Source organism: Micromonospora sp. NPDC000121, assembly GCF_042899165.1.
Taxonomy (GTDB): Bacteria; Actinomycetota; Actinomycetes; order Mycobacteriales; family Micromonosporaceae; genus Micromonospora.
This window is the reverse complement of sequence record NZ_JBIAZP010000008.1, coordinates 111,628-226,970: the sequence shown is the minus strand read 5'-3', so window position 1 is coordinate 226,970 and position 115,343 is coordinate 111,628. Positions and strand designations below refer to the sequence as shown.

Here is a 115,343-nt window from a genome sequence, read left to right as displayed (position 1 = left end):
TCCGCGTTGGTCACCGTGAACACCTGTGGCGCGACCACCGTCCAGTGGCCGGGGGCAGCGCGCCGGCACCACCGGTCGAGCCGGTCCAGAAGGTCCAGGAGGGGCGCGAACCGCGGTTCCCGCAGCGCGCGGGCCAGCCGGTCGGCGTCGGCCGCTCCGCAGAGGTGCCGGGTCACCGTCAGCGACCGCCCGCCCGGGGACGGTACGGCCAGCGGCGGGAACAGCGCGCCCCCGGTGCCCGCCCGCACCGCCTGCACGACCTTTCGCCCGACGGGCGGCAGTGCGGTGCGCACCGGTGTGGAGGGGCCGCGCGTGGTCGACGGCAGCTCCCACAGGACGCTGGTCACGGGTACGTCCCTTCGTCGATTGCCTGACGGTCGGTGCGGCACGGTCCGGGACGCCGGACCCGGGGCCGCGACCGGCCGTGACCGCGCTGCCGTGCGGGCCCGGCGACGGGTCCGACGACGGCGGCACGATCACGGCCGGGCTTTCAGCGGTCGATCCACCAGCCCCGGTCCGGTGCCTCCGTTCAGGAACGGCGCCCGGACCGGCGGGCCGCGCCTAGGCGCAGTACATGGCGCCTGGCGCGCACGACGTCGGGTCCGCCTTCGTCCGCGCGGCGACCGTCTTCTCCAGCTCGCTGACGATGGCGCCGACCCGGACCGAGCTGGCCGGGGCCGCCTTGGTGGTGGCCTTCCGGACCGCACTGCTCATATCTGCCTCCTCGGATCGAGGGCCTGACCGCGGGTGGGCGAGGCCCGGTGACTGGGTAGAGCCTGGCCCCGGCCGCTGTCATCGCGCTGTCATCCCGCTTCCGTCCCTGTCGGGCCGTCCAGCGGACCGGCCCATCCCGCGGATCCGGGCGACCATGCTGGCGGGAGGACCGGCCGCCACCGCCCGGGCACCCGTTCCAGGGCACGACGCGACACCGGCCGCGCGGCTCGTGGGTGCGAGCTGCGCGGCCGGTGTCGGTCGGGGCGCGGGGGACGCGCCGTGCGGGACCGGCCCCGGTCGTCCGCGTCGGATGACCGGGCCGGTCCGTCGCCGGTCAGGTCAGCGGAACGTGGCGGGCCAGCGCGGCGCCGCCGGCCTCGAACGCGGCCAGCAGGCCGTCGGCCGTGCCGCCGGTGGCGGGGACCAGCACCGTCGCCGGGTGGTCGGGGCGCAGCTGCACGGACCGCTCACCGAGCGAACGGTCGCCGTCCCAGGCGTGCAGGTACGCGGTGCCCGCGCGGTCGGCGCGCAGCGTCACCTGGATCCCGCCGGCCACCTGCCGCTGGCCGGTCAGCCGCAGCGCCCGCTCGGGGAGCCGGGCCACGGCGGCTGGCGCGACGCCGTCGTCCGCGGACTGCGCGATGGTCTGCGGGCTGTGCACGCTGCGGGCGGCGGTGTCCGGGAAGACCGGGGCGCTGGGCTGCCGCTGGGCCGGGGTGTACCCGGGCAGGGTCACCAGGCCGTACCGGTACGGGTCGGCGCGGACGCCGGTGAAGGTGGACCAGCCCAGCCGGGACTGGGAGGTCAGGTCCTGGGTGTCCGAGTCGTAGACCAGCACGTTGAAGCCCATCCGGGCCGGGTCGACGGCGTCGGGCAGCACCGCGAACGGGATGCTCGCCTCGATGGTGTAGCCGGCGTACGGCGCGGTGACCTTGCTGACCACCGTCATCCCCGGCGCGGTCGTGGCGCCCGGCCCCTGCCGGTTGTCGGCGTCGCGCTGCCAGCACGGCGGGTCGCCGCCCGCGGGGTCGTCGGTGACCGGGAAGATGCCGGCCTTGAACACGGTCGAGGTGTCCGTCGAGTTCCCCTTCGGGTCGACGATGATCTCGACGCTGTCGGTACGCCGCTGCCGCTTGCAGTCCTGCGGCACCACCTTCTTGCCGAGCACGTCGTCGGTGACCCGGACGAACACCTTCAGCGCGTCCTCCGTCCAGGCGACGCGGCCGGTGGCCGAGGCGTCCTGCGGCGTGGTGGCCTGCCCCTCCCAGATCCGGGACAGGTCCAGCTCCGCGCCGGGGTACTCGCCGGGGGAGTCCACCCCGTCGACGGCGTGGTCGTGCCCGGCGTGCGGCACCTCGCTGGTGGGCACGATCTCCAGGGCGCCGGTCTCGACGGTGCTGCCGGCGGCGCTGGTGGTGGTGATGGTGATGCCGTAGTCGCCGCCGTCGCCGCCCTCGTTGGCGGTCGGCAGGGTGGCGTCGCTGTTGGTGACGGTGAAGGTGACCGCCCCGGTCGCGCCCGGCGCCAGGTCGGCGTAGCTCTTGGTGGCCGCGTCGGCGGTGAAGCCGGCCGGCAGGCCGAGGGTGACGGTGCCGCTCTGCGGGGCCTCGCCGTGGTTGCGCAGGTCGACCCGGACGGTCCGGCTCTTGCCGGAGCCGACGGTGAGGACCGGCTTGATCAGGGTGTCGAGCTGCGGATACCCGCTGTCGCCGGCCCAGGTGCGGAACAGCCCGACCTCGGGCAGCGGCTCCAGGGTGCCGCGTACGTCGGCGACGACCCGGACCGCGCGGTCGGTGCGGCCGGCGCCCTGGCCGGTGGCCAGGTTCGCGCCGACGAGGTGCTGCTCGTTGGTGTCGGCGCCGGCGGGCACGGTCACGGTGAAGGTGGCGGTCCGCTGCGTGCCGGCGGGGACGGCGTCGCGCAGCGCGCCGGAGCCGGTGGCGGTCCAGCCCTGCGGCAGCCGCAGGGAGACCCGCGGCGCGGTGAGCGCCCGGTCGTGCGGGGCCTGGACGTGCGCGGTGACCTCGACGGTCTCGCCGGGGGCGAGATCGAACCGGTCGGCGGTCAGGTAGAACTCGGTGCCCTGGGGAAGCCCGCCGGCCGTCGCCGGCAGCACCGAGCCGCGCAGGATGGCCTCCGGGGAGGTGTCCGCCGGGTCGTACGGGACGCGGCTGTCGACCAGGGTGTAGAAGTCGCAGCGGATCTTCGCGGGGTCGGTGGGGGCGGCGGCGGTGCCGGCCCAGCCCTGGGTGACGTAGTCCCGGCGGGCGTCGACCTCGATCTCGGCCCAGGTCCTGCCGCCGGCGCCCGGGGTGCCCTCCCAGACGCCGAACACCTGGTCGGTCGGGACGGTCGGCACGAAGCTGGACGCGCACTGCGCCCCGGTCGCCGAGCTGCCGGTCCCGCCGGTACGCAGGAACTTCGCCGCCCGGAACGGCTTGAGGCCCTCCTCGGTGAGCTGCTGCGGGAAGGCGGTCGGGTCGGCGGCGGCGTGGAACGCCTCGGCGGCGAACCGGGCGGCCTGCTGGTGGTTGCCGTGGTTGCCGGGCGTCGGCGAGGGGTTCATCGTCATGACGATCTCGGGCCGGGTCTGCCGGATCACCCGGACGATCTGGGCCAGGGTGTCGTCGTGCCCCCAGATCTGTTCGGACAGCGGCGCGGAGGCGGTGTACCAGAAGTCGACGCGGTCGAGGTTGTACAGGTTCTCCACGCCGGCCCGGCCGATCGCGGTGCGCTCCTCGCGCTCGCGGATGATGCCCAGCGGCGGGCCCTCCTCGAGACCGACGGCGTTGCCGCCGCCCTCGCCCCGGGTGATGGTCACGACGCCGGCCTTGGCGCCGTGCTTCTCCTTCCACTGGCCGAGGGTGGCGAGGCTGCCGGCCTCGTCGTCGGGGTGGGCGCTGACGAAGAGGACGTCCAGGTCGACGGTGTCGGTCGGCCGGGCGTCGGTGGGGGCGGCGAGGGCGACGGCCGGCGCCCCGGACAGGGCCAGGGCGAGGGCCGTGGGTAGCAGGAACGACTTGAGTCGCATGCAGGTCCTTTCGCGACACACGAGGTCCGCGCAGCGGCCACCGACGTCGGGCGCGCGGTGGCGCGGACGCGGGGTCGTGGCCGGACGGGGGAGACGGCGGTGGGGGGCGCGGGGCGCGGAGGGGCGCCACGGCACCGGGGTACGCAGCGGCACGGAGATCCGTACACACTGGAAGGCCTTCGCCCGGTGACGCTAGGGACCGGCGCGGCGGCCCGTCAATGCCTTGCAAGGTCTTTCTTAATTTGCGAAAGAAACAAACGAGGGTCATCCGGCCTGCGGTGCCCCGACCGGTGGTGCGCGTGCCCGGCCTCGACGGACTCCGCGAAGGGCGTTTCTGCTGCTGATGAAGGTGGCCGCAAGGTAACGAGACGGTTTCGTTACTTGACTCAATAGTTCGTTCGCCGTAGGAAGGAAGTGTGACTGACGTGGTGACGCCACCGACGAGCCCGGTGAGCCGGGAGCGGTCGAAGGAGATCAAGCGGCTCTCCGTGATCTCCACCGCCCGCCAGGTGCGGGTGCTCTCCCGCGCCGAGCTGACCGAGCTCACCGGCCTGAGCCCCGCCACGCTCACCCCGCTCGTCCGCGAGCTGATCGCCGAGGGCTACCTGATCGAGCGGGGTCCCGGCGCCTCGCGCGCCGGCCGGCCCCGGGCGATGCTGGAGTTCAACCCCCGTGCCGAGCTGGTCGCCGCGGTCTCGCTGGAACCGTCCCGGATCAGCTGCGAGATCGCCGACAGCGACGGCACCGTGATCGCCCACCGCGCGGTACGCCTCGCCGGCGACATCGTCGACACCATCTGCCGCTCGGTGCCCGAGCTGGTCGGCGACGGCCTGCCGGCGCTGCGCGGGGTGGCCGTCGCCGCGCCCGGCATCTCCACCGGCGGCGCCGTCCGCCTGGCCCCCTCGGTCGGCCTCGTGGAGGCGCGGCCGGTGGGGGAGTCGGTGCAGCGCCGGCTCGGGGTGCCGGTGCTGGTGGACAACGACGTGAACCTCATGGCCGCCGGCGAGCACGCGGTCGGCGCCGGCAGCGACGTCGCCGACCTGCTGCTGCTGCACGTCGCCGACGGCATCGGCGCCGGCCTCGTGCTCGACGGGCAGGTCCGCCGGGGCGCCGGCGGGGCCGCCGGCGAGGTCGGCTTCCTGCCGCTGGACCCGGCCGACCGGGGCCACGACGGGATCGGCCCGTTCGAGGCCCGCTGGTCGGAGAACGCCATCGCCGAGCGGGTGGTGGCGCTGGCCCCCGGGCGGCGCCCGGACTCGCCCGTGGCCGCCCTGGTGGAGCTGGCCGCCACCGACGAGCGGGCCGCCGCGTACCTCGACGAGCTGCTCGCGGCCTGGTCCCGGCTGATCGTCTCCTGCGTCTGCGTCGTCGATCCCGGGCGGGTGCTGCTCAGCGGCGCCGCCGCCCAGCTCGACGACGCCGCCGTCGACCGGCTACAGGCGCTCGTCCACGCCGCCGCGCCGAGCGCCACCGACGTCCGTCGGGCGGTGCTCGGCGACCGGGCGGTGCTGCACGGCGCGGTCAGCTACGCCCTCTCCGCTGCCGCCGCGGGCCTGCCCAACCTGTTGCCGGCCCCCTGACCTCACACCACGAACAACGCAGTTCCCCTCACCCCTCGGAGGTACCCCATGAGACGTCGCCTTCTCCTCGCCGGTGCGCTCGCCACCGTCCTCGCCGCCGGCACCGCCTGCGGCGCTGGCGGCGACGAGGCGGCCAGCGGCGGCAGCGCCGAGAAGCTGACCATCTACACCGCGCGCGACAAGAAGGTCTCCGACTACGTCGTGGACCAGTTCACCGCCAAGTACCCCGAGTACAAGGGCAAGGTCGAGATCCTCAACCTCGGTGCCCAGGAGATCCTGGAGCGGGTGCGGGCCGAGAAGGCCAACCCGCAGGCCGACGTCTGGTGGGGCGGCACCCAGCAGGGTCTCGCCGCCGGCGCGTCCGAGGACCTGCTGACCTCCTGGCAGCCGGCCTTCGCCAGCAAGATGGACGCCAAGTACAAGGACGCCGAGGGCCGCTGGTTCGGGGAGATCCTGCTGCCCGAGGTCATCATGTACAACAACAAGGCCCTCACCCCGGAGCAGGCCCCGAAGGACTGGGACGACCTGCTCAAGCCGGAGTGGAAGGACAAGATCATCATCCGGGACGTGGCCGCGTCCGGCACCATGCGGTCGATCTACGCCGCGATGATCGTGCGGCAGTCCCCGGACGGCAGCAACCCGCAGCCCGGCTACGACTGGCTCAAGAAGCTCGACGCCAACACCGGCGCGTACGCGGCCAACCCGACCGACCTCTACCTGAAGCTGTCCCGCCAGCAGGGCACGCTCAGCGCCTGGAACCTGCAGGACATCCTGCTGCAGGCCCACCAGTCGAACATGCCGTTCGGCTACGTCATGCCGGCCTCCGGCGCCCCGGTGCTGGTCGACGGCCTGGCCGCGGTCAAGGGCGGCAACAGCGAGGGCGCGCAGAAGTTCATCGAGTTCCTCTTCGACGACAAGCTCCGCGCCGACCTGGCCAAGGACTACTACCAGATCCCGGCCGTGGACATCGCCGAGAAGCCGGAGTGGCTGGCCCAGCTCCAGCTCAAGCCGCTGGACGTCGACTGGAACGTGATCGGCAAGAACGAGACCGAGTGGATTAACCACTGGAACAGCCAGATCAAGAACAAGGGCTGACCGCCCGGGCGCCGGGGGCGGGCCCGTCCCGCCCCCGGGTCACCGGCGCCCGCCCCCGGGGCGCCGGTCCGGTGTGAGAGGCGAGCCCCTCTCACACCGGAGGCGTCGGGAAGCCGCCCTTCCTGCCGTCTCCCGCCCCCATCCCACGACCGACCAGGTCCGGTACCGCACGAAGGAGAGGACCTCATGATCGATGTCACGCTGGAGTCGGTGAGCAAGCGCTTCGCGCGCGGCGGCGACACCGCGGCCGTGGACGACGTCGACATCACCATCGCCGCCGGGGAGTTCTTCACGCTGCTCGGCCCGAGCGGCTGCGGCAAGACCACCACCCTGCGCATGGTGGCCGGGTTCTACTTCCCCACCTCCGGGCGGATCCGGTTCGGCGCCGAGGACGTGACCCGCCGGCCGCCGAACAAGCGCGACACCGGCATGGTGTTCCAGAACTACGCGCTCTTCCCGCACATGAGCGTCGCGCAGAACGTCGCGTACGGGCTGAAGATCCGCAAGGTCGGCCGGGCCGAGTCGCGGCGCCGGGTCGAGGAGGCCCTCGGGCAGGTGCACCTCGCCGGCTACGGCGACCGCCGCATCGACGAGCTCTCCGGCGGCCAGCAGCAGCGGGTGGCCCTGGCCCGGGCCCTGGTGATCCGGCCGCGTACCCTGCTGCTCGACGAGCCGCTGTCCAACCTCGACGCCAAGCTGCGCGAGGAGACCCGGGTGGAGATCCGTCGCATCCAGCGCGAGGCCGGCACCACCTCCATCTACGTCACCCACGACCAGGCCGAGGCGATGGCCATGTCGGACCGGATCGCGGTCATGCAGTCCGGCCGGGTGCAGCAGATCGGCGCCCCGCAGGAGATCTACCACCGCCCGGCGACGAGCTTCGTGGCCCGCTTCATCGGCCGCAGCAACGTGCTCTCCCTGCCGGTGGTCGGCGCCGCCGAGCAGTCCGTCACGGTGAAGCTGCCGGGCGGCGGCGAGATCGCCGCGCCCGCCCCGACCGGGCACGGCCTGCGCGAGGGCGACACCGCGCTGGTGTCGGTGCGCCCCGAGCACATCGGCATCACGTCGGCCACCGACGCGGACGCGCTGCCCGGCCGGGTCACCGAGGTGGAGTTCACCGGCATGGCCACCAACCTCGTGGTCGACGTGGCCGGCGAGCCGGTGCAGGTCGCCGCGATCGACGTGCCGGCCGGGCTCGCCGCCGGCGATCAGGTCGGGCTGCGGCTCAACCGCGAGCGGATGTGGGTGGTGCGGCCGTGAGCACCATCCCCGCCACCCCCAGCCCGGCCACCGTCGCCCCGGTCACCGGCGAGCCGACGCCCCCGCGCGCGCCGCGCCGCCGCCTCGCCGACCGGTTCGCCGGCGGCACCGGCTCCCGCTGGTTCCCGTACGTCCTGGTCTTCCCGCTCGCGCTGATCCTCTTCGGGTACGTGGTGCAGCCGATGTTCGCCACCTTCGCCGAGAGCGTCGGCGTCGACGGGGTGGAGAACTACGGCGCCTTCCTCAGCGGCGACGGCGTGGCCCGCTCGTCGCTGGTCACCTCGCTGGTCATCTCCGCGGCCAGCGTCCTGCTCTGCGGCATCGTCGGCGTGGCGATGGCCTTCCTGCTCAAGCGGTTCTCGTTCCCCGGCCGCCGGCTGATCGAGGCGATCATCCTGGTGCCGGCGGCCCTGCCGCCGCTGATCGGGGCCATCTCGTTCCAGTTGCTCTACAGCGAGACCGGCATCCTCCCGCGCGGGCTCCAGCAGCTCTTCGGCACCGAGAACCCGGTGCTGCCGTTCAGCGGCATCGCCGGGGTGCTGGTGGTGCACACCTTCACCATGTACCCGTACTTCTACCTGTCCGCCTCCGCCGCGCTCGGCGGGATGGACCCCTCGGTGGAGGAGGCCGCGTACAACCTGGGGGCCGGCCGCGTGCGGGTGTGGCGCACGGTGCTGCTGCCGATGCTCACCCCGGCGCTGGTCTCCGCCTCGCTGCTGGTCTTCATGACCTCGCTGGCCTCGTACACCGCCCCGCTGCTGTTCGGGGTGGACCAGACGATGACCATGCAGATCTACATCAACCGCACCAACGGCGACCTGCCGATGGCCTCCACGTACGCCTCGGTGCTCGGTGTGGTCTCGGTGCTGTTCCTGCTCGGCATGCGCTGGTACGAGGGGCGGCGCAGCTACCGCTCCCAGTCCAAGGGCGTCGCCGCGCACCGGCGGGAGATCACCAACCCATTCGGCAAGTGGCTCGCGCTGGTGGCGTCGATCCTGGCCACCGCCGTGCTGCTCGCCCCCGTGGCGACCATCGCCCTGGTGGCGTTCTCCGCCGACGGCTCCTGGACCACCGAGGTCATCCCGGCGGCGTACACCACGCAGAACTTCGTCACCATCTTCTCCGACCCCGAGGCGTTCCAGCCGATCCTCAACTCGCTGCAGATGAGCCTCATCGCGACCGTCGGCTGCGTCGTGGTCGGCGTGCTCATCGCGTACGCGGTGCGGCGGCTGGACTTCCGCGGCCGGGGACTGCTGGACGTGGCGGTCATGCTGGCCTGGGCGCTGCCCGGCACGGTGGTGGCGATCAACCTGATCTCGGCGTTCAGCACCGGCAACGCGTTCAGTTTCGGGCAGGTGCTGATCGGCACCTTCTGGATCATGCCGCTGGCCTACTTCGTGCGGTTCCTGCCGCTGGTGTTCCGGTCCAGCTCGGCCACCCTGGCGCAGATCGACCCGTCGCTGGAGGAGGCCGCACGCAACCTGGGCGCGTCCTGGTGGCGGGCGTTCGGCACGGTCACCCTGCGGCTGATGCTGCCCGGCGTGGTGGCCGGCGCGCTGCTCGCCTTCGTGCACGGCGTCGGCGAGTTCGTCGCCTCGGTGCTCATCTACACCTCCGAGACCGCGCCGATCTCCGTCGAGATCAACAACCGGATGTACTCGTTCGAGGTCGGCACCGCCGCCGCGTACGGCATGCTCCAGGTGGTCCTGATCTTCGTGGTGATGGTGGTCTCCGGCCGGCTGGAGGGCGGCCGGCGCTCCAGCCGGGAGGCGGCGCGGTGGACGGCGTGAGCGCGGCCTGGCCGGCGGGCGGCGGGCTGGTCCCCGCCGCCCGGATCCCCGGCGGGGACCTGGCGGCGGTGGCCGAGGCGGCGGACTTCGCGGTCCTGCCGGTCGGCGCGGTCGAGTGGCACGGCCCGCACCTGCCGCTCGGCACCGACCTGATCCTCGCCCAGGGCTTCGCCGCCGAGAGCGCGGTGCCGTCCGGCGGCGCGACCCCGCCCGGCGGACCCGGGACGGCGGCGGGTCCGCGCGGGGTGCTGTTCCCCGCCGTGCCGTACGCCGCCTGCCCCGGCCAGACCCGGCCGTGGCCCGGCACCGTGGCGATCCGTCCGGAGATCGCGGTCGGCTACCTGGCCGACGTGATCGAGGGCATCGTGGCGGCCGGCTTCCCCCGGTTGCTGATCGTCAACGGGCACGACGCCAACATGTCCACCGTCCGGGCCGCCATGGAGTGGGTCTCCGGGCGGCGCACCGCCAGCCTGCTGCTGGTCAACTGGTTCCAGCTGGTCACCCCGGCCGAGACCGCCGAGCTGTACGGGCCGCTGCCGGCCCGCGGCCACGGCGGGGCGTACGAGACCGACGGGGTGCTCGGCTTCGACCCCGGCGCGGTGCGCCTCGACGCGGTGGCCGACCTGCCGCCGAGGCCGAAGCTGCCGGTGACCCACCCGTACGTGCTGGTGGAGTCCCGGCCCGACCCGTGGCAGGGCTGGTCCGGGCACGTCTCGCTGGCCGGCGAGGAGACCGGCCGGCGGGTCCGGGAACTGGCCGCGACCCGGCTGCGCGAGGTCGTCGCCGCCTGGGTGGCCGCCCCGCTACCCGCCCCGCCCACCGACGCCCCGCTGCCGGCCGACGCCCCGTCTGGCGCAACCCCGCCGCCCACGGACGTGCCGCCCACGGACGTCCCGCCCGCCGGCACCCCGCCGGTCGGCGGGCCCGAGCCCGAGGAGGCACCGTGACCGTCGACCGCGGACTCGACGTCGTCGACTTCCACCTGCACTTCCGCATCGGCGCCGACGAGACGATCCGGGCGTGCGAGCACGCCGCCGGCATGCACCCCGGCGGCGAGCACGAGCGCGCCGTCCGGGCCGCCGGCTCCGCCCCGTACGCGGCGCAGTGGCGGCAGGCGTGGGGTTTCCCCGACCCCGAGCCCCCCGCGTCGCGGTGGCAGGACGAGGCGGACCGGTGGGCGCAGGAGCTGCGCGCCGTCAACATCCGTCGGGCCGTGTTCGTCACCGGCGGCGGCAACGACACCGTTGCCGACGTGGTGGACCGCCACCCCGACCTGCTGCTGGGCTTCGCCCACCACGACCCGTACGGCCCGGACGCCTCCGCCGAGCTGGAACGCGCGGTGGTCGAACGCGGCCTGCGCGGGCTGAAGCTCTTCGCCCCGCTGCTGCGCGGCCCGCTCGACGACGAGGCCCTCGACCCGCTCTGGGGCACCGCCCAGCGCCTCGGCGTGCCGGTGCTGATCCACATCGGCCACTACGGCAGCGCCGGCGGCCTGTCCCACGGCCGGTACGGCGGCCCCGACGAGCTGGCCCGGATGGCCCGCCGCTTCCCCGAGCTGGCCGTGGTGGTGCCGCACTTCGGCGTCCAGCACGTGCAGGACCTGCTCTTCGCCGCCTGGGGCTGCCCGAACATCCACGTCGACACCTCCGGGTCGAACCAGTGGGTGCGCTGGATGCCGTACAAGCTGACGCTGGACGAGCTGTTCCGGCGCTGCTACGAGACCATCGGCCCGCACCGGATCGTGTTCGGCAGCGACTCGTCGTGGTTCCCGCGCGGCTACGTCACCCGCTACCTCGACGACCAGCTGCGGATCTGCCGCGAGCTGGGCCTGCCCGACGACCACCTGCGCGCGATCTTCGCCGGGAACGCCGAGCGCCTGCTCGGCCTCGACCACTGACCGGCTGACGACCGGGCGCGGCGGGTGACCGGCGCGCCCGGCACGGAAGGAAGTAGAGAACCGTCATGAGCACACCCGCGCTGACCACCTACCAGCGGCACCACCTCCGGCCGACCTACGACCACCACGTCGGGAACCTGTTCCCGGCGATGGTGCGGGCCAGCCAGGCGCACGTGGTGATGCTGACCGAGCAGGGACTCATCCCCGCCGACCGTGGCGCCCGGCTGCTGCGCGGGCTGGCCGAACTGCGCGCCGACACCGCCCCGGCGCCGGAGTTCGACGGCACGTTCGAGGACACCTACTACCTGATGGAGAAGCGGCTGGCGCAGGCGTGCGGCATCCCCACGTCCGAGCTGGACGTGCAGATGGCCCGCAGCCGCAACGACCTCGACGCCGGGGTGTTCCGGATGCTGCTGCGCGACCAGCTCCTCGGGGTCCTCGACCGGGTCCTCGCCGCCGGCGCGACCGCCCTGGACTCCGCGCACCGGTACGCCGACGTGGTGATCACCGGCTACACCCACCGCCGGCCGGCCCAGCCCACCACCATCGGGCACGCGCTCGCCGGCTACGCCGAGGCCCTCGCGGGGGAGGCCGTCGCGTACGCCGACCTGATCGACCAGCTCAACACCTCGCCGCTGGGCTCCTGCGCCTTCGCCGGCACCGACCTGGACATCGCCCCCGCCCGCGTGGCCGAGCTGCTCGGCTTCGGCGGCCTGGTCACCAACTCCTACGAGGCGGTGGCCGGCGCCGACCACCTCGTCCGGGTCGGCACGCTCAACGCCCAGGCCCTCGCGACCGGCGCCCGGCTCGCCCGCACCCTGATGGACTGGCTGAGCTGGCGGTGGGTGACCACCCCCGGCGACTTCACCCAGGGCAGCAGCATCATGCCGCAGAAGCGCAACCCGGTGGTGCTGGAGCACCTCGTCTCGATGGCCGGCGCCACCGCCGCCGACGCCGCCTCGGTGCTCAACAACGTCGGCGCGGCCTGGTGGGAGGACTCCAACAACGCCACGACCGACGTGCAGGTCCGGCTCTGGGAGAGCAACGACCGCACCGACCGGTTCTTCGCCCTGCTCGGCGGCTTCCTCGCCGAGATCGAGCCGCTCGCGCCGCCGTCGGCCGAGGAGATCGTCGCCTCCGGCGCCACCACCACCGCCGCCGCGGACGCGCTGACCCGGCACGGGGTGCCGTTCCGGGCCGCCCACTCGGTGGTCGGCCGGCTGGTGCGCGGCGGCGCCCCGGACACCTGGACCGCGCAGACCGTCCGCGCGGCGGCCGAGGGGATCGCCGACGGGCTCGACGACGCCGCCGTCGCCGACCTGATCGCCGCCGCCGTACGCCCCGAGCTGGTGCTCGACCGCGCCCAGGTCGACGGCCCCGGCGCGGACGCCGTCCGGGCCCAGGTGGCGGTGCTGCGCGGCACCTTCGACACCGTCGCCGGCCGGCTAGCCGCCGTTCGGGACCGCCTGGCCGCCGCCGACAAGGCGCTGGACGCGGTCGCCGCCGAGCGGGCGGGCCGATGAGCGCCGGCGCGGGGGTCGTGCCCACGGGGACGGGACGGTGAGCGTGCGGCTGGCCGGTCGGGCGGCCGAGGCAGCCGCGGTGGCCGGCGACGCGGGCGTGCTGCTCGGCATCGACTTCGGCGGCACCAAGATGGCCGTCGGGGTGGCCGACGGGCAGGGGCGGCTGCTGGCCCGGGAGCGGGTCCCGACGTACGCCGAGCGGGGTGCCCCGCAGGCCCTGGACCGGGCCCTGGAGCTGGCCGCGAGGCTGGTGGGGGAGGTCGGCTCGCCGGTCGTCGCGGCCGGCATCGCCTCCCCCGGCGTGGTCCGGCCCGACGGGATCGACCTGGCCCCGAACGTGCCCGGCTGGGACCGGCTGCGGCTCGCCGACGCGGTCCGGGACCGGTTGGCGGTGCCGGCGGTGGCGGTCGACAACGACCTGAACGCCGCCGCCCTGGCCGAGCTGCGGATCGGCGCGCTGCGCGACGCCGACCCCGGCCTGGTGGTGGGCCTCGGCACCGGCGTCGCGGCGGCGGTCACGGTCCGCGGGGCGGTACTGGCCGGTCACCACGGGGCGGCAGGCGAGATCGGCTACGCCGTGGCCGGCGGCCCGTGGCCGGGCACCATGCTGGAGCTGGACTTCTCCGGCCGGGCGCTGGACGGCCTCGCCGACTCGCTCGGGCTGCCGGGCGGCGCGTCCGCGCTGGCCGCCGCCGCCGAGCGCCCGGGCCCGGCCCGGGACGCGCTGACCGCCCGGGTGGACGAGCTGGCCCGGCACCTCGTCACCTCCTGCCTGCTGCTCGACCCGCAGCGGGTGGTGCTGGTCGGCGGGGTGGCCGGCAACGGGCTGATCCGCGGCCTGCTGGGGGAGCGGCTCGCGGCGGTCCTGCCGTACCCGCCGGAGGTGGTCCTGTCCCGGTTCGCCGACGATGCCGCGCTGCTCGGCGCGGTCATCCTCGCCCGCGAGGCGGTCCCGACCCCCCGGTGACCGGTCCCGGCCCGTGCCTGCCGGTACGGGCCGGACCGGCCGGTGACACCTGGCGCCGACAGACGGCGGCCGGCTCCCGCACCGGGGGCCGGCCGCCCCGTCGTTGTCGGTGCCCGTCGGTAGGGTGCCGCTCGTGACGCACACCGACTGGTCAGACGTACGCGCGCGGCTCGCCCGGCTGGCCGCCCACCCCGACGGTGACAAGGTCTTCGGCGCCCACGCGCACCGGTGGACGCTGGAGCCGCCGCTGCGCGCCGAGGAGTTGGCCGAGCTGGAGGGGCAACTGCGGGTCGAGTTGCCCGAGGAGTACCGCTCGTTCCTGCTCACCGCCGGCCGGGGCGGCGCCGGGCCGACCTACGGGCTGTTCCCGCTGCGCAGGGTGGACGGTCGCTGGGCGTGGGAGGGCGACGGCGCCGACCTCACCGATCGGGACACGCTGCACCAGCCGTTCCCGCACACCGAGGCGTTCAACCCGGCCGACGGGCTGCCCGAGCCGCCCGACGAGGAGGATTACGACACCGTCGAGGCCTTCAACGAGGCGGAGGACGCCTACTGGGAACGGCACGACAGCGTGGTCTGCGTCCCCGACCACTCGATCGGGCTGCTCTACCTGTGCCACCTCGGCTGCGCGATGCGCGAGGCGCTGGTGGTCAGCGGCCCGGCACGCGGGCAGATGTGGGCCGACGACACCGTCGACAGCGCCGGCTTCCGGCCGCTGCTCGACTCCGACGGCACGCCGTTGGGTTTCGCCCGCTGGTACCGGCGCTGGCTGGACGAGGCCGACGCCGCCCTGGCCTGAGCTGGCCGCCCGGATCGCCGGGCCGGCCTGAGCTACGGCAGCACGCCGGTCACGACGACCGCCGCACCCGGCAGGCGGGTGCGGCGGCGATGTTCGGCACCGAACGGGCGCGTACGTCCGGCTCGGCCCGAGGCGCGGCGCGCTACGCCGCCGACGCGGCCGGCCGGGGGCGTCGCGCCGGCCCGGCCGCGGCCGGCCAGTCGGTACGGTCCGCCTGCCTCGGGACGCTGGGCGACGACGGCTGCCCGGCGGAGTCGGCCCGGGCCACGCGCAGCGCGTGCTGGGCGTTGTTCCACGCCGGGCAGGGCCAGGCCTGGCCTGCGCAGAGCAGGTTGCGGCACCCGCCCTCCCCGTCCGGCTCGTGGGCGTCGGCCACGTCCAGGGCGAGCTTCCACAGCAGTGGGTCGGTCACCTCGTCGGGACGGTCGGCCTGGCGGTCGGACCGGTCGGTGCTGGTGTCGGACACGAGTGTTCCCCCCTCGGGCGCAGGTGCGACTTCCACCTTCTCCATTTTCCGTGCCGGTGAAACCTTCCACCCCGGCACAGCGTCGCAGGTGCCGGGCGTGCGTCCGGGGAGGCTCGCGCGGTCAGGTCAGGTCGAGCTGCACGGTGGCGCTCTCCCCGGCGCGCGTCGACCGCCGGACCATGCCGTCACCGTCGGTGGTCAGCGGGTCACCGGATGGCCGAGGAGGTCCGCGCGCCCCGCTCCCCGGACGCCACGGGTGCTGATGACCGCGGTCGTGGCGGTCGGTGTCTGCGCGACCACCCGCACCTCGGTGCGGCCGTCGCGGCCCCGGACGCTGGTCAAACACTACACCGTGCCCGACCACGGTCAGCCCCGTGGCCGGGGCCGGGCAGGACGGCGGTCGGCTCGGCGGCGCCGGCGGAGGCCAGGTCGGCGCCGGGGGATCCCGCCGTGCGGGCTGTTGATGACGAGCGGCACGCATTCCGGCGACAGGAAGTGGTGGCCATCGAAGTGCTCCACGTGGGCGTGACCGCCGTCGTCCATGTCGGCCATGTCGCGCAGGTGGTCGGCGAGGAGCGCCGACCGGTCGCGCCTGGGCCGAGGGCTGCCGAGGGTTTAACGCCGCGGGGGACGCTGCGCGGCGCTCAGGTAGGCGACCAGGAGATCGACGATCTCGGTGGTCAGGGTGTCGATGTCGTCTGGCTGCTGGCTGACCCAGCGGTGGACCAGGGACTCGATGACCGCCACCACGACGCGGGCGTTGCGTGCGGGTTCGGCGAGGTCGAGGGCAGGGTCCTGGCGCAGGAGCTGCTCGACGGCGTCGGCGGCGTCGCGTTCGGCCTGGCGGAATCGGGCCAGCAGCTCGGGCGGGCGTGGGGACTCCTCGAACAGCACCCTGTGCAGGCGCGGGTCGCGGGTGTGCAGGTCGGCGTACGCGGCGACCGTCGCGGGCAGCCACTGCGTCAGCGTCGCAGGGGTGGGGATGTCGGCGAGGGCCGCTCGCACGGCTGCGGCGCTCTCGTCGATGTGCGCGAGCGCGAGGGTGAGCAGGATCGAGTCCTTGTTCGGGAAGTACTGGTACACCGAGCCGACGGAGAGCCTCGCGGCCTCGGCGATGCGGTCGGTGGTGCCCGCGGCATGCCCGTAGTCGGCGAAAACGCGAGCCGCGGCGTCGAGGATGCGCTGACGGGTCTGCCAGGAGCGTTGCTGCTGGGGCGTCTTCCTGGGCTGATGCGGTGACGACCGAGGAGGCAATCGAACTCCCGAATGCGAGTACCAGAAAGCGAGGGATTCCTCATACCATAGCCGAGAGCTGCGGAAACTTGCCTACCCGCGATGCGGTGAGCAGGGCGCGGCTGGAATGAAGAACTCCCGGGGAGGGTCCGATGGCGGTCGCGCCGTACACCTACGACGACGTCACGCACTGGCACGCCTATCAGCGGTTCTATCCCGCACAGTTGCGCGTTACCGCGGTCAACGCCCCGGCGGAAGAGTGGTGGCGGTGGCGCGGCAGGGCCGTACACCTGGACCGGCTGGCGGCGCCCGACGCGCCGGCCAAGCTCGTCCTGCTGCACGGTGCGGGCGGATACGGACGCATGCTCGCGCCCTACGCGCGCCTGCTGACCCGCACCACACCGCTGGAGGTGGTGGCGCCGGACCTGCTCGGCTACGGGCTGAGCAGGACCGACAAGCGACCGGTCAGCTACCAGGAGTGGATCGACTGCGTGGCCGATCTCGTCGTGGCCGAGAAGGCACGCGACGGCCGGCCGGTGTTCCTGCTGGGGGCGAGCATGGGTGGGATGCTGGCCTACTCGGTCGCCGCCCACGGGGATGTCGCCGGCCTGGTCGTGACCTGCCTGCTCGACCCGCGCGACGTCGCGGTCCGGATGCGGATGACCCGTCTGCCCATCATGGGAAGGACGGCGCCGCCGATGTTGCACCACCTGCGCTGGCTGGGCCGGGTCCACATCCCCATGCGCTGGGTGGCGAACATGGGCGCGATGAGCAACGACCCCTCCTTGACGGCGTTGGTCGCGTCAGATCCCTCCGGCGGCGGCAACCGCGTCTCGCTGACGTTCCTCCGCACCTTCCTCTCCTCGGCTCCACCGGTGGAACCGGAACAGTTCACCGCCTGCCCGGTGCTGATGACCCACCCGGCGGCCGACCGCTGGACCCCGCCGGAGCTGAGCATGCCTTTCTTCGGGCGCATCGCCGCACGCAGGCATCTGGTGCTGTTGGACGAAGCCGGGCACCTGCCGATCGAGGAACCGGGCCTCTCCCAGATGAGGCAGGCCATCGACGGCTTCGTCAGCCAGCTACTGCCGACATGACAGAGATCGAGGGTGTGCCGCCGCCGGCGGTGTCCTCGTCGGCGACGAGCGCGTGCGGGGAAGGGGGCGAGATCCGAGCGGCACAGCGGCTGCCAGAGCGATCGTCGGTCGGTACATAGGATGTGACCGATGGCAACTGACAACCTGTCACCGCAGCGCTGGTACAGCCTGGCCGGATGGGCAGACGTCGACCCGGCTCGGCACTCGTTCGACCCCGCGGGGGCGCCGGCCATCGTGCGATCCCTGGCGCCTCCCGTACCCGCCGTGCCACTTGCCGCGCAGGATGCAGCGTGGCCCGATGACCACGCCGCGCGCGAGGACGCGTTCCAGTGGAACATGGCGATGACTGATGCCCTTGTCGGCCACTACGGTGCCTGGGCTTACGGCTGGCACTGGTCCCTCGGGGTCGACGACTACGTCGGCGAGCTGGTCGGCAGGTGGGACTTCTGGGCGCCAATCTCCACCTCACCGGCGGAGACTCTGCTCCTGGTTGCCGACGCGCTGGTCGAGTGGCGGCGTTGGCTGGAGAACCTGGCCGAGCGGTTCGACCGGTTCCTGCCGCGTCTCCAAGGGGTGGCCGAGCAGGGCGAGATCGTCGCCGTCTGGGAAACGGCGATCGCTCATCTGATGACCACCACGGTGGCCCGCGTCGAGGACGAGGACGGGTGGCAGGCCTGGTGCGCGCGGGTCCTCACCTGGTTCCTCAACGCCGCGGGAGTGCCGGAGCAGCGGAGCGCGGCGCTGGTTAACAGGGCGCTGGGCGCACGGTTCGACGGCTGGGTGCGGCTGTCGGTCGCCGACGTCGCCGATGTCGCGGAGCGGCTCGCCAGGGAGGTCGCCGGCCTGGCGAGCGGCGGGATCCCGCGCGCGGGCCAGGGCGGAGACGACTGGCCCGACACGTGGCCGGACGGGTGGCCGTCGTGGCGTGCGACGAACCTCCCCCGTGTCCATAGCTAGTGCCTCGTCACCTGGACGCGCAGATGGAGGCCGTGTCGTCGCTCTCGGCGATCACCAGGCCGTTCCGGACGGCTCCCGGCATGCCGTCAACGCTGTGCCGTTGGGTCGGCTCCCCGTCAGCTGCGCGGCCCGGCACCCTTTGGTGGCACCGGAACTCGTCCGTCTGATCGATGCCTGAACGGGAAGACTTCACGTGATCTTCCTAATTTGCATACTTCTGTAGATCATCTTATCGGTCACCCCGATCCGTCTGACCAGTTTGGAGATCAACGATGCCGTACCGTTCTTCGACTCCGATCAGTACGTTGCCTTCACTTTTGTTGATCAGACAGGGAGGCAGCGGTGCACGCTGGTCCGGAGTCGTCCGTCGTCATTCGACGGATCGGCGATCTGGTGCGCGGGCGGTACGGCCAGGCGCTGATCGTGTTCCTCACGGTCGTGCTCGTGGCGACGCTGGCCGAGTGGGGGGCGCGGCGACCCGCGGTCGCGGCACCCCCGTCGGCCACGCAGGCCACCCCGACGGTGCTGGAGCGGCCGGACGAGACGGCGGCGTTGATCACCGCCCGGATGACCGGCAAGCGGGTGCTGATCACCGGTCTCACCTCGGAGACCTCCCAGTTCTGGGCGCTGCCGTCCGGCGCCGTGACCGCGGAGATCGCGGCCGGCCCGGTCCGGATGCGGAACGGGACCGGCGGCTGGACCGACGTGGACCTGACGCTGCACCGGCGTGGGGACGGATCGGTCGCACCGATTGCCCACCCGTACGGGTTGACGTTCTCGGGCGCCGCCGGAGCCGGTGAGCACGCCCTGGTCACGCTGGGCGCGACCGGGAACCGCGCCACGCTCGGCTGGACCGGCGCGCTGCCCGAGCCCGTGCTCGACGGCAACCGCGCCACCTACCCGGACGTCCGTCCCGGGGTGGACCTGGAGGTCACCGCCACCCGCACCGGCTACCAGCAGCTGCTCATCGTGAAGGACCGGGCGGCGGCGGCCCAGGTACGCCGGATCCGGCTGCCCTGGCGTACCGAGGGCGCGACGGCGCGGACCGACGGCGCCGGCGGGCTCGAGATCCGCAACCGCTCGGGCAAGCGGATCGGCAGCGTCGGCGCCCCGTTGATGTGGGACGCCGCGGTCGACCCCGCCTCCGGAGAGCACCGCCGGCGCGCGCCGGTCGGGCTCCGCCTCGACGGCCAGGGCGACCGGACCGGGCTGGTGTTGGAGCCGGACCAGGACTTCCTCGCCGACCCGGCCACCAGCTACCCGGTGACCATCGACCCATCTCAGAGCATCGGTGCCAACTTCGACGCGTTCGTGCAGTCCAGCTTCACCTCCGACCAGTCCGCGGCGACCGAACTGAAGCTCGGCACGTACGACGGCGGCACCACGAAGGCTCGATCCTTTCTCCGCTTCGACAGCGTCAACACCTGGCTCTGGGACAAGCAGGTGCAGTCGGCGACGCTGAGCCTGTGGGAGTTCCACTCGTACTCCTGCACCGCCAGGTCCTGGGAGGCGTGGCGGGTCGGCGCGGTAAGCACGGCGACCCGCTGGACCGCCCAACCGACGTGGGACGCCAAGGTCGGCACCTCCACCGAGACGAAGGGCTACAGCACCACCTGCGGCGACGGCTGGGTGAACGTGACGGTGGCCGACGCCTTCCAGCACGCCGCCGACGCCCACTCGACGTCGGTGAACATCGGCATCCGGGCGACCTCGGAGACGGACAACTACTCCTGGAAGCGGTTCAACTCCCGGGAGGCGGCGGCCAACCCGCCGAAGCTGAGCATCACCTACCAGTCGAAGCCGGTGGTCAGCGCGCTGGCGACGGTGCCGACGACGGTCTGCGCCACCGGCACCGGCCGGCCGTACGTCAACAGCCGGACGCCGCAGCTCCGCGCCAAGATCACCGACGGGGAGTCGTCGCCGGTCAGGGCCAGGTTCGAGTGGCAGACCAGCGCCGGCGCGCTGCTCGGCTCCAGCGTGGTCGGTCCCGGTGCCTCCGGCTCCTGGCTCGCGGCCACCGTGCCCTCCGGAGCCTTCGCCGAGGGCGGCACCTACAGGTGGCGGGCCCGGGGCAACGACGGTACCGTGGACGGCCCGTGGTCGGCCACCTGCGAGTTCACCGTGGACACCACCGCACCGTCGGCGGCGCCGACGGTCTCCTCGACGTCGTACCCGGCGGGTCAGTGGGGTGGCGCGGCGGGCACCGCCGGCACCTTCACCTTCGGCGCGTCGGGCGTCACCGACGTGGCGGCGTACGAGTACGGCCTCAACGTCAACCCGCCGAACCTGAGCGTCAACGCGCCCAGCCTCGGCGCGGGCGCCAGCGTCTCGATCACCCCGAGCGCGGACGGACCGCAGACCCTCTACGTGCGCAGCCGGGACCGGGCCGGCAACCAGTCGGCGATCCGCAGCTACTCGTTCTCGGTGGGGGCAGGTGCGGTCACCGGCCCGAAGACGGGCGACGTCACCGCCGCGAAGGTCGCGGTCACCGGTGTCGGCCGGTCGACGGCGACCGGCGTCACCTACCAGTGGCGGCGGGGCGACAGCGACCCGTGGGCGACCGTCCCGGCCGCCGACGTGACCGTGGCCGCCGGCGGCGGCGCCGTGGCCTGGCCGCTGCCGACCAGCGGCTCCGGCGCCTTCCCGAAGCTGAACTGGGATGTCGAGGCCACCCTGGCCGCGGTGGACGCCGAGTCGGTGCCCCGGGACGGGCCGGTGCAGGTGCGGGGCAGCTTCACCGGCGGCGCCGGCGGCTACTCCAGTAGTGTGAAGATCACCTTTGACCGGGCGCAGGCATCGGCGGAGTCCGAGCAGATCGGCCCCGGTTCGGTCAACCTGCTCACCGGCAACTACACCCTCGCCGACACCGACGTCTCGGTCGACGCGCCCGGGAGCGACCTGACCGTCACCCGCTCCTACAACACCCGTCGGGTGGCGCAGACCGACCCCGCAGAGATGTTCGGGCCCGGCTGGGTCTCCGGCGCGGTGGTCGACGAGGCCGACGCCGGCTACACCTCGCTCTCCGTCTACGGCTCCCTGGTCCAGGTCGGGCTGCCGGACGGTGACACCATCGGGTTCACCCGGCGCAGCACCACCGCCTTCGACCCGGAGATCGGGATGGAGGCGCTGACGCTGTCGCACGACGCCGTGGCCGACGCGTACACGCTGCGGGACCTCGACGGGCAGGTGGCGGTCTTCACCCGGGTCACCGGTACCACCGCCGGGAAGTACTTCCCGACCTCGGTCACGGTGCCCGGCGACAACCAGACGGTCAGCTACAGCTGGGAGCGGGTCACCGTCGCGGGCAAGGAGATCGTCCGGCCGACCCGGATGCTCGCCCCGGTCGCCGACGGCGTCGCCTGCACCACGCTGGCCCGCGGGTGTCGCGCCCTGACCTTCAGCTACGCGACGGCCACCACCGCCACCGGCACGGACGAGCCGGGCTGGGGCGACTACCTCGGCCGGGTCCGGGAGATCACGTTCACCGCCTGGGATCCGGACCTGGCCACGCCGGCGATGCGTACCGTGCCGATGGCGCGGTACGCCTACGACAACTCCGGCCGGCTGCGGGCCTCCTGGGACCCGCGGCTGGACTGGAACGACGCCGGCACCGTCCGGCACGTCGCGGACACCTACACCTACGGGGCCGACGGCGTCCTCTCCGCGACCACCCCGGCCGGTCAGGAGCCGTGGCAGTTCAGCTACACCACCGTCCCCGGCGACCCGGGCACCGGGCGGCTGCACCGGGTGACCCGGTCCGCGCTGGCCGCCGGCGCCGCCACCACCACCGTCGTCTACCAGGTGCCGACCAGCGGCACCGGCGCCCCGTACGACCTTTCCCCCAGCCAGACGGCGCGCTGGGGGCAGACCGAGGCGCCGACCGACGCCACCGCCGTCTTCCCGCCCGACCAGGTGCCCGGTGGCGACCCGGCCACGGGGACGCTGCCGGCGTCCTGGGAGCACGCCGAGGTGACCTACCTCGACGCCAACGCCCGTGCGGTCAACGAGGTCGACCCGGGCGGGCACACCACCGCCACCTGGTACGACCAGTGGGGGAACAGCGTGCGGTCGCTGACCGCCGCCAACCGGGCCCGGGCCCTGGACGCCTCCGCGTCGGACACCTCCCTCCAGGAGGCGACGTTGGCCGAGAAGCTCTCCTCGGTCAACAGCTACTCCGCCGACGGCCGGCTGCTGCTCGCCGAGACCGGACCGGAGCACGACGTGGTGATCGGCAGCGGTGCCACCGTTCGCGGCCGGTCGGTCATCCGGTACACCCACGACGAGGGGGCACCCACCACGGGCGCTCCGTACCACCTGGTCACCACACAGGACGAGCTGGTCCGGTACTGGGGTGCCGGGGGCGTGGTCACGGAGACCGACCTGCGCCGCACCACGAAGGCGTACAACTGGACGCTGCGGCAGCCGACCGTGCTGACCGTCGACCCCGGTGGCAAGGCCCTGACGACCCGGATCGGCTACGACGCGGAGACCGGGCTGCCGAACTCCACCACCCTGCCGGCCGGCGGCACCTCGACCACCACCCCGTACACCCGGCAGACGGTCGCCTACCGGGCGACGTCCGGCTCAGGCTACGCCGAGTGCGACCTGCGGCCGGAGTGGGCCGGCCTCACCTGCCGTACCCAGCCCGGCGGGCAGCCGGCGACCGGGCCGGAGGTGCCGTACTCCGTCACCACCTACGACCTCTACCACCAGCCGCGGACGATCACCGAGAAGACCGGAGCCGGTGTCCTGCGGACCACCACGACCACGTACGACGGCGCCGGCCGGGTCCGGGAGACGGCGGTGACCGCGGCGGCCGGGCTGGGCGCGGCGGTCCCCGTGCAGCGCAGCAACTACGATCCGGCCACCGGAACGCTGACCCGGGTCCAGTCGGTGACCGGCGGCACGGTCACCGCCGAGGTCGTGCGCGGCTACGACCGGCTCGGGCGGCAGGTCTCCTACACCGACGCCGACGGCAACACCTCGACCACCGGGTACGACCTGCTCGGGCGGGTGTCGACCAGTTCGGACGGAAAGGCTACCCGGACCTACCGCTACGACGGCGTGGATGGTCGCCGCGACCTGCTCACCGCGGTCGACGACGGGCAGGTCGGCACCTTCAGCGGCGGCTACGACGCCGACGGCAACCTGGTGTCGGAGACCTGGCCCAACGGCGTGGTGGTCAGCACCGAACATGACGAGACCGGCACCCCGGTGGGCCTCACCTACACCCGCCCGGGCTGTGGACAGGCCGACTGCACACTGTTCAGCGAGGCGGTCACCGAGTCGGGCCACGGCCAGTGGCGGCGGCACGTCTCGACCCTGTCGGACCAGGCCTACGGCTACGACGCCGTCGGCCGCCTGACCAGCGTCGAGGACACCGTCGGCGAGCAGTGCACCACCCGCACGTACGCGTTCAGCACGGCCAGCAACCGCGCCTCGACCACGACGTACGCCCCCGGGTCCGACGGTGCCTGCCAGAGCACCGCCGCGGCCGGCACGCGGAGCTGGAGCTACGACACGGCCGACCGGGTGACCAGCACCGGGTACGGGTACGACGCGCTCGGCCGGACAACCACCGTGCCGGCGGCCGACACCGCCGTGCCGGCGAGCGGGAACCTGACCGTGGCCTACCACGTCACCGACCTGGTGGACCGGATCACCCAGGGCGCGCGGACCACCGACTACACCCTCGACGTGACGGGCAACCGGATCCGGTCCTGGACGGACAACGCCTCCGGGGTGGCCGTGCAGGCGGTCCACCACTACGACGACGACAGCGACAACCCGGCCTGGACCCAGGAGTCGGCGGGCCACTGGACGCGGGCGGTGACCGGCCTGTCGGCGCTGGCCGCCATCTGGCACAGCGACAGTGGCCAGGCCGAGTGGCAGCTGCGCAACCTGCACGGCGATCTGGTGGCCAGCATCCGCCCCGGCGACCAGGGGCTCTCCGCCACGTCGGAGAGCACGGAGTACGGCGCACCGCGCAACCCGGACGACGCGGGGACGCAGCGCTACGGGTGGCTGGGCGCGAACCAGCGGGCAGCGGACACTCCGGCCGGCATCGTCCTGATGGGGGTACGGCTCTACAACCCGACCACGGGTCGGTTCCTCCAGACCGACCCGGTGTACGGCGGCAACGCCAACCCGTACGACTACTGCTCCGGCGACCCGGTCAACTGCTTCGACCTCGACGGACGGTTCGGCTGGGGCAAGTGGCTCGACCGCACCGGCGCGGTGCTCGGCTTCGCGGCGATGTTCGGCTGCGGCCCGTGCGCGGTGATCTCCGCCGGGATCTCGCTGGGCCGGGGCATCTACAAGATCCGCAAGGGCGACCGCAGCGGGTGGGTCGACCTCGTCGGAGTGGGCACCTTCGGCGCCGCCAAGGCGCTGCGCTACGGCGGCAAGTTCGTCAAGAACCGGCGGATCAAGAACGCGCCGAAGGGAGTCCCGGGTCGCAGCAAGTACTACAAGAAGAAGCGGAAGCAGGCTGCCGCCAAGAACCGCCGGTACCAACGGAAGGTGGTCCGCCGGGCAGACCGGATCGACACCGGCTGGGGTGTCTGGTCGTCCTACACGGCGGGCCGGGACGGATACCGTGACTACCGCAGCTGGCGCAAGAAGCGCAGGAGGTGACGGCGTGCCGGGTCCCGGGCGGCCACCGCTGCCGTACGCCATGACACTGGGACTGGCGGGCGGGTTGGATCGGCTGACCCGCCGCTGGTCCTGGGGTCTGGCGGCCGAGTACCGGCGCTGGCTGGCGGCGGTGCTCGGGCCCCGGCCGCCGCGGTTGGACGAGGAGAGCGCGCCGGTGCTGGCCGCCCGGCTCCTGCACGCGCTCTGGCTGGTGCTCGCGGTGCTGCTGGCGGTGGCCACGCTGCCGTTCCGGTCACCGTTGAGCAGCAGTGGCGTGCTGGCCGTCGGCGTGCTCACCCTCGGTGCCTGCGTCGGTGTCGTCAACGCCGCGCTGGGCTACCTGAGCGAGCGCGGAACCGCCCGGCTGGCCCGGCACCCGCTGTTCACCGCCGGTTGGCTGGTGGTGGTCGGTGTGCTGGACGCCGTCGTCCTGCTCACCGTCTTCTTCTGAGATTCCATGGCCTACCCCGGGCCGCCTCGAAGGATGAGGATCGGGTGGGTCCGGCTGTGCTCATGCTCGTGGCTTCAGCCCGCCTGGATCGACACCGTCAGGTCGGTGAAGGACGCCGGGCCGGCCCCGCCGGCGGTGTACGCCAGGAACGACGCGCCCTTGGTCAACCCGACCACGAAACGCGGGCCGGTCTCCGCGGTCGTGCCGGTCGTCGCGGTGGACTGTCCGGCGTCGGCGAGGTCGAGGGCGGCGTCGCGCAGCGCGTACGAGCCGAACACGTCGGTCGACGGCGGTGCCGCCGCGCGGTCGTGCGGGACGGCCGGCGTGCTCGTCGCGCCCTTCGTGACCTGCCACCGGCCGGGATCGTAGCTGTCGCCGTCGGTGAGGTAGCTCCACCGGACACCGCTGATCGACCAGTGCCCGCCGACCGTGCCGACCTGGGCCGAGCGCAGGTCGAGGATGGACACCCCGTTCGTGCCCACGACCCGCGCGGTCTCGCCCGCCGTGCCGGCTGCGGTGACCACCAGCGCGGTGTTCTCACCCACCCCGTACACCCGGTCGTGCCCGGTGTCGGCGGCGAGCCGGAGCGACCGCCCGTTGCGGCCGCGCGCGTCGAAGTGGGTGTCGACGAGGCCGGACGTGAAGAAGTTGAAGCCACCGGCGGGCCAGTAGCCGAGGACCTCGTCGGTGTCGTGGTAGCCGGCGCGGGCCCCGTCGCGGATCCCGTAGTAGCTCGACCCGCCGGTGATCATGTCGGGGCCGGCGAAGATCTGCATGCCGGCGCTGGTGCCCGCGACCGGCGCACCGGCCTGGAAGCGCTGCCGGATCGCGGCGAGGACCGCCCCGTCGGAGCCGTCGGCGTGGATCATCGACTGCACGTAGCGGAACTGGTCGCCACCGGCGAAGAAGAACCCGGTCATCGACGCGGCCAGCGCGGCGTTCGCCGCATCGTCGCCGCTGCCCTTCTTCTTCACGCTCACCGGGATCCAGGTGACCTCTGCCGCCCCGTACCGCTCGAGGACCTTGGCCACCTCGTTCGCGGCCCAGTGCGGCGACGCCGAGGACGCGCTCAGCACGCCGATACGCGCCCCGGAGCCACCGGCCTGCCGGACGAACTCCCCGTAGACGGCGCTGTTGTCGTCGGCGAGAGCGCCGCCGATCAGCATCACGGCCCCCGGTCCGCTCGCCGGTCCCGTGGGGTTGGCGGACGCGGCTGCGCCGGGCAGGGCCGCCGTGGCCACGGCGACGACCAGGGCGGTGAGCAGCGGCAGGAACGTGGGCCGGGTCATGGCATCCGACGCTAGACAGCCGCCTGACAGGCGTCAAGAGACGTCGATGCCTGTCAGGCGACGTCCACCTGCCCAGGAGGAGCTGTTGGGTGCCGTCAGGCTGAGCAGGCGGGCCGCCGACGTCGACGGCAGGCCGTGGCCGCGGGGTGGTGTCCTTCCGGCCGTGCTTGGGCCTACCGCACGACGGGGTTGACGAGCCGTCGCGGCCCGCCAACCCCGACACGTGCCAGCGGGTGTGGTTACTTGACGCCACCGGCCCGGAACGCCACCCAGGCGTCGCTCATCCGGTCCGCCTGTCCCGGGGTGAACATGTTCATGCAGGCGTCCTGCGTGTAGTCCATGAAGTTGTGGATCGGGTCCAGCCCGGGTGCCGTGCAGCTGTCCGCGCCCACCGGGCAGTTGAACTGCGGCGCCGCCTCCCGCGGAGTGTCCTCGACGTAGTCGCCGGCGGCGGAGCACCCGTGCGCGAAGGTGTGCTCCAGCATCAGCCAGTGCCCGACCTCGTGCGTCAGCGTGTCACCCAGGGCGTACTTGCCCGCCGTTCCGCCCGGCATCGACTCGTCGAGCATCACGACGCCGTCGATGTAGTCCCGGCCGTGGTTGTAACCCTTCGGGAAGTATGCCCAGCCGAGCAGCCCGCCGCCGATGTTCGCCGCGTACACGTTCAGGGTGCGGGAGTCGCCGGTGTACAACGCACGCTTCATGTCCCGCTCGTTCTTGCCCGGGACGACCGTGTACCAGTCGCTGTTCACCGTCCACGTCGTGTCGACGAGCGAGAACCGGAACGGCGTGTCGGAGGCGTCCGCCGCCGTGCGGCCCGCGAACGAGTCGTTGAGCACCTCCATCTGGTCCGCGATCATGGTGTTCCACCTGGCCGTCTCGGCCGCGCTGAGCGGATGGTCGGAGATCATGTGGAAGACCGTGGGCACGGTGACGCTGCCGTTGGGCAGGCGCGGCGAATCCTTGATCACGCCGTAGGCGTTCGCCTCGTTCTTGGCGTACAGCTCCGGCTCCTGCGCGGTGGCGCCCTCGCTCACCCGCGCCGCGCTGTGCCCCTCGGCCTCCGGCTCGCACTCCGCGACACCCGCGGAGGCGGTAGCGGGCCCTGCCGTGCCGACCGCCGCGGAGGCCCCACCGGCCGCCAGGAACGTCGCGGCGGTAGCGGTCAGGACCGCCAATTGGAACGTCAATCTCCTGTGCATCGTCGCACCTCTCAGGCGTGGGGGATGGGCTCGTGGAGCGGGACGGACGGGGGTCGCCCCGGCTCACACACATCGTCGTCTGGGTATGAGAACACGCCACCGGCGCCAGCAAAAGGCCCCGAGAGGGGGAGCCAACAGGCCCCGAGCGGGGGAGCACCGTCCAATCCCGACCTCGCCGGGAGCGCCTCCACCGCCACCGCACCCACGCGCCACTGCCCATCGAGGGACCTAGACATCGGACATCCGACGTCGTACGGTGGGCCCCCAGAACGTCGAGAGGAGGCCATGGAATGGTCGTTCGCGCATCACGTAGAGGCATGGTGTCCGGGGTAGTCGCCGCGACCGTCGCGGTATCGATGGCGGGGTTGCCGCCGGCGCCCGCCGCGGCCGACCCGGGATCGAGCTTCGGCGCCCCGCCGCCGCTCGGCGGCAAGCCGTTCTACGAGGAGCAGGATCTCGCCGTCAACGGCGTCGGCGGCTTTCCGAACTACCGCATCCCCGCCCTGACGGTGACCACCGACGGCGACCTGCTGGCGAGCTGGGACGGCCGCCCCACCGCGAAGGACGCCCCCGGCCCCAACTCGATCCTCCAGCGGCGCAGCGTCGACGGCGGAGCGACCTGGCAGCAACAGGAGGTCGTCCACGCGGGCCAGACGGAGAGCCCGATCAAGGGCTACAGCGACCCGAGCTACATCGTGGACCACACCACCGGTCACATCTTCAACTTCCACGTCTACTCCCAGCGGCAGGGCTTCACCGGATCGCAACCCGGCGTGGATCCCGCGGACCCGAACGTGCTGCACGCCGAGCTGAGCACCTCGACCGACGGCGGCCGTACGTGGACGCACCGCACCATCACCGCCGACATCACCCCGGACCTGTCCTGGCGCAGCCGCTTCGCGGCCTCCGGCCAGGGCATCCAGCTGCGGTACGGCCCGCACGCCGGCCGTCTCATCCAGCAGTTCACGATCATCAACGGCCAGGGCCACTTCCAGGCGGTGAGCGTCTACAGCGACGACCACGGCAGGACCTGGCGGGCCGGAAACCCGGTGGGGATCGGGATGGACGAGAACAAGACCGTCGAGTTGTCCGACGGCCGCGTGATGCTCAACTCCCGCGACTCCCACCGGGGCGGCTACCGCAAGGTCGCCATCTCCAGCGACGGCGGCCAGACCTACGGCGAGGTCCACGTCGACAGGCAGCTTCCCGACCCGACCAACAACGCCTCGATCATCCGCGCCTACCCCGAGGCCCGCCCGGGCTCCGACCAGGCGAAGGTGCTGCTGTTCTCCAACGCCGCCAGCACCACCGGCAGGCGTAACGGCACGATCCGCATGTCCTGCGACGACGGCAGGACGTGGCCCATCGCCAAGGTCTTCCGCCCCGGCTCCATGTCCTACTCCACCCTCGCCACCCTGCCGGACGGCAACATCGGGCTGCTGTACGAGCCGGGCACCGGGATCCGCTTCGCCACGTTCAACCTCGCCTGGCTCGGTGGTGTCTGCGCCCCGATGCACATCGCCGACGCCACCGTCGAGCGGGGCGAGAACCAGATCCAGGTCGTGATCGAGAACCAGACCGGCCGGGCGCTGCCCAAGTCCGAGCTGCGCTTCGAGCTGCCCGACGGCTGGACCGCGAGCCCGGTCGACGTTCCGGTGCTCCTCCCCGGGCGCACCCACACGGTGACCGCCCGAATCGCCGTGCCGCAGCAGGCCGAGCCCGGTCCGCGCACCCTGACCGCGGCACTGAGCACCCCGGAGGGTGCGGCCACCCGTCCGTTCACGGTGACCGTCGGTCAGTGAGACCCGTCCCGGCCCGAAGGGCCCAGGAGTAAACCGAAGGAAGGAGCATCGTGCGAAGACCACTCACCAGCACCGCGTTGGCTGCGCTGCTCACCCTGCCCCCAGCTGCGGCCATGGCCGCGTCGACCCCGGCGACGGACACCCCGGGCACCATCGAGCAGCAGGATCTGGAAACCAGGGGCGCGGACTACCCGGTCTACCGCATTCCCGCGTTGACGACCACCAACAACGGGACCCTGATCGCCGCCTACGACGGCCGTCCCACCGCGTCCGACGTGCCGTCGAACATCGCGCTCCTGGTCAGGCGCAGCACGGACGGCGGCGAGACGTGGCAGGGCAGACAGGTCGTACGCTACGAGCCCGGTCTGCCCGGCTTCGGCGACCCGAGCCTGCTGGTCGACCGCCAGACCGGCCGCATCTTCCTGTTCCACGCGGCCTCCATCAACGAGGGCTTCGCCGGGTCGGCCACGGGAAACGCGCACGACGACCCGGACATCCTGCAGACCGACTACAGCTACTCGGACGACGACGGGCTGACGTGGCGGCACCGTCGCATCACCGAGCAGATCAAGAATCCCGCGTGGGGTGGCATCTTCGCCGCCTCCGGCCAGGGCATCCAGATCAGGCGCGGCCCGTACGCCGGACGACTCGTCCAGCAGTACGTCGTCAGCCACCAGGGCCAGATCTACGCCGCCAGCGCCTACAGCGACGACCACGGCGACACCTGGCAGATGGGTGAGCTCGTCGGCCCCGGCATGAACGAGAACAAGACGGTGGAGCTGTCCGACGGTCGGCTGCTGTTGAACACCCGCGCCGGAGGGGGCTACCGCAAGGTCGCCTACTCCAGCGACGGCGGCCACAGCTACACCGAGCCGCAGGTGGAGACCCAACTGCCGGATCCGTCGAACAACGGGTCGATCATCCGCTACAACGCCGACGCGGCGCCGGGAAGTGCCCAGGCGGACTGGCTGTTGTTCAGCAACACCGCCCAGACGAGCGGCCGCGGCAACCTCACGGTCCGGATGTCCTGCGACAACGGCAGGACCTGGCCCATCAGCCGGACGGTCGTGCCGGGCACCGCCGACTACTCCACCCTGACCCGCCTGCCCGACGGTGACATCGGCATGCTGTACGAGCAGGGCGCCCGGGTCGAGCGCATCAGCTTCGCCAGGTTCGACCGGCACTGGCTCGGCGGCCAGTGCGCCCCGCTGGGTCTCGTCACCGCCTCCAGAGCGCAGCCCGGCGAGACCATCGAGGCGGCGGTCACGATCACCAACCAGGAGCGGCACGCGCTCGACGGCGACCTCGTCCTCGACCTGCCCCCGGGCTGGACCGCCGCCCCGAACCCCGCGCCCCTCAGGCTCGCCGCCGGCGAGACGGCCGAGGTCGACGTCCGGGTGGTGATTCCCGAGGACGCCCCGGTCGGCAGCCAAACGATCACCGCACGGTACCGGACCCCGCAGGGGTCGACGTCGGCTGTCGCGAACCTCGTCGTCGCCCGTCCGGTCGTCCACGCGGGCGACCTCGTCTGGCAGGACGAGAGGCGCCACCAACTCGACGGCCTGTCGACCGTGGACGTCTCCGACCAGTTGCCCGCAGTCCGTCCGCTGTCGGGCGGGGCGGTGGCGGTGCGCTTCAGCACCACCGCGCGCCCCGGCGTCGCCACCCTGCTCTCGGCCGCCGACCCGACCAGCAACGTGCGGAACCTGGTGGTGTCGCTGAACGGCGGCCGGCCGTACGTGGAGGTGCGCACGGCCTCCGGCACCTACCCGGTTCGCCTCCAGACCGCCGTCGACGCCGCCGACGGCCGGGAACACGAGCTGCGGGTCGTCATCGCCCACGGGTTGACCAGCGTGCTGCTGGACGGCGAGGTCATCGGCCAGGCACAGCAACAGGGCTTCTTCGCCGACGTCCCAGGTCTCGGCAACCTGACGATCGGGGCCAACGTGGCCCTCACCGGGCCCCGGTGGCGGTTCGCGGGCACCATCTCACGCGTCGCCGTGTACGACGACCAGCCAGGATCGTAGGCCGGGCGGGCGCCGCCGTCCTCGGACGCGGCCTGGCGGTCTCCCTGTCCGCAGGGAGACCGCCAGGTGACCCGACAATCCGCTCTCTGTGTCGGCCTCGGCAGCAGCCATCGGAGGCTGCTGCCGAGGCCGGCGGTCCTATACCCCGGGCAGCGGGGCGGACGAGGCAGAGACGGCGGTGGCGAACCAGGACGTGATCGTGGTGGGGTGGGTGATCGCGGTGCCGACCACGACCGCCCACGCGCCCGCCCCCATCGCCTGCCCGGCCTGTGCGGGCGTATGCACCCGGCCCTCCGCGATGACGGGAAGGTCGAGTTCGGCGGTCAGGGCGGCCAGCAGCTCCAGGTCCGGCCCGTCGGTGCGGGCCCGATCGGAGGTGTAGCCGGCGAGGGTGGTGGCCACCGCGTCGGCCCCGGCCGCAGCCGCGGCACGGGCGTCCTCGATCGAGCCGCAGTCGGCCAGCACCGCCCGGCCGGTGCGCTCGTGCACCGCGGCGACGACCTGGGCGAGGCTGCGCCCGTCCGGGCGCGGCCTGCGCGTACCGTCGACGGCCACGATGTCGGCCCCCGCCTCGGCGACGGCGACCGCGTGCGCCAGGGTCGGCGTGATGAACACCGGGGCGTCACCGTCCTTCCACAAGCCGATGAGCGGCAGCTCGACGTGCTCGCGGATCGCCCGTAGGTCGGCCAGGCCCTGCGCCCGGATGCCGACCGCACCGCCCACCGCGGCCGCCTGCGCCATCCGGCGCATGCTGTCCGGGTTGCGCAGGTGCTCGCCGGGATATGCCTGGCAGGAGACCACGAGGCCGCCGCGGATCCGCGCCAGCGCGTCGTTCATCGTGTGGTCTTCCCCTCGTACGCCAGCATGGCCGCCCGGGCCGCGCCGATGACCGCCGCCGTCGCGCCCAGGCCGGCCGGCAGCACCGGCAGCCCGACGAGCGGTGGCATCAGTTCCGCCCGTACCGCCCCGACCAGGCCGTCCCACCACCGCTGGCCGGCGCCGGCCAGACCGCCACCGACGATGACGACGTCGGGGTCGTACAGGTTCGCCACCCCACCGAGGGCCCGGCCCAGGGCCGAGGCCGCCACGTCGACGGCCGCCGCGGCGACGGCGTCGGTGCCCGCGGCAGCCCTGGCGCACACCTGCCGGGCGTCGCCGACCGCCGGGTCACCGCCCCGCCGCCGGTAGAGGGCGTGCAGCCCCGGGCCGGAGGCGACCGTCTCCAGATGCCCGCTGCCACCGCACGGACAGGGCAACCCGTCCGCCTCGGCGGCGGGCACGTGGCCGACGCTGCCGGCGACGTGTCGAGCACCGCGGTACGGCTCACCGTCGAGCACCAGGCAGCCACCGACACCCGTGCCGGCGGCGGCGACGAGCACCCGGGACAGGCCGGCGCCCGCTCCCCGCCACGCCTCACCCATCGCGTGGGCGTAGACGTCGTTGTCGACGGCCACCGGGACTCCGAGACGCTCGGTGAGCAGCATGCGAAGCGGCGTGCCCGCCCAGCCGGGGAGGGCGTCGGTGGCGGACAGGACGGTCCCCGAAACCGGATCGACGACGCCGGCCGCACCGACACCGACGCCTGTGACGGCCTCCTCGGAGGCGGCCATCGCCTCGCGGACCAGCCGTACCACCGTGTCGACCACGGCGGTCGGACCGTGCGCCGCCGGCGTGGGCCGGGTGAACGACCGGAGCAGCGTGCCCGCGCTCGTGACCAGCCCCGCCGTGGTCTTCGTGCCGCCGAGGTCCGCGCCTACGAAGAGCACGAGTCGAGCAGTCCCGCCCGGTCGAGGATCGCCCGTACGGCCGCGGTCTCCGCCTCGCCCAGCGCCCGCATCGGCGCCGCCATCGCGTTGTGCGCGATGATCCCCCGCAGGACCAGGGCGGTCTTGAACGCGCCCAGGCCGGCCGCGCTGGGGCTGAACCGGCCGGCGGCCGCGGCGTCGACGATGCGGAACAGGTCGCTGAGCCGCTCCTGCTCCGCGCGGGCCGCCTGCCAGTCGCCGGCCGCCGCCGCACGGGCCAACCGCACGTACCCGTGCGGGTCGACGTTGCCGAGCCCCGGCACCACACCGTGGGCGCCCATCAACAGGCACGCGTCGACGACCACCTCGTGGCCGGTGAACACGGCGAATCCCGGCACGTCCCGGGCGCCGAGGACCAGCCGGCGGAACGCGACGTCGTCACCGCTGGAGTCCTTGACCCCGGCGATCACGCCGTCGGCGGCCAACTGGAGCAGGTCGTCGGTGGCCAGTTTGCGTTGCACCGCGACCGGAACGTCGTACGCCAGCACCGGAATGTCCACCGCGGCCGCGACGGCCCGGAAGTGCCGGTCGGTCTCGCCGGCGTCGGTCCGTACGTAGAACGGTGCGGTCACGACGACCGCGTCGGCACCGTGCCCGCGGGCGGTGAGCGCGGCGGCGATCACCCGGTTGGTCGTCATGTCGATGGCGCCGGCCAGCACCGGCACCGCGCCGGCCGCGGTGCTGCTGACCACCTTGAGCGCGAGCGCCCGTTGCTCGTCGGTGAGGTACGCGACCTCGCCCGAAGAACCGAGCACGAACAGGCCGTCCACGCCGGCGTCGAGCTGGAACGCGACCAACCGCTCGAGCGAGGCGACATCCACCTCACCGTCCGCCGTCAGCGGGGTGACCAGGGGCGGAATAACTCCGTGGAAGCGGGCAGGGGAGGAGGTCACAGGGTCTCCTGATCAGTGGTCGTCGTCGGACGGTCGGGGTCGAGGGGATGGATGCAGTGCCACCGGTGTCCGCCGTCGGCGGTGGCGGCCGGGAACCGGGTGGCGCACGCCTCGGTCGCCCGCCAGCAGCGGGTGCGGAACGGGCAGCCGGAGGGCGGGTGGCTCGCGGACGGGACGGGACCGGACAGCACCACGCGGTCGGTCCGTTCCAGCAGCCTGGGCGCGGCCGAGAACAGCGCCTTCGTGTACGGGTGTCGCGGTCGACCGGCCACCAGTTCGGCCGGCCCCTCCTCGACGATCCGGCCGAGGTACATGACGGCGATGCGGTCGGCCACGTACCGGACGGTCTGGATGTCGTGGGAGATGAAGACCAGCCCCAGCCCGAGCCTGGCCTTCAGGTCGATGAGCAGGTTGAGCACCTGGGCGCGGACGGAGACGTCGAGGGCCGAGGTCGGCTCGTCGGCGACGACGACGTCCGGGTCGAGGGCCAGCGCGCGGGCGATCGCGACGCGTTGCCGCTGCCCGCCGGAGAGTTGCGAGGGCAGGACGTCGACGGCGGACGGCGGCAGCCCGACCAGGTCGAGCAGTTCGCGGACCCGGGCCTGGCGGGTGCCGGCCACGCCGATGCCGTGCACATCCAACGCGTCGCGCAGGATCTCCTCCACCCGCATCCGGGGGTTCAGCGCGGTGGCCGGGTCCTGGAAGATCACCGAGACCGCCCGGCCGAACTCACGGCGGGCCCGGGCGCCGGTTCCGAGCGGCGCGCCGCGGAACCGTACGGTGCCGTTGGTCGGCGCCTGCAAGCCGACCAGCACCTTGGCCAGCGTGGACTTGCCGCAGCCCGACTCGCCGACGATGCCGACGGTTTCGCCCCTGCGCACCGTGAAGTTCGCGGCAGTCAGCGCGTAGACCCTGTCCGGGCGGAACAGGCCGCCGCTGCGGGCGGTGTGGACCACGTCCACCCCGGCCAGCTCGATGGCCGGGGCGTCGGCGTCGGCCTTCCGGCCGGCCGCGGCCGCGGCGTCGACAGTCATCGGACGGCACCTCCCACCGTGGTCAGGTCGGCCGAGCCAGCCGGGTGGTGGCAGGCGGCCTCGTGGTGTCCGACCACGCCGGCGAGGCCGGGACGGACCTGCTGGCAGAGTTCGGTCGCGGCGGCGCATCGACCGGCGAACCGGCAACCGGCGCCGAAGTCGCCCGGCGAGGGCACCGTTCCGGCGATCTGGTGCAGCCGGCCGCCGCCCTCGATGGACAGCACCGATCCGAGCAGACCTCTGGTGTAGTGGTGCCGTGGGCCGGTGAGCAGCTCGGAGATGGCGCCGGTCTCGGCGATCTGGCCGGCGTACATCACGGCGGCCCGGTGCACCAGCTCGGCCACCAGCGCCAGGTCGTGCGACACCAGCACCATGGCGAAGCCCAACTCGTCGCGCAGCTCGCCGAGCAGCTCGACGATCTGCGCCTGCACGGTGACGTCGAGCGCGGTGGTCGGCTCGTCGGCGACGATGAGCCGGGGGCTGCGGGACAGCGCCATCGCGATGAGCACGCGCTGGCGCTGGCCCCCGGACAGCTCGTGGGGATAACTGCGCAGGGTGCGGCTCGGGGTCAGGTGAACCAGTTCGAGCAGCTCGGCGGGCGTCCGCGTGCCGCCGCGCCGGGTCAGCTGCTTGAGCTGCGCCTCGATGAGCATGGACGGGTTCAGCGAGCTGAGGGCGTCCTGGTAGACCATCGCCATCTCGTGGCCGCGTAGGCGGTTGCGGGTCGCCTCCTTGACCGTCAGCAGGTCCTGCCCGTCGAACCGGATCTCGCCGCTGACCCGCGCGCCGCGCGGCAGCAACCCCATGATCGCCAGGCTGGTCAGGCTCTTGCCGCAACCGCTCTCGCCGACCAGGCCGAGCGTCTCGCCCGGGCGGACGAGGAGGTCGACCCCGTCCACGACGGCGACGTCGCCGTGCCGTTGCGGGAAGGCGATCCGCAGGTCGCGTACCTCGAGCAGCGGCGGCACGTCGGGCACGGGCCGCAGCCGGTCGGTGCGACGGGACTCGGCTTCCGCCAGCCGGGCCAGCTGCGCGGCCAGCGGGTCGGTGGTCAGGGCCGGACGACCGGGTGCGGCCTGGGCCGGGGGAGTGGTGTCCGCCTCGGCGGCCGCCATCGCGGCTGCCTTCTTGGGGGCCATCTTGCGCACCACCGGGTTGACCCAGGCGTCGGTCAGCCCCTCGGCCAGTACGTTGAGCGCGAGGACGGTCAGCAGGATCGCCAGGCCGGGGAACAGGGTCGCCCACCAGCCGCCGTTGAGCACCAGCGTCCGCCCGTAGGAGATCACGTTCCCCCAGGACGGGTGGGGATCCTGCACGCCGGCCGAGATGAAGGACAGGCTCGCCTCGAAGATGATCGCGTCGGCGACCAGCACCGTCGCGAACACCAGGACCGGGGCGGCGCAGTTGCGGGCCACGTGCCGGACCAGGATGTGGCGACGGGGGGCGCCCAGCACCTTCTCGGCGGAGACGTAGTCCTCGCCGAACTGGGCGAGGACGTTGGCCCGGACCACCCGTGCCAGCGGCGGCAGGAAGAGGAAGGCGATGGTGCCGATCAGCACCGGGACGCTGTTGCCGAAGACGGTGACGAAGACGGCGGCCAGCGCGATGCCGGGGAACGACATGATGACGTCCAGCACCCGCATGATCGCCTCGTTCACGGCCCGGTGCGACGTGGCGGCGAGGGAGCCGACCACGGCGGCGGCCAGCACCGCCGCGGCGGTGGCGCCGAGCCCGATCGCCAGCGAGTACCGCGCGCCGTGGACGATCCGCGCGAAGACGTCGCGGCCGGTGCGGTCGGTGCCGAACCAGTGCTCGCCCGACGGCGGCTGGGCCGGGGGGCCGGAGGCCAGGGGGTCGTGTTGGGCGATCAGCGGCGCGAGGACCGCGCCGAGCACCACGAGGACGAGCAGCGCCAGCGCCGCTCGCGATGCGCCCGGCAGGCGGCGTAGCCGCAGTCCCGGGGCGGAGAGCCGTTCGGCAAGCTTGCCTCGCATGCTCACACCGTCCTGATCCGTGGGTTGACGACGAGGTAGAGCAGGTCGACCACGATGTTCACCACGACGAACACCACGGCGATGGTCAGCACGGTGCCCTGCACGAGCGCGGCGTCACCGGAGGTGATGCCGTTGAGGATGAGCTGACCCATTCCCGGCAGGGTGAAGATGATCTCGATGATCACGGCGCCGCCGATCAGCTGGCCGGTCTTCACCCCGAGCACGGTGATCGGGGTGACCAGCGCGTTGCGCAGCACGTTGCGGGCCACGACCACCCGGTACGGCAGGCCACCGCCGATGGCGGTCCGCACGTAGTCGCGGTCGAGCTCCTCCACCATCGACGTCCGTACCACCCGGATCAGGGAGGCCGAGACCGGGATCGCCAGCGCCACCGCGGGAAGCGCCATCGACTCCAGCCAGCCCACGAAGGAGTCCGCCGGGTTGACGTAGCCACCGGAGGGCAGGATGGCGTTGGGCGGCAGGGCGAACCACTGGATGAACAGGATGCCCAGCCAGAAGGAGGGCGTGGCCACCGCGCCGATGGAGAAGAACCGGATGAGCTGGTCCGGCCAGCGGTCCCGGTGGAGCGCCGCGAGCACGCCCAGCGCCAACGCCAGGGCGGCACCGATCAGCAGCCCCAGGAACGTCAACTGGAGGGTCAACGGGAAGGCGGTGCCGATCAGCTCGGACACCGGGCGGCTGGGTGGGGTGGTCACGCCGAGGTCGCCCTGGACCAGGCCGAGCAGGAACCGCCCGTACTGCACCAGGAGCGGATCGTTGAGCCCGTGTTCCTCGCGGAACGCCTCCCGGGCCTGTTCGCTGGCCCCCTCACCGAGGGCGTTGTAGGCGGGATCGTTGGGCGCGAACTGGATGACCACGAAGACCAGGAGCGTGATACCCAGCACCATCGGGGGCAGGGCGAGCAGTCGTCGCCCGACGAGTCGCAGTAATGCGGTCACGAGCGGATTCCTCCGGCGGTAGCGGGCAGCGATGCGGGTGCGGAGGAGGCACTGGGCCGCCTCCGCACCCGCCGTGGTCAGGAGGTGCGGCTGACGCCGAGGAACGACAGACCGGTGGTGGGCAGCGGCTTGAAGTCCTTGAGCGTCTTGGGGTTCCAGGCGGTCGGCAGCTTGCGGTGCAGCAGCGGGTAGAGGGGAGCCTCTTCCGAGATGAGGTCGTACGCCTCGCCCCAGAGCGCGCGCTGCTTGTCGGCGTCGGCTTCCCGCGCCGCCTGGTCGAGCAGCGCGGAGACCTTGGTCGCCTCGGGCGTGCCGGCCCAGCGGTGCCGGGTGTCCATCCAGGTGCCGACGAACCACCAGCGCAGCAGCAGGTCGACGTCGTTGCCGAAGACGGACGGGTCCCCGGGGGCCACCATCACCTGGAAACGCCCGGTGTCGATCTTCTCCTTGTACTGGCCGCCGGACTGCCCGATGTCCAGGGTGGTGGAGACGCCGATCGCGTCCCAGCTCTCCTTGATCAGCGGTGCGCAGTCCTTGACCCAGCCGGTGTCCGTGGTCACCAGGGTGACGGCGAGGTTGCTGGCGCCGGCGGCGGCCAGGAGGGTCTTGGCCTTGGCGGGGTCGTAGGTGTAGACCGTCTTGGCCCTGCGGTAGCCGGGGTGGCCCTCCTGGACGAAGCTGGTCGCCGGCGCCGCGTTGCCGAGCAGCGCGGTCGAGATGATCTTGTTGAGGTCGGTGGCGTAGAAGAGCGCCTGCCGGACCCGCTTGTCGTCGAACGGCTTCTGCTTGCAGTTGAACATCATGAACAGCAGGCCGAAGGACTGCACCGACTCCACCGACGCCGTCTTGGCCAGCCGGTCGACGTCGAGGTACGGCACGTCCTCGATGGCGTGCACGCGCGCGGACTCGATGGCGGTGGCCCGCGCCGCCGGGTCGGTGAGGAAGCGCCAGTTCATCTTCTTGGCGAGCGCCGGACGCGGCCCGTTGTACGCGTCGTGGCGCTCGAACACCATCTTGTCGTCCTTGGTGGCCTCGACGATCTTGTACGGCCCGGAACCGGTCGGCAGGGAGTCGAAAGCCTGCGAGTTGGCCTCGACGACCGCCTTCGGCACGATCTTCGTGACCGAGACCCGCTCCGGGAAGAGGGCGAACGGGTACTTCAGCTTGAACTCGGCCGTCTTGTCATCGATCTTGGTGACGCCGGCCAGGAACGGCAGGAACTGCTTCATCAGGGACGTGCTGTCCGGCGCGATGATGCGGGTGAAGCTGAACACGACGTCGTCGGCGGTGACCTTGCTGCCGTCGTGCCAGGTGGCGCCCTCGCGGAGGGTGACGCGCCAGGTGGTGTCGTCGACCTTCTCGGGCAGCTTCGCCGCCAGCGCCGGATACGGCTCCCGGGTGACCGGGTCGAGGTCGACCAGGCCCTCGAAAACATGCAGATTGGCCGCGAGCACCGCCGCCGACGAGGCGATCATCGGGTCGAAGCCGGTGCTCAGCGCGTACGAGATTCCCGCCTCGATGGTGCCGTCCTTGTCGACGCCGCCACCGCCCTCGCTGTCGCGGGTGGACTGTGGTCCGCCACAGGCGGACACGCTGGCCGCGAAGCCAGCGGCGAGGCCCGCCGCCCCGATGGCCTGGAGGAACCGTCGCCGGTCCATCCCGGGCCCGATGTCGCTGGGGGTCGCCAACTTGCCCATCATGCCTCCAGGCATCTGATATATGACATCTGACGTCTGCTCCTGCTAGAGTCGCACCATAGCGGCGGCATGAATACGGGGTCAAGGGACCATGACGAATTTGCAAGCGAAGTGGGCCGAGGCAGCGCAGGCGGTGCGCCCGGGGCGTGCCTCGGCCACCCACCGCATCAAGGCGTACATCCTGGAGCGGCAGCTACGCCCCGGTGACCCGTTGCCCACGGAGGCCGAACTCTGCGCGACGCTCGGGGTCAGCCGGTCCAGCGTGCGGGAGGCGGTGCGCACCCTCGCCGCGCTGGACATCGTGGAGGTGCGGCACGGCCACGGCACGTACGTCGGTCGGCTCTCCCTGTCGGCGCTGGTCGAGAGCCTCGCCTTCCGCGGCATGCTGAGCGCCGAGGACGACGCGGCGGTGCTGCGGGAGCTGGTGGAGGTCCGGGAGGGGCTGGAGATCGCGTACGCCGAGCGCATCGTTGCGGCGTGGGCCGGAAAGCAGGACGCCGAACTGGCCGACCTCGTGGCGTCGATGGAGCACAAGGGCGACATGGGCGAGGTCTTCCTCGAGGAGGACCGCGCGTTCCACGCCCGGCTGATCGAACCGCTCGGCAACAACCTGGTGCACCAGTTGGCGACCGCGTTCTGGGACGTCTACTCGGCGGTGTCGCCGCACATCGTGACCACGTCCCCGTCGGCGTACGTGGAGACCGCCCAGGCGCACCGGCAGATGCTCAACGCCGCGCAGCGCGGCGACGCGGACGCCTTCCGCGAGTCCGTCCGGCTCCACTACGCACCCGTGCGCAAGCGGCTGGACGGCAAGCGAGTGCCGCGCCAGGAGAGCGACTGACCACCGCTCGGTCGACGTGGGCGCCGGTCGCCGGGCGGACACGTCCGCCGGGTGCGCGGCGCCCGGTCCCGTAGCCACGAGGGCGCCGGCGTCGGCTGTCCCGGCCGCACCCTCGTGCGCCCCGAGCGCGCGCCCCGGCACGTCCTCGGCGGATTCCGGGCCTTGTCGATCCTTGACAACCCGATCGAGGCCCTCTCATAGTGACTCCTAATCCGGAACCATGGTTCCACTGCATGAAACTCATGCACTGAGTGGGGGTCCCCGTGAGTCGCCTCTGGTCCCGCAACCCCGTGCTGGCCGTCACCGGCCTTGTCGTCGCTCTGGTCTCCACCACGGTGCCCGCCGTTCCCGTGGCCGCCGCCGACGCGGTCGGTCCCGCGCTGACGGTGATCGACTCCTGGGACGTCACCGGGCCCCACACGTTTCCCGACGCGGGCGGTGGCGTACTACAGGCGCAGCGCCCGGCGCTGACGCAGGCGCCGAACGGTGACCTGCTCGCGGCGTTCAACACCTCCGGGGACGCCCACCCGGGCGGCCAGCTTCGGATGATCCGGTCGAGCGACAGCGGCCGGACGTGGGGACCGTCCACGGTGGTGGCGGAACCTCGCCTCTTCGGCGACCGCGGCAGCATCTCCGCGCAGCGCGGCATGGCGACGCTGTCCGACGGCACCATCCTGCTGCCGTACAACGACGCGGTGAACCACGTCAACTACAACAACCGCGAGTCCGTGCTGTTCGTCGCCCGCTCCACCGACAACGGCCACACGTGGACCGGCACGGACGAGCCGGTCGCGTTGCCGATTCCCATCCGGGAGGCCCACATCGGCGGCAGCCCGATCCTCGAACTGGGCGACGGCACCCTGTTGCTGCCGATCTGGGGCGCCCTCGAACTCGTGGACGGCTGGGAGACGGACCCCATGCGGTGGCGGTCGGGCGTCCTGCGCTCGTTCGACGGCGGCCGCACCTGGTCGGACTACCGGACGATCGCGTACGACCCCAACAACCCTCCCCAGTTCCCACCGTTCCACAGTGCCCGCTATACGAGCGGCGCCAACGAACTCGCCCTCCAGGACCTGCCCGACGGTCGGGTCGTCGCCGTCGTCCGCTACGCCTCGGGAGTGGGTCCGAACCGGGGCCAGGTGTACCTGTCCTACTCCTCGGACCACGGCGCCACCTGGACCGCGCCGGTGGCGACCGGTCAGCAGGCCGAGGCGCTCTCGCTGACCATCGCCCCCTGCACGGGGGATCTGCCGGTCGGCACGTCGAAGCTGCTCATGGGGCACCGCTACCTCGACGCCGCCGGCACCCGCACGGGCCGCGCCGCCATCCGGTCGTCCTTCGACGGCGGCGTCACCTGGGCCGGCGAGACCTTCCTGGTGGACCCCGGCGGTGCCACCAACCTGGGTGCGGCGACGGGTGAGCCCGCGTTCCACCGACTGTCCGACGACCGGCTGCTCGTGTTGTTCCAGGTGTCCCTCAACGGCGCACCGTTCAAGATCGTGGCGAACGTGGTGGAGGACGCCACCGATCCGGCCGACTGCCGGGCACAGGCGACCGACGCCGCGGCCAGGGCGACCGCCAACCCCACGGTCTTCCTCGACCGCGCCGACCGGGACCGATGGCCGTGGCCGTTCGCCAGCCGCAAGGCGACCAGCGCGGCGACGGAGACCGTCGGCGACCTCCTGGAGTCGCACGCCTCGGCGCTGACCTGCCGGCCGGGTGACCGCCTGAACCTGATCGGCGCGGACGGACAGCCGCTCGACCGCGCCGCCACGCTCGCCGAGGCGGGGGTGGCGAACGGATCCGTCCTGCGTGTCGGCGGAGACCCGTCGACCGGCCTGTGGCGGATCGGGCACAGCGAGCTGGACGTCTTCCCGGGAACCCGGCACCTCTACGGATGGGACGAGGCGTGTGCCACCGCGTCGTTGGCACTGGACTACCGCGGCCGCGCGCTGGGACTCGACGTGGATCTCCCGGCCGGGCACGCCGTGTCGGCGGTCGAACTGCGGGACACGAACGGCTCGTCGCGGCTGGTCGCGTCGGACTACCGTCTATTCACCAGCGCCGACAACGACACCTACCGCGAGGTGCCGGGGTGGACGTTCTCGTCGCGCGTCCAGGACGGCCGTCTCGTGCACCGCTTCGACGGGCTGTCGGTCACGGATCGTTACGTCAAGGTCCACCAGCGCTGGACGAACACCGCGTACACCTTCGTCGTCGGCGACCCCCGGTCCGACGTGCGGGTCGAGTTCTCCCGACTGCCCTGTGCCGTGACGATCACCGGCCACCACGACGGCCCGCTGACGGCGACCGGCGTCACGTGTGTCCAGGACGCGCGACTGGACGGACCGGTGACCGTCGACGGGGGAGGGCAACTCGTCGTCACCGACTCCGTGATCCACGGTCCGGTGCGGGCCTCCGGTGCCGCGGCCGTCCGCATCTGCGGTACCGAGTTGGACGGCCCGCTCACGGTCTCGCACACCTCCGGCCTGGTGCAGGTCGGTGACGCGACGAACGACTGCGCCCCGAACTCGATCAGCGGGTCGGTGTTCCTCACGGGTAACGCCGGCGGCGTGCGGCTCGCCGGCAACACCATCGCCGGCCCGCTGGAGTGCGTCGGCAACGATCCGTCCCCGATCGACATCGGTGAGCCGAACGCGGTCACCGGCAAGCGGTCCGGGCAGTGCGCACCCCTGTGACCAGCGGTGTGCCGGGCCCGACGGCACCACCACCGCTACCCGGACCGTCCACCCGCCCGCCCGACGCCGGAAGTGATCCGTTGCCACTGCACATCGCGATACTCGGTACCGGCGCCATCGCCCGCGAGCACGCCGCCGCGCTGGCCCGCGTCCCGGGGGTGCGCGTCACGCACGTGGCCGGCAGTGACCTGACCCGCGCCGCCGCCGTCGCCGCCCACGCGCCCGGCGCGGTCCCCAGCGACGATCCGGTGGCGATCCTGGCCGACCCGACCGTCGACGCCGTCGACATCTGCGAGGCGACTCCGGACCACGCCCGGTGGACGATCGCCGCCGGGCAGGCCGGAAAGCACGTCCACGTCGAGAAGCCCGCGGCCCTGACGGTCGAGGACTTCGACGCGATGGTGTCGGCGACGGAAGGTGCCGGCCGGTCGTTGATGGTCGGCCAGACCGTCCGGTTCCAACCCGCGATCCGCGCCCTGCAGGCCGCGCTGGCCGCCGGCGACATCGGCACGGCCAGACTGCTGCACGTCTCCTGGTACGCCGGATACGTCTGGCCGCGGGGCTGGCGTGGCTGGCAACACGACCCCGCGCAGTCCGGCGGCCATCCGGTCCACAACGGCACGCACGCACTGGACCTGGCCGTCTGGCTGACCGCTCGCCGTCCGGTGCGGGTCTTCGTCCGGGCGTTTCCCAGCTTCGCCGCCGACATGCCGGTCCCGGACAGCTTCCATGTCACGGTCCGGTTCGACGACGGTTCCCTCGCCCTGCTCGAGATCTCCTACGCCCTGCGCCGGCACGGCGAGCTGCTGCGGCGGATCATGGTGGCCGGCACCACCGGGACGCTGTTCCACAGCACCGAGGACGATCCCCGGTTGGTCTCCGACGCGGCCCGGCCGGCGCCGTCGTCGGTCGAGGACGCGATGTTCCACCAGTTGCGCCACTGGGCCGACACCCTGCGTGGGGACGCTTCTCCCATCGTGACGAACGGGCAGGTCCGCACCGCGCTCGCGGCCGCGGTCGCCGCCCAACGGTCGCTCGAATCCGGGCAACCCGTCGAGGTGCCCCGCACCGCCCGGGAGGTGACGGCGTGAGCGGCGGCGACCGGTTGCGCGTCGGATTCGTCAGCGGAGTCCGGCACGCCGGGCAGTACGCCGCGATCCTCGCCGCCGATCCGCGGGTCGAGATCGTCGGCATCGCCGAGGAGCCGGACGCCCCCGGCTGGGTTCGCCGGGACGGTGAGCGGGTGGCGGGGGAGCTCGGCGTGCCCTGGTCGACGGACGTCCTCGCCCTGTGCCGGGGCGGGCTCGACCTCGCGGTGATCTGCAGCGAACCGGTGCGTCACGCCCGCCTGGCGATCGAGGCGCTCACCGCCGGCGTGCACGTGCTGGTCGACAAACCGGTGGCGACCACCGTGCCCGACGCCGACGCCGTCCTGGCGGCGGCGGACGCGGCGCCGGGCGTCTGCACCGTGGTCAACCGCACCCACTCGCCGGCCGTGTCCCGGCTGTGGCGGTGGGTCGACGCGGGCCATCTGGGGTTGCCCCGGCACGTGGACGTCGAGTTCCTCGCCAGCGGCGCCCACTTCACCGCGTCGGTCGAGCGTCCCGAACTGGTCCTCGATCCCGCCCTGTCCGGCGGCGGCGAACTGTTGAACTTCCTCGGTTACGCGGTGGACTACATCCGGTACCTCACCGGGCTGGAGATCGTCGACGTGTACGCCGAGGCCGGCACGCTGTTCGACGCCGGACACGCGGCCCACGGGGTCGAGGACTGCGCGGTGGTGTCGCTGGGCCTGCGGAACGGGGTCACCGCGACGGCCACGGTGGGCCGGATTCCGTACGCGCCCGGGCTCGGCGCGGGCAGCTCGACCATACGGCTGATCGGCTCGCACGGGCACGCGGTCGCCGACGACGACCTGCCACAGGTGCTCCGGTACGGAAACGGTGTCGCCGGGCTCCCGGTCGCCGGTGGCGGTGCCGAAGCCGCCCTGACCGCGTTCCTCACCGATCTGGTCGGCCACCTGCTCGCCGGCACTCGACCGCGGTACGGCGTGGCCGACGCCCGTGCCGCGATGGCCGTCATCGACGCCGCCTACCGATCCGTTGCCACCGGCCGTACCGCCCTGGTCGCCCAGAGCCGGGCCTAGGTGCTCCCCCGGAGACTCGTACGCGGCTGGCGGGGTCCGGACGCGCCGTTGGTCGACAGGCCCAGAAGCGAACGCTCAGGCCCGCATCTTGCGCGCCAGCGCCCGCGCGACCTTCTGGAGCTGGCTGACGACCTCGTCGATGCGTTCGAGGGGAAGGCGGTCGGCGGGCGCGCTGACGCTGATGCCGGCGGCGAGGTCCAACCCCTCGATCGCCACGCCGACGCAGCGCCCGCCCGGCTGGTTCTCCGCGTCGTCGAGCCCATAGCCGTTGACCCGGGTGCGCTCCAGTTCCGCCAGGTAGGGCTCGGTCTGGGTGATCGTCGTGTCGCTGAACCGTGGCATGCCCGCGGTCGCCAGGATCGTGAGCACCCTCTTTTCCGGCAGCGTCGCGCAGATCGCCTTGCCCAGTGCGGTGCTGTGCACGTATCCGCGGTCGCCGACGCGTGCGGCCAGCCGCATCATGTGCGGCGACTCCGCCACGACCTTGTGGACGACGAACGCGCCGTCGAGCATCCCGAGGTTGGTGGTCTCGTGCAGTTGGTCGCGCAGCTTCTCCAGGGCGGGCCGGGCGAGGTTGGTCAGCCGCTCGACCGCGTGGGTGTTCTGGGGCCGGAACGCCAGGCCGAGCCGATAGGACCCCGTCGCCGGATCGCGTTCCACGTAGCGGCGCGTCTCCAGCACGCTCAGGTAGCGGAAGGCCGAACTCTTCGGCAGGCCGGCCTCGTCCGCCACGGCCTTGAGCGAGGCGCCCTCGGGGGAGTTCGCGAGGATGTCGAGGATGTCGCACACCCGGTCGACGGCGCGGAGGGGATAGGCGGGCGCCTCGGCCGACTCCGTCACTGTCAAAGTCCGTCCTCTGCCTCGGCTCGGCTGGTCGTCATCGGCACCATCGTAGGGCACCGGTGTGCGCCGGGGCGGTCGGCTCGCGCACGTGAGGTCTTGCCGACCGGGCCTTGTCGTGAGTTAAGATCACGATCACGATATGAAACTGGCGTTTCTGCCCGTGGAACACCGTCCGGTGCTCTGCCGCCACGTTCGAGCCACAGGAGATCCATGAGCATCGTGCGGGACTCCGCGTCGCCCGGCCTTCCGGACGTCATCGAGATCGTGGGGCACGCGGCCGGTCCCACCGTGGCCGTGCTCGGTGGGGTGCACGGGGACGAACCGGAAGGGGTGCTCGCGGCGCGACGCATCGCGGGCCTCCTCGACCCCGCGGAACTGCGCGGCACCGTACGGATCTCGGCGCCGGCGCACCCCGCGGCCTGGAACGCGGTGACCCGCACCAGCCCGGTGGACGGCCTGAACCTCGCCCGCGTGTTTCCGGGAAACGCCGACGGCCAGCCGACGGAACGAATCGCCGCCTTCCTGACCTCCCGGGTCATCGCCGGGGCGGACCTGCTGGTCGACCTGCACTCCGCCGGTCAGGGGCTCGACATGCCCCTGCTGGCCGGCTACCACGCCGGGACCGGACCGATCTGCGCCCGGTCGGCGGACGCCGCCGCCGTCTTCGGCGCCCCGTTCGTCTGGCGACACCCGCGACTCTCCCCGGGACGGTCACTAGCGGCCGCCGCCGCCGAGGGCGTGCCGTCGATCTACGTCGAGGGTCGCGGCGGGGGCCAGGTCCGGCGCGCGGATCTCGACTGCTACGTCGCCGGCGTGCTCCGGGTGCTGCACCGCCTCGGCATGGTCCCGTCCGCGCCACCGGCCCCGGCGCCGGTGGTCGTTGACGGCGACGGCGACACCGACGGCGGGATCCAGGCCGAGGCGCGAGGCTACCTCGTCACCGCCGTGGAGGTCGGCGACCACGTGGCGGCGGGCGCCCTGCTCGGCGAGGTCGTGGACGGCAACGGTGCGCCGGTCGCGCCGGTACGCAGCCCGCACGCCGGGGTGGTGATGCTGCTGCGCCGCCGCGCACACGTCGACCCCGGCGACACGCTGGCGATCGTGGCGCGGGTGGCGCGGGCGGAAGGCGGAGCAGAGCGATGACGGACCGGATCGACCCGCGGCTTTCCATGGGTGAGGGCCGCACCCCGATGGTGGCGCTGCACACCCTCGCCGAACGGTGGGGGCTCTCCCGGCTGTGGGCCAAGGCGGAGCACCTCAACCCGACCGGGTCCTACAAGGACCGGATCGCCGCCGCCAGCCTCACCGTCGCCCTCCGCGAGGGCCGCCGCGGCTGGATCGCGACCTCCTCGGGCAACGGCGGCGCGGCCATGAGCGCCTACGGAGCGCGGGCGGGCCTGCCCGGCGTGCTGTGCGTGTTGAGCGACGCGCCCGCGGAGAAGCTGGCCTCGATCGCGCCGTACGGCGTGCTGCAACTGTCGATGGACGCCCTCGGGCCGGACGTCATGGCTCGTCTCGGCGAGATCGCCGAGGCCGAGAACCTGCTGCTGACCATCACCGCCCACGCCCACAACCCGCAGGGGATGCGCGGGGCGGACGGTATCGGCGAGGAGATCGCCGAGCACGGTCGGGCCAGCCACGTGTACGTTCCGACCGGAGGCGGGGGGCTGCTGGTGGCGACCGCGCGGGGCCTGCGCGCGGGCGGCCACCACGCCGCGGTCATCGCGGCCCAACCGCACGGGTGCGCGCCGATCGCACGCGCCGCCGCCGGTGAGATCCCCGAGCCGCGCGTCGAGCACTGGGCCACGCGAATCTCCGGCCTGCAACTCGCCGTACCCCCCGACGGCGCGGTCGCGGTTGACGCCGTGACCGCGTCGGGCGGCTGGGGCGTGCCGGTGCGTGACGAGGACTGTTGGGACGCCCAGGACCTGCTCGCGCGGACCGAGGGAATCTTCGTCGAACCGGCGTCGGCCCTCGCCCTCGCCGCCGTCCGCCAGGACGCCGAGGCCGGGCGGCTCGGCAGGCAGGACGAGCCGTGCGTGGTCCTCACCGGCCACGGCCTGAAGGACCTGGGGCGCTTCACCGCGACCGATCGCCGCCCGACGCCCTCGACCCTGGAGGAGATTCCCAGGCGGGTCCGGGCATGGATGACGCGCTGAGAAGCAGGCACCGGAGAGGCAGGGACGGGCGATGACGCTACGGTTGGCGGTGCTGGGACTCGGGCACGAGACGAACACCTTCTCCACCGTCCCCGCGGACCTCGCCACCTATGAGGATGGCGGGATCCACCGCGGTCAGGAGATGCTCGACCACTACGGCGAGTCCCAGGCGACCTTCGCCGGCTTCCTCGCCCCGACCGGCGACGACGGCGTGGAACTCGTCCCGCTGCTCGCCGCCTGGATCAACCCGTGTGGCGCGATCACCGCGGAAGCGTTCGCGGCCATCGTGGGGGAGATGGTCGACCGCCTGGCCGCGGCGGGCCCCGTCGACGGCGTGCTGCTGGGGCTGCACGGCGCCGCCGTCGCCGACGGGCATCCGGACGCCGACGCCGAGATGGCGGCGCGGGTCCGCGCTGTGGTCGGCCCGGACGTGCCGATCGGTGTGGTGGTCGACATGCATGCCAACCTCGACCAGCGGCTGGTGGACACGGTCGACGTGCTGCTGCCGTACCAGACGAACCCGCACGTGGACGCGAAGGACCGCGGCCTGGAGTGCCGGGATCGGGTGGTCGAGATCATCCGCACCGGGCGGCGGCCCGGACTCGCCCTCGAGCAGCTCCCTCTGGTGGTCACGATCACCCGCCAGGACACCCGCGAGGAGCCGATGGCCGGCCTCCTCGCGATCGCCCGGGACCTGGAGGGGGCCGACGGCGTGCTCGACGTGAGCATCGTCGAGGGCTTTCCGTACGCGGACGTCCCGCAGATGGGCATGTCCGTCGTCGCCGCCCACCGCGACGGTACGGCTGCCGCCCGGCGCGTCGCTCGCACGATGGCGCGCCACGTCTGGGCGGCGCGCGAGCAGCTGCAGGGTGGTGGCGTCAGCGTCGAGGACGCCATCGCGCAGGTGGCCGCGCACACGGGAACCGGACCGCTGCTCGTGCTCGACGTCGGCGACAACGTCGGCGGCGGCGGGCCGGGCGACTCGACGATCCTGCTCGCGGAGGCCGTACGGCGGCGGGTCGGCGGCCTGGTCATCGTGCTGTTCGACCCCGAGACGGTTGCCGGCCTGGCCGACGCCGCGATCGGTGCGCGCGTCCAGGTCCAGGTCGGCGGCCGTACCAGGGAACAGGACGGCTCGCCGGTGCCGCTCGACGCGGTCGTCGTCGGGCGGTCCGACGGGCGCTACGAGGAGCCGAAGATGGCGCACGGCGGCCTGCGGTACTTCGACGCCGGCGCAATGATCGCCCTGCGCACCGACGACGACATCACGGTCGTCCTGACCTCCAAGCTCGTGCAGCCCATCACCCCGCACCAGCTGCGTGCCGTCGGCCAAGACCCGGCGTCGTTTCGCGCGATCGTCGCCAAGGGCGTCAACGGGCCTCGCGCCGGCTACGCCGAGGTCTGCCAGGGCCTGGTCGTCGCGGACACCCCCGGCGTCACCCGGCTTTCGGTGCGGGGCTTCCGCTACCTGCACCGCCGCCGGCCGATGTACCCGTACGAGCCCGGGGCGGCCTACCCGCCGGCCACGGCTCCCAGCCAGGAGGAGACCTGACATGCCCCGTGAAGCCATCACCGACGGCGACGTCCCGCTCAGCCACCTGCCGTTCTCCCCCGCCGTGCGCGCCGGTGACTTCGTCTTCGTCTCCGGCCAGGCCTCCGTGGACGACACCGGCGCGTACGTCGAGGAGGACTTCGCCGGCGAGATGGACCGGTCGATGAACAACGTGGCCCGCATCCTCGCGGCGGCCGGCGCGACCATGGACGACGTGGTGCAGGTCCGGTCCTATCTGGGCGACATGTCCTACCGCGACGAGTACAACCGGCTCTATCCGACGTACTTCACTGCCCCGCTGCCGGCCCGCACGACCGTGGCCGGGGGAATCGGCACGTTGAAGTTCGAGGTCGACGTCGTCGCCTACGCGCCGCGGCACACGGGCCCCGCAGCCGGCTCTCGATGACCCGGACGGAGGCGGCCCCGGGGGAGGACGCGCCGGTCCGCCGCATCGCGGCGACGGTGGTCGACGCGCCGCCGTGCGCCCTCGGAGAGAGCCCCCGCTGGGCGCACGGCGCGTGGTGGTGGGTGGACGCGGAGGCGGGCACGGTGTGGACCGCGGACGCCGGGCTGACCTCGACCGGAAGCGCTGGCGAGGTCCGCGCGGTGCTCGCCACGGGTGGTCGGGTCAGCCTGGTCCAGCCCGCGAGCGACGGACGGCTCGTCGTCGCGAGCGGCCTCGACCTGCTCGTGCTCGACCCGCAAGCCGCGACGCGGGTTCGGTGGTCACGGGTCCAACTTCCCGACGGCTGGCTGCTGAACGACGGGACGGCGGACGACGCGGGTCGGCTGTGGATCGGCTCCGTCCATCCCGAGCGCCGCCGCGGTGCCGGGTCGCTGTACGTCGTGGAGACCGACGGCCGGGTGCGCGAGGTGGCGAGCGGAATCACGTTGTCGAACGGGATGGCGTGGCGGTCGCCGAGCGTGCTGGTCCACGCGGACTCCCTCGAACGGTGCCTGTGGGAGCACACGACGGATCCGGGGAGCGGTCGTGTGCTGCGGTCGCGCAGGGCGATCACCCTTCCGCAGGGGCACGGGCCGCTGGCCCTTCCCGACGGTGTGGCGCTCGACGACGCCGGCGGGCTCTGGGTCGCGATGTACGGCGCCGGGCAGGTGTGGCGGCTGGTGGACGGCCGGGTGGAGTCGGTGGTCGACGTACCGACGCCGCAGGTCACGAGCGTCGCGCTCGGCGGACCCGACGGTCGGGACCTGCTGGTCACCACCGCGCGGGAGGGGCTGGATCCGGTCGCGATCGAGGCCGACCCGTTCGCCGGCCGCCTGTTCCACGCCCGGGCGGAGGTCGGCGGGTGCACCGTGCCGCCGCTACGGCCACGGGCCGTCGACAGCTGATCGAGCAGGCGCGAGAAGAAAGGTCCCACATGACCAAGCGGCTGGCCGGGCGTACGGCACTGATCACCGGCGCGTCCCGGGGGATCGGCGCCGCGGTGGCGCGAGCCTTCGTCGCCGAGGGCGCGGCCGTGGCGGTCGCCCACGAGCCGACGCCGGTGATGACCGAGGCCGCGGAGCACCTGGTGGCTGAGCTTCGGGCCAGCGGTGGCACGGCCGTCGCGGTCGCGGGAGACCTGGCCGATCCTGAGGGACCGGCGGCCGTGGTCGCGCAGACCCGCCACGAGCTGGGACAGATCGCCGTGCTCGTCACGAACGCGGCGGCGTCGGGCCGGTCGCCGTACCAGGACATCACCGTGGAGCAGTGGGACCGGGTCCAGTCGGTCAACACGCGCGGCACCTGGCTGCTGGCGAAGGCCGCGCGGGACGACCTCGTCGCGACGCGCGGCAGCATCATCACCCTCACCTCCGTGATGGTGCGCACCGGTCAGCCGGGGGCGCTGCACTACACCGCCTCGAAGGCGGCGATCCTCGGCATGACCCGAGCCCTGGCGCGCGAACTCGGGCCGCACCACGTGCGCGTCAACGCGGTGATGCCCGGGGCGATCCGCACCGAGAACGAGGTGGAACTCGACCCGGACGGCGACGCCGTCGCCGCGCAGATCCTCCCGCTGCAGTCGCTACCGCGTCGCGGGGTCGCCGAGGATCTCGCCGGCGCCTTCGTGTTCCTTGCCAGCGACGAGGCGTCGTTCATCACCGGGCAGGTCATCAACGTCGACGGCGGATGGGTGATGTACTGACCGGCGGACGGCTGGCAGCGCGTCGCTCGGGCCGTCAGGGCCTGGGGGTCACGGGGCCGGGTCCCTCGGCCAACGTCGCGGCGAGCGCCTGGTCGATGATCGCGACCGTGGCGGCGATGTCGGCGTCGGTGTGTGCGGTCGAGACGTACCAGCGTCCACCGGGGAGGGTGAACAGCCCGCGCCGCAGCATCTGGACCGTGAGTCGGTCGTAGAACCCCTGGTCGGCCGCCAGGAAGTCGCCGAACGTGCGAGCCGACTCGACGCCGGGGATGCACTGCACGACGGGCCCGACGTGGTGGACGGTCCCGGGCACGCCGTGCCGGGCGAGGGCCCCGCGCATGCCATCCGCCAGCGCCTGTCCTCGCCGCTCGAAGTCCTCGTACACGCCGGGCTCGGCCAGTGCGTCCAGGGCCGCGCCGGCGGCGGCGAGCACGACGGGATTGCCGTTGTACGTGCCGGCGTGCACGATGCCCGTCGTGACCCGGTCGATGATGTCGGCGCGGCCGGCCACGGCGGCCATGGGGTAGCCGCCGGCGATCGCCTTGGCAAGGGTGATGAGGTCCGGCGTAACCCCGTAGCGGGTGACCGCGCCGCCGGACGCGATCCGGAACCCCGTGATGACCTCGTCGAAGACGAGCACGGTGCCGGTCGCGTCGCACAGGTCGCGCAGTCCGGTGAGGAACCCGGCCGGTGGTTCGAGGACGCCGGAGTTGCACAGCACGGGTTCGCAGAAGACGGCGGCGATGTCGCTGTTCGGCGACTTGAGCAGTTCGGCGGTGGCGTCCAGGTCGCCCCACTCGACGAGGCTCAGGTCGTCCATCGCGGACGGGTGCTGGCCCTGGCTGCCCAGCCCGAGGGTCCCGTCCGCACCCGGGCGGTAGCCGACCAGCATCGGATCGGTCCAGCCGTGGTAGTGCCCGCCGAACTTGACGAACCGGCGTCGGCCGGTGACGCCCCGGGCGAGGCGCAGCGCGACCTGGTTCGCCTCGGAGCCGGTGTTGCTCCACAGCACGCGCTCGGTCCCGGGGATGCGGTCGAGGATCTGCTCCGCGACCGCGGCTTCGAGCAGGTGCCCGGCGCCGTAGGTCGCACCGAGCGGCGCCTGCCTGCTGACAGCGGCGGTCAGGCCCGGGTGGCCGTGACCGAGGATGACCGCGCCCCAGCCCAGCACATAGTCCAGATAGGTGTGCCCGTCCACGTCGGTCAGCCGGGGCCCGGACCCGCTCCGGAAGAACAGCGGATGCGGCTTCATCGAGGCGCGCAGCCCTGTCGAGACGCCGCCGCCGAGGGACGCCTTCGTGCGTTCCCAGGCCTGCTCGGATGCCGGCCATGCAGCGATCGTCACGTCGGGTCCTCCTCGGATCGACGCAGCCGGTTTCGGCTGCTGGAATGACAGTTCCACTGAATGCCACGCTACTATCGCGTCGCGACCCCGGTCAATGGAGAGGGCCCAAGACGCCGCGGTCGTCCCGACGCCCGAGCCGGGGCAGCACCTGGCCCTGAATCGCCGCGACGCCCGACCGGGCGCGGCGGTGGCCGCGCCGGCACCACCACCGCGGACCCGCGGACGTCAACTGCGGAGCCGCCGCTCAGGCCTGTCGCAGCACCTGACGTTGCGTACCGATGCCCTCGATGCTCAACTCCATGACATCGCCCGCCCTGAGGTACGGGAAGCGACCGGACAGGGCGACTCCCTGGGGCGTGCCGGTGTTGATGATGTCCCCCGGCTCGAGGACGGCAACCTGGGACAGGTGCCAGACCAGATACTCGACCGGGAAGATGAGGTCGGCCGTCGTCGAGTCCTGGCGCGCCTCGCCGTTGACCCACGACCGCAGCCGCAGGTTGTCCGGCGTGAGTTCGTCGGCCGGCACGAGCGCCGGCCCGAGCGGGTTGAAGGTCTCGCCGCACTTGCCCTTGGACCACTGGCCGCCCGACACCTCGATCTGCAATGCCCGCTCGGAGACATCGTTGGAGATCGTGTAGCCGGCGATGTGCCGCGCCGCGTCGGCGGGCGAGTCCAGGTAGCGTGCTCGCCGGCCGATCACGACGGCAAGCTCGACCTCCCAGTCCGTCTTCGCGGATCCACGGGGAATCAGCACGTCGTCGTTCGGGCCGACCACCGTGTTCGGCGTCTTGAAGAACAGCACGGGGGCCTCGGGTGGTGCGGTGCCGGCCTCGGCCGCGTGCGCGGCGTAGTTCATCCCGATGCACCACACCGCGTGCGGCCGGGCCACGGGGGCGCCCAGGCGCAGGCCACCGATGTCCACGGTCCGCAGGGCCGAATCGGCCAGCGCGCGGCGGGTGGCGGCGATGCCGTCACCGGCCAGGAACGCGCCGTCGATGTCATGGGTGAGTGGGCTCAGGTCGTAGCTGGCGCCGGTCTCGTCCGTGACGACCGGGCGTTCGGCGCCGGGCTCACCTACGCGGAAAAATCGCATCCTTCTCCCTGTCTGCGGGGCGGCAGATCCGTCCGGTGGGTGTCTGCCGTGCTGTCGGTCAGCGGGTCGTGGGGCGTGGTGGCGGGTGCCGGTCGGGCGTCCAGCTCTCGCGACAACCGGATCGCCACGCGTCGCAGCTTCTGGACGACGTCGGGTATCCGATCCGTGGGTAGCCGGTCCGGCGGCGAGCTGATGCTGACGCCGGCCGGGAAGGGGATGTCCTCGATCGCCACGGCGACGCAGATCCCGCCCGGTCGGTTCTCCGCGTCGTCCATCCGAAGCCGTGCGCACGGGTGTGTTCGAGCGCGGTCAGGAACAGCTGCGGCTCGGTGATCCGATGCCAGCTGGTGCGGTCGTCATCCCTGCCTCGTCGCCGTGCCCGTTGCGGTTGCAAGGGATGGTACGACATTTTCGCCACATGAAACAGTTCGGGGTCGCGGCGCGGGCCGCGTCGTCGCGCCGGCGGCATCGTCCGGGCGTTGCCGCGCGCCCTTGTCGGCCCGGAGCTGGCGACTCGAGCACGGATCGGCACGGACGACCCACGCCGAGCACGTCGCGTCCCCGTCGAGGCTGATGCCGTCGCCCCCGCGGGCGGGGTAGCGCCGCGCTACTCCTTCGTCCCGGTCGAGGTCCCGCTGGACGCCTTCGCGGCGGCGAGCCGGTCATTCACCACCTGGATCATGTTGTTGCGCTCGGGCTGCTCGGCGATGTCCTGCGGTTCGGTGGTCACGTACCAGCGGCCGTCCTTGTGCCAGAAGGTGCCGTCGAAGCCGAGGGCGCCCTGGAACCGGTAGAGATCGCAGTAGTGGCCGCCGGGGTAGGTCTCGGCGAACACGAAATCGTTGCGGCCGACCTCGTCGGCGCCGGCGTGGCGGACGAGGATGTCGTAGATGGTGTTGGCCTGCGCGAAGGTCAGTCGTGGTTGCTCAGCCATGGTCGGCCTCCCTGTCGGCCCTGACGCGGTCAGCGGGGATGTGGCGACGGCGCCGTCGGCGAGTGGATGGCGCATGCGCCGTTTCGTCACCCTCGAACGAGGGTTCCAGCCTGTGTCAACGCTGGACCGTGGCGCTGGCGCCGGGGTGTGTGACGGCTTGGGGGCAGGCGGCGGCGGTGGGGCATCCGTTCGTGGGGTGCGCCCACAGATCACGGCAGCGGGTCGGCGGTTCCGACCGGCACCTCCGGCCGGCAACGGCGCAGCCGGGCCGCCGCGAGCCGCCCGCCGACGGCTAGCCCGTACCGGTCGACGGCGGTGAGTCCGTACGCGCTGCAGGTCGGGGTGTACCGGCACTGCCCCGGCCAGCGGTGCGACAGCCAGCGGCGGTAGCCGCGGATCGCGGCGAGACCAGCCCGGTCCAGGGTTCCCCGCCGACTGCCGGCCGATCGGCCCGCGCGGGCGGGTGCCTGGCCGCCGGCGACGCCCGCCACGGCGGCGCCCAGGGTGAGCAGGGTGGAGTAGAGCCCGAAGTCGCAGCAGCCCGGGCTGCTGCAAGGGTCGTCGCCACAGGAGTCCAGGGCCCCCTTGCGGCCCTTGCAGCCGGGTCCCTGACGACGGGAGCCGACCTCGCTGTGGCAGTGGCCCATGGCGTGGCAGTGGGCCGAGTTACGGCAGCGGCAGGGCCCCTGGCCACTGGAGCGGCCGACGCTGTTGATCGTCATGCAAGTGATCATGCCCCGTCCGGGCAAGGCGCCGGCCGGGGGGAGGCGCCTGGCAGGGCGAGCGATCGGCCGAGGTCATCTGGTCGAGGAGGCGATGGACGAGTTTCGCCGGCGACAGTGAATTCCGCTGTCGCGGTGATGGCGCGGCTGCCTACCCTCGCACCGTGGCCAGGACCCGCAGGCGGAAGATTCGCGTCGACGATGCCGACTACCGATGGGCGGTCGGTTACGCCGACCCCGGTCACGTCGTCGTCAGGGTCTGGCGCATCGCGACCAGGCGGGGCAATCAGTTGGAGGTCCGGGTGGCCTTCGACGACCCGTGGCTCAACTTCGGGCCGATCATCACCGCGCCTTCGGACCGGGTGGCCGCGGCGTTCGCCCTGGCCCCGGTCACGCCGCAGTTGGTCGCGGGACTGATCCGGGCGGCGCTTGCCGCGGGCTGGCCGGCAGATGGTGACGGCGGGCAGTCGCGCTTCGTGCTCACCCGGGACCGTGAACGGCTGGAGTCCGTGTCCGGGCGACTGCCCAACTGACATGGACGGGACCTGGCCCGCGTCACATTGGTGCGAGCGTACTGAACTGGACTGATGCAAGCCGCCAGCCGTCTGTCTGCTGCACCCATACCTGACTGAACCGAACGCTCAAGGTCATGGGCTCGCCCAGCCACGTTGCCTCGACGCGCTGCACGCCATGGAGAATCGAAGTCCGGTCGTAGTGCCGGACGTTCGCGTCGGTGGTCTGGGAGCTGATGAGCCGAAAGTCGCCGTGGCGGGCGATCCACTGTGCCTTGGTCAAGACGAAACCGCGTTCACCGATGGAGACGAAGTCGTCGGCCAGCAGACGTTCCAGCCGGTCGGTGTCGGCATGCAGCTCGGCTTCGTCGAACTCTCGGGACAGTCGCAGGATGTCCTCAGCCACTGATGTTTTCTCTCTTGTAGAGGGGCCGCACACGTTGGTAGCAGGTTCGGCACGCACGGATTGCCGATACCCCATGCGGACGGCTGAAGGGCACGCCCTGCCCCGCCCGCGGCCGAGCAGACTCAGAAGCTGCTGACCAGCTTCACGAATGCCTCGTCGATCTTGGCGGGGTCGGTGGCGTCGAACGCCTTGCCAGACGACGCCTTGGCGATCCGGTCCAGCGTGACGAAGTCCGAGTCCCCGTCGAAGGCGATGCAGAAGATCTTGACCGGCCGCTCCGGGTCCAGGGCGACGTCGGCGAGCAGGCGGGCCAGGTCGTCGTCCCGGCGGTACTCGTTCTTGCCGTCGGTCAGCACGACGACCGCGTTGATCCGTTCCGGGTCGTACCGGTCGAGCAGTTGCCGGTGGGCGGCCCGGACCGTCGCGTAGAGCGCGGTGTCCCCCTCGACGTGCAGGCCGGCGATCCGGCTGTTGATCCGCTTCGGGTCGAAGTCGCCGAGCCGGACCTCCTCCCGGTACGGGCCGTCGGGCCGCTTCGACGTCTCGGAGGAGAACGACCAGAGGCCGACCCGGTCCTCGGAGTTGAGCAGCGCGAGCCCCTTGGCCGCCGCCGCCGAGGCGACCTGGAAGCGGGTGCTGTTGCCGACCGGGGCCTCCATCGACCCGGAGGTGTCCAGCGCGATCAGGATGTTGGCCTTCTTGCGCAGCGTGCTCCAGCCGCCCAGCATCGCCTCGACCACCGCCGGGTTCGGCGGCGCGAAGTAGGTCAGCCCGCTGGCCGGCTCGGCGCCGACGCTGGCGAGCAGCTCGGCCGAGGCCCGGCGTTCGTGGTCCCGGAAGCCAAGGCGGGCGAAGCTCTCCTGCTGGGTGTCCTGGGTCAGGAAGGCCAGGAAGTCGTCGGCCGCCGCGCGCTGCCGTTCGTCGGCGGAGGGAAGCACCACGAACGGGTGGTCCAGGTTGAAGGTGCCCTCCTTGGGGTGTACGGCCACCAGCGGGACCTTCGGCCGGCGGCCCCGCTCCTGGCCCTCCTGTCTCGGGCTCAGCCTGCCCTCGTTGTAGAGGTGGACCAGCTCCTCCTGCATGACGATGGCGCTCATGTCGTCCGTGCTGGCGCCGCCGCCGGCCAGGTCGGCCTCGGCGAGGTCGCGCAGCAGGTCCACCACGTCGTCGCTGTAGTGCGACACGTTGGCCTCGATCTGCCGGACGAACCGGGTCACCTTCGGGTCCGCCAGGTCGGACCGGGTCAGGTCGCTGGAGCGGTTCGCCGCGGCGTAGTAGGTGGCGATGGTCGCCGCCAGCCCGGAGGTGGAGAGGTTCGGGTTGTCCTTGCCGAAGGTGAAGCGGCCCCACTCCGGCTTGCCGAAGCTCGCCCACCCCTCCCGCCCGGAGAGGCCGAGGATCTGGCCCCAGCCCAGCGGCCCGCGCTGGCGTACCAGCTCGCCCTTGGGCTGCGGCATCGCGATGACCAACGGGCTGTTGGCGATCGACGGGTACTGCCCCGGGGTCTGTGGCGTCCGCCCGGCGGCCTGGTCGAGCAACCGGAGCTGACCGGTCCACAGGCTCGACGTCGGCAGCCAGACCTGCGGCTCCGGCAGGCCGGTGCCGCTCCAGCCGGCGGCCAGCGCCTCGGTGGCCTTGCCCGAGTTCAGGGCGCTGACATGCACCTGGGCGCAGCCGCCGCCGTCGAGCGACCGGTCGCTGCGGTTGTACCGTTCGGCCAGCTCGACCAGCAGCGCCGCCTTCTCGGTCGAGGAGTTGACGTCCAGTCTGGTGGCGCAGTCGGCCTGGGGCCGGTCGGTGCCTGCGTCACGCTGCCGGACCAGCACGAACGCCCCGGCGATGACCAGCAACCCGATGGTGACGGCGGCGGTGTACGGCAACCACTGCCGTGTGCGCGACGGGGCCTGGGCCATGGGGGGTCCTCCTCGGCGGTCAACTGATGGCAGTCAACCTATCTGTCCAGCGCCATCGGGACGGCTTCGGACCCCGCCTGTCAGAAGCGGTCGGAGCGGCCGTCGAGGGCCACCGCGACCAGCAGCCGGACCAGGTAAACCACGACGAAGGTGGTCGCCCCGACCGCTGCGGCCACGCCCACCGTGCTCGACGCGACGTAGCCGGCGGCCGCGCCGACCGAGCCGAGGACGATCGCAGTCGACACGCCCCAGGCGTCGACGGACTCACGGCGCAGCCGCCGCCCCCAGCCCTCGCCCGGGCGGGACGACGCGGCGGGCGTATCCGACGTTGATGCCGGAGGCTGGTCCGGCGGCGTCGGTCGGGCCTGCCTCGGTGCCACAGGTGTCGGCTGGGTTCGAGGCATCGCCGACGCGGGCAGCGGCTCGTTCGTCGTCAGCGCGCCGGCGGTGTCGTTACCCACCTGGAGCAGGGTGTCCTGGCGGACCCGACCGGTGACCCGTACGTCCTGCCCGAGCAGCCGGATCAGCACCTGCTCGGCCGTCGGCCGCTCCACCGGTTCCTTGGCCAGACACTCCCGGATCAGTTCCTCCAGGCCCGAGGAGAGCGGCGGCAGGTCGGGCGGGTCGTTCAGGACCCGGTGCATCACCGCGAAGATCGAGTCGTTGCCGAACGGCGGCCGGCCACTCGCGGCGAAGGCGATCGTGGCGGCCCAGGCGAAGACGTCGCAGGGCGGGCCGACCGCGTCGTTGCGGAACCGCTCCGGGGCCATGTACGCGGTGGTTCCCATCACCCGGCTGGTCACCGTCTCGGTGACTCCCAGCGCGCGGGCGATGCCGAAGTCGATCACCCGGGGTCCGTCCCGGCCGAGCACCACGTTGTCCGGCTTCAGGTCGCAGTGCACGACGTTGGAGCGGTGGATCGCGGCGAGCGCGGTGGCAGTGCCGACGGCGAGCCGGTGCAGCGCGTTGCCGTCGACCGCCCCGTGTTCGCGGACGTGCCGGTAGAGGGTCGGGCCCTCGATGAACTCACTGACCACGTAGGGCGTTTCGCCGTCCACCTCGGCGAAGAGCACCTGCGCCGTGCAGAACGGGGCGACTCGGCGTGCCGCAGCAATCTCCTTCATGAACTGCGACCGCGCTCGGGGGTCGCGCAGGTCAATATTGATCATCTTGACGGCGACCTGGTGGCCCTGGTTGTCCTCGCCGAGGTAGACCACTCCCTGCCCGCCGGCGCCCAGACGGCCGACCAGCCGATAGGGGCCGGCGGTGACTGGGTCGTGCGTCCACAGTGGGGTCATCCCCGGCACCGGTGCGCCGGCCAGTCCTGTCATCCCGACTCCATCAGCGTCGTGTCCCGACCACCCAGCGGAGGAGGACACCGAGTATGGTGCCATGCCTGCACAGCCGAGGCTGCCCGGTCGCCGGGCAGCGCGGCGGACATCGTGCCCGGTGCGGGCCGGAGGACAACGCCTCTGGCCCTTCGGAATCCAAGACGCGGACGAGCGGCGACGTCGGTTTGGCGCGAGGACGCTCGCGGAGGCGGCCTGTCAGCCCAGCCGGACGAAGGCGTCTGCCCACGACGGGTGGTTGAAGCTGTTGCCGGAGTCGGTGTGAAGCTCCTTCCTGCGTTGATTCGCCCGGGGGTCACGCGCGGGCGAGCGGCACGCGTGGCGGCGGTGCCTCGTCCTGCCAGTGGCCGACCAGCTCGCGGTACGTGGGGGAGCGGACCAGCAGCTCGTCGTGGGTGCCGAGGAGCGGCCGGTCGCCGTCGAACACCAGCACGCGGCGGGCCCGGGCCGCCGAGCTGATCCGGTGTGCGATCACCACCAGCGTGCCGGGGCGGCGGGCGAAGGCACGCTCGACGGTCGCCTCCAGCGTCGGGTCCAGGTGGCACGTCGCCTCGTCGAGGACGACCAGCGGCGCCGGGGCCAGGTAGGCCCGGACCGCGGCGACGAGCTGCCGTTCCCCGGCGGACAGGGCGGCGGGGTCGATCTCGGCGTCGAGCCCCCCGAGGCGGGTCACGAGGGGACGGGCGCCGAGGGCGTCCACGGCGGCCGTCACGGTCGCGTCGTCCACCTCGGGGTGCAGGTAGCGCAGGTTGTCGGCGAGGGTGCCGCTGCGCACGTACGCCTCCTGCGGCACCAGCACCCGCAGCCGGGCCAGCGCCTCGGGCGGGGTGGCGGCGACGGGCGTGCCGGCCAGGTGCACCGTGCCGGATTCCGGCGGCACCAGCCCGGCGGCCAGGGCGGCCAGCGTGGACTTGCCGGCGCCGCTGGGCCCCACCACCGCCAGGTGCTCGCCGTCGGCCACGGTCAGGGTGAGGTCCGCCAGGACGGGCCGGGCGTGCGGGCCGTACCGGAAGGTCAGCCCGCGCAGCCGAATCGCGGGCGGTGCGGCCACGGGGCGCGCCGCCGGGCCGGACACGGTGGGCGGGCGCGGGACCGGGCCGGGCACGGTGGGCGGGCGCGGGGCGGGGTCGGCGGCGGCGGGCCGGCGTGGGACCGGCCCGGGTGCCGGGCAGGCGCGCAGGATCCGGTCCAGGGTGACGGCGTAGCGCAGGCCGCCGCCGCCCACGCCCCGCACGACCGCGTGCAGGGCGGGTTGCAGGCCGGTGGTGACGTAGACCAGCGCGCCCAGCACGGCGCCGGTGCTCAGCCCGTGCCGCACCAGCCACGGCGCGGCCAGCACCAGCACCACCACCGGCAGCCAGCCGCCCAGCCCGAGGCTGAGGCTGCGCACCGCCGTCATCCGCGCGAGGGAACGCTCGGCGTCGGCCTGCGCCGAGACCCGCCGGCCGACCCCGGCCACGACCCGGTCCTGCGCGCCGCAGGCGACCACGTCGCGGTGCCCGGCCAGCGCGGACGCCGCCGACCGGCCGAGTTCCTCCCCGGCGGCCACCTGGGCCCGCTGGTGCGCCACCATCGCGGGCAGTGCCGCCCCGAACACGGCCAGCCCGACCAGCAGCGGCGCCGTCACCGCGCCGGCCAGCGGTGGCGCCAGGGCGAGTAGGCCGAGCAGCGCCGCGCCAGCGGTGAACAGGAACCCGCGCACCACCAGCAGCAGGCCGCCGAAGGTGTCCCGGACGACCTCCACCTGGTGGGTCAGCCGGGCCACGGCGGCGCTGTCCGGCCGGCTGTCGGGCCGGGTCGCGTCGCGCAGCGCGGCGTGCACCACCCTGGCCGCCAACTCGTCGCGGAACGGCTCCACCACGTCGCCGAGGCTGCGGTACACCCGCCCGGTGGCGGCCGCGCCGACCAGCACGGCCACGGCGAGCCCGGCGAGCCAGGCCAGGCCGGCGCCGAACTGGCCGGCCAGAAATCCCCGGTCGACCGCGCGGGCCACGAACAGCCCGCTGAGCAGCGCCGGCAGGGACTCGGCCACCGACCAGGCGGCGAGCCGGCCCAGCGCGCGGCGGCGGGCGCGCAGCGCCTCCCAGGTCGTGCCGCGTATGCCGCTCACCGGGCGTCACCGCCGGGCGCGAAGACCGCCCGGTAGTCCGGGTCGGCCCACAGCCGCCGGTGCGGCGCCACGGCCCGCAGCCGTCCGCCGTCGAGCCAGGCGACCAGGTCGGCCGCCGCCGCCGTCGTCGCGCGGTGGGTCACCACGAGTCGGGTACGACCCTCGGCGCCGTCGGCCACCGCCCGGGCGATCCGGTGTTCGGTGGCGGTGTCCAGGCTGGACGTCGCGTCGTCCAGGATCAGCAGCCGCTCGGCGGGGAACGCGCGGGCCAGCCCCAGCCGCTGCGCCTCGCCCCCGGACAGCGGCGCGTCCACCAGCCGGGTGCGGAACCCGTCGGGCAGCCGGGCGACGACGTCGGCGACCTGCGCAGCCCGCGCCGCGGCTAGCACGGCCGGCGTGGCCGGGGCGCCGCCGGCGGGCGGGCGCGCCGAGCCGTCGGGCAGGGCGAGCCCGATCGCGTCGTGCACCGTCTCGCCGACCAGGGTCGGGCGGTCGAAGGCGTGCCCGACGGCCCGGCGCAGCGCGGCGGGGCGCAACCGGCGCAGCGGCACCCCGTCGAGCAGCACGTCGCCGGAGTCCGGGTCGTACAGCCGGCCGGCCACCGCGGCGAGGGTCGACTTGCCGGCGCCGGAGCGCCCGACGACGGCCACCGTGGCGCCGGCCGGCACGGTCAGGTCGACCCCGTCGAGGACCGCCGTGCCGTCCTCGGCGCGCACGTCGACGGCCCGCAGGCGCAGCTCGCCCCGGCCGGGCGGCAGCGGTTCGGCGCCGTCGCGGCGCACCGGGTGGGCCAGCGGCTCGGCGATCCGGCCGGCCGCGGCGCGGCTGCGGACCAGCCGGTTGAGGGTGGCCAGCACCGCGCCCAGCCCGGCGCCGAGGGCCGCGTACTGCACCGCGGCGACCAGTTGACCGGGCGTGAGCCAGCCGACGGTGAGCGCGTACCCGCCGGCGGCCACCACGGCCACCTGGAGCAGCGGCCCCGCGGCGGCGGTGCGGGCGCTCGCCCGGGCCAGCAGCCGCCAGCCGAGCAGGCCGTACCCGCGCAGTTCCGGCAGGGCCGCCAGCACCCGCTCGCGTTCCCGGTCGACGGTCGCGGCGGCGGCGATGGTGCGGGCGCCGCCCAGCGCCTCCAGCAGCCGGCCGGCGATGGCGCCCAGCACCCGCTGGTACCCGCCGACGGCGGCGGAGGCGTCGGTGACGAACGCGCGCATGAGCACCGCGAGCAGGGCCAGCCCGCCGAGGAGGGTGACGCCGAGCAGCGGCTCGATCAGGGTGAGCGCCACGACGCTGCCGACCGGGGGGAGCAGCGCGACGACGCCCAGCACCACGGCGGCGCCGGCCTGCCCGGCGTCGGCGGCCTGGCCGACGAGCCGCCCGACCAGGTCGCCCACCGGGTACCGGCGGACGGTGCGCACGTCGGTGGCGAACAGGTGGCGCAGCAGGCGCCGGCGCAGCAGGGCGGTGGCGCGGGCCGCGCCGTACCCGCCGGCCAGGTCGCCGAGGACGTCGGTGGCCACGAGGACGGCGACCAGGGCGCAGGCGGCGGCGGGCCACCAGGAGCCGTGGCCGCCGACGGCGGCGTCGACGGCGAGCCCGAGCGTCGCGGGAAGCGCCAGTTCGGCGGCCGCGCCGGTGAGCGCGACCGCCCCGAGCAGGACCGTCCAGCCGCCGCCGTCGCGGACCACCCGGCGCAGCAGCCGGTCGGGGCCGCTCAGCGTCCGCATCGGACCTCCCGGAAAGGACGTGCGGCCCTGGGCAGGTACGTCTACCCGCCCAGGGCCTCGCGTGGTGACCCGGTCAGTTGCAGGTCGTGATGGACAGCGAGCTGTCGCCGCAGAGCAGCAGGCTCGCGTTGCTGCCGCCGCCGGTGCGGTCGGCGGGGGCCATCTCCAGGCCCTGGAGGTCGAGGAGCGCCATGTCGTGTCACCTCCTTCCGTGCTGGTCGGTGGGGTCGGTCGCCCTCGCGTCGGCGAGGGGGTCGGGGGCGCCCGTCAGGGGCGCGAGGAACGGCAGGGACGCCGGCGCGTCGTGCCGCGCGGCGGCCAGCGCCAGCAGCACGCCGGCCGTGCCGGTGCCGAGGTCCATGGACAGCCGCAGCAGCTGCTCGCCGGGGAACGCGGTCCCGTCCCGGTACGGCAGGGCGTGCCACGCCAACCGCCGCACCTGGGCGTCCCGCTCGCGGCGTCGATCCGGGTCGTCCGGGTACGCCGCGAGGTAGGCGACGATGCCGGCGCGACCGGCGAACAGGCCCGACTGCGCGTAGAACGGGGACCGGGCGGCGCGGCGCACACCGGCGCTGGCCTCGGCGAACCGCTCGTCGGCGCGGTGCCGCAGATACTGGTCGAGCACGAGCCCGATGCCGACGCTGCCCTGCCCGAGGTAGGGCATGGTGCGCCAGCCCTCGTTGACCTCCAGCGCGCCGCCGGGGCGCACCACACAGCGGCGCAGGTCCTGACGCAGGGCGGTGGCGGCGTGCTCCAGCAGGGTGGGGTCGCCGGTCAGCTCGTGCAGCCGCACCAGCAGCAGCGCCGGCCCGGTCCGGCCCCGCAGCAGCCCGGCGTACGGGTGACGCCCGCCGCTGACGTCCGGCCCCGGGTCGTCGGCGAGCTGGTCGACGACCCGCTCGGCGGCCCGCCAGGCGGCCTCGCGCAGCGCCGTCTCGCCGGTGCGCCCGGCCAGCTCGGCGAGGTTGAGCGCGATCCCGGACAGGCCACTGGCCAGGCTGTGGTCCAACCCGTCGAACGGCTGCCGCAGACAGATGTCGAGCACGTCGAGGGCGTCCTGCCGGCGGCCGAGCAACTCCAGGGCGTACGCGACGCCGTGCAGGCCGTCGTAGAAGCCGCACCGGGTGCCGGCGGCGGGCGCCGTGGCCCGGCGTACGAGCCACCGCTCGTGGTCGGGCCGGCGCCCGGCGCCGCTGACGTGCAGGGCGTACAGGACCCCGGCGGCGCCGTGGGCGAGGTTGAGCCCACCGCTGCGGAACTGCTCGATGTCGCCGGGGAAGAGCCGGTCGTCCCGGTCGGGCGTCGCGCTGGCGAGGATCGCCCGGGCGAGCCGGTCGCGGTCGGCCGGCCGGACGCCGACGGTGAGGTCGGCCACCGGTCCGCCGGCCCGTTCGTCGGCCGCCGCGCCGGCTGTGGTGCCTGCTGTGGCGCCGGTCGTCGTGCCGGCCGTGGTGCCTGCTGTGGCGCCGGCGAGGGTGCCGGTGATCTCCGCGACGGCGGCGTCGAGGAGGTCCCTCGGCACCGGGAAGTGGGCGGCGACCACGTCGGCGAGGTGCGCGGCCTTGGCCGGCGCCAGCCGGACCAGCTGGGTCAGCGGCAGGAACAGCGCCAGCCGCAGGCAGGCCAGGGCGTACCGGTCGACGGCGGGACCGGTGCGGTCCCGGGGCGCGGCGAAGCCCTGGTTGCGCAGGCCCGGCCGGCGGTGCCCCTCGATCGGGGCGGCGACCTCGAAGTCCACCAACGCGATCCGGTCGTCGGGGCGGACCATGACGTTGAACAGGTGCAGGTCGCCGTAGACGAGGCCGCGCTCGTGGATGGCCAGCACGACCTCCTCGACCTGCCGGTGGACGTCCAGCGCCCACCGGGTGTAGTCGGCGCGGTCGGCGTCCGTGGCGTCGGCGTCGATCAGCGGGTACCGGTCGACCAGCACCTTGTTCAGCGCGCGGCCCTCGATGAACTCCAGCGCGAGGAAGTGGTGCTCGCCGAGGGTGAACTCGTCGTGCACCCGGGGCACCTGCGGCAGGTCGGCGAGGCGGCGCAGCGCCTCGGCCTCGCGGGCCAGCCGGGCGACGGCGTCGGTGCCGTCGGCGTCCAGGCCGGCGTGCGGCCGGGCCTCCTTCAGCACCACCTGGGTGTCGGTGCGCAGGTCCCGTCCGACGTAGAGGCCGCCGCCGTTGGAGAAGTGGATGACCTTCTCAATCCGGTACGGCACCTCGTCGGTGCTGGTGGCGTTGCGGGCGGCCAGGTGCGGGCCGAGGAAGTCGGGCACCGTCACCCAGGACGGCACGTGGAAGACGGGGTCGCGGCGGTCGGGCACGAGGGTGCCGGTGTCATCCTCGATCGCCGGGACGACCTGACCGTCGGGCGAGTGGCAGTAGCGGGCCGCGAAGCCGCCGTAGCGCACGTACACGGGGCCGGCGCCGTGGCGCAGGTCGCTGAGGATGTACGGGCCGGGTTCGCCGGCGAGCAGTTCGTCCAGCTCCTTGCAGACCAGCTCCAGTTCCGCGTCGTCACGGGGGTAGACGGTGACGAACTTGCCGCTGGCCCCGCGGGAGGCGTACTTGGAGTTGCGCAGCAGCAGGGTGCGCGGGCCGCGGAGGAACTTGAACGACAGCCCCCGCGGGACGCAGTAGTCCCAGACGGCGTCCAGCACCCGCTCGGCGTTGGCCAGGGTCGCCGACACGTGGATCTTCCAGCCCTGCTGGGGCAGCGTGGCGCGCTCCGGGGCGTAGATGAGCCAGTCGTCGAGCGGCTCCGAGCGCCAGCCGTCGGGCACGGGCCGCCGGGCCGCGGCGAAGGTGGGCTGGTCGACCGCGCTGCCGGGCGAGTCGTAGAACAGCGGGTCGGCGGCGCAGTAGCTGTCGTAGCGATCGTCCACCGTGCCCGCTCCCTCCGCTGTTCGGTCCATCACCCGGCCCTGCCGGTTGAGATGAGTCTGTCCGTTCGGGCCATGGCGGATCCAGTGTGATCAGTCATGAAGGCGAATGCGTGCCGCACGGCCGGCCGTGACAAATGTCAGTTGCGCCCGGGACGCTCGCCCGTCCGGCCGGGGTGGCGGGCCGCGTCGCCGTCGCCGGGGCGGGCGGCGCGACCGTCCTGGTGGGTGGCGGTACGGTGCTCGCCGTGACCGCAGACGACCACCCCTCCGCCGCCGGCGGACCCGTCGCCGTGCTGGCCAACCCGACCGCCGGTCGTGGTCGGCGCCGGGGACTGCTGCCGCAGGTCCTGCACCGGCTCGCGGCCGCCGGTCGGCCGGTGCGCCTGCTGCACGCGCACACCGCCGAGGAGGCCGAGGCGGCCTGCCGCGCGGCGGTCGGCGACGGCGCGTCCGCTTTGGTGGCGGTGGGCGGCGACGGCACGGTGCACCGCGCGTTGCAGGCGCTCGCCGGCACGGCGGTGCCGTTCGGTCCGGTGCCGGCCGGCACCGGCAACGACTTCGCGGTCGACACCGGCTTCCCGGCCGACCCGCTCGCCGCCGCCGACGTGATCGCGGCGGCGCTGCGCGACGGCCGCACCCGCCCGGTCGACCTGGCGCGGCTGACGGGAGCCGACGGCGCGCGCCGCTGGTACGGCGCGGTGCTCGCGGCCGGCTTCGACGCGATCGTCAACGAGCGCGCCAACCAGATGCGCTGGCCGCGCGGGCCGCGCCGCTACGACCTGGCGATCCTGGTGGAGCTGGCCCGGCTGCGCCCGCGCCGCTACACGCTGCGGCTCGACGGGGTGGCGCACGAGGTGGACGCCGTGCTGGTGGCGGTGGGCAACTGCGCCAGCTACGGCGGCGGCATGCGGATCTGCCCCGACGCCGACCCCGCCGACGGGCTGCTCGACGTGGTGGTGGGCGGCCGGTTCGACCGGCGCACCCTGATGCGGGTCAAGCCGCGCATCTACCGGGGCACCCACGTGGCGCACCCGCTGGTGCGCAGCTACCGCGCCCGCACGGTCGAGTTGGCCGCCGAGGGCATCACCACGTACGCCGACGGCGAGCGGGCGCTGGACCTCCCGGTGACCGTCACCGCCGTTCCGGCCGCCGTCCACCTGCTCCGCTGACACCCGTCCCGGATCGCCTCACCCGGCGCGTGGGGCGCCGGAGGCTGGTGTGGGTCAGGGAGCGGGGGTGCGGATGATGCGGTCCAGCCACTCGGCGAGCAGGGCGCGCTCGGCCGGGGAGAGGTCGGCGGCCAGCCCGTCGAGGGCGGCGCGCAGCGCCACCGCGTGCCGGACCGGGTTGCCGGCCCGGGAGGTCGCCCGGGCGGCGGGGGAGTCGGTGACCAGCGCGGCGAGCACCGCCTCCCGGGTGCGGGTCGACAGGGCGGGGTCGCGCTGCGGCGGCGGGGTCCGGATCAGGGCGAGGGTCACCCCGCAGGCGGCGGCGTGCAGCATCTCGGTGGCCCCGTCGACGTCGGCGCGCAGCCGACCCGCCTCGGCGACCCGGTGTACGAGCTGGCGCAGGATGTCGGCCGCGACCCGGGCCGCGGTGGGGGTCTCGCCGGGGCGCGGGTCGCCGTACATCAGGGCGTGGCAGGCCGGGTTGGCCACGCCGAAGCCGACGTGCAGGTCCCAGCCGCGCCGCAGGTCGTCGACCGGGTCGCCGGCGAGGTCCCGGGACGCCTCGGCGTGCAGGTACGCGGCGAACCCGTAGCTGGCCGCCGCGTCCAGCAGGCCCCGCATGTCGCCGAACTGCCGGTAGATGGTCGGCGCCTGCACCCCGGCCGCCCGGCTCACCGCGCGGGTCGAGACCGCCTCCCGGCCGCCCTCGGCGAGCAGGGCGGCGGCGGCCCGGACGATCCGGTCCCGTGGCGACGTCTCGGTGATCATGACAACGACGATAACGCCCTCATGTTAGCGACGGTGGTTAACGCTGCTGTCGGCGTGCCGTTAGCGGTGCTCGTCGACGCCGGCCACGTCCAGCACGGCGCCCAGGCCGTTGGCGCGCCCCGCCTCGGCGGCCGGCAGCACCAGCACCCCGCACCCGGCCGCGACCGCCCCCGCGTCGGCCGGGGTGTCGCCCACCATCAGCGCGCGCTCCGGGTCGACGCCGAGCATCCCGCAGGCGCGCAGGAAGATCCCCGGGTCCGGCTTGCAGCGCCCGACCTCGTACGACAGGGCGAAGGCGTCGACCAGGTCGGCCAGCCCCCACGCCGCGAAGATCGGCCGGATGTCGAAGCCGATGTTGCTGACCACGGCCACCGGGACGCCCGCGGCGCGCAGGGCGGCCAGGGTCGGCGCGGTGTCCGGGTACGGCACCCAGCCGTCGGGCACCAGCACCCGCTCGTAGAGCGCCTCGGCGAAGCCCTCGATGCCCGCGTCGACCGTCTCGGCGAGCCCTGTGTAGGCGCCGCGGTGGGCGTGCGGGTAGAGGTCCCGGTCGGCCCACAGCTCGGCCAGCCGGGGCGGCACCCGGGCCGGCAGGGGACCTCCCGCCCGGCCCGCCGTCAGCAGCCGGTCGGCCAGCGCGGTGGCCCGCATCCGCTCCAGCGTCACCCCGCAGGAGGCCGCGGCGGCCAGCACCCACTCGCGGGGCTCCTCCACCTGGGCCAGCGTGCCGTGGAAGTCGAACAGGACCGCCTCCACGGGGCGGCGGGACGGGCCCGAGGAGACGGCGTCGTCGGCCCCGGGTGAGGCGTGGGGCGGTTCGGCATGGTCCGGCACGCCGTGCACCCTACCGACCGCCCCCGACCCCGCTGTCGGTTGGCCTTGTCACGTGGCCGCCGTCGGCACGCATTAATCTTGAGGACATGTCGAGCCCCGCCGAGCGGTACGCCGCGGCGCGCCGCCGGGCCGCGCAGGCCTCACAGTTCCCGGCGCTGGACGAGTTCGCCCTCGATCTGGGGTTCGATCTCGACGACTTCCAGCGGGAGGCGTGCCAGGCGCTGGAGCGGGGCAGCGGCGTGCTCGTCTGCGCCCCCACCGGCGCCGGCAAGACGGTGGTCGGCGAGTTCGCCGTACACCTGGCGCTGCGCGGCGCGCCGAGGCCCGAGGCCGGCGGTCCCGGCGGCGCGGGCGAGGAGGTGGTGCCCGCGGCGGGCGGCGAGGCCGCTCCGGCCCCGGCCGCGCCCCCGCGGCGCAAGTGCTTCTACACCACCCCGATCAAGGCGCTGTCGAACCAGAAGTACCACGACCTGGTCGACCGCTACGGCGCCGAGCAGGTCGGGTTGCTCACGGGCGACAACGCCATCAACGGCGACGCCCCGGTGGTGGTGATGACCACCGAGGTGCTGCGCAACATGCTCTACGCCGGCTCGGCCACCCTCGAGGGCCTGGCCTACGTGGTGATGGACGAGGTGCACTACCTCGCCGACCGGTTCCGCGGCGGGGTCTGGGAAGAGGTGATCATCCACCTGCCCGCGTCCGTCACCCTGGTCTCCCTCTCGGCCACCGTGTCCAACGCCGAGGAGTTCGCCGACTGGCTGGTCACCGTGCGCGGCGAGACCGCCGTGGTGGTCAGCGAGCACCGCCCGGTGCCGCTGTGGCAGCACATGCTGGTCGGCAAGCGGATGTTCGACCTGTTCCACGACGCCGACGCGGCCCGCAAGCACGACGTGCACCCGGAGCTGCTGCGCTACACCCGGGACACCATGCGCCGGCTGGAGCTGGGCGAGGGGCGCAGCGCCGGCCCGGGCGGCGGGCGGCGCGGGCCACGCTGGCGCGGGCCGATGCGCCCCGACATCGTCGACCGGCTGGACCGGGAGGGGCTGCTGCCGGCGATCCTGTTCATCTTCAGCCGCGCCGGCTGCGCCGCCGCGGTGCAGCAGTGCCTCGCCGCCGGGCTGCGGCTCACCTCGCCAGAGGAGCGGGCGGAGATCCGCCGGGTCGTCGAGTCCCGGGTCACCGCGATCCCCGGCGAGGACCTGTCGGTGCTCGGCTACTGGGAGTGGCTCGACGGCCTCGAACGCGGCCTGGCCGCCCACCACGCCGGCATGCTGCCGGTGTTCAAGGAGGTCGTCGAGGAGTTGTTCGTCCGGGGCCTGGTGAAGGCGGTCTTCGCCACCGAGACGCTCGCCCTGGGCATCAACATGCCGGCCCGCTGCGTGGTGCTCGAGCGCCTGGTCAAGTACAACGGCGAGGCGCACGTCGACCTGACGCCGGGGGAGTACACCCAGCTCACCGGCCGTGCCGGCCGGCGCGGGATCGACGTCGAGGGGCACGCCGTCGTCGTCTGGTCCCCGGAGACCGACCCCCGGCACGTCGCCGGCCTCGCCTCCACCCGCACCTACCCGCTGCGGTCCAGCTTCCGGCCCTCGTACAACATGGCGGTCAACCTGGTGGGCACGGTCGGCGCGGAGCCGGCCCGGGCGCTGCTGGAGTCCTCGTTCGCGCAGTTCCAGGCGGACCGGTCCGTGGTCGGCCTGGCCCGCCAGGTGCAGCGCAACACCGAGACCATCGAGGCGTACGGCGTGGAGGCCGCCTGCCACCACGGCGACTTCGACGAGTACTTCGCCCTGCGGGTCGCCATCGCCGACCGGGAACGGGCCATCGCCCGGCAGGGGCAGACCCAGCGCAAGGCCGCCGCGGTGGCCTCGCTGGAGCGGCTGCGCGTCGGCGACGTGATCCGGGTGCCGTCGGGCCGGCGGGCCGGGCTGGCGGTCGTGCTCGACCCGGCCACCGGCGGCTTCGGTGAGCCCCGGCCGCTGGTGCTCACCCAGGACCGCTGGGCCGGCCGGGTGAGCCCCGGCGACTTCACCACCCCCGCCGAGGTGCTGGCGCGGATCCGGGTGCCGAAGCACTTCAACCACCGGTCGCCGGCCGCCCGACGCGACCTGGCCGCCGAGGTCAGCGGCACCGGGCTGGACCGGCACGGCGGGCGCCGGGGCGGCCGCTCCCGGCAGGCCGTCGGCGAGGACCACCGGCTCAGCCAGCTCCGCGGCGAGCTGCGTCGCCACCCCTGCCACGCCTGCCCGGACCGGGAGGAGCACGCCCGCTGGGCGGAGCGGCGTCGCCGCCTGGAGAAGGACACGGAGGAACTGCGGCAGCGGGTGGCCGGCCGGACCGGTTCGCTGGCCCGTACGTTCGACCGGATCGTCGCGCTGCTCACCGCCCGTGGCTACCTCGCGCCCGACGGCGCGGTGACGGACGCCGGCCGGATGCTCGGCCGGATCTGGACGGAGGCCGACCTGCTGGTCGCGGAGTGCCTGCGCCGGGGGGTGTGGGACGGCCTCTCCCCGGCCGAACTCGCCGCCGCCGTGTCGGTGGTCGTCTTCGAGGCCCGCCGCGACGTCGACGAGCGGGCGTCGCTGCCGCGCGGCCCCGTCGCCGAGGCGGTCGACGAGACGCTCAAGCTCTGGAGCGAGATCGAGGCCGACGAGGCGGCCCGCGGCCTGGCCGTGACGCGCGAGCCGGACCTCGGCTTCGCCTGGCCGATCTACCGTTGGGCCCGCGGCGAGGCACTGGCGAAGGTGCTCGCCAGCGGCCACGAGATCGACGGGGAGATGCCGGCCGGCGACTTCGTCCGGTGGGCCCGGCAGGTGGTCGACCTGCTCGGCCAGCTCGCCGACTCCGGCGGCGCGTCGACGGAGCTGAGGTCCACCGCCCGGCAGGCCATCGCCGCCGTCAACCGGGGCGTGCTGGCCTATCACGCCCCGGCCTGACCGTCACCCTCCGGCCGAATTACCACGTCTCGGCCTGACCGTCACCCTCCGACCGGCTGCACCCCTCGGCCCGGCCGTCACTGTCCGCGACCGGATGTCGAAGGTCGGCACGTCGCACGGTCATCGCGACGGCACCCGCCCGGATGGTGCCGGGGGATGCCATTGTGCCTGATGAGAACGTCCCGGATCATGTCGTCCGGCGCGAACGACGCGCCGGTAACTCTCTTTCGGGAAAGGTCGCCGTGGCGGAGGTCAATCACTTTGAGTACGGGTGGATCACTCCCGCGCTCAGCTACGCGCTCTCGGTGCTCGGCTCGGCCCTGGGCCTGATCTGCGCGGGCCGGATCCGCACCGCCGGCAGCGCGGGCCAGCGCGCCTGGTGGGGCACCCTGGCGGCCTGGGCGATCGGCGGCACCGCCATCTGGACCATGCACTTCATGGCGATGCTCGGCTTCGCCGTGGAGGGCACCCGGATCCGGTACGACGTGCCGATCACCGTGGCCAGCGCGCTGATCGCGGTGGTCGCCGTCGGTATCGGCCTGGCCATCGTCGGCACCGGGCGGCTGTCGGCCGTGCGGCTGCTGGCCGGGGGCCTGTTCACCGGCGCCGGGGTCGCCGCGATGCACTACACGGGCATGGCGGCGATGCGGCTCGACGGCCGCGTCGGCTACGACCCCACCCGCGTCGTGCTGTCGATCGTGATCGCGGTGGTCGCGGCCACGGTGGCGCTCTGGCTGGCGGTGACCACCCGCCGGGCGCTGGCGGTCGTCGCCTCGGCGCTGGTGATGGGCGTCGCGGTCAACGGCATGCACTTCACCGGGATGAGCGCCGTCTCCGTGCACCTGCACGCCGGGCAGGGCGAGGTCACGGGTGCCGGGTTCAGCACCCTGTTGGTGCCGATCGTCCTCGCGGTGGTCTTCGGGGTGGTCGGGTTGGTCTACGCGCTGCTCGCCGCGCCCACCGACGAGGACCGGGCCGCGGCGGCGTACCTGGACGCGCGGCGCAGCGCCGAGCCGGCCGGCGCGCCCGCGACGGCGGCGCCCGACCCCGTGGGGCTGCGGGCCCGCTCGACGCCCGCCCGGGCGGGCACCCCGTTCCCGTCCCGCCGGGACAATCCGCCGCGCTGAACCGCGCTCGCCCTCCCGGCCGCGACCGCGGCCGGGGGGGCGATGGTCGCGGGGCCGCGCGACGCCCGGGTGGCGTGGGCGGCCCCGCTGCCCGGGCGGGCGTGGGGCCGCCCCGCCGCCTGGGCCCGGTCGAGCTGTCCGACCCACCGGCCGGGTGCGTACCGCCCGGCCGGCGTGGGCTACGCGCGCTGGGCGAGGGCGTCGACGAGGCGGCGCGCCGAGCCGGCCAGGTTCCACGTGCCGGCCAGCTCCAGCAGCCGGTCGGGGTCGGCCGGGGCGTCCGGCAGCGCGGTGGCCAGCTCGGGCAGCGGCACGTCGAGGGCGACCCGGACCACCTTCGGCGCGACGGCCAGGTAGTCCCGCGCGGCGGCGAGCTTGGTCCGCAGGCCGGGGGCGAAGCCGGAGCCCGGCTCGTCCAGGGCGGCCAGGATGCCCGCGATGTCGCCGTAGCGCTCCACGAGCCGGGCAGCCGTCTTCTCGCCGACGCCCGGCACCCCGGGCAGCCCGTCGCTCGGGTCGCCCCGCAGGGCGGCGAAGTCGGCGTACCGGGCGGCCGGCACCCCGTAGCGGGACCGTACGGCGGCGTCGTCGCAGTCCTCCAGCTTGGCCACGCCCCGCCCGACGTAGAGCAGCCGCACCGGCCGGGCGTCGTCGACGAGCTGGAACAGGTCCCGGTCGCCGGAGACCACCTCGACCGGCGCCGGCTGGGTCACCGACAGCGTGCCGAGCACGTCGTCGGCCTCGTAGCCGCCCGCGCCGACGTGGGTGATACCGACGGCGTCGAGCACCTCCAGGATCAGCGGCACCTGTGGGCTGAGCGTGTCGGGCACCACCTCGCCGCCCTCGGGGGCCAGCCGGTGCGCCTTGTACGACGGCAGCAGCGCGACGCGCCACTCGGGTCGCCAGTCGTGGTCCATGGCGCAGACCATCCGGTCCGGCCGGCGGGTGCGGATCAGGGTCGCCAGCATGTCGAGGAAGCCGCGCACCGCGTTGACCGGGCTGCCGTCGGCGGCGCGGGCCGCGGACTCGGGGATGCCGAAGAATGCCCGGAAGTAGAGGCTGGGCGCGTCGATGAGCATGATCGGGGGTCGCTGTGCCACGCCCGACAGCCTGGCACACCCCACCGACGATCGGGAGTACGGCGCGGGCGGACGGCCCGGCGGTCAGCGACGTTCGTCGCCGGAGTAGAGCGTCTCGCGGCGGGCCACGTACTGCACGGCGTAGCTCGCGACCAGCAGCGCGACCGCGACCGCCACCTCGATCCAGGCCGCCGTGCCGTCGGCGATCGTCAGGCCGACGACCAGCAGCGCCAGGCCGGCCACCGCGAGGATCCCGGACCAGAGCAGCCGGCGGCGGCGCGCCGCGGCGCGGTCCTGGTCGTTCGGTGCCACGGCTGTCGGTCCTCTCCGTCGGCGAGGCGCTCGCGGCTCCAGGCTATCGGCGCGGCCGGCCGGGCGCGCCGGAAACCGTGCTGCGGGCGTGCCCGGGTGCGCAGACTGGCCGGTGTGACGTTCCTTCCCGGTCTGACGCTCTGCCGACAGTTCCACGACGAGGTGCTCGCGCCGATCCTGCGCCGGCGCTTTCCCGGCCTGCGCTACGCGGCCGGCCTGCTCGACGGCGGCTCGGAGCTGCTCGGGCTGGACACCGCGCGCTCCACCGACCACGACTGGGGGCCGCGGGCGCAGCTCTTCGTGGCGGCGGCGGACGCGTGGCGGATCCCGCGGCTGCACGCCGCGCTCGACGCCGACCTGCCGGCCGACTTCCTCGGCTGGCCGACCCGGTTCACCGGCCACGGCCGCCTCGGCGTGGTCGACCCGGCGGGCGTCCGGCACGGGGTGAAGATCGACGAGTTGGGTGGCTGGTGGCGCGACCGGCTCGGCTTCGACCCGGCCGCCGGGGTCACCACGGCGGACTGGCTGGCCACCCCGACCCAGCGGCTGGCCGAGGCCACCGGCGGCGAGGTCTTCCACGACGGCCTCGACGGGGCGCTCACCGGCGCGCGGGCCGCGCTGCGGTGGTACCCGGACGACGTGTGGCGGCACGTGCTCGCCGCCGGGTGGACCCGCGTCGCCCAGGCGGAACACCTGCCCGGCCGCTGCGCCGAGGTCGGCGACGACGTCGGCAGCCGGGTGGTCGCCGCCGGGCTGGCCCGGGACGTGATGCGGCTCGGCCTGCTGCTGCGCCGCCGCTGGCCGCCGTACGACAAGTGGCTGGGCACGGTCTTCGGCCGACTGCCCGGCGCCGGACCCGTGGTCGCGGCCCTGGCCGACGCGCTGGGCCCGGGCGACTGGCCGAGCCGGGAGGACGGGCTGGTCCGGGCGCTGGAGACCGTCGCCGCCTGGACCGACGACACGGGGCTGGCCGCGCCGGTGCGCGCCCGGCCGCGTCCCTTCCACCGCCGGCCCTTCCTGGTCCTGGACGCCGGCCGGGTCGCCGCCGCGCTGCACGCCGCCGTCACCGACCCGGCCCTGCAGGGGCGGCCGCCGGTCGGCGCGATCGACCAGTACGTCCACAACGTGGACCTGCTGACCCACGCCGACCGGGCCCGGCGGCTGGCCGGCGCGTTGTCCATCGTGCCGGACGGGTCGGGCTGAGCGCGGCGTCGACCCGTCAGCGGCCGGGCGGGCTGGGTCGGTCCCCGAACGACCGTTAAGCTGACCGGTGTGGGACCCGAGGAGCTCTACCCGCCGCAGCGGCTGGCCGCCGCGCAGCGCGCCACCGCCGCCGCCGGGCTGGACGCGCTGCTGCTCAGCCCCGGCTCAGACCTGCGTTACCTGACCGGCTACGACGCGCACGCCGGCGAGCGGCTGACCTGCCTGGTGCTGCCCGCCGAGGGCGCGCCGACGCTGATCGTGCCCACCCTGGAGCGGCCGGCCGCCGAGGCGTCCCCCGCCCCGGCCACCGGCGTGCGGATCGTCGACCACGCCGACGGCACGGACCCGTACCCCCTCGTCACCGCCGCCCTCGGCGGGCCGGTGGCGGCGGTCGGGCTGGCCGACCGGATGTGGGCCGAGCAGGTCCTCGCCCTGCGCGCGGCGCTGCCCGGCGCCACCCAGCGCCTCGCCTCCGAGGTGCTACGCGAGCTGCGCATCCGCAAGTCCCCGGCGGAGGTCGCGGCGCTGGCCGAGGCGGGCGCGGCGATCGACGCGGTGCACGGGCGGATGGGGGAGTGGCTGCGGCCGGGGCGCACCGAGACGGAGGTCGCCGCCGACATCGCCGCGGCGATCCGGACCGCCGGCCACGTCACCGTCGACTTCGTGATCGTCGCCGCCGGCCCGAACGGCGCCAGCCCGCACCACGGCACCTCCGACCGGCCGATCGGGGCGGGCGAGCCGGTGGTGGTGGACATCGGCGGCACGATGCCCTCGGGCTACCGCTCCGACTGCACCCGCACCTACGTCGCCGGCGGCCCGCCGCCGGCCGAGTTCGCCGACTACTACGAGGTGCTGCGCGCCGCGCAGGCGGCGGCGGTAGCTGCGGTCCGCCCCGGGGTGACCGCCGAGGCCGTCGACGCCGCCGCACGCGAGCCGATCGCCGCCGCCGGCCACGGCGCGGCGTTCCTGCACCGCACCGGCCACGGCATCGGCCTGGACGGCCACGAGGAGCCGTACGTGGTGGCCGGCAACGCCCGCCCGCTGGAGGCGGGGATGGCGTTCTCCGTCGAACCGGGCATCTACCTGGCGGGCCGGCACGGCGCCCGCATCGAGGACATCGTCGTCTGCGCCACGGACGGCGTGCAACGGCTCAACACCACCCCCACGGAGCTCATCGCGCTATGACTGTCGACCGCATCCTCCCCACCGACGAGGCCCACGACCTGCTAGACCTCGCCACCGAACTCGCCGACCGGGAGCTGGCCCCGAAGGCGGCCGGGTTCGAGGAGCGCGCCGAGTTCCCCCGCGAGGTGCTGCGCACCCTCGGCCGGGCGGGCCTGCTCGGCCTGCCGTACGCCGAGGAGCACGGCGGCGCCGCCCAGCCGTACGAGGTCTACCTCCAGGTGCTGGAGATCCTGGCCAGCCGCTGGCTCGCGGTCGCCGAGGCGGTCAGCGTGCACACCCTGTCCTGCCACCCGCTCGCCCAGTTCGGCACCGACGAGCAGCGCAAGCTGCTGCCGGACATGGTCGGCGGGGAGCTGCTCGGCGCGTACTGCCTCTCGGAGCCGCAGGGCGGCTCGGACGCGGCCAGCCTGACCACGAAGGCGGTGCGTGACGGCGACGCCTACGTGGTCACCGGCACCAAGGCGTGGATCACCCATGCCCGGGTCGCGGACTTCTACAACATCTTCTGCCGCACCGGCGGGCCCGGCCCGAAGGGCATCTCCTGCCTGCTGGCCGACCGGGGCACGCCGGGCATCGTCCCGCAGGCGGCCGAGCGGACGATGGGGCTGCACGCCTCGCCGGTGGCGCAGGTCGCCTTCGACGACGCCCGGGTGCCGGCCGAGCGGCTCATCGGCGGGGAGGGGATGGGTTTCACCATCGCCATGTCCGCCCTGGACTCGGGGCGCCTCGGCATCGCGGCCTGCGCGGTGGGGCTGGCCCAGGCGGCGCTGGACTACGCGGTGGGGTACGCGAAGGAGCGGCAGCAGTTCGGCCGGGCGATCATCGACTTCCAGGGGCTGGGCTTCACCCTCGCCGACCTCGCCACCCAGATCTCCGCCGCCCGGGCGCTGATGCTCTCCGCGGCCCGGCTGCGCGACGCCGGCCGGCCGTACTCGATCGAGGCGGCGAAGGCGAAGCTGTTCGCCACCGACGTGGCGATGCGGGTCACCACCGACGCGGTGCAGGTGCTCGGCGGAGCCGGCTACGTGACCGACCACCCGGTGGAGCGCTACATGCGCGAGGCCAAGGTGCTGCAGATCGTCGAGGGCACCAACCAGATCCAGCGGCTGGTCATCTCCCGGGCGCTCGCGAAGGGCTGACGGTGTGCCCTCTCACCGGCGCGGCGCGTACGCCGCGTCGCGCCGGTGAGGGGTGCGTCGTCGCAGCCGGGCGGATTTCCCGGTAGGTTGCACGCCGTGGAGGAGATCGACCGCGCCATCGTCGCCGCGCTGACCGCTGACGGTCGGCTGTCGTACACGGATCTGGCGGAGAAGGTGGGCCTGTCGGTGTCCGCGGTGCACCAGCGGGTGCGCCGGCTGGAGCAGCGCGGCGTGATCAAGGGGTACGCCGCCCGGGTCTCCTTCGAGGCGCTGGACCTGCCGCTGACCGCGTTCGTGGCGATCCGGCCGTTCGACCCGTCCCAGCCGGACGACGCCCCGGAGCGCCTGGCCCACCTGCCGGAGATCGACTCGTGCTACTCGGTGGCGGGGGAGGACTTCTACCTGCTGCTGGTGCGGGTGGCCAGCCCGACCGACCTGGAGCGGGTGCTCCAGGAGATCCGGACGGCGGCGAACGTCACCACCCGCACGACGGTGGTGCTGTCGACGCCGTACGAGAACCGGCCGCCGAAGATCAGTGCCGAGCCCCAGGCTCGGGGGCGTTCCCGCTCGACGGGGGAACCGGCTGGTTCCACCGCAGGATGACCCGCCGGCCGTGCTCGTGGCCGAGCACGCTGACGGTGGCGGTGTCCAGCCGCAGCAGCCCGCCGGCCGAGGGTGGCAGCCCGACCCAGCGGGCGCCGAGCACCCGCAGGCTGTGGGCGTGCCCGACGAGGGCCACGGTGCCCCGGTCGAGCAGCGGGTGGACCCGGGCCAGCACCCGGTCGATCCGCTCGCCGACCTCGCTGGGGGACTCCCCGCCGGGGCAGCCGTCCGACCACAGGTTCCAGCTCGGGTGGTCGTCGTGGATGTCGGCGGTGGTGCGGCCCTCGTAGTCGCCGTAGTGCCACTCGGCGAGGTCGTCGTCGGTGCCGGTGACGGGGAGGCCGGCGAGTTGCGCGGTGTGCAGCGCCCGGACGCGGGGGCTGGTGAGGACGGCGGCGACGTGCCGGCCGGCGAGGAACCCGCCGAGGGCGTGGGCCTGGCGCTCGCCGTCGGGGGTGAGCGGCAGGTCGGTGTACGAGGTGTGCCGGCGGCTCGCGCTCCAGGTCGTCTCGCCGTGGCGGATCAGCAGGATCTCTCCCATTCGCCCAGTCAACCAGACGACCCATCGTCCCCGTTTCACCTAGTGTCCTAGGATACCTTAGCGGGTGTGCGGCCCACCACACGACGCGCCCACGTTTCCACCGACCATGTACGGGCACGCAGGCAGACGAGGGCACGGAGGGCCCGGCCCGGCGCAGGAGCAGGGGAGGCGACGTGAGCTTCACCGACAAGGCGAAGAACAAGGTCGAGCAGCTGACCGGCGCGGCCAAGGAGCGGATCGGTGACGTCACCGACAACGAGCGGATGCGGGGCGAGGGCGCCATGCAGCAGAGCGACGCGCGTGCCCGGCAGGCCGGTGAGCGCACGAAAGGCGCCGGCCGCGACGTGAAGGACGCCTTCAACCGGTGACATGTGCGCCACGGCGGCCCCCGGCGTATCTGCCGGGGGCCGCCGTGGCGTTCCAGGGACGGGTGGGATGCGGCGCTTTCCGTGGCGTACCGGGTGCGCGGAGGCGCGCCGTCGTGGGTCGGAAACACGTCACCCCCGGGCCGGTGGTGCGGCTCCGGGGGTGACGGGGTGCGGGCGGGTCAGTCCTCGATGCGGTGGTCGGCCCACCACTTCTGCCCGGTCTCGGGCAGGGTGTCGATCGGGTCGTAGTAGGCGTAGCGCTTGTTGAGCGCCTCGGCGTCGGCGGACTCGATGGAGGTGCGGTAGTTCTTGGTCCAGTAGGAGATGCCGCGCTCGCGGTCGTACTCGGTGAGCATGTGCACCCAGCGCTTGCCGACGAAGGGGACGTCGCAGACGATGCGCGGGGTGGCGTAGCCGGGCAGGTAGCCCATGATGTCGTGCTGGAGCTGCTGGGCGTGCCAGACGGGGACCCGCCAGTGCTCGGCGTTGGGGATCATGTCGCACATGTAGAAGTAGTACGGCAGGATGCCCGCCTCGCCCTGGAGGGCGAAGCAGAGGTCGAGCAGGTCGGGGGCGGTGGCGTTGACGCCGCGCATGAGCACGCCCTGGTTGCGGACGTCGCGTACGCCGACGTCGAGGGCGGTCTGGGCGGCCCTGGCGACCAGCGGGGTGAGCGACTGGGCGTGGTTGACGTGGGTGTGGATGGCCAGGTTGACGCCGCGGCGGGCGGCGGTGCGGGCGACGCGTTCGAGGCCCTCGACGACGTCGGGCTGGAGCCAGTGCTGGGGCAGGCCCATGAGCGCCTTGGTGGCGAGCCGGATGTCGCGGATGGTCTCGATCTCGAGCAGCCGCATCAGGTACGACTCGAGGTTCTTCCAGGGGACGTTGGCCACGTCGCCGCCGGAGACGACGACGTCACGGACGCCGGGGTGGGCCTTGAGGTAGCTGATGTGGGCGTCGTAGCGGTCGACGGGCTTGAGGGTGAGCTTGAGCTTGTCGACGGTGGGGGTGGAGTTGCCGACGAGGTCCATGCGGGTGCAGTGGCCGCAGTACTGCGGGCAGGTGGAGAGCAGTTCGGCGAGGACCTTGGTGGGGTAGCGGTGGGTGAGGCCCTCGGCGACCCACATGTCGTGTTCGTGCAGGGAGTCGCGGCTGGCGTAGGGGTGGGAGGGCCAGTCGGTGCGCCGGTCGGAGGCGACGGGGATCATGTAGCGCCGGATGGGGTCGGCGAGGAACGCCTCGGTGGTCATCGGGGCGAACGGGACCATGGTGTTGAGCATCTGCGGCGGCACCAGCATGGACATGGTGGCCAGGGCCTTCTGGTCGGCCTCGAGGTCGGCGTAGAAGGTCTCGTCGACGAGGTCGCCGAGGACGGTGCGCAGCTGCTTGATGTTCTTGACGCAGTTGACGCGCTGCCACTGGGCGTTCTCCCACTGGTCGCGGGTGACGTGGCGCCAGCCGGGGAAGCGGGTCCAGTCGGGTTCGACGAGAGGCGCGCGGCGGTATTCGTAGGGCTGTCCGGCGGTGGGGACCGCGACCGGCGCGGGGCGGGACGCTGGGATGGTCTCCACCGGTTGTGTCTGGGTCACGGCCCCTCCTCGGGTGGTGCGGTTGATCTGCGGTCCGAAGGCTACTGGAAAATATCCGGTGAAGAAATTAGTCTGCCGGAAGTTTTCCCGCTACGCGAGCCCTGGCCGGGGCTTCGGGCGGCTTGACAGGGGGTGGTCGGCGTGACGTCACCGGTGGGTCTGCACCGCGTTGTCGAACCGGCGGGGGTGCTGCCGCAGGCGGCGTGGCGGCTGGATGCGAGCCCGGAGATCGCGGCGAACGAGGTCCGCATCCGGGTGGAGCGGTTGAACCTGGACGCGGCGAGCTTCCGGCAGCTGTGGGAGAAGCACGGCGGTGACGGCGACGCGGTCCGCGCCGAGGTGCTCGAGATCGTGTCGACCCGGGGGAAGATGCAGAACCCGGTGACGGGTTCCGGCGGCATGCTGATCGGCACGGTGGAGGAGGCGGGGCGGCGGTCCCCGTTGGGGTTGAAGGCGGGGGAGCGGGTGGCGACGCTGGTGTCGCTGACGCTGACGCCGCTGACGATCCTCGACGGGTTGGCGCGCTGGGACGGGCGCAGCGAGCAGGTGCCGTGCGACGGGTACGCGATCCTGTTCGCCCGGTCGATCGCGGCGGTGTTGCCGGCGGATCTGGATCCGCAGTTGTCCCTGGCGGTGCTGGACGTGTGTGGGGCGCCGGCGTTGACGTCGCGGGTGGTGTCGCGGCACGTGGCGGACCGGGAGCGGGCGGGGGACCCGTCGCCGGTGCGGGTGGCGGTGATCGGTGGCGCGGGCAAGAGCGGGTCGTTGTCCCTCGCCGCGGCGCGGCGGGCGGGCGCCGGCCGTACGGTCGGGGTGGTGCCGGTGGCGGCGGAGCGGGACGCGCTGACGGCGGCGGGTCTGGCGGACGCGGTGGCGTTGGCGGACGCGCGGGATCCGGTGGCGTTGTCGACGGCGGTGACGACGGCGTTGGGTGCGCCGGCCGACGTGACGGTGGTCTGCGTGGACGTGCCGGGCTGTGAGCACGGGGCGGTGCTGGCGACCGCGGACGGCGGCACGGTGATCTTCTTTTCGATGGCGACGAGTTTCGCGGCGGCGGCGTTGGGCGCGGAGGGTCTGGCGGCGGACGTGACGATGCTGGTGGGCAACGGCTACGTGCCGGGGCACGCGGAGCTGGCGTTGGGGTTGTTGCGGTCGGAGCCGGGGGTCCGGGCGCTGTTCGAGTCGCGGTTGGCGGCAGACTGATTGCCATGACGAACCCCTCGACTCTGTACCGCGGCGGCGTGCTGCACTGTCCGGCTGATCCGAGCGCGACGGCCCTGCTGGTGACCGACGGCAGGATCTCCTGGTTGGGGGCGGGCGCGGACGCGCCGGCCGCCGACCGGGTGGTGGACCTGGACGGGGCGTTGGTGACGCCGGCGTTCGTGGATTCGCACGTGCACGCGACCGACACGGGGTTGGCGTTGTCGGGGCTGGACCTGTCGTCGGTGCGGTCGGCGGGGGAGCTGTTGGACGCGGTGGCGGCGTTCGCGGCGGGGTTGCCGTCGGACGCGGTGGTGCTGGGGCACGGCTGGGACGAGTCGGGTTGGCCGGTGCCGGAGCTGCCGGACGCGGCGACGCTGGACCGGGCGGCCGGGGGCCGGCGGGTGTATCTGTCGCAGGCGTCGATCCATTCGGCGTTGGTGTCGGCGGCGCTGTTGGCGGCGTGTCCGGAGGCGGCGTCGGCGGCGGGTTTCGACGCGTCGGGTTGGTTGCGGCGTGACGCGCACCATGTGGTGCGGGCGGCGGCGTTCGAGTCGGTGACGCGGGCGCAGCGGGTGGCGGCGCAGCGGGCGGCGTTGGCGCACGCGGCGTCGCTGGGTATCGCGGCGGTGCACGAGTGCGGTGGTCCGGAGATTTCCGACGAGGAGGACTTCACGGGCCTGCTGGCGTTGTCGGGTGACGGCGTGGCGGAGGTGTACGGGTACTGGGGTGAGCTGCTGGGTGCGGCGCGGGCCCGGGAGTTGGGTGCGGTCGGGGCGGGGGGTGACCTGTTCGCCGACGGGGCGTTGGGGTCGCGTACGGCGCACGTGTCGCGCGACTACCTGGACGGCGACGGGGGTTGCGGGCACGGGTATCTCTCGGCGGAGCAGGTGCGGGACCATCTGTTGGACTGTGCGGCGCACGGCATGCAGGGCGGGTTCCACGCGATCGGTGACGCGGCGATCTCGACGGTGCTGGAGGGGTTCGCGGGCGCGGCGGAGAAGCTGGGCACGGATCGGGTGCGGGCGGCGCGGCACCGGGTGGAGCACGCGGAGATCATGAACAAGCGGCTGATCGCCGGGTTCGTGGAGTTCGGGATCGTGGCGAGCATGCAGCCGGCGTTCGACCGGTTGTGGGGTGGCGCGGGTCGGATGTACGAGTCGCGGTTGGGTCTGGACCGGTCGTTGGAGTCGAACCCGATGGGGGCGATGCACGGCGTCGGGGTGGCGTTGGCGTTCGGGTCGGATTCGCCGGTGACGCCGCTGGATCCGTGGGGTTCGGTGCGGGCGGCGGTGTGGCACCACAATCCGACGCAGCGGATGAGTGTGCGGGCGGCGTTCGCGGCGCACACGCGTGGCGGGTGGCGGGCGGTGCACCTGGACAACGAGGGTGTGCTGGCGTTGGGGGCGCCGGCGACGTTCGCGGTGTGGTCGACGCCGGCGGGGGTGGAGCGGGGTCTGCCGGTGTTGTTGGCGGAGGACCCGGAGGCGCGGGGTCCGGAGGATCCGACGCCGTTGCCGGTGTGTCGGCGCACGGTGCTGCGTGGTGACGTGATCTACGAGGAAGGGTCGGCGTGAGCGAGCGTGGCGGGCGGTTCGGCGGGGGCGCGGGTCGCGTCGTCGCCGGCCGGAGTGAGGTGACGGTGTGACGGGCAAGCTTGATCTGGATCCGCGGTTGGTGGCCCGGGCGCGGGAGTTGGCGCGCCGTGCGGGGCAGCCGGTGGTGGATCTGGCGCGTAGCCACACGACGGTGTCGGTGGAGCGGGCGGTGTTGCGGTTGGCGGGGGTGACCGGCGCCGACCCGGACGGTATTCCGTGGGTGAACCGGCTCGTCGACGCGGTGGTCGCGGACGTGGGGTTGGGGCACGGGGTGGCGGTGCCGGTGTTCGACGCGTTGGCGCGGGAGCAGATCGGTGACGTGACGTTGCTGGCGCAGAAGGCGGCGGCGGGGTCGGTGCGGTTCGAGGTGCCGTCGGGGAGGGCGGCCACGGCGGCGCGGAAGGCGGCGCGGAAGGCGGTGGCGGCCGGGATCCGGCGGATCGACCGGCGGCGTGCCGAGCGGGAGCGTCTGGTCAAGCGGTTCGGGGATCCGAAGCAGCGGCCGTGGATCTACCTGATCGTGGCGACGGGGGACATCTACGAGGACATTCCGCAGGCGCAGGCGGCGGCGCGGGCGGGTGCGGACATCATCGCGGTGATTCGGTCGACGGGGCAGTCGCTGCTGGACTACGTGCCGGAGGGCGCGACGCGGGAGGGGTTCGCCGGCACGTACGCGACGCAGGAGAACTTCCGGTTGATGCGGGCGGCGTTGGACGAGTCGTCGCGGGAGTTGGGCCGGTACGTGCGGCTGACGAACTACGCGTCGGGGTTGTGCATGCCGGAGATGGCGACGCTGGCGGGCCTGGAACGGCTCGACATGATGTTGAACGATTCGATGTACGGGATTCTGTTCCGCGACATCAATCCGATCCGCACGTTCGTGGACCAGCGGTTCTCGCGGCAGGTGCACGCGCGGGCGGGGATCATCATCAACACCGGTGAGGACAACTACCTGACCACCGCGGACGCGGTGGACGAGGCGCACACGGTGACGGTGTCGCAGTTGCTGAACGAGTTCTTCGCGCACGAGGCGGGGCTTGAGGACTGGCAGTTGGGCCTGGGGCACGCGTTCGAGATCAACCCGGATGTGCCGGAGTCGTTCCGGTTGGAGTTGGCGCACGCGCTGCTGGCGCGGGAGTTGTTCCCGGACGCGCCGCTGAAGTGGATGCCGCCGACGAAGCACATGACCGGCGACGTGTTCCGGGGGAACCTGCTGGACGGGTTCTTCAACCTGGTGGGCACGATGACGGGTCAGGGGATCCTGCTGGTGGGGATGATGACCGAGGCGGTGGTGACGCCGTGGTTGTCGGACCGGGACATCGCGTTGCAGAACGTGCGGTACGTGCTGGGTGCGGCCGGCGGGTTGCACGAGGATTTCGTGCCGGCGCCGGGCGGGTTCATCCAGCAGCGGGCCAACCGGGTGCTCGGTGAGGCGGTGGATCTGCTGGAGCGCATCGGGGAGCAGTCGTTGTTGACGGCGATCGCCGAGGGCACGTTCGGGATCATGAAGCGGCCGGCGGACCGGGGCAAGGGTCTGGTGGGGGTGGCCGCGCACGAGGCCGACTACTTCAACCCGGCCACGGAGATCCTGGAAGGGGATGCGGCGTGAGCGCCGTCGAGGTCGGCGCGGCGGCGCCGGGCGGCGGGGCCGCCGAGAAGAAGATCGTGCGGCCGTACGGGGACACCACGGGCGACGGCATGGTGCAGGTGTCGTTCACGTTGCCGGTGCCGCACGACAAGCGGGCCGAGGGTGCGGCGGTGCAGTTGGCCAACAAGATGGGCATCGATCCGGCGATGCTGGTGCACGCCAAGCCGATGAGTGACGGTTTCACCTTCTTCGTGGTGTACGGGCGGGTGAACCATCTGGTGGACCTGTCGGCGGTGCAGGTGGTGGAGCGTGACTTCCCGCTGCTGAGCGCCAAGGAGGTCAACGCGGTGGTGAAGCAGCGGTTGCGGCGCAAGTTGTCGGTGGTGGGGGCGTGTATCGGCACGGACGCGCACACCGTCGGCATCGACGCGATCCTCAACGTGAAGGGCATCGCGGGGGAGAAGGGCCTGGAGTACTACCGGGAGTTGAAGGTCACCAACCTGGGTGCGCAGGTGAGTGTGCCGGAGTTGGTGGAGGCGGCCCGGGCGGAGAAGGCCGACGCGGTGCTGGTGTCGCAGGTGGTGACGCAGCGCGACGCGCACCTGCACAACACGCGGGAGATGTCGGCGGCGTTCCGGGAGGCGATGCCGGCGGGGCGTCGGCCGCTGCTGATCGTGGGTGGGCCGCGGTTCGACGAGACGATGGCCGGCGAGTTGGGTGTGGATCGGATCTTCGGTCGGGGCACCACGCCGGGCGAGGTGGCGAGCTACCTGGTGCACGCGTTGATCACGGAGAAGAAGGCGAAGGCATGAGTGATTCCCGGGTCGGTCTGACGGTCACCCACCGGCGGTACGTGCCGTACTCGCACGCGCACTACGCGGGCAACCTGGTGGACGGGGCGTACGCGTTGGGGTTGTTCGGGGACGTGGCGACGGAGGTGTGCATCCGCACGGACGGCGACGAGGGGTTGTTCGCGTCGTATTCGGACGTGCAGTTCCGCAGTGCCATGCGGGCGGGGGACGTGTTGGAGGTGACGGCGACGGTGACCCGGGTGGGCACCCGCAGCCGCACGATCGACTTCGTGGCGCGGGTGGTGTGCCGGGGGCGCCCGGATCGGGGTGAGTCGGCGGCGGAGGTTCTCGGCGAGCCGATCGTGGCGGTCACCGCGACCGGCACGGTGGTCGTCCCGCCGGCGGCGTGAGGTACGCGGTCTGCGCCGACGTGGGGTCCACGTACACGAAGGTGGCGGTGGTGGACCTCGACGGCGGTGCGTTGGTCGCGGCGGCGGCGGCGCCGACGACGGTGGGCACGGACGTGCTGCACGGTCTGGACGCCGCGGTCGGCGCGGCCACGGCCGGCCTGCCGGTGGGTGACGTGCCGTGGTACGTGTGCTCGTCGGCCGGTGGTGGGCTGCGGTTGGCGGTGGTGGGCTACGAGCATCTGGTGACCGCGCAGGCGGGCCGGCGGGTGGGTCTGTCGGCGGGCGCGAATGTGGTGCACGTGGCGGCGGGGCGCCTCGGGGCGGCGGAGTTGGCGGCGTTGCGGGCGGCCCGCCCGGACGTGGTGCTGCTGGTGGGTGGCACCGACGGCGGTGACGCCGAGACGTTGACGCACAACGCGACGCGGCTGGCGAGGGCGCGGTGGCGGGTGCCGGTGGTCCTCGCGGGCAACGTCGACGTGCGTGACGACCTGCACGGCCTGCTGGTGGCGGCGGGGGTGCCGGTGACGGTGGCCGACAACGTGCTGCCCCGCATCGGGGTCCTGGCGCCCGGGTCGGCGCGGTCGGCGATCCGGGAGGTGTTCCTGCGGCACGTCATCGGCGGGAAGCGGTTGTCGCGGGGGACGCGGTTCGCGCGGTTGGTGCGGGCGGCCACGCCCGACGCGGTGCTGACCGGTGTGGAGGTGCTCGCCGACGCCCTGGGTGGGGACCTGGTGGTGGTGGACGTCGGTGGCGCCACCACCGACGTGTACTCGGTGTTGACGCCCGACGAGCGGGCTTCGGGGCCGGGTCGGGAGGTGGCGGGTTCGCTGTGGCGGGCCCGGACCGTGGAGGGCGATCTGGGCATGCGGTGGAGCGCGCCGGGGGTGGTGCGGGCCGCCGTCGAGGAGCGGCTGCTCAGCGACGTCGAGCGGGACGCGCTGGCCGCCGCGGTGGCGGTGCGCGCCGACGATCCGGGGTTCCTGCCCGTCGGGGACGCCGATCGGGCGGTGGACGCCCGGATCGCGGCCCTGGCGGCGACGGTGGCGTTGCGGCGGCACGCGCGGGGCGCGGCGACCGGTGAGCGGGCCGGGCGGGACCTGCGGGACGTGCGGCTGCTCGTCGGCTCGGGCGGGGTGTTGCGGCATGCCGCGCCGGCCGACGCGGCGGGTGTTCTGGGGGCGGTGTTGACCGACCACGCGGGCGGGTGGCCGCTGCCGCGTGCGGCCCGCCCGGTCGTGGACGTCGACTACGTGCTGGCCGCCGGTGGGTTGCTCGCCGCCGAGCATCCGGTGGCGGCGGGGGCGCTGCTGCGTCGCCACCTGGCAACGGATTGAGACTCGCCGACGCGACACGCCGTGGTGCAACACACGACAGGCCGGGGTGGGTTGACAGCGGCGGGGGTCCACGCCGTACCGTCTTTGAGTCCTACTACGGGAAGCGGCTGTTGTTCGCTTCGTCCCTTCGTCCGCTGGCCGAGCGACATGTGCAGTGCGTCGCGGCGGCCAGGTCCAGCGGGCGGGGGTCGGCGGGGCGGCGCGAACCGGCCGCGGTTACCGGTGTACGGGCAGGGTGAGGTGCACGGCCAGTAGACAACGGCCAGGCGGGGGCAGCCAGTCCGCGTCGGGTCGGTCCGAAGGTCGGCGTAGCTCGTTCTCGCCCCACCGGCCGGGAAGGGCCTGGGAGCATCGGGGCGCGGCGCAAGCCGCGCCCCGATTTTCGTTTTCCGGCCGAGGTCTCCGTCACGGGCGGTCGCATTTTTCCCGGCCGGGCTTTGTTCCGTGGGCGGTTTGTGTGCTGCCGGCCCGGTCCCGCCTGTCGTCTCAGCGGTCGGCGGGATGGTCCTGGGTGCGGTAGGCGTCGAGTTGGTCGGCGAGGCGTCGCGGCTGGCTCAGCGCGATGAGGTGCCCGCCGGGCAGCACGTCGACGTCGACGCCGAGGCGTTCGCGGGCCAGGCGGCGCTGGAAGTCGGCGGGGAAGAACCGGTCGTCGCGGCCGGTGACCACCCGGGTGGGCACGTCGGGCCAGCGGCGCAGCGGGTTGGGTCGGGTGAACACCGCCGGCGACTCGTCGGGCGCGTCGGCGGCGGTGAGGCGGGCCACCACCGGGTCGGGGACGTCGTGGAAGAAGTCCACCGCCAGGTCGACGTGGTCGGTGGGGGTGCGGCCCTGCGCGACGGCGTGGTCGGCGCGGGCCTGGGCGTGGCCGGTGGCCTCCCACCACTGCCCGGCGGTCTCGCCGGGGGCGGGGATCATCGGGTTGACCAGGACGACCATCGTCACCCGCGGGTCGTCGGCGACGAGCGGGGCGGTGAACGCGCCGAGGGACTGCGCGACGAGCACCACCCGTTCCCGGTCGCCGATCGCGGTGCGGACGGTGGCGGCGTACTCGGGCAGGGCGGCGGTGTCGTCGGCGGCGGGCAGGTCCACGGCGACCGCGTCGCGGCCGCGGCGGCGCAGCTCGTCGACGAGCAGGTGCCAGTAGTTGGCGCTGCCGCCGGCGCCGGGGATCAGCACGTAGGTCACGACCGGCCCCGGGCGGCGAAGTCCTCGGCGGTGCCGCCGCCGGGGAAGCGGGTGGTGAAGTCGAGTACGCCCACCCAGGCGGGGCGCAGCCCGATGCGGGCCATCCGCACCGGTTGGCCGTCGGTCTCGGCCAGCACGGCGTCGACCTGCTCCTGCCCGCCGTAGCGGCGGTGGGCGGCGAGGTACTCGGGTGCGAGGCCGTCGACGTCGGTGACGGTGACCGGGCCGCGCAGCAGCAGCACCTGCGGCGGTGTGTCGGCGGTGTCGATGGTGACCGCCACGTGCGGGCGGGCCCGCAGGTGGGTGATCTTCCGGGCGCCGGCGAAGGTGCAGCAGACCAGCTCGTCGCCGGTGAAGTGGAACAGCATCGGCAGCACCCGGGGCGTGTCGTCGGGTGCGACGTAGGCGACGCGGGCCAGTTCCGTGGAGGCCAGCAGTCGCCGCGCCACCGGATGGTCGAGCAGTCGTACGTCGCCCTGCGGCAGGGCGGTGGTCGCGGTCATGGCGCCTCCCTCGAACGGCTCGCTCCTATATTAGGAGTGCTCGCTTCGCCCGAGCAAGCATTTTGGCTACGCTGGGCGGATGCGTTCCTACGACGATCTGTGCGGGCTGGCCCGCGCGCTGGCCGTGGTCGGCGAACGCTGGGCGCTGCTGGTCGTCCGGGAGTTGCTGCTCGGGCCGAAACGCTTCTCCGACCTCAGCCGTGGCCTGCCGACCATCAGCCAGAACGTGCTGTCCGCGCGGCTGCGCGAGCTGGAGCGGGCCGGCGTGGTGACCCGCCGCACCCTGGGCCCCCCGGCGAGCGCCCGCGTGTACGAACTCACCCCGCGCGGCCGGGAGCTGGAGGAGAGTCTGCTGGCGCTGGGTCGGTGGGGCAGCCGGCAGCCGCTGCCCGCCACCGGCCAGTTGAGCGTCGACGCCCTGATGCTCGCGCTGCGCACCACGTACGACCCGGGCCCCGCCGGCGCGCCGGCGGCGCCGGTGGCGCTGCGGTTGGGCGCCGACCGGTTCGTCGCCGAGGCCGATCCGGTCGGGCTGCGGATCAGCCGGGGCGGCGGCGAGCGCTGCGCCGCCGTGGTCGACACCGACCCGCGCACCCTGCTGGAGGTGGTGTTCGGCTACCGGCCCCGCGACGAGGCGGAACGTCGCGGCGCGCTGCGCGTCACCGGCGAGCGGCGGGTCGCCGAGCGGTTCCTCGGCTGTTTCGCCCGCCCGGTGACCACCGGCGACGCCGGTGCCGCGCCGGCCGCCGGGTAGCCTTCCGCTCTGTGATCGAGGTGAGGTGCCCGTGACGACCGTGGACAGCAGCCAGCCGCGCGCCGACGTCCCGCGCGTGCCCGACGTGGCGCCGCGGGCGCTGCCGCTGCGGGTGGCCGCGCCGATGGCGGTGGCCGCCGGGCTGGCGTTGCTGGCGGCGTTCCCCCCGTACGGGCTGTGGCCGCTCGCGCCGGTCGGCGTGGCGTTGCTGGCCGCGGCGACGCACCGTCGCCGTGTCCGGGCCGGCGCCGGGTTGGGTTTCCTGACCGGGGTGGCGCTGTTCGCGCCGCTGCTGAGCTGGACGAACCTGCACACCGGCTACCTGCCGTGGACGCTGCTGTCGCTGTTGCAGGCCGGCTACCTGGCGTTGCTGGGCGCGGCGGGCGCGTACGCGTCCCCGCTGGTCGACCGGCTGCGGTGGGCCTGGCCGGCGCTGACCGGCGTGTTGTGGGTGGGGCAGGAGGCGCTGCGCGACCGCACCCCGTTCGGCGGGTTCCCGTGGGGGCGGCTGGCGTTCAGCCAGGAGGACTCGCCGCTGCTGCGGCTGGCCGCGTTGGGCGGCGCGCCGCTGGTGACGTTCGCGGTGGCGCTGACCGGCGGGCTGCTCGCCGCGGCGCTGTGGCGGCCGTGGGGCGGGCGGCGGCGTTGGTGGGTGCCGCTCGCCGGGCTGACCGCCGGCGCGGTCGCGGTGCCCGTCGCCGGGCTGCTGGTGCCGGTGGCCGCCGCCGGTGGCGGCGACCCTGTCACCGTGGCCATCGTGCAGGGCAACGTGCCCCGGCTGGGGCTGGACTTCAACGCCCAACGCAAGGCGGTGCTCGGCAACCACGTCGACGCCACCGTCGAGTTGGCCGAGCAGGTCGCCGCCGGCGCCCAGCGCCGCCCCGACCTGGTGGTGTGGCCGGAGAACGCCAGCGACATCGACCCGCTGCGCGACGCCGACGCCGGCGCCCAGATCTCCCGGGCCGCCGACGCGATCGGCGCACCGATCCTGGTCGGCGCGGTGCTGCGCGGCCCCGGCGACGGCGAGGTCCGCAACGCCGGCATCCTCTGGCGGCCCGGCAGCGGCCCCGACCTGGGGCAGGTGTACGTCAAGCGGCACCCGGTGCCGTTCGCCGAGTACGTGCCGATGCGTGAGGTCGCCCGGATGGTCAGCAAGCAGGTGGACCGGGTGCGGGCCGACTTCGTGGCCGGCACCGAGCCGGGCGTGCTGCGCGCCGGCGCGGCCGTCCTCGGTGACGTGATCTGCTTCGAGGTCGCCTACGACGAGGTGGTCCGTGACACCGTCACCGGCGGGGCGCAGCTGCTGGTGGTGCAGACCAACAACGCCACCTTCGACGTGGCGGAGGCGCGGCAGCAGTTGGCGATGGTGCGGCTGCGGGCCGTCGAGCACGGCCGGCCGGCGTTGATGGCGTCCACGGTCGGAGTGTCCGGGTTCGTTGCCCCCGACGGGCGGGTAAGCGACGCCACCGGGTTCAACACCCGCGCGGTCGTGGTGCGGCAGCTGCGGCTGGACGACGGGCGCACCCTGGCCACCCGGGTCGGCCTGTGGCCGGAGGCGGCGCTGGCCACCCTGGCGGTGGCGGCCCTGGTCGGCGCGGCCGTGCTGCGCCGCCGGCACCGCGCCGGATGACACCGGCCGGCAATCCGGCGGAGGGGGAAGCGACGGTGGGCGAGACGACCGACACCCGCCGGCCACGCGCCGGCTACCCCGGGCTGGGTCGGGTGCTCGTGGTGATCCCGACCTACGACGAGGCCGACAACGTGGCGCCGATCGTGGCGCGTGTGCGCCGCGCCGCCCCGGCCGTGGAGATCCTCGTCGCCGACGACAACAGTCCCGACGGCACCGGCGCGGTCGCCGACGCCCTGGCCGCCGCCGACCCGCACGTGCACGTGCTGCACCGCGAGGGCAAGCAGGGCCTCGGCGCGGCGTACCTGGCGGGGTTCGCGTGGGCCCGCGAGCGTGGCTTCGACGCGGTGGTGGAGATGGACGCCGACGGCTCGCACGCCCCCGAGGAACTGCCCACGCTGCTGGCCGCCGCCCGCGACGCCGACGTGGTGATCGGCTCGCGGTGGACCAGCGGCGCGCGGGTGGTGAACTGGCCGCTGCGGCGGCTGCTGCTGTCGCGCTGCGGCAACCTGTACGCGCGGCTGGCGCTGGGCATGCCGGTGTCCGACGCCACCGGCGGCTACCGGGTGTACCGACTGTCCGCCCTGGACGAGATCGACCTGGGGTCGGTGTGTTCGCAGGGCTACTCGTTTCAGGTGGAGCTGTCCCGGCTGGCGCACCGGGCCGGGGCGCGCATCGTCGAGGTGCCGATCACGTTCGCCGAGCGGGAACGCGGCAGCAGCAAGATGAGCCCGCAGATCGTGGCGGAGGCGTTGTGGCGGATCACCGCGTGGGGTGTGCAGGACCGGCGGCTGGCGGTGCGCCGGGGACTGCACGGCACCCCCACCGGTCAGGTGCGGTGGCCCTGAGCGTGGCCGTGTCATGCTGGACGGAGCGCCTGCGCGGACCGTCCGCGCCGCGGGCGCCGCGGATGGGGTGAGATGCGCCGAGGACTGAGGTACGTGCCGCTGGGCCTGTTGCTGGCGGTGCTGCTGGAGCTGGCGGTGTTCGTCCTGGTGGGTCGGGCGATCGGGTTCGGCTCGGCGCTGCTGGCGGTGTTCGCGGTGTCGCTGCTCGGGCTGGTGCTGCTGCGCCGGGAGGGCATGCGCGCCTGGCGCGGCTTCCGGGTCTCCGCGCAGGCCGGCCAGCCGCCGGGGCGGCAGGTCACCGACGGTCTCGTCGGGCTGGTCGGCGCGCTGCTGCTGGCGATCCCCGGCCTCGTCAGTGGTGTGGTGGGGCTGTTGCTGCTGGTGCCGCCGGTGCGTCGGCTGGCCCGCGGCGGGGTGCAGCGTGCCGCGGAGCGCCGCGTGTCGTCGATGGTCGCCGGTGACCTGTTCGGGCCCCGCCGGGTGCGGGTGCGCCGGGGCGCCCCGCAGGCCGCGCCGCACCCCACCGGCGAGCCGCCGACCGTGGTCGACGGGGGCCGGGCCATCGAGGGCGAGATCGTCGAGCCCGGCCGGAGCTGATCCGGACACCGGACTGACCCGGACCCGACGGCCGGATCCGAGGCCGGACACGACGGCCGCACCAGACCCAGGCCGGCACGGACCGGGCCGGCGCGGACACGGACGGCCCAAACGGACGGGAACGGCCCGGCGCGGACAGGGCGGCCAGAACGGCCGGCACCGACATGGACGGCAGGAAACGGGTCCGGACACCACGGCGCCCCGGGAGCGTGGCTCCCGGGGCGCCGTGGCGTGTGCGGTGCGGGTCAGGCGCGGCCGCGGCGGGTGCGAACCTCCTGCAGCCGCTCGGCGAGGATGTCCTCCAGCTCGGCGATGGAGCGCCGCTCCAGCAGCATGTCCCAGTGGGTACGCGGCGGCTTGGCCTTCTTCTGCTCCGGCTCGCTGCCGTCGACCAGCCGGGCGACGCTGCCGTCGAACTTGCACTCCCAGGTCGTGGGGACCTCGGCGTCGACGGCGAACGGCACCTCGAACTGGTGACCCTTGGCGCAGAGGTACTCGCGGGTCTGACGCGGCGCGAGCTCCGTGTTGCGGTCGGATTCGTAGCTGACCGCGCCCAGACGGCTTCCGCGCAGCATACGCTCGCCCATGATCGACTTCCCCTCGTTCGTGGTGCTGGTCTTCTCGGTGTAACGGTCCGTTCCCGCCGGGCCATTCCCGCCCCGGACGCTGTCGCGCCGCAGGGCGAGCCTGAACTAGGGTAGCCGGCCATGCCAGCCGCCCGGCGGGGTCGTCCCCGGCCGGGTCGGTTGGGTGGAGTGTTTCCGCTGCCAACGGGGATGTTAACCGCCCGAGTGGAGCGGAGGTTGCGATGGTGGGTGACGCGCCGGTGCAGTCCCGTCCGCCCTCCGGGCGGACGTTCTTCGGGCATCCGCGGGCCCTGTCCACCCTCTTCCTCACCGAGATGTGGGAACGGTTCAGCTTCTACGGCATGCGCGCGATCCTGGTGCTGTACCTGACCGCGTCCGTGGCCGACGACGGGCAGGCGATGAGCGAGGCCAGCGCCAGCGCCGTCTACGGCACCTACAACGCGATGGTCTACCTGATGGCGCTGCCGGGCGGCTGGGTCGCCGACCGGCTCATCGGCGCCCGCCGCAGCGTCCTGTGGGGCGGGGTGGTCATCGCCGCCGGGCACTACGTGATGGCGATCCCGACGCGGTGGAGCGTCTTCGCGGGCATGGCGCTGATCGTCGTCGGCACGGGCCTGCTCAAGCCCAACATCTCGACGATGGTCGGCGACCTCTACGACCGGGACTCCCCACGCCGCGACGCCGGCTTCTCGATCTTCTACATGGGCATCAACCTCGGCGGGTTCGCCGCCCCGCTGGTCACCGGCTTCCTCGGCGAGAAGGTCAACTGGCATCTGGGCTTCGGGGCCGCCGCGGTCGGCATGACCCTCGGTGTGGTGCAGTACGTGCTGGGCCGGCGCAACCTCGGCGACGCGGGCGCACGCCCCGCCGACCCGCTGCTCGGCGCCGACCGCCGCCGTGCCCTGACGCGCCTCGGCGGGGTCACCGCCCTGGTCGTGCTCGCGGTCGTCGTCCTCGCCGTGGCCGGGGCGTTCACCGTCGACACGGCGGTCAACCTGCTCGCCGCCGTCACCGTACTGATCACCGTCGGGTACTTCGCGCGGATCATGATGGACCGGGAGTTGAGCGCCACCGAACGCAGCCGGATGAAGGCGTACGTGTGGTTGTTCGTCTTCGCCGCCGCGTTCTGGCTGATCTACGACCAGGCCGGGTCGGTGCTGAACATCTTCGCCGCCGACAACACCGACCGGGACGTCGCCGGGTTCACCTTCCCCGCGTCGTGGCTCCAGTCGGTCAACCCGATCCTGATCATCATCGGGGCGCCGCTGTTCGCGCTGCTCTGGCTGCGGCTGGGCCACCGGGTGTCCACCCCGGTGAAGTTCGCCGTGGGTCTGGTGCTCAACGGTCTGTCGTTCGTGCTGATGGCCGCCGCCGCCCAGGCCGCCGTCGGCGGAGACCTGGTCTCGCCGTGGTGGCTCGTGGCCGTGTACGCCATCCAGGTCGCCGGCGAGCTGTCGCTGAGCCCTGTCGGCCTGTCCGCCACCACCAAGCTGGCGCCGGTGAAGTACGCCAGCCAGATGATGGGGCTGTGGTTCCTCGCCACCGCCGTCGGCGACGCGATCGGTGGGCAGGTGGCCCGGCTCGCCGACACCTGGCCCGAGCCGACGTACTTCCTCACCTTCGGCCTGGCCTCGGCGGCCCTGGGGCTCGGCGCGGTGATGTTCGCCCGGCAGATCCGGGGCCTGATGGCCGGCATCCACTGACCCGGGCGGTCGGGCGCGCGCCCGGGCCGCCGCGGTAGGCGCCGACCGCCGGCGTCGCGGCACACCAAGCCGGGTCGGCGGCACTGCGGTCCGCCGGCCCGCCCGGACGCCGCCGCACCGCCGGGGCGGACCGGCCCCGGCGCGGCAGGCACCCGGCGTGCGCCGACTTCGGGTCAGGCGGCCGGGGTCGGCGGCAGCGGCAGCGGCAGGCCGGGCAGCCCGTCGATGCTGCGGGCGATGTGCTCCTTGCCGGCGAAGTAGTTGCTCAGCGAGGCGTCGTCCTCCCGGGCGAACCGCTTGCCGTGCAGGTCCCGGTCGGCGTCGTAGGTCATGAAGGGCACCGCGTAGCCGCAGGTGTCGCGGATCAGTTCGGCGCGTACCACGATGATCGCCCGCAGGCCGTGGACGCTGGTGTCGATGTCCGGGAAATGGCTGATCAGCTCGGCCCAGCGGGAGTCGTCGCGGAACACCGGCTCGCCCCGCCCGTGCACCCGCACGATGTTCGGCGGCCCCTGGAAGGCGCACCACATCAGCGTGATGCGGCCGTTCTCCCGCAGGTGCGCGACAGTTTCGGCGTTGGAGCCGGCGAAGTCCAGGTACGCCACGGTGTGCGCGTCGAGCACCGCCCAGGAGCCGCGCAGACCCTTGGGGGACAGGTTGATGGTGCCGTCGCCGGACAGCGGCGCGGTGGCGGTGAAGAACAGCGGCTGCTCCTCGATGAACGTGCGCAGCCGGCCCTCGATGCGTTCGTGTGTCTTTCCCACCCGGCCATCATCGTCCCGCCGGAATGGTGCCCGCCGCCCCGCGGTCGGTGGCGTCCCACAGCCCGGACCCCGTCGTCCACACCGGGACCATGCGTCGCGCCACTGCCCGGCACCACCGGTCGCACCGCCCGTAGCCGGGCGTCGCGCCACACCGCAGGCCGGTCGTGCCGCCCGCCCGCCGAAGTAGGGACCGCTCAGGTCGTCGTCGGCGGGGCCGCGTCGCGGGGGCCGAGGTGGGCCAGCGCGGCGGCGAGGTGGCTGACCTGCTCGGCGAGCTGGGCCGCCCGCCGGTGCGCCTCGTCGCGGTCGGTCTCGGCGGCGCGCAGCCGTACCGCCACATCGTCGAGCCGGCCCTGTGCGGCGGCCGCGGCGTCCCGCGCGGCGGTCAACTCCGCGCCCAGCGTGTCGTGCCGGCCGGCGAGCGCGGCCAGCTCCGCGCGGGCGCGGTCGGCCTCCGCCGCGGCCTGCGCGCGGGCCGCCTCGGCCTCCTGCCGGGCCCGCGCCGCCTCGGCGGCCGCCGTCCGGGCCGTCTCGGCCTCGGTGCGTGCCAGCTCGGCCTGCACGCGTGCCTGGTCGGCCCGTTCGCGGGCGGCGTCGGCGTCGGCGTGCAGGCGCTGCGCCCGGTCCAGCGCCTCGGCGGCGGCGCGGGCCGCCCGGTCGGCGTCGGCGCGGGCGGTGTCCCGCTCGCCCGTCAGCTCGGCGGCCCGGCGGCGCTCGTCGTCCAGGTCCACGCGCAGGGCCCGCAGCTCGTGGCGGGCCGCGTCGCGGTCGCGTTCGGCCTGCGTCCGCAGCGCCTCCGCGGCGCTGGCCTGCTGGCGGGCCTCGTCGCGGGCCGCCTCGGCCCGGTCGGCGCGCTCCCGCGCCGCCGTGGCCTGCTCGGCGGCGCGGCGGGCCTCGTCGCGGGCGGCGTCGCGCTCCGCGGCGGCCGTCCGGGCCTCCTCGCGGGCCCGGACGGCCGCCGCGGCGGCGTCCTCGGCGTCGCGGCGGGCCTCGTCCCGCTCGGTCTGCGCCGCCGCCACCTGGGTTGCCGCGTCGGCGCGGGCCTGCGCCAGTTGGCGCTCCACACCGACCGGGGACAGCTCGGCGTGCAGCGCCTCGGCGAGGGTCTCCGCGACCTGCTCCAGCCGGTCCACGGCCTCCCAGGTGCGGGCCACCTGGCCCGGCAGGCCGGGGGCGTTGCGGTGCCGCATCCGGCTGTTGCGTGAGGCCCGCTGGCAGGCGCCGTCGTTGTCGCGGCAGTAGCGGAACGGCCGGCCGGCGCCGGCGCGCTGCGGCACCTCCCGACCGCAGTGGGCGCAGGGGCGGGTGTCGGCGGGGGCGGGCTGGGCGTCCATCGAGGGCGGAGTCTACTGCGGTGCCCGGTCCCATACCGGCGCAGCGACCCCGGTGCTGCCGCCCGGGGTGACGACGCTGGCCCGGCCGGATCACGTCGGTCGCCGGCGGGCCGTGGGCGCGGGGTGTGCCGGTGGTATATCGGTGTCCCGGGACGGGGCGGTACCCCGATCATGGACCGGACACGGACCCGCCACCGACGAGGAACCGCTTTCCCCATGCCTGTACCTGACCCGACGATCCTCCACCCGATGCCTGAGCAGCCGCGGGTGGTGCTGCTCAGGCCGCTGGTGACATCCCCGCTGATCGAGGTGGGGGAGTACTCCTACTACGACGACCCGGACGACGCGACCGCTTTCGAGACGCGCAACGTGCTCCACCACTACGGGCCGGAGAAGCTGATCATCGGCAGGTTCTGCGCGCTGGGCACGGGAGTGCGGTTCATCATGAACGGCGCCAACCACCGGATGGACGGCCCCTCGACCTTCCCCTTCCCCACCATGGGCGGCTCGTGGTCCGAACACTTCGACCTGCTCACCGGCCTGCCCAACCGAGGGGACACCGTCGTCGGCAACGACGTCTGGTTCGGCCACGGCACGACGGTCATGCCCGGCGTACGGATCGGGCACGGCGCGATCATCGGCTCCGGTGCCGTGGTCACCAGCGACGTACCCGACTACGGCATCGTCGGCGGCAACCCGGCTCGCCTCATCCGCACCCGCTACGACAGCGAGGACGTCGCCCGGCTTCTGGCGGTGGCCTGGTGGGACTGGCCGGCGGAGCACATCACCGAGCACGTGCGGACGATCATGTCGGGCAGCATCGCCGATCTGGAAGCCGCCGCCCCTGACTCACCGCACGCGTGACGCGCGTGCGCGAGTTCCCGCGCGGCGCATCGACCGGCGTGGCGTACTCGCCTGCTGTGGTCCTTCCGTTTGAAAATAGGTGAATTTCCGTGTCCCGTCGCCGTGCCCATATCGCGATGGTCGGCATTCCGGCCGTCAGCCACGTCCTGCCGAGCCTCGAGATCATCCGCGAGCTGGTGGCCCGCGGCCACCGCGTGACCTACGCCAACGACCCGGCGGTGGCCGACCGGATCGCGGCCACCGGCGCCGAACTCGTGCCCTGCGCGTCCGAACTGCCGGTCGCCGACAACGACTGGCCCGACGACCCCATCGCCGCGATGAGCCTCTTCCTCGACGACGCCATCCGGGCACTCCCGCAGTTGCGTGCCGCCTACGACCGCGACCCGGCGGACCTGTACCTGTACGACATCGGCGCCTACGCCGCGCGCGCCCTCGCCGAATCGCAGCACCGGCCCGTCCTACAGTTGTCTCCGACGTTCGTGGCCTGGGACGGCTACGACCAGGACGTCGCGGCACACCTGTGGCAACTGCCGGGCGCCGACGCGTACCGGGCGAAGTTCGCGCAGTGGCTCGCCGACTCCGGGGCGTCCACCACGGACGTGGACGCCTTCTCCGGTCGGCCCCCGCGGGCCCTCGCGCTGATCACCCGGGCGATGCAGCCACACGCCGACCAGGTCGACACCGACGCGGTGACCTTCGTCGGGCCCTGCTTCGACGTACGTGCGGGCGCGGACGGCTGGACCCGCCCGGCGAACGCGGAGAACGTGCTGCTGATCTCCCTCGGTTCGGCGTACACCCGTCAACCGGAGTTCTACCGCCAGTGCCTGGCCGCGTACGGCAACCTGCCCGGCTGGCACGTCGTCCTCCAGATCGGCAAGCACACCGACCCGCGGGAACTCGGCGACATCCCGCCCAACGTCGAGGTGCACTCCTGGGTCCCGCAGCGGGCGATCCTGGAGCAGGCGGACGCCTTCGTCACCCACGCCGGCATGGGCGGCTGCGGCGAAGGACTACTGGCAGGCGTCCCCATGATCGCCGTGCCGCAGGCCGCCGAACAGTTCATGAACGCCGACCGGCTCGTGGAACTCGGCGTGGCCCGCCGCATCGACACCCCCGAAGCCACCGCCGAGACCCTACGGACGGCCCTGCGCGACCTGGTCACCGACACGGAGGTCGCCCGCCGCTCGGCACTGCTGCGCGCCGAGGCACGGGCGGGGGGCGGCACCCCGCGCGCCGCCGACCTCATCGAGAACATGCTGGCCTGAGCCGGGGGAGTCGGCCGCCCGGATCGCCGCCGTCAACCGGGACGCGGCGCCGCCGTGCCGTGGGGATGGTCCGCCGGCAACGCGCCGACGCCGGTTAGGTTGTCCGGTGTGGCCGTCTCCCCGTACATCGTGAAGCTGCGCGCCCACGTCGGCACGGACCTGCTCCTGCTGCCCGGCGTCAGCGCGGTCGTCCGCGACGACGCCGGGCGCGTGCTGCTGGCCCGCCGCGCCGACAACGGCCGCTGGTCCCTGCCCGCCGGCCTCATCGACCCCGGCGAGCAGCCCGCCGACGCCCTCCTGCGGGAGGTGTACGAGGAGACCGGCGTGCACGTACGCATCGAGCGGGTCGGCGGCGTCGCCACGCACCCGGTCGTCTACCCCAACGGCGACGCCTGCGAGTACCTGAACGTGTGGTTCCGGTGCCGCGCGGTGGGCGGCGAACCGCGCGTCAACGACGACGAGTCCCTCGAGGTGGCCTGGTTCGACCCGGCCGACCTGCCCGAGCTGGACGACTGGGCGCGGCTGCGCATCGACACCACCCTGCGCGAGGACGCCCCCACCTGGCACGCCCCGCCCGGCGAGCGGCACCCGGCGCTCGTCCAGCCCGACGCGCTCTGAACGGACCGCCGACGCCCCCGCTCGTCCACCGGCCCGGCCCCACCCCGCCCGGCGGCGGGGCGGGTGCGCGACGTCAGGGCGTGGCGACGACGGCGCGGGACCGGTCGGCGGCGATCCGCACCGCCAGCGCCGCCAGGACGGTGCCCGTCAGCAGCCGCTGCACCCTGAGCCAGAGCGGTCGGCGGGCGAAGAACCCGGCGAGCGCGCCGGCGGTGAGTACGATCAGCGCGTTCACCGTGAGCGCCACCGCGATCTGGGTCAGCCCCAGCACCAGGCTCTGCGCCGCGACGTGGCCGCGGGTCGGGTCGATGAACTGCGGCAGCAGCGACACGTACAGGATCGCGATCTTCGGGTTGAGCAGGTTGGTGACCAGACCCATGGTGAACAGCCGCCGCGCCGGGTCGGGCGGCAACGGCGCCGGCGTGAACGGCGACTGCCCGCCGGGGCGCAGGGCCTGCCAGGCCAGCCACAGCAGGTACGCCGCACCGGCCAGCTTGACCGCGGTGTAGAGGGCGGGCACCAGCACGAACACCGTGGCGATGCCGGCGACCGCGGCGACCAGGTAGACGCCGAAGCCGGCGGCGACGCCGAGCAGCGAGACCAGCCCGGCCCGCCGGCCCTGGGTCACCGACCGGGAGACCAGGTAGACCATGTTCGGGCCGGGGGTCAGCACCAGCCCCAGCGCCACCAGCGCGATGCCTACGAGCGCACCCGTACCGACCATGTCGCCCCCCGTTCCCCTCGGCTTCGGTCACCGCCCTGGGCGAGCGTGAGCCGGCCGTCGCCGCCGACCCTACGCCCGGGCTCCCGTCAGTCGGCGTCCGCCCTCGGGCGCCCGGCGGGCCGCGACGGCCGCGCGGGTCTCCTCGGCGACCAGGTCGGCGTTGATCGCCGCGCCGGCCGCCAGGCCGGCGGACACCGAGGTGACCACCTGGGCGCGCAGGTCCGTGACGTTGCCGGCCACCCACACGCCGGGGACCGCGGTCGCCCCCGTCGGGTCGGACGGCACGGCGCTGCCGATCACCTGGCCGCCCATCTGTTGCTCCACCGCCGCGAGACCGAGCGACGCCAGCACGTCGGCGCGGGCGTGGAAGCGGGGAGCCACCACCACCGCCCCGCACGGCAGCACCTCGCCGCCGGCCAGCCGCACGCCGGTGAGCGCGTCACCGGCGATCTCCAGCGCGGCGACGGGGCCGTCGACCACCCGCACGCCGCGGGCCGCGAGCTGCTCGTCCTCCTCGGCGGTGAACGCGCACCCGACGTGCCGTACGACCGTCACGTCGGCGCTCCAGTGCCGCCACAGCAGCGCCTGGTGCGCGGCCAGCGGGCCGGTGGCCAGCACCACCAGCGGCTCGTCGCGCGCCTCCCACCCGTGACAGTACGGGCAGTGCAGCACGTCGCGGCCCCACCGTTCGGCCAGCCCCGGCACGTCGGGCAGTTCGTCGACCAGTCCGGTGGTCACCAGCAGCCGCCGGGCGCCGACCGTGCGGCCGTCGGCGAGGGCCACCCGGAACCCGCCGCCGTCGCGCGGCGCCGCCGAGCGGACGGTGCCGTGGACGAACTCGCCGCCGTAGCCGGCCACCTCGGCCCGGCCGGTCGCCAGCAGCTCGCCCGGTGGCGTGCCCTCCCGGGCCAGGTAGTTGTGCACGTGCCCGGCCGGCGCGTTGCGCGGCTGGCCCGCGTCGACCACCAGCACCGAGCGGCGGGCCCGGGTCAGGGCCAGCGCCCCGCTCAGCCCGGCCGCGCCGCCGCCCACGACCACCACGTCGTACGTCTTCCGCACGGAACTCTCCCTCCGTCGCTGGCGGGCCGGCGCCCGCCGCCGATCCGACTGTCCGCCCGAAGCACCGATGGTGGCAAACATCGTTGCCGGAATAGCAAAACCCCGGGATCGGTCCGGTCGCATCCGTCGCCCACGTCTGGGGCGCGACCGGGCCGGGCGGCGCGGGGGTGGGCCCGATCGTGCCCCCATGTGGCGGCCGCAGCGGGGGACATTGGGCCGATGCTGCGCGCACCGGCCACCTCGACCCTGCCGGAACTGTCGTTGCGTCCCTGGCGCGACGACGACGCCGACGCCCTGGTGGCGGTGTACCGGGACCCGGTGCTGCTCCGCTGGACCCGGGCGCCGGTGACCACGACCACCGAGGCGCGCCGCTTCGTGGCCGCGGCCCGCCGCGACTGGGACGACGGGTGCCGGTTCAGCTTCGCCGTGGTCGAGCCGCACCCCGCCGGCGAGACCCTGGTCGCGCAGGTGGTGCTCAAGAACGTCGCCGCGGGGCGCGCGGACGCCGAGGTCGGCTACTGGACGGCCGCGCCCGCCCGGGGGCGAGGCATCGCCCCGCACGCCCTCGACGCGGTCACCGGTTGGGCGTTCGCCCGGTTCGCCGGCCTGCGGCGGCTGGACCTGATGCACCAGATCGACAACCCCGCGTCCTGCCGCGTCGCCGAGAAGGTCGGCTACCGCTTCCAGGAGGTGCTGCCGGCCCGCCCGCCGTTTCCCCGCGACGGCCACCGGCACGCCCGCTGGGCCTGACCGCCGGGAATGCCCGGCGCCGCCACCGCGCTGTGCCCGTCCGGCGGCCCCGACACCGCGGCCGCGTTACCGTGGGCCGGGGAGGTGTCGGCAGGTGGACAGCTGGGAAGCGACGGTCGAGGCGCGCATCCGCGCGGCCCAGGAGCAGGGCGAGTTCGACAACCTGCCCGGCATGGGCAAGCCGATCCCCGGCCGTGGCGAGCCGTACGACGAGTCGTGGTGGATCAAGAGCTTCCTGGAACGGGAGAAGCTCCCGACGGACCTGCTGCTGCCGACCCCGCTGCAACTGCGTCGCCGGGTCGAGCAGGTGCCCGACGAGGTGCGTGACCTGCCCACCGAGGAGTCGGTGCGCGCCTTCGTCGCCGACCTGAACGCCCAGATCATCTCCTGGCTGCGTACGCCCACCGGCCCGCGGGTGGCCGTGCGGCCGGTCAACGCCGACGACGTCGTACGCCGCTGGCAAGCCGAGCGGCGCCTGGCCGCCGCCGCGCCGGCCCCGGCGCCCGCGCCGCCAGCCCCGCCGCGTGCGAGGCCCCGGCGGGCCTGGCGCCTGCCCTGGCGTCGCCGGGCGGCGTAGCCCGCGTCACTGCACCGCGGCCCGCCACGACCACGAGGTGCGCCGCGGCCGGCCCGGCAGCTCACCACGGCCGGTCAGCCACCGCAGCACCTGCGGCGCCGGCCCGGCGGGGGCGTCCGGGAAGAGCCGGCGCACCACGGCGGCGCTGAGCCGTTCCGGCGGCTGCCACGGCACGCCGAGACCACGGGCGATGTCGTCGGTGTGCAGCAGCGTCTCCGCCACCCCCATGGCGGCGAAGCCCGCCGGGTCGCAGGGGCCGAAGTGCCACGCGCGCGTGTGCGGCGCGGCGGCGTCGACCGCCACCCGCAGCAGCCCACCGCAGGCGGCGACGACCCGCAGCACCTCGGCCGGCGCGGCGGCGGGGGAGACGACCAGGTCGAACGGCAGGTAGGCCGCGTCGGGCCGCCCGGCGACCTGACCGGCGTACGCCAGCAGGTCGTGCGCCACGTGCGTGGCGGTGGTCCAGCAGCTCCACTCCAACCCGCCGGCGGGCACGCTCCAGTCCCGTCCGGTGTGCGGGCCGAGGACGGCGCTCATCTCGGTCACCGCGCCGTCCACGTCGGCACCGGTCAGTTCGATCATTCCCCGACCGTGCCAGCGCCCCACGGGGCGGCGCAACCGACATCGTTGCCTCCGCCCGCCGCGGACCGCTAGGGTCGGATCCGTGACTGCCGGGTCGGCCATGGGCCACGAGCGGACAGGGCACCCGGCCATCCGGTGAGCCGGGGGCGGGCCCGCGGCCCGCCGGTGCCCACATCTTCCGGTGTCGACGTCGCGTCCACCGTCTCGCGCCTTTTCCCACCGTCCACGCCGGTCGCATGCCGGCGCGACTGCATCCTCGCCGCCACCGGTCGCCGGGCGGGCGATCCACTGTGGCCGCACTCCCCCTGCCCAGCAGAAAGCAGCGCATGCCCAACGACTTCAACCAGCAGATCATCGACGAGTTCCGCGCCAACGCCGGCCGCGTCGGCGGCCCCTTCGAGGGCGCCCGACTGATCCTGCTCACCACCACCGGGGCCCGCTCCGGAGCCCCGCACACCACCCCGGTCGGCTACCTGCCCGACGTGGACCGCATCCTGGTCATCGCCTCCGCCGGAGGTAGCCCGAAGCACCCGGACTGGTACCACAACCTGCGCGCCGACCCGCTCGCCACCGTGGAGGACGGGGTCTTCACCTACCAGGCGCGCGCCGAGGTGCTGACGGGGGCCGAACGCGACGCGGTCTTCGCCCGGGCCGTGGAGGCCGATCCGGGCTGGGCCGCGTACCAGGCGAAGACGTCAAGGGTGATCCCCGTGCTGGCGTTGCGCCAGGTGGCGGGCGGGCCGCCGAACGCGTCGTCCTGGGGCGCGGCGCTCAAACTGGTCCACGACGCGTTCCGGCGGGAACTCGCGCTGATCCGCGACGAGGTCGCCCGCTCCGGCCCGGGGCTGGGCGCGCAGTTGCGGGTCAACTGCCTGACCGTCTGCCAGGGCCTGCACCACCACCACACCAACGAGGACGACGGCATGTTCGCCGCCCTCGACGGGCAGCGCCCCGACCTCGCCCCGACCCTGGCGCGGCTGCGCGAGGAGCACCGACGGGTCGCGGCGCTCGTCGCGCGCCTCCAGCAGGTCGTCGGCGCCCCCGACGCCGACCCGGCCGAGGTCCGCCGGGAGGTCGAGCGGCTCACCACCGAGCTGGAGGCCCATCTGGCGTACGAGGAGGAGCAGCTCATTCCCGTCCTCGACGCGACCGGCTAGGGGTGCCCGTGGCGCGTGCCCCGGCGGCCTCGCCCGTCGCCGGGGCACGCCCGCTGCGTCCTTCGGACGCGTTGCGCCCCGAGTTGAGGGTTCAGGCTCCCGAATACGGACAAACAGCGCGTAGGTCTCAATAGGCATTTCAATGAAAAACTTGAGACATGGACGTTGATGAGATGAAGCGCCACATCTGCGAGACCTTCGACGGGGTGACCGCGCCAGAGGCGGGCGGGGACACCTTCTTCCTCTACGACCCGCAGCGGGACCTGCCGGCCGAGCGGCAGTTGCCGTTCGCGACGATCGTGACCGGCGACCGCTACGACACGGCCTCCGCGTTGAGCCGGCCGGGGTTCTGGCGGCTCAACATCGGGTTGACCCGCTCCGGGTACGCCGCCCTCTTCGGAGCCTCGTCGACGCGGCGCAACGAGCACGGCGAGCCGGACACGGGCGTCGACCACACGGCCACCGACGTCGTGCTGCCGCATCCGGTGTACGCGGCGCAGCACTGGGTGTGCGTGGTGAACCCCGGCGAGGCGACCCTGGACACGGTGCGTGGGCTGCTGGCCGACGCGTACGACTTCGCGGTCCGCAAGCACGCCAACCACCGGGCCCGCCGCACCCCGTCCTGACCGGTCGGCGCGTACCGCCTCGGTTGTCGCACCACGGCGTCAGCTTCGGCGGGTCTGCCGTAGGGGCAGGCCCGCCGAGGACGGAGGGGACGTCGAGACCTACGTGGACGGCGGTTCATCGCAGCGCGGGTGCCGCGCCTGGCCGCGGTCGGCGTCGGGTCACCACCGGGCGATGATCGGCGTGTCCGGTTCGCGCTGCCCCCAGGCTTCGGTGAGGCGGGCGAGGCGGGCGGGGGCGGCGATGCCGCGCACGGTGGCGATCTTGCCGTTGGTGATGTCGAACGTCACCGTGCCGATGACCCGGTCGCCGAGCACGAAGAGAATGGCGGGGGCGCCGTTGACGAGCGCGTAGTGGATGGCGGGCGTGCCGCCGGCAAGTCGCCGTTTCGCGGGTGTGGGTCTGAAGCCGGCCCGTACGACGGCGGCGATGCGCTGCGCGGTGTCGTACCGCAGCAGCGTCTCGGTCAGGCCGGCGTTGTCGGAGATCGCGGTCGCGTCGTCGGTGAGCAGCGCCACCAGCCGTTCGGTGCGGCCCGAGTAGGCAGCGGCGAAGAATTCCTCGACGATCCGGCGGGCGGATGCCGGGTCGACTTCGCCGCCGCGGGGGCGCGCGGCGGTGATGCGGCGCCGGGCCCGGTGGAGGTGCTGCTGGCTTGCGGACTCGGTGATGCCGAGGATCTCGGCGATCTCGGCGTGGCTGTAGGAGAACGCTTCGCGCAGGACGTAGACGGCCCGCTCGAGGGGTGACAGGCGCTCCAGGAGAGTCAGCACGGCCAGGGAGACCGATTCGCGCTGCTCGAAAGTGTCGGCCGGGCCGAGCATCGGGTCGCCGTCGAGGAGCGGTTCGGGCAGCCAGGCGCCGACGGCACGTTCGCGGCGGGCTCGTGCCGAGCGGAGCCGGTCGAGGCACAGGTTGGTGACGACCTTCGTCAGCCATGCTTCCGGCACCTTGATCCGCTGGCGGTCGACGGCCTGCCAGTGCAGGAACGCATCCTGCACGGCGTCTTCGGCGTCGGTGGCGGAGCCCAGCAGCCGGTACGCCAGCGAGGCCAGCCGGAACCGGCTGGCCTCGAACCGACTGGTGTCGAAGCGATCAGTGGCGGTGCTGTCCACGCGGATCACCCTAGGCGGCGGCGCCGACCGCCTTCTTGGCGGACGCATTCGGCGCGGCGGCCAGGCGGTGCTTGCGCTTGGGCATACCGAAGGTCGGGTGCGAGGTGGCCCACAGCGAGAGCTTGAGGATGCCCGCCTTGATCCGCGCGGCCTTCCGGCCGCCCACGTACTTCGGCTTTGCCTGTGCTTCGTCGTCGACCAGTTGCAGGATCCCGTCCCGCCGCCCGAGGCTGATGTGGTTGCCCGGGTAGGCCAGCTTGGTGTGCGCGATCTTGCGGCCGGTCAGGCGTCCCACGATCGCCTCGATGGCCTGGTTGCCGGTGAAGCCGGCCGAAGCGCAGGACATCGGCAGTGGCCGGCCGTTGTCGCCGATGGCGTAGGCGCTGTCGCCGGCGGCGTAGACGTTCGGGTGCGAGACCGACCGCATGGTGCGGTCGACGACGATCCGACCGTTCTCGGTGACCTCCAGCCCGCTGGCGGCGGCGATGGGGTTGACCGCGAACCCGGCCGTCCACACGGTTGCGTCGGACGCCAGGGCGGTGCCGTCGGCGCACAGCACCCGCGTCGCTTCGACGGCTTCGACCTTGGTGTACTCCAGGACGGTGATGCCCAGCCGGGCGCAGGCCTGGCGCAGGTGGCTGCGGGCTCCGGCGGAGAGCCGGGCGCCCAGCTCGCCGCGGGCGACCAGCGCCACCGACAGGCCGGGTCGGGCCTCGGCGATCTCGGTGGCGGTCTCGATGCCGGTCAACCCGTCGCCGACGACCACCACACGTCCGCCGTCGCCCCGGCTGCCCAGGCTGTCCAGGCGCTCGCGCAGGCGCAGCGCCGAGGGCCGGGCGGCGATGTCGAAGGCGTACTCGACCGCACCGGGGACGCCGCGGTCGTCGCCGTGGCTGCCGAGCGCGTAGAGAAGCGTGTCGTAGCCGAGCTGGCCGCCGCCGTCGGCGTCGGCCACGGCGACGACCTGGCGCTCGGGGTCGACGGCGGTGACACGGGCCAGGCGCAGCCGTATCCCCGTGCCCGCGAAGACGTCGTCGAGTTTCGGAGCCTTGATCTCGCGGCCGACCGCGAGCTCGTGCAGCCGCAGCCGCTGGACGAAGTCCGGCTCGGCGTTGACCACGGTGATCTCGGTGTCCGCCGGGGCCAGCCGGCGGGCCAGGTTCCCGGCCACGTGGGCCCCGGCATAGCCGGCGCCGAGGACGACGATGCGGTGCTTCATGGGTTGCTCCTGTCTGTTCGCTCGCTTGCGTGAGTTGAGCGGAACAGCGCCCCGATTGCTGACAGGAACGGCATGTGGCACGGGTCACAGAGCGGCAGGGGTGTCGCCCACCACCTACCGGCCTCCCGAGAGGAGCCCCGGGGTTGATACTGGTGGGCTCTCGCATTCAACTGTCGCCAGTTCTCCGAGGAGTCCAACCGGCTGGTGACCTTGTGTGATCGCCAGCCGTACGGCTCCGCGTCCCGCCGGTCTCCTCGAGGAGGCGGCTGGTGGTCTTGTCGTGGTAGCCGAGAGCGTCCGCGATGACGGGGCGGGCAGTTCGAGGAGCTGCTGTCGGATGGCGGCACCGCGGACGGCTGCGACCGGGACGCCGATCCCGCACATGACCGCGGAAAGGTGGTCGGGGCGGGCCGGCTGGGGAAGAGCCGGCGGGGTGCCCGGCCGAACCGGGTGCCGCCGGTCAGCGTCTTACGATCCGGTCGAGGACTGTGGCGATGCCGGACTTGACCGCGTCGCGGTGGTGGAGGGGTTCCGCGGGCAGTTCGCTGGTGGGGCGCACGCCCCGGTCGGCGAGGATGTAGAGCAGGCGCAGGGTGCGCAGGCAGTTGCTGATGTGAGCGGGCACCGGAGTGCTGATGCGGTCGGCCCCGAAGCGGTCGGCGATCGGATCCAGCCAGCCGACGGCATCGCGCTCACTCAGGTCGGTACGGGTGAGGACCCGGGCGATCGCCCGGGCGAGGCGGTCGTCCTCCATCTGGTCGTAGACGTGGTCGGTGGGCGCCGTCAGCCGCGCGGCAGCGAGGTTCAGCATCCGCACCGGCGCCACCTCGGGGTGGCGACCGAAGCTGGCAAGCAGGTCCGCGCCGTGCGCCACCGCGTGAAGCCAGCCGAGCGTCTCGTCGTGGCCACGCAGATCCTGCTCCGCCGGGTACCAGTGCTCGAACGCCTCCACCCAGCCGGCCTTGAAGTCCCCCGCGGCCACCAGCATGTCGAGCACGAGGGGCGCGAAGGTGCGGGCCTCGACCCGCGGGTCGGTGAACCGGGTCGCCATCTCGTCCCCCAACTCCAGCCGCCGGGACATCCCGATCGCCCCGCGAGCGATCCAGGTCGCGAGGACGGCGTAGGGCGCGCCGTCCCGGACCAGTGGATCGGGATCTGCCAGGGCACGGGACAGCTCGCGGACGAGGTCGTCCATGGGCCGGTCAGCGGGCACGGCACAGTCGGCGGCCTCGACGCTCTTCCAGTCGGTCATGACGGGCAGAATAGGTCCACACCGTTGCCGTACGCCTGCGAATTATGTCCAGGATTTATCTCAACCCGTCAACTTCCCGACCAGACTCAGCAGTTCTGACGTCTGTATCACCCTGCCCCTCACCACCGTGGGCCTCCCGGGCGGCGACCTCGCGTTGCAGGCAGGCGGCGAGGAACTCCTCATGCGTCCACGACTCCGCCCTGGCCCGCTCCGCCAGGCGTTGCACCGACGCAGCCAGGGATGGTGCCTTCAGGGCGCGGGTGAGGAACGCGATCTCCGACGTGACGTTGCGGCTGGTCTTGGTGGCCATCACGCAGCCACCTCAACGTCGAGGCCGAACATCCGGTCGTAATCGGCCAGCCGGCGATGCTCCACCTCGGTCGTGACCGCCGGCGCCGGTGCCTGTCGGGCGGCTGTCCGCAGGTCGGCGGCGGCCTGGCGGTGAGCCGGGTCGGTGATGCTCTGGTGTTTGGCCCAGCACCGGTCATGCCGGGCAACGAGCCGGTCCTCGCAGAACACCTGCACCCGGTCGGCGTCGGCGACGATGTCCACTCGTCGGCCCACCGCCGCCGGGTGCACCGAGTAGTCGTTGCCGTCCAAGCGAACGTAGTGATCGCGAGGCAGGCGTGTGGTCTGCCGCCAACCGACCACCGGCGCGACCGGCGGCAGCGACAGCATCGCGGCCCGGTCGGCGTCCCACCGGTCCACCGGCCGGCAACCCAGCACCCGGTGCCGGCGGTTGTTCGCCCGCACCAGCCACTCGGACAGCTGGGCGTTGAAGTCCTGCGGTGAGCCGAACCGACGGCCGGGCAGGAACGACGTCTCCAGATAGCCGTTGGCCCTCTCGACCAAGCCCTTGGCCTCAGGGTCCGCCGGCCGGCACTGGATCACCTTGATGCCGAGGGTGCCGCGGAAGGCGTTCATCGCCTCGGTCAACTGCGGCCTGCCGGCCCGCCACTGCCCGACCGCGGACTCGTTGTCCCACACCAACGCCTTGGGCGTCCGGTCCCAGCCGGAGATCAGCGTCCAGTGCCCGACCAGCAGATCCGCCGACTGCCGAGACGGGATCATCACCGCCGACAGCCACCGCGAATTACCGGACACCATCACCAGCACCGGCGGCCGGCCGGTCTGCCCGAACCCCAACGGCACGTCCGCCGGCGGGAACCACAGGTCACACTGCGCCAGCTCACCCGGCAGATAGTCAGTGCGCTGCGCCGGGTCAGGGCGACGGAACAACGGCCGCAACTGCTGCACCCGATCACAGAACACCGTCTTCCCGCGAGTCCAGCTGACCCTCTCCATGATCACCGTCGAGGGCATGTCCGGGAACTCCGCCAACAACGCCCGGATCTGCGGCTCGACCGCGTACACCGCCAAGCCGAAGCTGCGGCCGCTGCGCGACCCCGACCAGCCCGGCGGAGAGTAGCGGGCCCGCTACGGCATGGTCAGCGGACGTCGCTTCTCGGGAGGCACGTAGGAGGGGTGTTCGGGGATCAACGCGCATCCGCGGAAGTCGTGGACGCAGATCGCGCACCGATTAGTTCTCCGCGCCGCGCCCGTCTGTACGTGGGAGATCGACTCACGGGAGGCTGGCACGATGCGGAAACTGATCTTCGGCATGAACGTGACCCTGGACGGCTACATCGCCGCGACCGGCGACGACATCGGCTGGAGTGGGGGGGAGGGACCGGACTCGTCGCCGAGCGATGAGCTGTTCCAGTGGTGGTACGACCAGATGCGGGCGAGCGATCTGTCGCTGTACGGGCGCAAGCTGTGGGAGGCGATGAGCTCCCACTGGCCGACCGGCGACCAGCGGCCCAACGCTACCCGGGCGGAGATCGAGTTCGCGCGCGTCTGGCGGGACATGCCGAAGGTGGTGTTCTCCTCGACGATCGACAAGGTCGACTGGAACACGCGCCTGGTCACCGACGGCGCGGTCGCCGAGATCACCCGGCTCAAGGCCGAGGACGGCGGCCCGATGGACATCGGCGGCGCGACGCTTGCCGGGGCGGCCATGCGGGCCGGGCTGATCGACGAATACGCCCTGGTCACCCACCCGGTCCTGGTGGGCGGCGGCACGCCGTTCTTCACCGTGCTGGACACCTGGGTGAACCTGAACCTGGTCGAGACGCGGACATTTCCCGGCGGCGCAGTGCTGACCCGATACGAGACGAGGCGATGAGCACGGCCAAATGCTCGGCTCGTAAGGCCAGGTCGAAATCCTTCCTGGCGTGCTCACCGCCGGCAACGCCGGCGGGGCGGTGGTGTTCACGTTGTCGCGTTGGTGTTCAGCTGGTCGGGGTGCTCATTCCGCGATGACTTCGGTGACGGTGGCCCGTGCGGTGGACTCGTCGACGATGGGGCCATGTGTGATCACAGTGTCGGGGGCAGGCCCAGCCATGGTTTGTCGGTGGCGTCGAATCCGGTGAGTTCGGCGACCTTCCCGTCGACGATGTGCAGGACCGCGATGGTGAACAACCGGTACTCCGGGTCGTTGGGGGTGCGGAGGTACAGGACGGCGGCAGGCATGCGGTTGACCGTCGTGGGGATACAGCGCCAGTCGTCTTTGCCGCGCTGGAAGAGCCCACTGGAGACCCAGCCGTCCACCGCGTCCTTGGCTGTGACGATCAAGGTGCCCGGCTCGGGAAGCATCGCGAAGCGCAGATCGTCGCGCAGCAGGGCCATCAGCCCGTCGAGGTCGTTGCGCTCATGGGCGTCGATATACGACTTCACCACGGTGCGCTCGTCGTTCGACAGCTCGTGCGTGGCGGGGCTCCGCCAGTCGAGGCGGCGGTCGGGCAGCTGCTCGCGCATCGTCACGCGCGCCCGCTGCAGTGCGCTGGTCACCGATGCGACGGTCAGATCGAGGGCGTCGGCGGCCTTCGACGCCGGCCAGCCGAGGACGTCGCGCAGGATGAACACCGCCCGCTGCCGCGGCGGCAGGTGCTGGACGGCGACGATGAACGCCAGCTCGATCGTCTCCCGCGCCACCACCGACTCCTGCGGGTCCTCCGGGAGCATCCGGTCCGGGTAGGGCTGCAGGTATCGCACTTCCGAGCCCGCGCCCGGCAGCTCGACAGTCACGGGTGTGCGGTCGTTGCGCTTCTCCAGGAAGTCGAGGCAGACGTTCGTCGCGATCCGGTACAGCCAGGTCCGCAGGGCCGCGTGGCCCTTGAACGACTCTCGCTTGTTCCACGCTCGCAGGAACGTCTCCTGCGTCATGTCCTGGGCGTCCTCGTAGTTCGCGAGCATCCGGTAGCAGTGCACCTGCAACTCACGCCGGTGACGCTCCGTGATTCGTGCGAACCGCGTCGTGTCGCCTGAGCGGACCGCCGCGATGAACGTGGCCTCGTCGGCGCCCGGCAGTCTGGCATCGGTCATGGTCAGCAATCCTTCCACCGGCGTTAGCAGCTAGCAAAACTGACGACGTGGCGGAGGATTTCTGATCGGTGAAGCCGCTGACACCGGGCCATTCGCCAGGCAGGCCGGTCGGGTCGATCCATCCGGGACGTGCTTTGGGTCGGGCACACCCTCGATGTCGAGGTGGGGTCAGCACGTGGCCAAGCGTTGTTTACGGCGCCGGCTACTCGGGGGGCCGTCTGGTGAGGAGCTTCCCGCACCGCTCCTGGCGGTACCGATCTTCCTCAACCCCCAGCCCGCCCGGCGGGCGTGATGCCTGCACCTTGCCGACCACGCCGACTCGTGAGCCGATTAACGGATTACTGGTAATGACAATCCGAAAACCACCATGGACAAACCGGGCAAACCGGCGACACACCATAATGACAGTTATTGGGTAACACCAGAATCCGATATTGTTGCGACGTGTCCAAAGTGTGCAGCCGATGCGAGAAGACGCGACCGCTCGACAGCTTCATGAAGGCCGGGCGCGAACTGCTCTCGTGCGCTCCGTGCCGCGAGTACGCCCGCGCCAACAGCCACACGAACCGCAGGGCCAATCCGGACAAGGTCCGCGCCGACAACCTCTGGTCCTTCTACCGGATCAGAACGCAGGAGTACGACGCGCGGCGCGAGGCCCAGGACTACCGGTGCGCCGTCTGCACCAGACACGAGAGCGAACTGAAGGTCAGGCCCCGAGGCCGGCGACGACTGGACGGGACGCCGAACTCCGAGCCGTTCCGCCTCGTCGTGGACCGTTGCCACAACTCCGGGCGGGTGCGCGGCCTGCTGTGCGCTGAATGCAAGGTTGGCGTTGGCGCGTTCCAGGACTCACCCGAGGCGCTCATGGCGGCTGCCCGCTACCTCCTCGCACGGGAGGGCGCG

The 115,343-nt window shown here is 73.5% G+C and carries 98 protein-coding genes and 4 pseudogenes (2 of these 102 only partly in view); 54 read left to right on the top strand and 48 right to left on the bottom strand.

Translation table 11 applies throughout. From position 1 onward, the window contains the following. From ACFY23_RS22990 to ACFY23_RS22980, 3 genes are all read right to left on the bottom strand, one after another. Window positions 1–347 carry the 5' end (the start) of a DUF4135 domain-containing protein gene (locus tag ACFY23_RS22990; RefSeq protein ID WP_350685522.1) on the bottom strand. Its footprint begins 2,086 nt before the window's first position, so only the first 347 of its 2,433 coding nucleotides appear in the window; it begins with the start codon at window positions 345–347; its stop codon lies off the left edge, out of view. Window positions 348–561: 214 nt separating this feature from the next. Further along, window positions 562–714, bottom strand: coding sequence for a hypothetical protein (locus ACFY23_RS22985; RefSeq protein WP_350685524.1), 153 nt, complete (start codon window positions 712–714; stop codon window positions 562–564). Between the two features lie 334 nt (window positions 715–1,048). Then, the gene (locus ACFY23_RS22980; RefSeq protein WP_350819351.1) at window positions 1,049–3,745 is read right to left on the bottom strand and encodes a sugar-binding protein; all 2,697 of its coding nucleotides are present in this window, start codon (window positions 3,743–3,745) and stop codon (window positions 1,049–1,051) included. A 416-nt stretch (window positions 3,746–4,161) separates the two neighbouring features. Here ACFY23_RS22980 and ACFY23_RS22975 point away from each other — a divergent pair, with 416 nt between their 5' ends. The 9 genes from ACFY23_RS22975 to ACFY23_RS22935 all read left to right on the top strand — a co-directional run bounded on the left by ACFY23_RS22975 (window position 4,162) and on the right by ACFY23_RS22935 (window position 14,656). Beyond that, entirely contained in the window at window positions 4,162–5,325 is a 1,164-nt protein-coding gene (locus ACFY23_RS22975; RefSeq protein ID WP_350685585.1) for an ROK family protein, read from the top strand. 48 nt (window positions 5,326–5,373) lie between these two features. After that, complete coding sequence (locus tag ACFY23_RS22970; RefSeq protein ID WP_350685584.1) at window positions 5,374–6,420, top strand: extracellular solute-binding protein; 1,047 nt, start codon at window positions 5,374–5,376, stop codon at window positions 6,418–6,420. A gap of 186 nt (window positions 6,421–6,606) precedes the next feature. Continuing rightward, on the top strand, window positions 6,607–7,680 hold the full coding sequence (locus tag ACFY23_RS22965; RefSeq protein WP_350685582.1) for an ABC transporter ATP-binding protein: 1,074 nt from the start codon (window positions 6,607–6,609) through the stop codon (window positions 7,678–7,680). Then, window positions 7,677–9,470: an iron ABC transporter permease gene (locus ACFY23_RS22960; RefSeq protein WP_350685580.1), complete on the top strand. Its 1,794-nt coding sequence runs from the start codon at window positions 7,677–7,679 to the stop codon at window positions 9,468–9,470. Before ACFY23_RS22965 ends, ACFY23_RS22960 begins: the two co-directional genes overlap by 4 nt. After that, a complete protein-coding gene (locus ACFY23_RS22955; protein ID WP_350685578.1) occupies window positions 9,467–10,417 on the top strand; it encodes a creatininase family protein in 951 nt (316 codons plus the stop codon). The genes ACFY23_RS22960 and ACFY23_RS22955 overlap by 4 nt, the downstream gene beginning before the upstream one ends. Next, window positions 10,414–11,367: an amidohydrolase family protein gene (locus ACFY23_RS22950; protein ID WP_350685576.1), complete on the top strand. Its 954-nt coding sequence runs from the start codon at window positions 10,414–10,416 to the stop codon at window positions 11,365–11,367. The genes ACFY23_RS22955 and ACFY23_RS22950 overlap by 4 nt, the downstream gene beginning before the upstream one ends. 65 nt (window positions 11,368–11,432) lie before the next feature. Continuing rightward, on the top strand, window positions 11,433–12,890 hold the full coding sequence (locus tag ACFY23_RS22945) for a lyase family protein (RefSeq protein ID WP_350685575.1): 1,458 nt from the start codon (window positions 11,433–11,435) through the stop codon (window positions 12,888–12,890). 37 nt (window positions 12,891–12,927) lie between these two features. Continuing rightward, window positions 12,928–13,857: an ROK family protein gene (locus ACFY23_RS22940; RefSeq protein ID WP_350819352.1), complete on the top strand. Its 930-nt coding sequence runs from the start codon at window positions 12,928–12,930 to the stop codon at window positions 13,855–13,857. A gap of 133 nt (window positions 13,858–13,990) precedes the next feature. Beyond that, window positions 13,991–14,656, top strand: a complete 666-nt coding sequence (locus tag ACFY23_RS22935; RefSeq protein ID WP_350687578.1) for an SMI1/KNR4 family protein — start codon at window positions 13,991–13,993, stop codon at window positions 14,654–14,656. 142 nt (window positions 14,657–14,798) lie between these two features. On the opposite strand, the gene ACFY23_RS22930 is transcribed toward ACFY23_RS22935, so the two are convergent. The 3 genes from ACFY23_RS22930 to ACFY23_RS22920 all read right to left on the bottom strand — a co-directional run bounded on the left by ACFY23_RS22930 (window position 14,799) and on the right by ACFY23_RS22920 (window position 16,376). After that, a complete protein-coding gene (locus tag ACFY23_RS22930) occupies window positions 14,799–15,122 on the bottom strand; it encodes a hypothetical protein (RefSeq protein WP_350819354.1) in 324 nt (107 codons plus the stop codon). A 198-nt stretch (window positions 15,123–15,320) separates the two neighbouring features. Beyond that, a complete protein-coding gene (locus tag ACFY23_RS22925) occupies window positions 15,321–15,464 on the bottom strand; it encodes a hypothetical protein (RefSeq protein ID WP_350686848.1) in 144 nt (47 codons plus the stop codon). Between the two features lie 273 nt (window positions 15,465–15,737). Then, entirely contained in the window at window positions 15,738–16,376 is a 639-nt protein-coding gene (locus ACFY23_RS22920) for a TetR/AcrR family transcriptional regulator (RefSeq protein ID WP_350686846.1), read from the bottom strand. Window positions 16,377–16,507: 131 nt separating this feature from the next. On the opposite strand from ACFY23_RS22920, the gene ACFY23_RS22915 reads away from it, so the two are divergent. The 4 genes from ACFY23_RS22915 (at window position 16,508) to ACFY23_RS22900 (ending at window position 25,496) form a co-directional block, all read left to right on the top strand. After that, window positions 16,508–17,452: an alpha/beta hydrolase gene (locus tag ACFY23_RS22915; protein WP_350686844.1), complete on the top strand. Its 945-nt coding sequence runs from the start codon at window positions 16,508–16,510 to the stop codon at window positions 17,450–17,452. Window positions 17,453–17,581: 129 nt separating this feature from the next. Continuing rightward, window positions 17,582–18,409: a hypothetical protein gene (locus ACFY23_RS22910; protein WP_350686843.1), complete on the top strand. Its 828-nt coding sequence runs from the start codon at window positions 17,582–17,584 to the stop codon at window positions 18,407–18,409. A 342-nt stretch (window positions 18,410–18,751) separates the two neighbouring features. Then, complete coding sequence (locus tag ACFY23_RS22905; protein WP_350819356.1) at window positions 18,752–25,045, top strand: DNRLRE domain-containing protein; 6,294 nt, start codon at window positions 18,752–18,754, stop codon at window positions 25,043–25,045. Between the two features lie 4 nt (window positions 25,046–25,049). After that, window positions 25,050–25,496: a hypothetical protein gene (locus ACFY23_RS22900; protein WP_350684963.1), complete on the top strand. Its 447-nt coding sequence runs from the start codon at window positions 25,050–25,052 to the stop codon at window positions 25,494–25,496. Window positions 25,497–25,570: 74 nt separating this feature from the next. Here ACFY23_RS22900 and ACFY23_RS22895 read toward each other — a convergent pair whose 3' ends face one another. After that, entirely contained in the window at window positions 25,571–26,785 is a 1,215-nt protein-coding gene (locus ACFY23_RS22895) for a cyanophycinase (RefSeq protein WP_350684964.1), read from the bottom strand. Between the two features lie 239 nt (window positions 26,786–27,024). Continuing rightward, a complete protein-coding gene (locus tag ACFY23_RS22890) occupies window positions 27,025–27,987 on the bottom strand; it encodes a zinc metalloprotease (RefSeq protein ID WP_350684965.1) in 963 nt (320 codons plus the stop codon). Between the two features lie 317 nt (window positions 27,988–28,304). On the opposite strand from ACFY23_RS22890, the gene ACFY23_RS22885 reads away from it, so the two are divergent. Then, window positions 28,305–29,789 (top strand): exo-alpha-sialidase, encoded by a 1,485-nt coding sequence (locus tag ACFY23_RS22885; RefSeq protein ID WP_350684966.1) that lies wholly within the window; start codon window positions 28,305–28,307, stop codon window positions 29,787–29,789. Window positions 29,790–29,839: 50 nt separating this feature from the next. After that, entirely contained in the window at window positions 29,840–31,816 is a 1,977-nt protein-coding gene (locus ACFY23_RS22880; RefSeq protein WP_350684967.1) for an exo-alpha-sialidase, read from the top strand. A gap of 138 nt (window positions 31,817–31,954) precedes the next feature. Here ACFY23_RS22880 and ACFY23_RS22875 read toward each other — a convergent pair whose 3' ends face one another. The 7 genes from ACFY23_RS22875 to ACFY23_RS22845 form a co-directional block, all read right to left on the bottom strand. Then, complete coding sequence (locus ACFY23_RS22875) at window positions 31,955–32,653, bottom strand: N-acetylmannosamine-6-phosphate 2-epimerase (protein ID WP_350684968.1); 699 nt, start codon at window positions 32,651–32,653, stop codon at window positions 31,955–31,957. Next, window positions 32,650–33,582: an ROK family protein gene (locus tag ACFY23_RS22870; RefSeq protein WP_350684969.1), complete on the bottom strand. Its 933-nt coding sequence runs from the start codon at window positions 33,580–33,582 to the stop codon at window positions 32,650–32,652. Before ACFY23_RS22870 ends, ACFY23_RS22875 begins: the two co-directional genes overlap by 4 nt. Continuing rightward, entirely contained in the window at window positions 33,570–34,514 is a 945-nt protein-coding gene (locus tag ACFY23_RS22865) for a dihydrodipicolinate synthase family protein (RefSeq protein ID WP_350684970.1), read from the bottom strand. The genes ACFY23_RS22870 and ACFY23_RS22865 overlap by 13 nt, the downstream gene beginning before the upstream one ends. Then, a complete protein-coding gene (locus ACFY23_RS22860) occupies window positions 34,511–35,548 on the bottom strand; it encodes an ABC transporter ATP-binding protein (protein WP_350684971.1) in 1,038 nt (345 codons plus the stop codon). The genes ACFY23_RS22865 and ACFY23_RS22860 overlap by 4 nt, the downstream gene beginning before the upstream one ends. Then, entirely contained in the window at window positions 35,545–37,542 is a 1,998-nt protein-coding gene (locus ACFY23_RS22855) for a dipeptide/oligopeptide/nickel ABC transporter permease/ATP-binding protein (RefSeq protein WP_350819359.1), read from the bottom strand. The genes ACFY23_RS22860 and ACFY23_RS22855 overlap by 4 nt, the downstream gene beginning before the upstream one ends. A gap of 2 nt (window positions 37,543–37,544) precedes the next feature. Next, a complete protein-coding gene (locus ACFY23_RS22850) occupies window positions 37,545–38,501 on the bottom strand; it encodes an ABC transporter permease (protein WP_350683468.1) in 957 nt (318 codons plus the stop codon). A gap of 77 nt (window positions 38,502–38,578) precedes the next feature. Then, the gene (locus ACFY23_RS22845; protein ID WP_350683470.1) at window positions 38,579–40,213 is read right to left on the bottom strand and encodes an ABC transporter substrate-binding protein; all 1,635 of its coding nucleotides are present in this window, start codon (window positions 40,211–40,213) and stop codon (window positions 38,579–38,581) included. 76 nt (window positions 40,214–40,289) lie between these two features. Here ACFY23_RS22845 and ACFY23_RS22840 point away from each other — a divergent pair, with 76 nt between their 5' ends. The 4 genes from ACFY23_RS22840 (at window position 40,290) to ACFY23_RS22825 (ending at window position 45,884) form a co-directional block, all read left to right on the top strand. Then, window positions 40,290–41,039, top strand: a complete 750-nt coding sequence (locus ACFY23_RS22840) for a GntR family transcriptional regulator (RefSeq protein WP_350683472.1) — start codon at window positions 40,290–40,292, stop codon at window positions 41,037–41,039. 263 nt (window positions 41,040–41,302) lie between these two features. Next, window positions 41,303–43,738: a sialidase family protein gene (locus ACFY23_RS22835; RefSeq protein WP_350683474.1), complete on the top strand. Its 2,436-nt coding sequence runs from the start codon at window positions 41,303–41,305 to the stop codon at window positions 43,736–43,738. Between the two features lie 80 nt (window positions 43,739–43,818). Beyond that, window positions 43,819–44,829, top strand: coding sequence for a Gfo/Idh/MocA family oxidoreductase (locus ACFY23_RS22830; protein WP_350683476.1), 1,011 nt, complete (start codon window positions 43,819–43,821; stop codon window positions 44,827–44,829). After that, window positions 44,826–45,884, top strand: coding sequence for a Gfo/Idh/MocA family oxidoreductase (locus ACFY23_RS22825; RefSeq protein ID WP_350683478.1), 1,059 nt, complete (start codon window positions 44,826–44,828; stop codon window positions 45,882–45,884). The genes ACFY23_RS22830 and ACFY23_RS22825 overlap by 4 nt, the downstream gene beginning before the upstream one ends. A 75-nt stretch (window positions 45,885–45,959) precedes the next feature. Here ACFY23_RS22825 and ACFY23_RS22820 read toward each other — a convergent pair whose 3' ends face one another. Beyond that, window positions 45,960–46,724, bottom strand: a complete 765-nt coding sequence (locus ACFY23_RS22820) for an IclR family transcriptional regulator (protein ID WP_350683480.1) — start codon at window positions 46,722–46,724, stop codon at window positions 45,960–45,962. A gap of 213 nt (window positions 46,725–46,937) precedes the next feature. Here ACFY23_RS22820 and ACFY23_RS22815 point away from each other — a divergent pair, with 213 nt between their 5' ends. The 6 genes from ACFY23_RS22815 to ACFY23_RS22790 are packed head-to-tail and all read left to right on the top strand — an operon-like array spanning window position 46,938 to window position 52,585. After that, window positions 46,938–47,870: a succinylglutamate desuccinylase/aspartoacylase family protein gene (locus ACFY23_RS22815; RefSeq protein WP_350683482.1), complete on the top strand. Its 933-nt coding sequence runs from the start codon at window positions 46,938–46,940 to the stop codon at window positions 47,868–47,870. Then, entirely contained in the window at window positions 47,867–48,886 is a 1,020-nt protein-coding gene (locus ACFY23_RS22810) for a pyridoxal-phosphate dependent enzyme (protein WP_350683484.1), read from the top strand. Before ACFY23_RS22815 ends, ACFY23_RS22810 begins: the two co-directional genes overlap by 4 nt. 31 nt (window positions 48,887–48,917) lie before the next feature. Further along, the gene (locus tag ACFY23_RS22805; RefSeq protein ID WP_350683486.1) at window positions 48,918–50,438 is read left to right on the top strand and encodes a M81 family metallopeptidase; all 1,521 of its coding nucleotides are present in this window, start codon (window positions 48,918–48,920) and stop codon (window positions 50,436–50,438) included. Window position 50,439: 1 nt separating this feature from the next. Further along, entirely contained in the window at window positions 50,440–50,844 is a 405-nt protein-coding gene (locus ACFY23_RS22800) for a RidA family protein (protein WP_350683488.1), read from the top strand. Then, entirely contained in the window at window positions 50,841–51,788 is a 948-nt protein-coding gene (locus tag ACFY23_RS22795) for an SMP-30/gluconolactonase/LRE family protein (RefSeq protein ID WP_350683490.1), read from the top strand. The genes ACFY23_RS22800 and ACFY23_RS22795 overlap by 4 nt, the downstream gene beginning before the upstream one ends. Before the next feature lie 29 nt (window positions 51,789–51,817). Continuing rightward, window positions 51,818–52,585, top strand: a complete 768-nt coding sequence (locus ACFY23_RS22790) for an SDR family oxidoreductase (protein WP_350683492.1) — start codon at window positions 51,818–51,820, stop codon at window positions 52,583–52,585. Window positions 52,586–52,619: 34 nt separating this feature from the next. On the opposite strand, the gene ACFY23_RS22785 is transcribed toward ACFY23_RS22790, so the two are convergent. The 5 genes from ACFY23_RS22785 to yidD all read right to left on the bottom strand — a co-directional run bounded on the left by ACFY23_RS22785 (window position 52,620) and on the right by yidD (window position 56,679). Further along, the gene (locus tag ACFY23_RS22785; protein WP_350683493.1) at window positions 52,620–53,930 is read right to left on the bottom strand and encodes an aspartate aminotransferase family protein; all 1,311 of its coding nucleotides are present in this window, start codon (window positions 53,928–53,930) and stop codon (window positions 52,620–52,622) included. A 244-nt stretch (window positions 53,931–54,174) separates the two neighbouring features. After that, complete coding sequence (locus ACFY23_RS22780) at window positions 54,175–55,023, bottom strand: fumarylacetoacetate hydrolase family protein (protein ID WP_350683495.1); 849 nt, start codon at window positions 55,021–55,023, stop codon at window positions 54,175–54,177. Continuing rightward, entirely contained in the window at window positions 55,005–55,298 is a 294-nt protein-coding gene (locus ACFY23_RS22775) for a hypothetical protein (protein ID WP_350819361.1), read from the bottom strand. Before ACFY23_RS22775 ends, ACFY23_RS22780 begins: the two co-directional genes overlap by 19 nt. Window positions 55,299–55,630: 332 nt before the next feature. Beyond that, window positions 55,631–55,957 (bottom strand): hypothetical protein, encoded by a 327-nt coding sequence (locus tag ACFY23_RS22770; RefSeq protein WP_350683497.1) that lies wholly within the window; start codon window positions 55,955–55,957, stop codon window positions 55,631–55,633. Between the two features lie 209 nt (window positions 55,958–56,166). Next, a complete protein-coding gene (yidD, locus tag ACFY23_RS22765) occupies window positions 56,167–56,679 on the bottom strand; it encodes a membrane protein insertion efficiency factor YidD (protein ID WP_350683499.1) in 513 nt (170 codons plus the stop codon). 164 nt (window positions 56,680–56,843) lie between these two features. Between yidD and ACFY23_RS22760 the strand changes: the two genes are divergently transcribed. Further along, window positions 56,844–57,212, top strand: coding sequence for a hypothetical protein (locus tag ACFY23_RS22760; RefSeq protein WP_350683501.1), 369 nt, complete (start codon window positions 56,844–56,846; stop codon window positions 57,210–57,212). A 22-nt stretch (window positions 57,213–57,234) separates the two neighbouring features. On the opposite strand, the gene ACFY23_RS22755 is transcribed toward ACFY23_RS22760, so the two are convergent. The 7 genes from ACFY23_RS22755 to lanKC all read right to left on the bottom strand — a co-directional run bounded on the left by ACFY23_RS22755 (window position 57,235) and on the right by lanKC (window position 67,571). Further along, window positions 57,235–57,597: a nuclear transport factor 2 family protein gene (locus ACFY23_RS22755; protein ID WP_350683503.1), complete on the bottom strand. Its 363-nt coding sequence runs from the start codon at window positions 57,595–57,597 to the stop codon at window positions 57,235–57,237. Between the two features lie 122 nt (window positions 57,598–57,719). Then, window positions 57,720–59,510 (bottom strand): substrate-binding and VWA domain-containing protein, encoded by a 1,791-nt coding sequence (locus ACFY23_RS22750; RefSeq protein ID WP_350683505.1) that lies wholly within the window; start codon window positions 59,508–59,510, stop codon window positions 57,720–57,722. Between the two features lie 80 nt (window positions 59,511–59,590). Then, complete coding sequence (locus tag ACFY23_RS22745; RefSeq protein ID WP_350683507.1) at window positions 59,591–60,841, bottom strand: protein kinase; 1,251 nt, start codon at window positions 60,839–60,841, stop codon at window positions 59,591–59,593. A gap of 313 nt (window positions 60,842–61,154) precedes the next feature. After that, window positions 61,155–62,969 carry an ABC transporter ATP-binding protein gene (locus tag ACFY23_RS22740; protein ID WP_350819363.1) on the bottom strand — a complete coding sequence of 605 codons (1,815 nt, stop codon included), beginning with the start codon at window positions 62,967–62,969 and terminating at the stop codon, window positions 61,155–61,157. Continuing rightward, window positions 62,966–64,693 carry an ABC transporter ATP-binding protein gene (locus tag ACFY23_RS22735; protein ID WP_350819364.1) on the bottom strand — a complete coding sequence of 576 codons (1,728 nt, stop codon included), beginning with the start codon at window positions 64,691–64,693 and terminating at the stop codon, window positions 62,966–62,968. The genes ACFY23_RS22740 and ACFY23_RS22735 overlap by 4 nt, the downstream gene beginning before the upstream one ends. Before the next feature lie 73 nt (window positions 64,694–64,766). Beyond that, window positions 64,767–64,886: a SapB/AmfS family lanthipeptide gene (locus tag ACFY23_RS22730; RefSeq protein WP_350686827.1), complete on the bottom strand. Its 120-nt coding sequence runs from the start codon at window positions 64,884–64,886 to the stop codon at window positions 64,767–64,769. Between the two features lie 6 nt (window positions 64,887–64,892). Continuing rightward, window positions 64,893–67,571, bottom strand: coding sequence for a class III lanthionine synthetase LanKC (lanKC, locus tag ACFY23_RS22725; protein ID WP_350686828.1), 2,679 nt, complete (start codon window positions 67,569–67,571; stop codon window positions 64,893–64,895). Between the two features lie 236 nt (window positions 67,572–67,807). Between lanKC and ACFY23_RS22720 the strand changes: the two genes are divergently transcribed. Beyond that, window positions 67,808–68,740 (top strand): diacylglycerol kinase, encoded by a 933-nt coding sequence (locus tag ACFY23_RS22720; RefSeq protein ID WP_350686834.1) that lies wholly within the window; start codon window positions 67,808–67,810, stop codon window positions 68,738–68,740. A 54-nt stretch (window positions 68,741–68,794) separates the two neighbouring features. Here the strand turns inward: ACFY23_RS22720 and ACFY23_RS22715 are convergent, their stop codons facing one another. Next, a complete protein-coding gene (locus tag ACFY23_RS22715; protein WP_350686830.1) occupies window positions 68,795–69,508 on the bottom strand; it encodes a TetR/AcrR family transcriptional regulator in 714 nt (237 codons plus the stop codon). Between the two features lie 60 nt (window positions 69,509–69,568). Further along, window positions 69,569–70,264, bottom strand: coding sequence for an HAD-IA family hydrolase (locus tag ACFY23_RS22710; protein ID WP_350686836.1), 696 nt, complete (start codon window positions 70,262–70,264; stop codon window positions 69,569–69,571). A 164-nt stretch (window positions 70,265–70,428) separates the two neighbouring features. On the opposite strand from ACFY23_RS22710, the gene ACFY23_RS22705 reads away from it, so the two are divergent. Both ACFY23_RS22705 and ACFY23_RS22700 read left to right on the top strand, forming a co-directional pair. After that, complete coding sequence (locus tag ACFY23_RS22705; RefSeq protein ID WP_350819365.1) at window positions 70,429–73,278, top strand: DEAD/DEAH box helicase; 2,850 nt, start codon at window positions 70,429–70,431, stop codon at window positions 73,276–73,278. Between the two features lie 242 nt (window positions 73,279–73,520). Beyond that, a complete protein-coding gene (locus tag ACFY23_RS22700) occupies window positions 73,521–74,405 on the top strand; it encodes an MHYT domain-containing protein (RefSeq protein WP_350819367.1) in 885 nt (294 codons plus the stop codon). 179 nt (window positions 74,406–74,584) lie between these two features. Here ACFY23_RS22700 and ACFY23_RS22695 read toward each other — a convergent pair whose 3' ends face one another. Both ACFY23_RS22695 and ACFY23_RS22690 read right to left on the bottom strand, forming a co-directional pair. Further along, on the bottom strand, window positions 74,585–75,484 hold the full coding sequence (locus ACFY23_RS22695) for a 5'-3' exonuclease (protein WP_350819374.1): 900 nt from the start codon (window positions 75,482–75,484) through the stop codon (window positions 74,585–74,587). Window positions 75,485–75,568: 84 nt separating this feature from the next. Beyond that, the gene (locus ACFY23_RS22690; protein ID WP_350684635.1) at window positions 75,569–75,796 is read right to left on the bottom strand and encodes a hypothetical protein; all 228 of its coding nucleotides are present in this window, start codon (window positions 75,794–75,796) and stop codon (window positions 75,569–75,571) included. A 114-nt stretch (window positions 75,797–75,910) separates the two neighbouring features. Here ACFY23_RS22690 and ACFY23_RS22685 point away from each other — a divergent pair, with 114 nt between their 5' ends. The 4 genes from ACFY23_RS22685 (at window position 75,911) to ACFY23_RS22670 (ending at window position 79,926) form a co-directional block, all read left to right on the top strand. After that, window positions 75,911–76,999, top strand: coding sequence for a DUF4037 domain-containing protein (locus ACFY23_RS22685; RefSeq protein WP_350684636.1), 1,089 nt, complete (start codon window positions 75,911–75,913; stop codon window positions 76,997–76,999). A 69-nt stretch (window positions 77,000–77,068) separates the two neighbouring features. Then, a complete protein-coding gene (locus ACFY23_RS22680) occupies window positions 77,069–78,184 on the top strand; it encodes a Xaa-Pro peptidase family protein (RefSeq protein WP_350684637.1) in 1,116 nt (371 codons plus the stop codon). Continuing rightward, window positions 78,181–79,323, top strand: a complete 1,143-nt coding sequence (locus ACFY23_RS22675; protein ID WP_350684638.1) for an acyl-CoA dehydrogenase family protein — start codon at window positions 78,181–78,183, stop codon at window positions 79,321–79,323. The genes ACFY23_RS22680 and ACFY23_RS22675 overlap by 4 nt, the downstream gene beginning before the upstream one ends. Before the next feature lie 96 nt (window positions 79,324–79,419). Continuing rightward, window positions 79,420–79,926, top strand: coding sequence for an Lrp/AsnC family transcriptional regulator (locus ACFY23_RS22670; RefSeq protein ID WP_350684639.1), 507 nt, complete (start codon window positions 79,420–79,422; stop codon window positions 79,924–79,926). Here the strand turns inward: ACFY23_RS22670 and ACFY23_RS22665 are convergent. Next, window positions 79,856–80,467, bottom strand: a complete 612-nt coding sequence (locus ACFY23_RS22665; protein ID WP_350684640.1) for a histidine phosphatase family protein — start codon at window positions 80,465–80,467, stop codon at window positions 79,856–79,858. The genes ACFY23_RS22670 and ACFY23_RS22665 overlap by 71 nt on opposite strands. A gap of 173 nt (window positions 80,468–80,640) precedes the next feature. Between ACFY23_RS22665 and ACFY23_RS22660 the strand changes: the two genes are divergently transcribed. After that, entirely contained in the window at window positions 80,641–80,835 is a 195-nt protein-coding gene (locus tag ACFY23_RS22660; protein ID WP_350684641.1) for a CsbD family protein, read from the top strand. Between the two features lie 179 nt (window positions 80,836–81,014). On the opposite strand, the gene ACFY23_RS22655 is transcribed toward ACFY23_RS22660, so the two are convergent. Further along, the gene (locus tag ACFY23_RS22655) at window positions 81,015–82,424 is read right to left on the bottom strand and encodes a lysine 2,3-aminomutase (RefSeq protein WP_350684642.1); all 1,410 of its coding nucleotides are present in this window, start codon (window positions 82,422–82,424) and stop codon (window positions 81,015–81,017) included. A 153-nt stretch (window positions 82,425–82,577) separates the two neighbouring features. On the opposite strand from ACFY23_RS22655, the gene ACFY23_RS22650 reads away from it, so the two are divergent. From ACFY23_RS22650 to ACFY23_RS22625, 6 genes are all read left to right on the top strand, one after another. Continuing rightward, window positions 82,578–83,627 (top strand): zinc-binding alcohol dehydrogenase, encoded by a 1,050-nt coding sequence (locus tag ACFY23_RS22650; RefSeq protein ID WP_350684652.1) that lies wholly within the window; start codon window positions 82,578–82,580, stop codon window positions 83,625–83,627. A 5-nt stretch (window positions 83,628–83,632) separates the two neighbouring features. Next, on the top strand, window positions 83,633–85,201 hold the full coding sequence (locus ACFY23_RS22645) for an amidohydrolase family protein (RefSeq protein WP_350684643.1): 1,569 nt from the start codon (window positions 83,633–83,635) through the stop codon (window positions 85,199–85,201). Window positions 85,202–85,268: 67 nt separating this feature from the next. Continuing rightward, window positions 85,269–86,831: a lysine 5,6-aminomutase subunit alpha gene (locus tag ACFY23_RS22640; RefSeq protein ID WP_350684644.1), complete on the top strand. Its 1,563-nt coding sequence runs from the start codon at window positions 85,269–85,271 to the stop codon at window positions 86,829–86,831. Further along, window positions 86,828–87,622 (top strand): OAM dimerization domain-containing protein, encoded by a 795-nt coding sequence (locus ACFY23_RS22635; RefSeq protein WP_350684645.1) that lies wholly within the window; start codon window positions 86,828–86,830, stop codon window positions 87,620–87,622. Before ACFY23_RS22640 ends, ACFY23_RS22635 begins: the two co-directional genes overlap by 4 nt. Continuing rightward, a complete protein-coding gene (locus ACFY23_RS22630) occupies window positions 87,619–88,011 on the top strand; it encodes a hotdog domain-containing protein (protein ID WP_350684646.1) in 393 nt (130 codons plus the stop codon). The genes ACFY23_RS22635 and ACFY23_RS22630 overlap by 4 nt, the downstream gene beginning before the upstream one ends. Continuing rightward, the gene (locus ACFY23_RS22625; RefSeq protein ID WP_350684647.1) at window positions 88,008–89,345 is read left to right on the top strand and encodes a glutamate mutase L; all 1,338 of its coding nucleotides are present in this window, start codon (window positions 88,008–88,010) and stop codon (window positions 89,343–89,345) included. The genes ACFY23_RS22630 and ACFY23_RS22625 overlap by 4 nt, the downstream gene beginning before the upstream one ends. 486 nt (window positions 89,346–89,831) lie before the next feature. Here the strand turns inward: ACFY23_RS22625 and ACFY23_RS22620 are convergent, their stop codons facing one another. Both ACFY23_RS22620 and ACFY23_RS22615 read right to left on the bottom strand, forming a co-directional pair. After that, window positions 89,832–90,533: an alpha/beta fold hydrolase gene (locus ACFY23_RS22620; protein ID WP_350684648.1), complete on the bottom strand. Its 702-nt coding sequence runs from the start codon at window positions 90,531–90,533 to the stop codon at window positions 89,832–89,834. Beyond that, window positions 90,530–91,036 (bottom strand): pyridoxamine 5'-phosphate oxidase family protein, encoded by a 507-nt coding sequence (locus ACFY23_RS22615; RefSeq protein WP_350684649.1) that lies wholly within the window; start codon window positions 91,034–91,036, stop codon window positions 90,530–90,532. Before ACFY23_RS22615 ends, ACFY23_RS22620 begins: the two co-directional genes overlap by 4 nt. 79 nt (window positions 91,037–91,115) lie before the next feature. On the opposite strand from ACFY23_RS22615, the pseudogene ACFY23_RS22610 reads away from it, so the two are divergent. The 4 genes and pseudogenes from ACFY23_RS22610 to ACFY23_RS22595 form a co-directional block, all read left to right on the top strand. Next, window positions 91,116–91,406 (top strand): annotated as a pseudogene (locus tag ACFY23_RS22610) (winged helix-turn-helix transcriptional regulator); the annotation flags it as partial. A gap of 342 nt (window positions 91,407–91,748) precedes the next feature. Continuing rightward, window positions 91,749–93,446, top strand: a pseudogene (lnt, locus tag ACFY23_RS22605) (apolipoprotein N-acyltransferase); the annotation flags it as partial. 9 nt (window positions 93,447–93,455) lie between these two features. Next, window positions 93,456–94,265, top strand: a complete 810-nt coding sequence (locus tag ACFY23_RS22600) for a polyprenol monophosphomannose synthase (protein ID WP_350819369.1) — start codon at window positions 93,456–93,458, stop codon at window positions 94,263–94,265. A gap of 72 nt (window positions 94,266–94,337) precedes the next feature. Then, a complete protein-coding gene (locus ACFY23_RS22595; protein ID WP_350686961.1) occupies window positions 94,338–94,862 on the top strand; it encodes an FxsA family protein in 525 nt (174 codons plus the stop codon). Between the two features lie 245 nt (window positions 94,863–95,107). On the opposite strand, the gene ACFY23_RS22590 is transcribed toward ACFY23_RS22595, so the two are convergent. Further along, window positions 95,108–95,449, bottom strand: coding sequence for an RNA polymerase-binding protein RbpA (locus ACFY23_RS22590; protein ID WP_046564157.1), 342 nt, complete (start codon window positions 95,447–95,449; stop codon window positions 95,108–95,110). A 221-nt stretch (window positions 95,450–95,670) separates the two neighbouring features. Between ACFY23_RS22590 and ACFY23_RS22585 the strand changes: the two genes are divergently transcribed. Further along, on the top strand, window positions 95,671–97,152 hold the full coding sequence (locus ACFY23_RS22585) for a peptide MFS transporter (protein ID WP_350686960.1): 1,482 nt from the start codon (window positions 95,671–95,673) through the stop codon (window positions 97,150–97,152). A 173-nt stretch (window positions 97,153–97,325) separates the two neighbouring features. On the opposite strand, the gene ACFY23_RS22580 is transcribed toward ACFY23_RS22585, so the two are convergent. Then, window positions 97,326–97,916, bottom strand: coding sequence for a pyridoxamine 5'-phosphate oxidase family protein (locus tag ACFY23_RS22580; RefSeq protein ID WP_350686959.1), 591 nt, complete (start codon window positions 97,914–97,916; stop codon window positions 97,326–97,328). Window positions 97,917–98,110: 194 nt separating this feature from the next. After that, on the bottom strand, window positions 98,111–99,250 hold the full coding sequence (locus ACFY23_RS22575) for a hypothetical protein (RefSeq protein ID WP_350819370.1): 1,140 nt from the start codon (window positions 99,248–99,250) through the stop codon (window positions 98,111–98,113). A 216-nt stretch (window positions 99,251–99,466) separates the two neighbouring features. On the opposite strand from ACFY23_RS22575, the gene ACFY23_RS22570 reads away from it, so the two are divergent. From ACFY23_RS22570 to ACFY23_RS22560, 3 genes are all read left to right on the top strand, one after another. Then, window positions 99,467–100,114: a CatB-related O-acetyltransferase gene (locus ACFY23_RS22570; protein WP_387037608.1), complete on the top strand. Its 648-nt coding sequence runs from the start codon at window positions 99,467–99,469 to the stop codon at window positions 100,112–100,114. A 116-nt stretch (window positions 100,115–100,230) separates the two neighbouring features. Next, window positions 100,231–101,379 (top strand): macrolide family glycosyltransferase, encoded by a 1,149-nt coding sequence (locus tag ACFY23_RS22565; protein ID WP_350687029.1) that lies wholly within the window; start codon window positions 100,231–100,233, stop codon window positions 101,377–101,379. A gap of 108 nt (window positions 101,380–101,487) precedes the next feature. Then, the gene (locus ACFY23_RS22560) at window positions 101,488–101,997 is read left to right on the top strand and encodes an NUDIX domain-containing protein (protein ID WP_350687028.1); all 510 of its coding nucleotides are present in this window, start codon (window positions 101,488–101,490) and stop codon (window positions 101,995–101,997) included. 73 nt (window positions 101,998–102,070) lie between these two features. On the opposite strand, the gene ACFY23_RS22555 is transcribed toward ACFY23_RS22560, so the two are convergent. Together ACFY23_RS22555 and ACFY23_RS22550 are read right to left on the bottom strand one after the other, a co-directional pair. Further along, window positions 102,071–102,721, bottom strand: a complete 651-nt coding sequence (locus tag ACFY23_RS22555) for a LysE family translocator (protein WP_350687027.1) — start codon at window positions 102,719–102,721, stop codon at window positions 102,071–102,073. Window positions 102,722–102,790: 69 nt separating this feature from the next. Continuing rightward, window positions 102,791–103,780, bottom strand: a complete 990-nt coding sequence (locus tag ACFY23_RS22550; protein WP_350819371.1) for an NAD(P)/FAD-dependent oxidoreductase — start codon at window positions 103,778–103,780, stop codon at window positions 102,791–102,793. 219 nt (window positions 103,781–103,999) lie between these two features. Between ACFY23_RS22550 and ACFY23_RS22545 the strand changes: the two genes are divergently transcribed. Continuing rightward, on the top strand, window positions 104,000–104,530 hold the full coding sequence (locus tag ACFY23_RS22545) for a GNAT family N-acetyltransferase (protein ID WP_350819372.1): 531 nt from the start codon (window positions 104,000–104,002) through the stop codon (window positions 104,528–104,530). Window positions 104,531–104,624: 94 nt separating this feature from the next. Further along, complete coding sequence (locus ACFY23_RS22540) at window positions 104,625–105,107, top strand: DUF1992 domain-containing protein (protein ID WP_350687588.1); 483 nt, start codon at window positions 104,625–104,627, stop codon at window positions 105,105–105,107. Window positions 105,108–105,113: 6 nt separating this feature from the next. On the opposite strand, the gene ACFY23_RS22535 is transcribed toward ACFY23_RS22540, so the two are convergent. Then, window positions 105,114–105,689 carry a hypothetical protein gene (locus ACFY23_RS22535; protein ID WP_387037603.1) on the bottom strand — a complete coding sequence of 192 codons (576 nt, stop codon included), beginning with the start codon at window positions 105,687–105,689 and terminating at the stop codon, window positions 105,114–105,116. 326 nt (window positions 105,690–106,015) lie between these two features. Here ACFY23_RS22535 and ACFY23_RS22530 point away from each other — a divergent pair, with 326 nt between their 5' ends. Both ACFY23_RS22530 and ACFY23_RS22525 read left to right on the top strand, forming a co-directional pair. After that, window positions 106,016–106,846: a nitroreductase/quinone reductase family protein gene (locus tag ACFY23_RS22530; RefSeq protein WP_350685120.1), complete on the top strand. Its 831-nt coding sequence runs from the start codon at window positions 106,016–106,018 to the stop codon at window positions 106,844–106,846. A gap of 158 nt (window positions 106,847–107,004) precedes the next feature. Further along, entirely contained in the window at window positions 107,005–107,472 is a 468-nt protein-coding gene (locus tag ACFY23_RS22525; RefSeq protein ID WP_350685121.1) for a DUF6194 family protein, read from the top strand. 159 nt (window positions 107,473–107,631) lie between these two features. Here ACFY23_RS22525 and ACFY23_RS22520 read toward each other — a convergent pair whose 3' ends face one another. From ACFY23_RS22520 to ACFY23_RS22500, 5 genes and pseudogenes are all read right to left on the bottom strand, one after another. Beyond that, complete coding sequence (locus tag ACFY23_RS22520) at window positions 107,632–108,585, bottom strand: sigma-70 family RNA polymerase sigma factor (RefSeq protein ID WP_350685122.1); 954 nt, start codon at window positions 108,583–108,585, stop codon at window positions 107,632–107,634. 10 nt (window positions 108,586–108,595) lie between these two features. Further along, a complete protein-coding gene (locus ACFY23_RS22515; protein WP_350685123.1) occupies window positions 108,596–109,804 on the bottom strand; it encodes an FAD-dependent oxidoreductase in 1,209 nt (402 codons plus the stop codon). Window positions 109,805–110,264: 460 nt separating this feature from the next. After that, entirely contained in the window at window positions 110,265–111,056 is a 792-nt protein-coding gene (locus ACFY23_RS22510) for a DUF2785 domain-containing protein (protein ID WP_350685124.1), read from the bottom strand. A gap of 112 nt (window positions 111,057–111,168) precedes the next feature. Then, window positions 111,169–111,366, bottom strand: a pseudogene (locus ACFY23_RS22505) (IS21-like element ISAau2 family helper ATPase IstB); the annotation flags it as partial. Next, window positions 111,366–112,448 (bottom strand): annotated as a pseudogene (locus tag ACFY23_RS22500) (transposase); the annotation flags it as partial. The pseudogenes ACFY23_RS22505 and ACFY23_RS22500, both read right to left, overlap by 1 nt. Before the next feature lie 208 nt (window positions 112,449–112,656). On the opposite strand from ACFY23_RS22500, the gene ACFY23_RS22495 reads away from it, so the two are divergent. Continuing rightward, the gene (locus ACFY23_RS22495; protein ID WP_350685125.1) at window positions 112,657–113,241 is read left to right on the top strand and encodes a dihydrofolate reductase family protein; all 585 of its coding nucleotides are present in this window, start codon (window positions 112,657–112,659) and stop codon (window positions 113,239–113,241) included. 191 nt (window positions 113,242–113,432) lie between these two features. Here the strand turns inward: ACFY23_RS22495 and ACFY23_RS22490 are convergent, their stop codons facing one another. After that, window positions 113,433–114,440 (bottom strand): RNA polymerase subunit sigma-70, encoded by a 1,008-nt coding sequence (locus ACFY23_RS22490; RefSeq protein ID WP_350685126.1) that lies wholly within the window; start codon window positions 114,438–114,440, stop codon window positions 113,433–113,435. A 444-nt stretch (window positions 114,441–114,884) separates the two neighbouring features. On the opposite strand from ACFY23_RS22490, the gene ACFY23_RS22485 reads away from it, so the two are divergent. Further along, a protein-coding gene (locus ACFY23_RS22485) for an endonuclease domain-containing protein (RefSeq protein ID WP_350685127.1) crosses the window boundary here: on the top strand, window positions 114,885–115,343 show its 5' portion. Its footprint extends 39 nt past the window's final position; only the first 459 of its 498 coding nucleotides appear in the window; its start codon is at window positions 114,885–114,887; the stop codon falls past the right edge of the window.

What these genes read in the sequence shown, in the direction of transcription:
- ACFY23_RS22985 (WP_350685524.1), bottom strand. Translation starts at nt 714, where the DNA reads ATGAGCAGTGCGGTCCGGAAGGCCACCACCAAGGCGGCCCCGGCCAGC.
- ACFY23_RS22980 (WP_350819351.1), bottom strand. Translation starts at nt 3,745, where the DNA reads ATGCGACTCAAGTCGTTCCTGCTACCCACGGCCCTCGCCCTGGCCCTG.
- ACFY23_RS22970 (WP_350685584.1), top strand. Translation starts at nt 5,374, where the DNA reads ATGAGACGTCGCCTTCTCCTCGCCGGTGCGCTCGCCACCGTCCTCGCC.
- ACFY23_RS22965 (WP_350685582.1), top strand. Translation starts at nt 6,607, where the DNA reads ATGATCGATGTCACGCTGGAGTCGGTGAGCAAGCGCTTCGCGCGCGGC.
- ACFY23_RS22945 (WP_350685575.1), top strand. Translation starts at nt 11,433, where the DNA reads ATGAGCACACCCGCGCTGACCACCTACCAGCGGCACCACCTCCGGCCG.
- ACFY23_RS22915 (WP_350686844.1), top strand. Translation starts at nt 16,508, where the DNA reads ATGGCGGTCGCGCCGTACACCTACGACGACGTCACGCACTGGCACGCC.
- ACFY23_RS22910 (WP_350686843.1), top strand. Translation starts at nt 17,582, where the DNA reads ATGGCAACTGACAACCTGTCACCGCAGCGCTGGTACAGCCTGGCCGGA.
- ACFY23_RS22895 (WP_350684964.1), bottom strand. Translation starts at nt 26,785, where the DNA reads ATGACCCGGCCCACGTTCCTGCCGCTGCTCACCGCCCTGGTCGTCGCC.
- ACFY23_RS22890 (WP_350684965.1), bottom strand. Translation starts at nt 27,987, where the DNA reads ATGCACAGGAGATTGACGTTCCAATTGGCGGTCCTGACCGCTACCGCC.
- ACFY23_RS22885 (WP_350684966.1), top strand. Translation starts at nt 28,305, where the DNA reads ATGGTGTCCGGGGTAGTCGCCGCGACCGTCGCGGTATCGATGGCGGGG.
- ACFY23_RS22875 (WP_350684968.1), bottom strand. Translation starts at nt 32,653, where the DNA reads ATGAACGACGCGCTGGCGCGGATCCGCGGCGGCCTCGTGGTCTCCTGC.
- ACFY23_RS22860 (WP_350684971.1), bottom strand. Translation starts at nt 35,548, where the DNA reads ATGACTGTCGACGCCGCGGCCGCGGCCGGCCGGAAGGCCGACGCCGAC.
- ACFY23_RS22855 (WP_350819359.1), bottom strand. Translation starts at nt 37,542, where the DNA reads ATGCGAGGCAAGCTTGCCGAACGGCTCTCCGCCCCGGGACTGCGGCTA.
- ACFY23_RS22845 (WP_350683470.1), bottom strand. Translation starts at nt 40,213, where the DNA reads ATGCCTGGAGGCATGATGGGCAAGTTGGCGACCCCCAGCGACATCGGG.
- ACFY23_RS22840 (WP_350683472.1), top strand. Translation starts at nt 40,290, where the DNA reads ATGACGAATTTGCAAGCGAAGTGGGCCGAGGCAGCGCAGGCGGTGCGC.
- ACFY23_RS22815 (WP_350683482.1), top strand. Translation starts at nt 46,938, where the DNA reads ATGAGCATCGTGCGGGACTCCGCGTCGCCCGGCCTTCCGGACGTCATC.
- ACFY23_RS22810 (WP_350683484.1), top strand. Translation starts at nt 47,867, where the DNA reads ATGACGGACCGGATCGACCCGCGGCTTTCCATGGGTGAGGGCCGCACC.
- ACFY23_RS22805 (WP_350683486.1), top strand. Translation starts at nt 48,918, where the DNA reads ATGACGCTACGGTTGGCGGTGCTGGGACTCGGGCACGAGACGAACACC.
- ACFY23_RS22800 (WP_350683488.1), top strand. Translation starts at nt 50,440, where the DNA reads ATGCCCCGTGAAGCCATCACCGACGGCGACGTCCCGCTCAGCCACCTG.
- ACFY23_RS22795 (WP_350683490.1), top strand. Translation starts at nt 50,841, where the DNA reads ATGACCCGGACGGAGGCGGCCCCGGGGGAGGACGCGCCGGTCCGCCGC.
- ACFY23_RS22790 (WP_350683492.1), top strand. Translation starts at nt 51,818, where the DNA reads ATGACCAAGCGGCTGGCCGGGCGTACGGCACTGATCACCGGCGCGTCC.
- ACFY23_RS22780 (WP_350683495.1), bottom strand. Translation starts at nt 55,023, where the DNA reads ATGCGATTTTTCCGCGTAGGTGAGCCCGGCGCCGAACGCCCGGTCGTC.
- ACFY23_RS22775 (WP_350819361.1), bottom strand. Translation starts at nt 55,298, where the DNA reads ATGGACGACGCGGAGAACCGACCGGGCGGGATCTGCGTCGCCGTGGCG.
- ACFY23_RS22770 (WP_350683497.1), bottom strand. Translation starts at nt 55,957, where the DNA reads ATGGCTGAGCAACCACGACTGACCTTCGCGCAGGCCAACACCATCTAC.
- yidD (WP_350683499.1), bottom strand. Translation starts at nt 56,679, where the DNA reads ATGACGATCAACAGCGTCGGCCGCTCCAGTGGCCAGGGGCCCTGCCGC.
- ACFY23_RS22750 (WP_350683505.1), bottom strand. Translation starts at nt 59,510, where the DNA reads ATGGCCCAGGCCCCGTCGCGCACACGGCAGTGGTTGCCGTACACCGCC.
- ACFY23_RS22745 (WP_350683507.1), bottom strand. Translation starts at nt 60,841, where the DNA reads ATGACAGGACTGGCCGGCGCACCGGTGCCGGGGATGACCCCACTGTGG.
- ACFY23_RS22735 (WP_350819364.1), bottom strand. Translation starts at nt 64,693, where the DNA reads ATGCGGACGCTGAGCGGCCCCGACCGGCTGCTGCGCCGGGTGGTCCGC.
- ACFY23_RS22730 (WP_350686827.1), bottom strand. Translation starts at nt 64,886, where the DNA reads ATGGCGCTCCTCGACCTCCAGGGCCTGGAGATGGCCCCCGCCGACCGC.
- ACFY23_RS22715 (WP_350686830.1), bottom strand. Translation starts at nt 69,508, where the DNA reads ATGATCACCGAGACGTCGCCACGGGACCGGATCGTCCGGGCCGCCGCC.
- ACFY23_RS22705 (WP_350819365.1), top strand. Translation starts at nt 70,429, where the DNA reads ATGTCGAGCCCCGCCGAGCGGTACGCCGCGGCGCGCCGCCGGGCCGCG.
- ACFY23_RS22695 (WP_350819374.1), bottom strand. Translation starts at nt 75,484, where the DNA reads ATGCTCATCGACGCGCCCAGCCTCTACTTCCGGGCATTCTTCGGCATC.
- ACFY23_RS22675 (WP_350684638.1), top strand. Translation starts at nt 78,181, where the DNA reads ATGACTGTCGACCGCATCCTCCCCACCGACGAGGCCCACGACCTGCTA.
- ACFY23_RS22665 (WP_350684640.1), bottom strand. Translation starts at nt 80,467, where the DNA reads ATGGGAGAGATCCTGCTGATCCGCCACGGCGAGACGACCTGGAGCGCG.
- ACFY23_RS22645 (WP_350684643.1), top strand. Translation starts at nt 83,633, where the DNA reads ATGACGAACCCCTCGACTCTGTACCGCGGCGGCGTGCTGCACTGTCCG.
- ACFY23_RS22630 (WP_350684646.1), top strand. Translation starts at nt 87,619, where the DNA reads ATGAGTGATTCCCGGGTCGGTCTGACGGTCACCCACCGGCGGTACGTG.
- ACFY23_RS22615 (WP_350684649.1), bottom strand. Translation starts at nt 91,036, where the DNA reads ATGACCGCGACCACCGCCCTGCCGCAGGGCGACGTACGACTGCTCGAC.
- ACFY23_RS22595 (WP_350686961.1), top strand. Translation starts at nt 94,338, where the DNA reads ATGCGCCGAGGACTGAGGTACGTGCCGCTGGGCCTGTTGCTGGCGGTG.
- ACFY23_RS22590 (WP_046564157.1), bottom strand. Translation starts at nt 95,449, where the DNA reads ATGGGCGAGCGTATGCTGCGCGGAAGCCGTCTGGGCGCGGTCAGCTAC.
- ACFY23_RS22585 (WP_350686960.1), top strand. Translation starts at nt 95,671, where the DNA reads ATGGTGGGTGACGCGCCGGTGCAGTCCCGTCCGCCCTCCGGGCGGACG.
- ACFY23_RS22575 (WP_350819370.1), bottom strand. Translation starts at nt 99,250, where the DNA reads ATGGACGCCCAGCCCGCCCCCGCCGACACCCGCCCCTGCGCCCACTGC.
- ACFY23_RS22570 (WP_387037608.1), top strand. Translation starts at nt 99,467, where the DNA reads ATGCCTGTACCTGACCCGACGATCCTCCACCCGATGCCTGAGCAGCCG.
- ACFY23_RS22565 (WP_350687029.1), top strand. Translation starts at nt 100,231, where the DNA reads ATGGTCGGCATTCCGGCCGTCAGCCACGTCCTGCCGAGCCTCGAGATC.
- ACFY23_RS22555 (WP_350687027.1), bottom strand. Translation starts at nt 102,721, where the DNA reads ATGGTCGGTACGGGTGCGCTCGTAGGCATCGCGCTGGTGGCGCTGGGG.
- ACFY23_RS22545 (WP_350819372.1), top strand. Translation starts at nt 104,000, where the DNA reads ATGCTGCGCGCACCGGCCACCTCGACCCTGCCGGAACTGTCGTTGCGT.
- ACFY23_RS22535 (WP_387037603.1), bottom strand. Translation starts at nt 105,689, where the DNA reads ATGATCGAACTGACCGGTGCCGACGTGGACGGCGCGGTGACCGAGATG.
- ACFY23_RS22530 (WP_350685120.1), top strand. Translation starts at nt 106,016, where the DNA reads ATGCCCAACGACTTCAACCAGCAGATCATCGACGAGTTCCGCGCCAAC.
- ACFY23_RS22525 (WP_350685121.1), top strand. Translation starts at nt 107,005, where the DNA reads ATGGACGTTGATGAGATGAAGCGCCACATCTGCGAGACCTTCGACGGG.
- ACFY23_RS22515 (WP_350685123.1), bottom strand. Translation starts at nt 109,804, where the DNA reads ATGAAGCACCGCATCGTCGTCCTCGGCGCCGGCTATGCCGGGGCCCAC.
- ACFY23_RS22510 (WP_350685124.1), bottom strand. Translation starts at nt 111,056, where the DNA reads ATGACCGACTGGAAGAGCGTCGAGGCCGCCGACTGTGCCGTGCCCGCT.
- ACFY23_RS22495 (WP_350685125.1), top strand. Translation starts at nt 112,657, where the DNA reads ATGCGGAAACTGATCTTCGGCATGAACGTGACCCTGGACGGCTACATC.
- ACFY23_RS22490 (WP_350685126.1), bottom strand. Translation starts at nt 114,440, where the DNA reads ATGACCGATGCCAGACTGCCGGGCGCCGACGAGGCCACGTTCATCGCG.